Annotated in this window: 113 protein-coding genes, 1 tRNA gene and 1 pseudogene (2 of these 115 running past the window's edge); 61 read left to right on the forward strand and 54 right to left on the reverse strand. The window is 67.9% G+C overall.

Features of this window, described 5'->3' with window-relative positions:
- The 3 genes in view from hemC to WOA58_RS09005 are tightly spaced (each overlapping or abutting the next) and all read left to right on the forward strand, a layout consistent with a single transcriptional unit that may run on beyond the window.
- Positions 1 to 271: the 3' portion of a hydroxymethylbilane synthase gene (gene hemC / locus WOA58_RS08995; protein WP_340603856.1), read on the forward strand. 875 nt of this gene lie to the left of the window's left edge; 271 of the gene's 1146 nt are visible here — the last part of the coding sequence; its start codon lies off the left edge, out of view; the stop codon is at positions 269 to 271.
- A complete protein-coding gene (gene cobA, locus WOA58_RS09000; protein ID WP_340603857.1) occupies positions 268 to 1044 on the forward strand; it encodes a uroporphyrinogen-III C-methyltransferase in 777 nt (258 codons plus the stop codon). The genes hemC and cobA overlap by 4 nt, the downstream gene beginning before the upstream one ends.
- Positions 1041 to 1784, forward strand: coding sequence for a uroporphyrinogen-III synthase (locus WOA58_RS09005; RefSeq protein ID WP_340603858.1), 744 nt, complete (start codon positions 1041 to 1043; stop codon positions 1782 to 1784). The genes cobA and WOA58_RS09005 overlap by 4 nt, the downstream gene beginning before the upstream one ends.
- 6 nt (positions 1785 to 1790) lie before the next feature.
- On the opposite strand, the gene WOA58_RS09010 is transcribed toward WOA58_RS09005, so the two are convergent.
- Together WOA58_RS09010 and WOA58_RS09015 are read right to left on the reverse strand one after the other, a co-directional pair.
- Entirely contained in the window at positions 1791 to 2813 is a 1023-nt protein-coding gene (locus tag WOA58_RS09010) for a S66 peptidase family protein (RefSeq protein WP_340603859.1), read from the reverse strand.
- A 36-nt stretch (positions 2814 to 2849) separates the two neighbouring features.
- Positions 2850 to 3179 carry a hypothetical protein gene (locus tag WOA58_RS09015; protein WP_340603860.1) on the reverse strand — a complete coding sequence of 110 codons (330 nt, stop codon included), beginning with the start codon at positions 3177 to 3179 and terminating at the stop codon, positions 2850 to 2852.
- 81 nt (positions 3180 to 3260) lie between these two features.
- On the opposite strand from WOA58_RS09015, the gene WOA58_RS09020 reads away from it, so the two are divergent.
- Both WOA58_RS09020 and WOA58_RS09025 read left to right on the forward strand, forming a co-directional pair.
- On the forward strand, positions 3261 to 4667 hold the full coding sequence (locus tag WOA58_RS09020; RefSeq protein ID WP_340603861.1) for a DHH family phosphoesterase: 1407 nt from the start codon (positions 3261 to 3263) through the stop codon (positions 4665 to 4667).
- Positions 4668 to 4698: 31 nt separating this feature from the next.
- Positions 4699 to 5055, forward strand: a complete 357-nt coding sequence (locus WOA58_RS09025) for a DUF7475 family protein (RefSeq protein WP_340603862.1) — start codon at positions 4699 to 4701, stop codon at positions 5053 to 5055.
- Between the two features lie 9 nt (positions 5056 to 5064).
- Here WOA58_RS09025 and WOA58_RS09030 read toward each other — a convergent pair whose 3' ends face one another.
- The gene (locus WOA58_RS09030) at positions 5065 to 5730 is read right to left on the reverse strand and encodes a helix-turn-helix domain-containing protein (RefSeq protein WP_340603863.1); all 666 of its coding nucleotides are present in this window, start codon (positions 5728 to 5730) and stop codon (positions 5065 to 5067) included.
- 358 nt (positions 5731 to 6088) lie between these two features.
- Here WOA58_RS09030 and WOA58_RS09035 point away from each other — a divergent pair, with 358 nt between their 5' ends.
- Both WOA58_RS09035 and WOA58_RS09040 read left to right on the forward strand, forming a co-directional pair.
- A complete protein-coding gene (locus WOA58_RS09035; RefSeq protein WP_340603864.1) occupies positions 6089 to 6406 on the forward strand; it encodes a DUF5783 family protein in 318 nt (105 codons plus the stop codon).
- 41 nt (positions 6407 to 6447) lie between these two features.
- Positions 6448 to 6807 carry a NifU family protein gene (locus WOA58_RS09040; protein ID WP_340603865.1) on the forward strand — a complete coding sequence of 120 codons (360 nt, stop codon included), beginning with the start codon at positions 6448 to 6450 and terminating at the stop codon, positions 6805 to 6807.
- Here the strand turns inward: WOA58_RS09040 and WOA58_RS09045 are convergent.
- Positions 6804 to 7694 carry a ketopantoate reductase family protein gene (locus WOA58_RS09045; protein WP_340603866.1) on the reverse strand — a complete coding sequence of 297 codons (891 nt, stop codon included), beginning with the start codon at positions 7692 to 7694 and terminating at the stop codon, positions 6804 to 6806. The genes WOA58_RS09040 and WOA58_RS09045 overlap by 4 nt on opposite strands.
- A gap of 10 nt (positions 7695 to 7704) precedes the next feature.
- Entirely contained in the window at positions 7705 to 8028 is a 324-nt protein-coding gene (locus tag WOA58_RS09050) for a DUF7130 family rubredoxin-like protein (RefSeq protein ID WP_340603867.1), read from the reverse strand.
- 106 nt (positions 8029 to 8134) lie between these two features.
- Between WOA58_RS09050 and WOA58_RS09055 the strand changes: the two genes are divergently transcribed.
- Together WOA58_RS09055 and WOA58_RS09060 are read left to right on the forward strand one after the other, a co-directional pair.
- Positions 8135 to 8323 (forward strand): hypothetical protein, encoded by a 189-nt coding sequence (locus WOA58_RS09055; RefSeq protein WP_340603868.1) that lies wholly within the window; start codon positions 8135 to 8137, stop codon positions 8321 to 8323.
- An 81-nt stretch (positions 8324 to 8404) separates the two neighbouring features.
- Positions 8405 to 8614, forward strand: coding sequence for a hypothetical protein (locus tag WOA58_RS09060; protein WP_340603869.1), 210 nt, complete (start codon positions 8405 to 8407; stop codon positions 8612 to 8614).
- A gap of 152 nt (positions 8615 to 8766) precedes the next feature.
- Here WOA58_RS09060 and polC read toward each other — a convergent pair whose 3' ends face one another.
- The 3 genes from polC to WOA58_RS09075 are packed head-to-tail and all read right to left on the reverse strand — an operon-like array spanning position 8767 to position 14375.
- Complete coding sequence (gene polC, locus WOA58_RS09065; protein WP_340603870.1) at positions 8767 to 13746, reverse strand: DNA polymerase II large subunit; 4980 nt, start codon at positions 13744 to 13746, stop codon at positions 8767 to 8769.
- Complete coding sequence (locus WOA58_RS09070; RefSeq protein ID WP_340603871.1) at positions 13747 to 14166, reverse strand: PPC domain-containing DNA-binding protein; 420 nt, start codon at positions 14164 to 14166, stop codon at positions 13747 to 13749. It abuts the gene before it with no gap.
- A gap of 38 nt (positions 14167 to 14204) precedes the next feature.
- A complete protein-coding gene (locus tag WOA58_RS09075) occupies positions 14205 to 14375 on the reverse strand; it encodes a DUF7556 family protein (RefSeq protein ID WP_340603872.1) in 171 nt (56 codons plus the stop codon).
- 173 nt (positions 14376 to 14548) lie between these two features.
- Here WOA58_RS09075 and WOA58_RS09080 point away from each other — a divergent pair, with 173 nt between their 5' ends.
- The 6 genes from WOA58_RS09080 (at position 14549) to WOA58_RS09105 (ending at position 21553) form a co-directional block, all read left to right on the forward strand.
- A complete protein-coding gene (locus WOA58_RS09080; protein WP_340603873.1) occupies positions 14549 to 15403 on the forward strand; it encodes a CBS domain-containing protein in 855 nt (284 codons plus the stop codon).
- Positions 15393 to 17201, forward strand: coding sequence for a glycine--tRNA ligase (glyS, locus tag WOA58_RS09085; RefSeq protein WP_340603874.1), 1809 nt, complete (start codon positions 15393 to 15395; stop codon positions 17199 to 17201). The genes WOA58_RS09080 and glyS overlap by 11 nt, the downstream gene beginning before the upstream one ends.
- Positions 17201 to 17755 carry a dolichol kinase gene (locus WOA58_RS09090; protein ID WP_340603875.1) on the forward strand — a complete coding sequence of 185 codons (555 nt, stop codon included), beginning with the start codon at positions 17201 to 17203 and terminating at the stop codon, positions 17753 to 17755. Before glyS ends, WOA58_RS09090 begins: the two co-directional genes overlap by 1 nt.
- Before the next feature lie 50 nt (positions 17756 to 17805).
- Positions 17806 to 18624, forward strand: coding sequence for a hypothetical protein (locus WOA58_RS09095; protein ID WP_340603876.1), 819 nt, complete (start codon positions 17806 to 17808; stop codon positions 18622 to 18624).
- A gap of 170 nt (positions 18625 to 18794) precedes the next feature.
- Complete coding sequence (locus WOA58_RS09100) at positions 18795 to 21215, forward strand: DEAD/DEAH box helicase (RefSeq protein ID WP_340603877.1); 2421 nt, start codon at positions 18795 to 18797, stop codon at positions 21213 to 21215.
- 92 nt (positions 21216 to 21307) lie between these two features.
- Positions 21308 to 21553, forward strand: coding sequence for a hypothetical protein (locus WOA58_RS09105; protein WP_340603878.1), 246 nt, complete (start codon positions 21308 to 21310; stop codon positions 21551 to 21553).
- Here WOA58_RS09105 and WOA58_RS09110 read toward each other — a convergent pair.
- Positions 21550 to 23178, reverse strand: coding sequence for an acyl-CoA synthetase (locus tag WOA58_RS09110; RefSeq protein WP_340603879.1), 1629 nt, complete (start codon positions 23176 to 23178; stop codon positions 21550 to 21552). The genes WOA58_RS09105 and WOA58_RS09110 overlap by 4 nt on opposite strands.
- 80 nt (positions 23179 to 23258) lie before the next feature.
- Between WOA58_RS09110 and WOA58_RS09115 the strand changes: the two genes are divergently transcribed.
- A complete protein-coding gene (locus WOA58_RS09115) occupies positions 23259 to 23888 on the forward strand; it encodes an RNA 2'-phosphotransferase (protein ID WP_340603880.1) in 630 nt (209 codons plus the stop codon).
- Complete coding sequence (locus WOA58_RS09120) at positions 23885 to 24325, forward strand: AAA family ATPase (protein WP_340603881.1); 441 nt, start codon at positions 23885 to 23887, stop codon at positions 24323 to 24325. Before WOA58_RS09115 ends, WOA58_RS09120 begins: the two co-directional genes overlap by 4 nt.
- On the opposite strand, the gene WOA58_RS09125 is transcribed toward WOA58_RS09120, so the two are convergent.
- On the reverse strand, positions 24322 to 24942 hold the full coding sequence (locus WOA58_RS09125; RefSeq protein ID WP_340603882.1) for an Sjogren's syndrome/scleroderma autoantigen 1 family protein: 621 nt from the start codon (positions 24940 to 24942) through the stop codon (positions 24322 to 24324). The two genes, WOA58_RS09120 and WOA58_RS09125, sit on opposite strands and share 4 nt — an antisense overlap.
- 129 nt (positions 24943 to 25071) lie before the next feature.
- Between WOA58_RS09125 and mdh the strand changes: the two genes are divergently transcribed.
- Positions 25072 to 25986 carry a malate dehydrogenase gene (mdh, locus tag WOA58_RS09130; RefSeq protein WP_340603883.1) on the forward strand — a complete coding sequence of 305 codons (915 nt, stop codon included), beginning with the start codon at positions 25072 to 25074 and terminating at the stop codon, positions 25984 to 25986.
- Positions 25987 to 26081: 95 nt separating this feature from the next.
- Here the strand turns inward: mdh and WOA58_RS09135 are convergent, their stop codons facing one another.
- Positions 26082 to 27155 carry a chymotrypsin family serine protease gene (locus WOA58_RS09135; protein WP_340603885.1) on the reverse strand — a complete coding sequence of 358 codons (1074 nt, stop codon included), beginning with the start codon at positions 27153 to 27155 and terminating at the stop codon, positions 26082 to 26084.
- Between the two features lie 171 nt (positions 27156 to 27326).
- Here WOA58_RS09135 and WOA58_RS09140 point away from each other — a divergent pair, with 171 nt between their 5' ends.
- Together WOA58_RS09140 and WOA58_RS09145 are read left to right on the forward strand one after the other, a co-directional pair.
- A complete protein-coding gene (locus WOA58_RS09140; RefSeq protein WP_340603886.1) occupies positions 27327 to 27800 on the forward strand; it encodes a hypothetical protein in 474 nt (157 codons plus the stop codon).
- A 5-nt stretch (positions 27801 to 27805) separates the two neighbouring features.
- A complete protein-coding gene (locus tag WOA58_RS09145) occupies positions 27806 to 28333 on the forward strand; it encodes a hypothetical protein (RefSeq protein WP_340603887.1) in 528 nt (175 codons plus the stop codon).
- Positions 28334 to 28354: 21 nt separating this feature from the next.
- Here WOA58_RS09145 and WOA58_RS09150 read toward each other — a convergent pair whose 3' ends face one another.
- Positions 28355 to 28600, reverse strand: coding sequence for a ferredoxin (locus tag WOA58_RS09150; RefSeq protein ID WP_340603888.1), 246 nt, complete (start codon positions 28598 to 28600; stop codon positions 28355 to 28357).
- Positions 28601 to 28690: 90 nt separating this feature from the next.
- Here WOA58_RS09150 and WOA58_RS09155 point away from each other — a divergent pair, with 90 nt between their 5' ends.
- The 5 genes from WOA58_RS09155 to WOA58_RS09175 are packed head-to-tail and all read left to right on the forward strand — an operon-like array spanning position 28691 to position 33661.
- Positions 28691 to 30937, forward strand: a complete 2247-nt coding sequence (locus WOA58_RS09155; protein ID WP_340603889.1) for an ATP-dependent DNA helicase — start codon at positions 28691 to 28693, stop codon at positions 30935 to 30937.
- The gene (gene cgi121, locus WOA58_RS09160; protein WP_340603890.1) at positions 30938 to 31432 is read left to right on the forward strand and encodes a KEOPS complex subunit Cgi121; all 495 of its coding nucleotides are present in this window, start codon (positions 30938 to 30940) and stop codon (positions 31430 to 31432) included.
- Between the two features lie 52 nt (positions 31433 to 31484).
- Positions 31485 to 31853 (forward strand): DUF5789 family protein, encoded by a 369-nt coding sequence (locus WOA58_RS09165; protein ID WP_340603891.1) that lies wholly within the window; start codon positions 31485 to 31487, stop codon positions 31851 to 31853.
- Positions 31854 to 31892: 39 nt separating this feature from the next.
- Complete coding sequence (locus WOA58_RS09170) at positions 31893 to 33182, forward strand: oxidoreductase (RefSeq protein WP_340603892.1); 1290 nt, start codon at positions 31893 to 31895, stop codon at positions 33180 to 33182.
- The gene (locus tag WOA58_RS09175; protein WP_340603893.1) at positions 33182 to 33661 is read left to right on the forward strand and encodes a DUF456 domain-containing protein; all 480 of its coding nucleotides are present in this window, start codon (positions 33182 to 33184) and stop codon (positions 33659 to 33661) included. Before WOA58_RS09170 ends, WOA58_RS09175 begins: the two co-directional genes overlap by 1 nt.
- Here WOA58_RS09175 and WOA58_RS09180 read toward each other — a convergent pair.
- The gene (locus WOA58_RS09180; RefSeq protein ID WP_340603894.1) at positions 33629 to 33886 is read right to left on the reverse strand and encodes a hypothetical protein; all 258 of its coding nucleotides are present in this window, start codon (positions 33884 to 33886) and stop codon (positions 33629 to 33631) included. The genes WOA58_RS09175 and WOA58_RS09180 overlap by 33 nt on opposite strands.
- An 84-nt stretch (positions 33887 to 33970) precedes the next feature.
- Between WOA58_RS09180 and WOA58_RS09185 the strand changes: the two genes are divergently transcribed.
- The 6 genes from WOA58_RS09185 to WOA58_RS09210 all read left to right on the forward strand — a co-directional run bounded on the left by WOA58_RS09185 (position 33971) and on the right by WOA58_RS09210 (position 39388).
- On the forward strand, positions 33971 to 34177 hold the full coding sequence (locus WOA58_RS09185) for a hypothetical protein (protein ID WP_340603895.1): 207 nt from the start codon (positions 33971 to 33973) through the stop codon (positions 34175 to 34177).
- A gap of 60 nt (positions 34178 to 34237) precedes the next feature.
- Complete coding sequence (locus WOA58_RS09190; RefSeq protein WP_340603896.1) at positions 34238 to 34873, forward strand: nitroreductase family protein; 636 nt, start codon at positions 34238 to 34240, stop codon at positions 34871 to 34873.
- Between the two features lie 43 nt (positions 34874 to 34916).
- A complete protein-coding gene (locus WOA58_RS09195) occupies positions 34917 to 36140 on the forward strand; it encodes an FAD-dependent oxidoreductase (protein WP_340603897.1) in 1224 nt (407 codons plus the stop codon).
- A gap of 45 nt (positions 36141 to 36185) precedes the next feature.
- On the forward strand, positions 36186 to 37190 hold the full coding sequence (locus tag WOA58_RS09200; protein WP_340603898.1) for an NADP-dependent oxidoreductase: 1005 nt from the start codon (positions 36186 to 36188) through the stop codon (positions 37188 to 37190).
- 94 nt (positions 37191 to 37284) lie between these two features.
- Positions 37285 to 37875: a metal-dependent hydrolase gene (locus tag WOA58_RS09205; RefSeq protein WP_340603899.1), complete on the forward strand. Its 591-nt coding sequence runs from the start codon at positions 37285 to 37287 to the stop codon at positions 37873 to 37875.
- A gap of 124 nt (positions 37876 to 37999) precedes the next feature.
- Complete coding sequence (locus WOA58_RS09210; RefSeq protein ID WP_340603900.1) at positions 38000 to 39388, forward strand: polysaccharide deacetylase family protein; 1389 nt, start codon at positions 38000 to 38002, stop codon at positions 39386 to 39388.
- Positions 39389 to 39466: 78 nt separating this feature from the next.
- Here WOA58_RS09210 and WOA58_RS09215 read toward each other — a convergent pair whose 3' ends face one another.
- The 4 genes from WOA58_RS09215 to WOA58_RS09230 all read right to left on the reverse strand — a co-directional run bounded on the left by WOA58_RS09215 (position 39467) and on the right by WOA58_RS09230 (position 41540).
- A complete protein-coding gene (locus WOA58_RS09215) occupies positions 39467 to 40468 on the reverse strand; it encodes an oxidoreductase (protein WP_340603901.1) in 1002 nt (333 codons plus the stop codon).
- A gap of 56 nt (positions 40469 to 40524) precedes the next feature.
- A complete protein-coding gene (locus tag WOA58_RS09220; RefSeq protein WP_340603902.1) occupies positions 40525 to 40761 on the reverse strand; it encodes a DUF7127 family protein in 237 nt (78 codons plus the stop codon).
- Positions 40762 to 40824: 63 nt separating this feature from the next.
- Entirely contained in the window at positions 40825 to 41229 is a 405-nt protein-coding gene (locus WOA58_RS09225; RefSeq protein WP_340603903.1) for a CBS domain-containing protein, read from the reverse strand.
- Positions 41230 to 41345: 116 nt separating this feature from the next.
- The gene (locus WOA58_RS09230; RefSeq protein WP_340603904.1) at positions 41346 to 41540 is read right to left on the reverse strand and encodes a cold-shock protein; all 195 of its coding nucleotides are present in this window, start codon (positions 41538 to 41540) and stop codon (positions 41346 to 41348) included.
- Between the two features lie 201 nt (positions 41541 to 41741).
- Here WOA58_RS09230 and WOA58_RS09235 point away from each other — a divergent pair, with 201 nt between their 5' ends.
- Positions 41742 to 42698 carry a TIGR03885 family FMN-dependent LLM class oxidoreductase gene (locus WOA58_RS09235; RefSeq protein ID WP_340603905.1) on the forward strand — a complete coding sequence of 319 codons (957 nt, stop codon included), beginning with the start codon at positions 41742 to 41744 and terminating at the stop codon, positions 42696 to 42698.
- A 30-nt stretch (positions 42699 to 42728) separates the two neighbouring features.
- On the opposite strand, the gene WOA58_RS09240 is transcribed toward WOA58_RS09235, so the two are convergent.
- Positions 42729 to 42801: transfer RNA gene (locus tag WOA58_RS09240), tRNA-Gln, on the reverse strand.
- Between the two features lie 134 nt (positions 42802 to 42935).
- On the opposite strand from WOA58_RS09240, the gene WOA58_RS09245 reads away from it, so the two are divergent.
- Genes WOA58_RS09245 through WOA58_RS09260 form a run of 4 tightly spaced genes read left to right on the forward strand, consistent with a single transcriptional unit; the run spans position 42936 to position 45052 of the window.
- On the forward strand, positions 42936 to 43514 hold the full coding sequence (locus WOA58_RS09245) for an IMP cyclohydrolase (protein ID WP_340603906.1): 579 nt from the start codon (positions 42936 to 42938) through the stop codon (positions 43512 to 43514).
- A 25-nt stretch (positions 43515 to 43539) separates the two neighbouring features.
- Entirely contained in the window at positions 43540 to 43701 is a 162-nt protein-coding gene (locus WOA58_RS09250) for a hypothetical protein (RefSeq protein WP_340603907.1), read from the forward strand.
- A 55-nt stretch (positions 43702 to 43756) separates the two neighbouring features.
- Positions 43757 to 44341: a DUF1684 domain-containing protein gene (locus WOA58_RS09255; protein WP_340603908.1), complete on the forward strand. Its 585-nt coding sequence runs from the start codon at positions 43757 to 43759 to the stop codon at positions 44339 to 44341.
- A 51-nt stretch (positions 44342 to 44392) separates the two neighbouring features.
- Positions 44393 to 45052 carry a metallophosphoesterase family protein gene (locus tag WOA58_RS09260; RefSeq protein ID WP_340603909.1) on the forward strand — a complete coding sequence of 220 codons (660 nt, stop codon included), beginning with the start codon at positions 44393 to 44395 and terminating at the stop codon, positions 45050 to 45052.
- Here the strand turns inward: WOA58_RS09260 and WOA58_RS09265 are convergent.
- A complete protein-coding gene (locus tag WOA58_RS09265; protein WP_340603910.1) occupies positions 45049 to 46227 on the reverse strand; it encodes an aspartate kinase in 1179 nt (392 codons plus the stop codon). The two genes, WOA58_RS09260 and WOA58_RS09265, sit on opposite strands and share 4 nt — an antisense overlap.
- Before the next feature lie 100 nt (positions 46228 to 46327).
- Entirely contained in the window at positions 46328 to 47911 is a 1584-nt protein-coding gene (locus WOA58_RS09270) for a DNA-directed DNA polymerase II small subunit (RefSeq protein WP_340603911.1), read from the reverse strand.
- A gap of 81 nt (positions 47912 to 47992) precedes the next feature.
- Between WOA58_RS09270 and WOA58_RS09275 the strand changes: the two genes are divergently transcribed.
- Positions 47993 to 48832, forward strand: a complete 840-nt coding sequence (locus tag WOA58_RS09275; protein WP_340603912.1) for a S26 family signal peptidase — start codon at positions 47993 to 47995, stop codon at positions 48830 to 48832.
- Positions 48833 to 49031: 199 nt separating this feature from the next.
- On the opposite strand, the gene WOA58_RS09280 is transcribed toward WOA58_RS09275, so the two are convergent.
- Both WOA58_RS09280 and WOA58_RS09285 read right to left on the reverse strand, forming a co-directional pair.
- Entirely contained in the window at positions 49032 to 49409 is a 378-nt protein-coding gene (locus WOA58_RS09280; protein WP_340603913.1) for a hypothetical protein, read from the reverse strand.
- 82 nt (positions 49410 to 49491) lie between these two features.
- Positions 49492 to 50988 (reverse strand): Cdc6/Cdc18 family protein, encoded by a 1497-nt coding sequence (locus WOA58_RS09285; protein WP_340603914.1) that lies wholly within the window; start codon positions 50986 to 50988, stop codon positions 49492 to 49494.
- A 686-nt stretch (positions 50989 to 51674) separates the two neighbouring features.
- On the opposite strand from WOA58_RS09285, the gene WOA58_RS09290 reads away from it, so the two are divergent.
- From WOA58_RS09290 to WOA58_RS09310, 5 genes are all read left to right on the forward strand, one after another.
- Positions 51675 to 52316: an Era-like GTP-binding protein gene (locus WOA58_RS09290; protein WP_340603915.1), complete on the forward strand. Its 642-nt coding sequence runs from the start codon at positions 51675 to 51677 to the stop codon at positions 52314 to 52316.
- A gap of 4 nt (positions 52317 to 52320) precedes the next feature.
- Positions 52321 to 52707 carry a DUF2073 domain-containing protein gene (locus WOA58_RS09295; RefSeq protein ID WP_340603916.1) on the forward strand — a complete coding sequence of 129 codons (387 nt, stop codon included), beginning with the start codon at positions 52321 to 52323 and terminating at the stop codon, positions 52705 to 52707.
- Entirely contained in the window at positions 52707 to 53225 is a 519-nt protein-coding gene (locus tag WOA58_RS09300) for a Zn-ribbon domain-containing protein (protein WP_340603917.1), read from the forward strand. The genes WOA58_RS09295 and WOA58_RS09300 overlap by 1 nt, the downstream gene beginning before the upstream one ends.
- A gap of 174 nt (positions 53226 to 53399) precedes the next feature.
- Entirely contained in the window at positions 53400 to 53492 is a 93-nt protein-coding gene (locus WOA58_RS09305) for an adenosine deaminase (protein WP_340603918.1), read from the forward strand.
- The gene (locus WOA58_RS09310; RefSeq protein WP_340603919.1) at positions 53492 to 54274 is read left to right on the forward strand and encodes a DUF7089 family protein; all 783 of its coding nucleotides are present in this window, start codon (positions 53492 to 53494) and stop codon (positions 54272 to 54274) included. The genes WOA58_RS09305 and WOA58_RS09310 overlap by 1 nt, the downstream gene beginning before the upstream one ends.
- A 35-nt stretch (positions 54275 to 54309) precedes the next feature.
- Here WOA58_RS09310 and WOA58_RS09315 read toward each other — a convergent pair whose 3' ends face one another.
- On the reverse strand, positions 54310 to 54888 hold the full coding sequence (locus WOA58_RS09315; RefSeq protein ID WP_340603920.1) for a DUF7090 family protein: 579 nt from the start codon (positions 54886 to 54888) through the stop codon (positions 54310 to 54312).
- 140 nt (positions 54889 to 55028) lie between these two features.
- On the opposite strand from WOA58_RS09315, the gene WOA58_RS09320 reads away from it, so the two are divergent.
- The 3 genes from WOA58_RS09320 (at position 55029) to WOA58_RS09330 (ending at position 56963) form a co-directional block, all read left to right on the forward strand.
- The gene (locus WOA58_RS09320; RefSeq protein ID WP_340604587.1) at positions 55029 to 55598 is read left to right on the forward strand and encodes a magnesium transporter; all 570 of its coding nucleotides are present in this window, start codon (positions 55029 to 55031) and stop codon (positions 55596 to 55598) included.
- Positions 55599 to 55726: 128 nt separating this feature from the next.
- Positions 55727 to 56242, forward strand: a complete 516-nt coding sequence (locus WOA58_RS09325; RefSeq protein WP_390220950.1) for a magnesium transporter — start codon at positions 55727 to 55729, stop codon at positions 56240 to 56242.
- 40 nt (positions 56243 to 56282) lie between these two features.
- Entirely contained in the window at positions 56283 to 56963 is a 681-nt protein-coding gene (locus WOA58_RS09330) for a class I SAM-dependent methyltransferase (protein ID WP_340603922.1), read from the forward strand.
- A gap of 186 nt (positions 56964 to 57149) precedes the next feature.
- On the opposite strand, the gene WOA58_RS09335 is transcribed toward WOA58_RS09330, so the two are convergent.
- The 3 genes from WOA58_RS09335 to WOA58_RS09345 all read right to left on the reverse strand — a co-directional run bounded on the left by WOA58_RS09335 (position 57150) and on the right by WOA58_RS09345 (position 60238).
- Complete coding sequence (locus WOA58_RS09335; protein ID WP_340603923.1) at positions 57150 to 58706, reverse strand: stage II sporulation protein M; 1557 nt, start codon at positions 58704 to 58706, stop codon at positions 57150 to 57152.
- A gap of 55 nt (positions 58707 to 58761) precedes the next feature.
- Positions 58762 to 59523 (reverse strand): sulfite exporter TauE/SafE family protein, encoded by a 762-nt coding sequence (locus WOA58_RS09340; RefSeq protein ID WP_340603924.1) that lies wholly within the window; start codon positions 59521 to 59523, stop codon positions 58762 to 58764.
- 73 nt (positions 59524 to 59596) lie between these two features.
- A complete protein-coding gene (locus WOA58_RS09345) occupies positions 59597 to 60238 on the reverse strand; it encodes a type 1 glutamine amidotransferase (RefSeq protein ID WP_340603925.1) in 642 nt (213 codons plus the stop codon).
- Positions 60239 to 60366: 128 nt separating this feature from the next.
- On the opposite strand from WOA58_RS09345, the gene WOA58_RS09350 reads away from it, so the two are divergent.
- The 3 genes from WOA58_RS09350 (at position 60367) to uvrB (ending at position 63427) form a co-directional block, all read left to right on the forward strand.
- Positions 60367 to 60726, forward strand: a complete 360-nt coding sequence (locus WOA58_RS09350) for a cyclic nucleotide-binding domain-containing protein (protein ID WP_340603926.1) — start codon at positions 60367 to 60369, stop codon at positions 60724 to 60726.
- Positions 60726 to 61166 carry a hypothetical protein gene (locus tag WOA58_RS09355; protein ID WP_340603927.1) on the forward strand — a complete coding sequence of 147 codons (441 nt, stop codon included), beginning with the start codon at positions 60726 to 60728 and terminating at the stop codon, positions 61164 to 61166. The genes WOA58_RS09350 and WOA58_RS09355 overlap by 1 nt, the downstream gene beginning before the upstream one ends.
- A 200-nt stretch (positions 61167 to 61366) precedes the next feature.
- Positions 61367 to 63427: an excinuclease ABC subunit UvrB gene (gene uvrB / locus WOA58_RS09360; RefSeq protein WP_340603928.1), complete on the forward strand. Its 2061-nt coding sequence runs from the start codon at positions 61367 to 61369 to the stop codon at positions 63425 to 63427.
- Positions 63428 to 63430: 3 nt separating this feature from the next.
- On the opposite strand, the gene WOA58_RS09365 is transcribed toward uvrB, so the two are convergent.
- Positions 63431 to 64744, reverse strand: a complete 1314-nt coding sequence (locus tag WOA58_RS09365) for a cobyrinic acid a,c-diamide synthase (protein ID WP_340603929.1) — start codon at positions 64742 to 64744, stop codon at positions 63431 to 63433.
- A 362-nt stretch (positions 64745 to 65106) separates the two neighbouring features.
- Here WOA58_RS09365 and WOA58_RS09370 point away from each other — a divergent pair, with 362 nt between their 5' ends.
- Positions 65107 to 67506 (forward strand): ribonucleoside-diphosphate reductase subunit alpha, encoded by a 2400-nt coding sequence (locus WOA58_RS09370; protein ID WP_340603930.1) that lies wholly within the window; start codon positions 65107 to 65109, stop codon positions 67504 to 67506.
- Complete coding sequence (locus WOA58_RS09375) at positions 67506 to 68498, forward strand: ribonucleotide-diphosphate reductase subunit beta (RefSeq protein ID WP_340603931.1); 993 nt, start codon at positions 67506 to 67508, stop codon at positions 68496 to 68498. The genes WOA58_RS09370 and WOA58_RS09375 overlap by 1 nt, the downstream gene beginning before the upstream one ends.
- 16 nt (positions 68499 to 68514) lie before the next feature.
- On the opposite strand, the gene WOA58_RS09380 is transcribed toward WOA58_RS09375, so the two are convergent.
- Positions 68515 to 69000: an acyl-CoA thioesterase gene (locus WOA58_RS09380; protein WP_340603932.1), complete on the reverse strand. Its 486-nt coding sequence runs from the start codon at positions 68998 to 69000 to the stop codon at positions 68515 to 68517.
- Positions 69001 to 69180: 180 nt separating this feature from the next.
- Here WOA58_RS09380 and WOA58_RS09385 point away from each other — a divergent pair, with 180 nt between their 5' ends.
- Positions 69181 to 69996 carry a DUF7839 domain-containing protein gene (locus WOA58_RS09385; RefSeq protein ID WP_340603933.1) on the forward strand — a complete coding sequence of 272 codons (816 nt, stop codon included), beginning with the start codon at positions 69181 to 69183 and terminating at the stop codon, positions 69994 to 69996.
- 31 nt (positions 69997 to 70027) lie between these two features.
- Here WOA58_RS09385 and WOA58_RS09390 read toward each other — a convergent pair whose 3' ends face one another.
- Positions 70028 to 71761: an excinuclease ABC subunit C gene (locus WOA58_RS09390; RefSeq protein ID WP_340603934.1), complete on the reverse strand. Its 1734-nt coding sequence runs from the start codon at positions 71759 to 71761 to the stop codon at positions 70028 to 70030.
- A gap of 100 nt (positions 71762 to 71861) precedes the next feature.
- On the opposite strand from WOA58_RS09390, the gene WOA58_RS09395 reads away from it, so the two are divergent.
- From WOA58_RS09395 to WOA58_RS09405, 3 genes are read left to right on the forward strand one after another with little or no spacing between them, the layout of a single operon-like run.
- Positions 71862 to 72116 (forward strand): hypothetical protein, encoded by a 255-nt coding sequence (locus WOA58_RS09395; RefSeq protein ID WP_340603935.1) that lies wholly within the window; start codon positions 71862 to 71864, stop codon positions 72114 to 72116.
- A gap of 43 nt (positions 72117 to 72159) precedes the next feature.
- Positions 72160 to 73092 (forward strand): ABC transporter ATP-binding protein, encoded by a 933-nt coding sequence (locus WOA58_RS09400; protein ID WP_340603936.1) that lies wholly within the window; start codon positions 72160 to 72162, stop codon positions 73090 to 73092.
- Positions 73089 to 73979, forward strand: a complete 891-nt coding sequence (locus tag WOA58_RS09405; RefSeq protein WP_340603937.1) for an ABC transporter permease — start codon at positions 73089 to 73091, stop codon at positions 73977 to 73979. The genes WOA58_RS09400 and WOA58_RS09405 overlap by 4 nt, the downstream gene beginning before the upstream one ends.
- Positions 73980 to 74001: 22 nt before the next feature.
- On the opposite strand, the gene ligA is transcribed toward WOA58_RS09405, so the two are convergent.
- The 5 genes from ligA to WOA58_RS09430 all read right to left on the reverse strand — a co-directional run bounded on the left by ligA (position 74002) and on the right by WOA58_RS09430 (position 80010).
- Positions 74002 to 76197: an NAD-dependent DNA ligase LigA gene (ligA, locus tag WOA58_RS09410; protein ID WP_340603938.1), complete on the reverse strand. Its 2196-nt coding sequence runs from the start codon at positions 76195 to 76197 to the stop codon at positions 74002 to 74004.
- A 35-nt stretch (positions 76198 to 76232) separates the two neighbouring features.
- Positions 76233 to 77081, reverse strand: a complete 849-nt coding sequence (locus WOA58_RS09415; protein ID WP_340603939.1) for an alpha/beta fold hydrolase — start codon at positions 77079 to 77081, stop codon at positions 76233 to 76235.
- 65 nt (positions 77082 to 77146) lie between these two features.
- The gene (locus WOA58_RS09420; RefSeq protein WP_340603940.1) at positions 77147 to 78265 is read right to left on the reverse strand and encodes an FAD binding domain-containing protein; all 1119 of its coding nucleotides are present in this window, start codon (positions 78263 to 78265) and stop codon (positions 77147 to 77149) included.
- 78 nt (positions 78266 to 78343) lie between these two features.
- Entirely contained in the window at positions 78344 to 79174 is an 831-nt protein-coding gene (locus tag WOA58_RS09425; protein ID WP_340603941.1) for a manganese catalase family protein, read from the reverse strand.
- Positions 79175 to 79299: 125 nt separating this feature from the next.
- Positions 79300 to 80010, reverse strand: a complete 711-nt coding sequence (locus tag WOA58_RS09430; RefSeq protein ID WP_340603942.1) for a type 2 periplasmic-binding domain-containing protein — start codon at positions 80008 to 80010, stop codon at positions 79300 to 79302.
- A gap of 251 nt (positions 80011 to 80261) precedes the next feature.
- Between WOA58_RS09430 and WOA58_RS09435 the strand changes: the two genes are divergently transcribed.
- A complete protein-coding gene (locus tag WOA58_RS09435) occupies positions 80262 to 81374 on the forward strand; it encodes a pyridoxal-phosphate-dependent aminotransferase family protein (protein ID WP_340603943.1) in 1113 nt (370 codons plus the stop codon).
- Positions 81375 to 81424: 50 nt separating this feature from the next.
- A complete protein-coding gene (locus WOA58_RS09440) occupies positions 81425 to 82324 on the forward strand; it encodes a nucleoside hydrolase (protein ID WP_340603944.1) in 900 nt (299 codons plus the stop codon).
- Here WOA58_RS09440 and WOA58_RS09445 read toward each other — a convergent pair whose 3' ends face one another.
- The 5 genes from WOA58_RS09445 to WOA58_RS09465 all read right to left on the reverse strand — a co-directional run bounded on the left by WOA58_RS09445 (position 82325) and on the right by WOA58_RS09465 (position 88470).
- Entirely contained in the window at positions 82325 to 83497 is a 1173-nt protein-coding gene (locus WOA58_RS09445) for an enolase C-terminal domain-like protein (protein ID WP_340603945.1), read from the reverse strand.
- 36 nt (positions 83498 to 83533) lie between these two features.
- On the reverse strand, positions 83534 to 84040 hold the full coding sequence (locus WOA58_RS09450) for a hypothetical protein (protein WP_340603946.1): 507 nt from the start codon (positions 84038 to 84040) through the stop codon (positions 83534 to 83536).
- 102 nt (positions 84041 to 84142) lie between these two features.
- On the reverse strand, positions 84143 to 85339 hold the full coding sequence (locus tag WOA58_RS09455) for an MFS transporter (RefSeq protein WP_340603947.1): 1197 nt from the start codon (positions 85337 to 85339) through the stop codon (positions 84143 to 84145).
- A gap of 66 nt (positions 85340 to 85405) precedes the next feature.
- A complete protein-coding gene (locus WOA58_RS09460) occupies positions 85406 to 86659 on the reverse strand; it encodes a hypothetical protein (RefSeq protein ID WP_340603948.1) in 1254 nt (417 codons plus the stop codon).
- Between the two features lie 53 nt (positions 86660 to 86712).
- On the reverse strand, positions 86713 to 88470 hold the full coding sequence (locus WOA58_RS09465; RefSeq protein ID WP_340603949.1) for a vanadium-dependent haloperoxidase: 1758 nt from the start codon (positions 88468 to 88470) through the stop codon (positions 86713 to 86715).
- Between the two features lie 400 nt (positions 88471 to 88870).
- Between WOA58_RS09465 and WOA58_RS09470 the strand changes: the two genes are divergently transcribed.
- Together WOA58_RS09470 and metX are read left to right on the forward strand one after the other, a co-directional pair.
- On the forward strand, positions 88871 to 90154 hold the full coding sequence (locus tag WOA58_RS09470) for an O-acetylhomoserine aminocarboxypropyltransferase/cysteine synthase family protein (protein ID WP_340603950.1): 1284 nt from the start codon (positions 88871 to 88873) through the stop codon (positions 90152 to 90154).
- Positions 90151 to 91353: a homoserine O-acetyltransferase MetX gene (metX, locus tag WOA58_RS09475; RefSeq protein ID WP_340603951.1), complete on the forward strand. Its 1203-nt coding sequence runs from the start codon at positions 90151 to 90153 to the stop codon at positions 91351 to 91353. The genes WOA58_RS09470 and metX overlap by 4 nt, the downstream gene beginning before the upstream one ends.
- A gap of 3 nt (positions 91354 to 91356) precedes the next feature.
- Here the strand turns inward: metX and WOA58_RS09480 are convergent, their stop codons facing one another.
- From WOA58_RS09480 to WOA58_RS09490, 3 genes are read right to left on the reverse strand one after another with little or no spacing between them, the layout of a single operon-like run.
- Positions 91357 to 91509, reverse strand: coding sequence for a hypothetical protein (locus WOA58_RS09480; protein WP_340603952.1), 153 nt, complete (start codon positions 91507 to 91509; stop codon positions 91357 to 91359).
- Between the two features lie 55 nt (positions 91510 to 91564).
- Positions 91565 to 92200, reverse strand: a complete 636-nt coding sequence (gene serB, locus WOA58_RS09485; protein WP_340603953.1) for a phosphoserine phosphatase SerB — start codon at positions 92198 to 92200, stop codon at positions 91565 to 91567.
- A 36-nt stretch (positions 92201 to 92236) separates the two neighbouring features.
- Positions 92237 to 92950 (reverse strand): class I SAM-dependent methyltransferase, encoded by a 714-nt coding sequence (locus tag WOA58_RS09490; RefSeq protein WP_340603954.1) that lies wholly within the window; start codon positions 92948 to 92950, stop codon positions 92237 to 92239.
- Positions 92951 to 93067: 117 nt separating this feature from the next.
- On the opposite strand from WOA58_RS09490, the gene serA reads away from it, so the two are divergent.
- Positions 93068 to 94681, forward strand: coding sequence for a phosphoglycerate dehydrogenase (gene serA / locus WOA58_RS09495; protein ID WP_340603955.1), 1614 nt, complete (start codon positions 93068 to 93070; stop codon positions 94679 to 94681).
- 68 nt (positions 94682 to 94749) lie between these two features.
- On the opposite strand, the gene thrC is transcribed toward serA, so the two are convergent.
- From thrC to WOA58_RS09545, 10 genes and pseudogenes are all read right to left on the reverse strand, one after another.
- Positions 94750 to 96003: a threonine synthase gene (gene thrC / locus WOA58_RS09500; RefSeq protein ID WP_340603956.1), complete on the reverse strand. Its 1254-nt coding sequence runs from the start codon at positions 96001 to 96003 to the stop codon at positions 94750 to 94752.
- Between the two features lie 175 nt (positions 96004 to 96178).
- Positions 96179 to 97084, reverse strand: coding sequence for an ornithine carbamoyltransferase (argF, locus tag WOA58_RS09505; protein WP_340603957.1), 906 nt, complete (start codon positions 97082 to 97084; stop codon positions 96179 to 96181).
- Entirely contained in the window at positions 97081 to 98127 is a 1047-nt protein-coding gene (locus WOA58_RS09510; protein ID WP_340603958.1) for a [LysW]-lysine hydrolase, read from the reverse strand. The genes argF and WOA58_RS09510 overlap by 4 nt, the downstream gene beginning before the upstream one ends.
- Positions 98124 to 99263 carry an aspartate aminotransferase family protein gene (locus tag WOA58_RS09515; RefSeq protein ID WP_340603959.1) on the reverse strand — a complete coding sequence of 380 codons (1140 nt, stop codon included), beginning with the start codon at positions 99261 to 99263 and terminating at the stop codon, positions 98124 to 98126. Before WOA58_RS09515 ends, WOA58_RS09510 begins: the two co-directional genes overlap by 4 nt.
- 106 nt (positions 99264 to 99369) lie before the next feature.
- Positions 99370 to 100209 (reverse strand): annotated as a pseudogene (locus tag WOA58_RS09520) (acetylglutamate/acetylaminoadipate kinase); the annotation flags it as partial.
- A 50-nt stretch (positions 100210 to 100259) separates the two neighbouring features.
- Complete coding sequence (gene argC, locus WOA58_RS09525; protein ID WP_340603961.1) at positions 100260 to 101336, reverse strand: N-acetyl-gamma-glutamyl-phosphate reductase; 1077 nt, start codon at positions 101334 to 101336, stop codon at positions 100260 to 100262.
- On the reverse strand, positions 101336 to 102196 hold the full coding sequence (lysX, locus tag WOA58_RS09530) for a lysine biosynthesis protein LysX (RefSeq protein ID WP_340603962.1): 861 nt from the start codon (positions 102194 to 102196) through the stop codon (positions 101336 to 101338). The genes argC and lysX overlap by 1 nt, the downstream gene beginning before the upstream one ends.
- A gap of 96 nt (positions 102197 to 102292) precedes the next feature.
- The gene (gene lysW / locus WOA58_RS09535; protein ID WP_340603963.1) at positions 102293 to 102478 is read right to left on the reverse strand and encodes a lysine biosynthesis protein LysW; all 186 of its coding nucleotides are present in this window, start codon (positions 102476 to 102478) and stop codon (positions 102293 to 102295) included.
- A gap of 164 nt (positions 102479 to 102642) precedes the next feature.
- Positions 102643 to 104151: an argininosuccinate lyase gene (argH, locus tag WOA58_RS09540; RefSeq protein ID WP_340603964.1), complete on the reverse strand. Its 1509-nt coding sequence runs from the start codon at positions 104149 to 104151 to the stop codon at positions 102643 to 102645.
- On the reverse strand, positions 104152 to 105384 hold the full coding sequence (locus WOA58_RS09545; RefSeq protein ID WP_340603965.1) for an argininosuccinate synthase: 1233 nt from the start codon (positions 105382 to 105384) through the stop codon (positions 104152 to 104154).
- Positions 105385 to 105776: 392 nt separating this feature from the next.
- Here WOA58_RS09545 and WOA58_RS09550 point away from each other — a divergent pair, with 392 nt between their 5' ends.
- Positions 105777 to 105959 carry a DUF7554 family protein gene (locus WOA58_RS09550; RefSeq protein ID WP_340603966.1) on the forward strand — a complete coding sequence of 61 codons (183 nt, stop codon included), beginning with the start codon at positions 105777 to 105779 and terminating at the stop codon, positions 105957 to 105959.
- Positions 105959 to 106468: a 2'-5' RNA ligase family protein gene (locus tag WOA58_RS09555; protein ID WP_340603967.1), complete on the forward strand. Its 510-nt coding sequence runs from the start codon at positions 105959 to 105961 to the stop codon at positions 106466 to 106468. Before WOA58_RS09550 ends, WOA58_RS09555 begins: the two co-directional genes overlap by 1 nt.
- Here the strand turns inward: WOA58_RS09555 and WOA58_RS09560 are convergent.
- Together WOA58_RS09560 and WOA58_RS09565 are read right to left on the reverse strand one after the other, a co-directional pair.
- Positions 106454 to 108634, reverse strand: a complete 2181-nt coding sequence (locus tag WOA58_RS09560; protein WP_340603968.1) for an ATP-dependent DNA helicase — start codon at positions 108632 to 108634, stop codon at positions 106454 to 106456. The two genes, WOA58_RS09555 and WOA58_RS09560, sit on opposite strands and share 15 nt — an antisense overlap.
- A gap of 49 nt (positions 108635 to 108683) precedes the next feature.
- On the reverse strand, positions 108684 to 109303 hold the final stretch of the coding sequence (locus WOA58_RS09565; RefSeq protein WP_340603969.1) for a TRAP transporter permease. Its footprint extends 1420 nt past the window's final position; only the last 620 of its 2040 coding nucleotides appear in the window; its start codon lies off the right edge, out of view; its stop codon occupies positions 108684 to 108686.

Genomic DNA, 109303 nt, shown 5'->3' on the forward strand with positions numbered 1-109303 from the left:
CGTCGCGCCGATCGGGATCCACGCCGTGATCCAGGGCGAGTACGTCCGCACGCGGGTGCAGGTGCTCGCCCGCGAGGGCGATCCGACCATCTCGGTGACCCGCGACCTGCCCGTCGAGCGCCACGCCGAGGCCGCCCGCGAGCTCGCCGAGGAGCTCGCCGACCGGGGCGCGCGCGAGCTGATCGACGAGGCCAAACGCGAGGCGAGCGAGGAGGAGGTCGACACCGAGCGCACGGACGAAGAGGAGGGCGGCGACGAGGGCGGAAAATGACGGGCACGGTCCATCTGGTGGGAAGCGGGCCCGGCGATCCGGAACTGCTGACGGTGAAGGCCAAGCGGCTGATCGAGGAGGGCGACGTCGTGCTCCACGACAAGCTGCCCGGCCCGGAGATCATCGACTCGATTCCGGAGGAGAGACGCGAGGACGTCGGCAAGCGCGCGGGCGGCGAGCGAACCAGCCAGGCGGAGATCAACGACCGGCTCGTCGAGCTCGCCCGCGAGGGCAAGCAGGTGGTGCGGCTGAAGGGCGGCGACCCGTTCGTCTTCGGCCGCGGCGGCGAGGAGATGGAGTACCTCCGCGAGCGGGGCATCGAGGTCGAGGTCGTCCCCGGGATCAGCTCCGCGATCGCCGCGCCGGCGGTCTTCGGGATCCCGGCGACCCACCGCGAGCACGCGTCGAGCGTCTCCTTCGTCACCGGCCACGAGGACCCCACCAAGGAGGACTCGGCGATCGACTGGGGGGCGCTCGCGGCGACCGGCGGAACCATCGTCGTCCTGATGGGCGTCGGGAAGCTGCCCGACTACACCCGGGCACTGCGCGAGGCCGGGATGGACCCCGAGACGCCCGTCGCGCTGATCGAACGGGGCACCTGGCCCGAGGGGCGGGCGGTCGCTGGCACCCTCGAGACCATCGTCTCCGTGCGCGACGAGGAAGGGATCGAGCCGCCCGCGGTGACGGTGATCGGCGGGGTCGCGGGGCTCTACGCGGGTTCGGAGGGCAACGGAAGCGAAGACCCATTAGCAGGCGCTGAGGGGGAACCATGACCCAGGAGACCCGAGTCGCGGTCTTCCGACCGGACGACGAACGGCTCTCGGAGGCCGTCGAGCTGCTCGAATCGCTCGGCGCGGACCCGGTAGCCGACCCGATGCTCGCGGTCGAGCCCACCGGCGCCGGGCCGCGCGAGGACGCCGACTACACTGTCCTCACGAGCAAGACCGGGGTCGAGCTCGCCCGAGCGGAGGGGTGGGAGCCCTCGGGAACGACCTGCGCGATCGGCAATCGAACGGCGAGAGCGCTGCGGGAGGCCGGCTACGAGGTGGACCTCGTTCCTGAAGAGTTCTCCTCGACCGGGCTGGTTCGCGCCCTCGAAGGGGAGGTAGGAGGTGCGCGCGTCGAGGTCGCTCGCTCCGATCACGGCAGCCCGGTTCTCACCGACGGACTGAACGACGCCGGCGCGTACGTCCACGAGACGGTTCTCTACGAGCTGGTTCGCCCGCCCGAATCGGGCGTCTCGGCCGAGCGGGCCGCCGCCGGCGAGCTCGAGGGGGCGCTGTTCACCTCCTCGCTGACGGTCGAGCACTTCCTCGCGGCCGCCGCGGAGCGGGGCCTGCGCGAGGAGGCGGTCGCGGGCCTTTCATCGGGAATCGTCGGCGCGATCGGCGAGCCGACCCGTGTGACCGCCGAGCGCGAAGGGATCGCTGTCGACGTCGTCCCCGACGCGGCGAGCTTCGACGAGCTGGCCTGCGACGTCGTCGAGCGGGCGGCGCCGAGCCACCACGAGTGAGGCCGATCAGGGCCGGGTGAAGCGGATCTCCCGTGCGCCCGCGTCGATCGTCATGGGTGCGCCCAGCGGCAGGGGAAGGTCCGGCGCGGCGTGGCCGAAGTCCAGATCGAAGACGACCGGCAGGTCGGGCTCGTACTCGCCGACGGTCCCCGCGATGACCCGGCGCTGGCGGCTGCGGTACTTCTCGCGTTCGTTGAGCGTCGAGCCGGGAGTCTCGGGCTTGCCGACGACCAGCGCCTCGCAGGCCTCGAGGATGCCCCGTTCGCCCAGCGCCATGACGAAGCGCTCGACCATCGCGGCCTCGGGGGTCTCCCCGGAGGTCTCGACCGCGAGGACCCGCCCCTCGCAGGCCTCGCGGTCGAAGTAGGGCGTGTCGGTCAGCAGTTGGGACTCGAGCATCGCGAGACAGCCGCCGGTGACGGGCGCGGTGAGGACCTCCTCGCCGGCGTTGTGCCAGCGCCAGCCGTCATTCTCGAACCAGGTCCGGGGGGAGTTCGCCTCGAGGTCGTAGTACTCGTCGGTCCATTCCTCGGCCGGTGCGATCGGGCCGAACGGCGTCTCGAAGAGCGCGCGCTCGACCTGCTCGCGGGTGTAAGGATGCATTCGCGGGTCGGCGACGAGCGCGGGGAACAGCTGGGCGCCGTAGAAGGAGACGATCCCCAGCCCGTTGAGGAACAGATGCAGGTGAGTGTTGTCGCTCGCGCCGTAGAACCGCGTCGGGCTGTCCCGGAGGCGCTCGGGCTCGAGATGGGGGAGCATCTGGAGCTCGCGGTTGCCGCCCATCGCGGCGACGACCCCTCGAACGTCCTCGCGCTCGAAGGCGCGGTGGACGTCCTCGGCGCGTGCCTCGGGGTTGGCCCGGAGCCACTCGGTGGTTCGGGTGGCGGTATCGAACACCTCGACCTCGAGGTCGAACGAGCGGAGGCGCTCGACGCCCCGCGAGAGCGCGCCGTTCGGAGGGGCATGCGAAGGGGCGACGACGGCGACGGTGTCGCCGCGGGAGATCGGCGGCGGGTAGGCGGCGTCCATACCGGCCCCACGCGGATGGGACGCTTTTCGGTTTCGCTATGTAGCGAGCTCCCGGCCCTTGGTTCCCAGCACGAAGAGGCCGACGACCAGGAGGAAAGCGCCGATGAGGGCGCTGCCGGTGAAGTAGAGCGACGCGCCGAGCGCCGTCAGCCCGAGCGCGAACGCGACCTGAAAGCGTGGGTCGAGCAGGCTCGTGACGAAGAGGCCGACCGCCAGCGTGAGCGTGACGTAGACGCCGATCAGGCTCGGCAGCGCGGCGACGGGGCCGACCCGTCGACTCGTGAGATACGTCGAGACGAGCGCCACCGCGAGCAGTCCGATCACGAGCAGCTTCAGCAAGGTTCCGACGCTCGAATCGGAGGCCATATCCCGGCTACGGCGGAACGGAACTAAACCTCCCCGTTTCGCTCCGGAACTTTATACCCGGTGACGGGCCAATCGGTGGTAATGACCGGACCGGTCCCCGAACTCGACGCGCGCGCGGACGCCTGTGCGGAGCGGATCGCCGGGTCCGAGGCGGTGCTGCTCGCCTCCCACATCGACGCCGACGGGCTGACCAGCGCCGGGATCGCGGCGAGCGCGCTCGAACGCGCGGGGATCCCATGCGAGGCGACGTTCGCCAAGCAGCTCGACGGCGAGGAGCTCGAACGGATCGCCGCGACCGACTTCGAGACGGTGCTCTTCACGGACTTCGGCAGCGGCCAGCTCGACCTGATCGCGGACCACGAGGAGCGGGGCGCGTTCACGCCCGTGATCTGCGACCACCACCAACCCGCGGAGGCGGAGACGCAGTTCCACTGCAACCCCCTTCTGGAGGGGCTGAACGGGGCGAGCGAGCTCTCCGGGGCGGGGACGACGTACCTCCTCGCGCGCGCGTTGGGTGGCGAAGGGAACACGGACCTCGCGGCGCTGGCGGTCGTCGGCGCGGTCGGGGACATGCAGTCGAGCGACGGCGAGCTCGTCGGCGCGAACCGGGCGATCGTCGAGGAGGGCGTCGAGGCCGGCGTGCTGGAGGCCGGAACGGACCTCGCGCTCTACGGCACCCAGACCCGCCCGCTGCCCAAGCTCCTGGAGTACACGAGCGACGTCGGCATCCCCGGGATCTCCGACGACGCCAACGGGACGCTGCGCTTTCTGAACGACCTGGAGCTCGAGCTGCGCGAGGACGGCGAGTGGCGCTGCTGGGCCGACCTCATGGATGAGGAAAAGCGGACGGTCGTGAACGCGCTGGTCCGGAGAGCGGTCGCCAGCGGCGTCCCCAGCGAGCGGATCGACGGGCTGGTCGGGACGACCTACACGCTCGCGCGCGAGGAGCCGGGCACCGAGCTCCGGGACGCGAGCGAGTTCTCGACCCTGTTGAACGCTACGGCGCGCTACGAGCGCGCGGACGTCGGGCTCGCGGTCTGTCTGGGTGATCGCGAAGGCGCCCTCGATGCGGCACGCGACCTGCTGGGGAACCACCGGCGTAACCTCTCGGAGGGGCTGCGGTTGGTGAAGGAGGCCGGCGTCACCGGCGAGGAGAACCTCCAGTGGTTCGACGTCGGCGATCGGATCCCCGAGACGATCGTCGGCATCGTCGCGGGCATGGCGCTGGGCTCCGAGGGGGTCAGCCCGGAGAAGCCGATCGTCGCCTTCGCGGAGAAGGACGACGAGCACGCGAAGGTCTCGGCCCGCGGGACGCACGTCCTCGTTCGCCGGGGGCTCGACCTCTCGGCGGTACTGGGGACCGCCGCACATGCCGTCGACGGCGACGGCGGCGGCCACGACGTCGCGGCCGGCGCGACGGTGCCCAAAGCGGGCAAGGAGGAGTTCATCGCCCACGCCGACCGGCTCGTCGCCGAGCAGCTGGGGTGAAAACGAAGTCGGTTGGGGTCTTGATGGCGGTATGGAACGCTTCGAGACGGGGTCACTGACCGCGATCCACTGGCTCGCGATCGGGCTGGCGGGACTGAGCGGCGCGATCCACCTGCTGCTTGCGGCGATCGTCCCCGCCTTCGCGCTCCGGGCGAGCTTTCTCGTCGCTGGGGTCGGGTTCTTCGTCGGGATCGGGCTCGTGATGGCCGACCACGAACGCACGTGGATCTACCTGCTCGGGCTCCCGTTCACCGGAGGTCAGGTGGTCCTCTGGTATCTGATCATCGGGCCGACACCCGGGTCGATCGGGGTGATCGACGCGGTCGATAAGTCCGCACAGCTCGTCCTCGTCGTGCTGCTCGTCGTCCTGTACGCCCGCGAGCGGTGAGGCGCGAGGTCAGTCCTCCCGGTCCTCGTCGCCGATGATCACCGTGTTCTTGAGGACGCTCTTCTGTCCCCGACGCAGACGTTCGGAGAGGGCCTGATGGGAGATGTCGAGATCCGCCGCGAGGTCCGTGAGGGTGATCGACCGCGGGACGTCGAAGTAGCCGCTGTCGAAGGCGGCGACGAGCGTGTCCTGCTGTTCGTCGGTGAGGCCGAATCGACCCTCGCGGCCATCGTCGAGCCGGTAGACGCTGCGGATGTCGATCGTGAGACCCGCGTCCTGACAGTAGTCGTAGGTCCGCGAGAGAGCGTCGCGCTGGGCGAAGAGAACGCGGAGCTGCCAGCCCGACTCGTCGCCGAACGCGGCGAGGATCGAGCCCTGCTCCTCAACGAGGATCTGGACGACCGTCTGGATCCGCTCGACCCACTCCATCCGGTAGAGCCACTCCCCCTCGAGCTCCGAGAGACGTTCGAGGCTGTCCACGGACTCGTCGCGTTCGAGACACTCCTTGATCGCCTCCCCGTCGTTGCCCGTCACCCAGACGAACGGCATGACGTGGTCCATGTCCTGGGCGACGAACCGTTCGATCTCGAACTCGACGTTCTCGAGCTCCGACAGCGTCCGCGAAAGGGCGAACTCGTCGGCAGGGAGCTCGATTTCGACTATCGTGGCGCTCATGGGGGCTGTACGAACGGGCACGGTAATACACCCCCGGAAATCGCATGCCGACCACAGCCGAGACGGTACTTTCGTATCGTCCCATGGGATATATCGTGCGGGGATCGTTCGAAGTAGCGGTCGGTCGGATCGGGTGCCGGTCTTTCCGAGCGCTCGATCACCGAGTCGTCGGACGGGACCGATCGCGATGTCGGTCGTCGGCATCGCTACGGTCCGCGGTGTGAGCAAGCAGGGGGTTCGCACGCAGTCGGCTACTGGTGGGCGATAAAACCTGCAATAAACCACTGGTAGCGATATCAAACGGATCGAACCGCGCGACACCGGCCCGTTTTTACTCGCGCCGTTCCTCGTGGCGAGTATGGCCGAGTTCGATCCCGAGAAGTTCGAGGACAAGTACGTACACTACTTCAACGAGCTCCAGCGTGCGTACAAGAACGCCTTCGAACACATGAACGAACGCTACGACTCCGAGCTGGTCCACGCGATCGACCAGCAGGTGTTGAACGAGAGCGAGCCACAGTACGAGGACGGCGAGTTCTCGGTCGAACTCCCCCCGGAGCCGTACGATCGGGTCGAGGGGGTGATCGTCGAGCGGGAGCGGTTCGAGGAGGTCCTCGACGTCTACACCGACCGGATCGAGACGGAGCTCCACGACGTGCTCGGCGTTGATCGTTGACAGTCCAAAGGTCTAAGAACGGTCGCACCCTATCCGAGGACATGAGCACCGAAACGCAGGGAGCGGACGACCTCGATGACCGCGTCATGAACTTCCTGCGGCGCAACTTCCCGCAGATCCAGATGCACGGCGGCAGCGCCGCCATTCAGGACCTCGACCGCGAGAACGGCGAGGTGACGATCCAGCTCGGCGGGGCCTGCAGCGGCTGTGGCATCTCCCCGATGACGATCCAAGCGATCAAGAGCCGAATGGTCAAGGAGATCCCCGAGATCAACCAGGTCCACGCCGAGACCGGCATGGACGACGGCGGGATGGGCGGTGGCGGCGGCATGAGCCCCTCGTTCCCCGGCGAGACCACCGACGACGAGTCGAGCGACGAAGGCCCACAGGCCCCCTTCTAACGCAGCCCGCGCGAGCTCTCCCACGTTTTCACCACCCCCGCTAGCAGCGCGTTCGTCGGGGCCGGTTCGAGCGCGTGCTCGGCGACGTAGCCGTTGATCGCGTCGATCTCCGTTCGACTCCCCCGTTCGACGTCCCGAGCCATCGAGGAGGTGTTCGGTGCCGTGGCCCGCGCGACCCGTCGAAGCGAGGAGACCGCCGTTTCGTCGGTCAGGTCCACCCCGTTCTCCCGAGCGACGCGGGCGGTCTCGCGGGCCGCCTCGCTAGCGATCGGCCAGGCCGAGTCCTTAAGGATCGCGCCGTTCTCGACGCGTGCCAACGCCGTCAGGGGGTTGATCGCCGCGTTGACCGCACACTTCTCCCAGAGGCGCCGGGGCATGTCGGGGGCGACCGTCGTTTCGATCCCGACAGCCTCGAAGGCTTCACCGATGCGCTCGGCGCGAGCGCTCTCCCCGCCGTCGGGGTCGCCGAGGACGACCTCGCCGGTTCCGGTACATTCGACGCGGCCCGGTTCTTCGAGCCGTGCCCCGTAGGTTGCGGTGCCGGCGAGCACCGGGGCGTCGAGCTCGGCCGCGAGGCGTTCCTCATTGCCGAGCCCGTTCTGTAACGAGAGTACGGCCCCGAACTCGCCGGTCGCGAGGGTTCGGGCGGCCTCGGCGGTGTCGTAGCTCTTGACGGCGACGCAGGCGAGGTCCGCAGCGAGGTCGGTCCCGTCGGTCGTCACGTGGGGGGTCGTGCGAAAGGGGAGCTCGCCGGAGATCCGGAGGCCGTCCTCTCGAGCTGCCCCGACGTGGGGGTCGCGGCCGACGAGCGTGACGCGGTGTTCGCGCGCGAGCATGCCGCCGAGGAGGCTGCCCAGGCTGCCCGCGCCGAAGACGACGACCTCCATTGTGCTCGTGCTAGTCTTCGGTCCAGTACATCAGCGCTTCCCTCGACTCCCCACAGCTGGGACAGTCGTCGGGGAGCCCGTCCTCGATGCGGCCCATCTCGCCACACTCCATGCAGCGCCACATCAGCTCGGCCTCGCCGAACTCCGCGTTCGAGCGGACGTGTTCGACGCTCATGGCCTCGTAGCCCTCGTGCATCGTGACGTAGAAGCCACCCTCGTCGAACCCACGGACCTTCCCCAGCCGATTGCCCTCGCCGTCGAAGACCGGCTGGCCGAAGCCGATCCGGGTCAGCTCCTCCTCGTCGACTCCGTCGGTTGGCTCTCCAGTGTTCATGAGAGTGATACGACGGCGAGCGATAAGATCCTGTCTGCGGCGGGAACCGATTTAGTTGAGATTATTGGCAGTAAATTTTATATACATATACTCATATACACATATCATGAACCGAGTATTCAGTACACTGAAAGGTGGGCTCGAGTGGGGGTTGTTCGCGGGGCTGGTGGTCGGGTACTACGGAGCGATCGCGATCGTGACGACCGGGCGGGAGGCCTATTCGAGGACGGTGGACGTCCGGAACCGTTCGCGCCGGCGGCCCTCGGTGTCGCTCGCCACCCCGCGGGAGGAGTAGTAATGGTCGGCGGACGGCGTCCGAGGGGGAGTCGGCCCGAAGGAGTATCGGTTCTCATATGATCGGGGTCCTGTCAGTAGCATGACCCCGGAGGTCAGCGCGCCGAGGACGCGGCTCGAATGGGGGATCTTCGTGGGACTGCTGCTCGCGTTCTACGCGATCGCCATGTTCCTCACGACGGGCGACGTCCCCTCCTCGCTGGCGATGGCCGTCATCGCCGGCCTGCCGCTTACGGGCGTCATCATCGTGGTGGTCGCCGCATGGCGGACCGTGACGGGGCAAACGGACTGATCGGTCGGTTCGGTCACATGAAGTCCGCGATCCCGCTCTGTTTGTCCCTGTGCACCTTTTTCCACCTCGGGATTCGCACTACGTGCGAACCACTCGGTGCAAAAATCCCCTCCAAAAAGGCCCTTCACTCGTTACACTCGCCACGGTAGAACTCACATGAAGTCCGCAATACCCGACTGTTTGTTCTTGTCGTTCTCGAAGATGCTCTCCAGCGAGGTGTCGAGGATCTTCAGGCGCTGTTTGGTGTACTCCCGGCAGCCGTACTCGTCGGCGACCTGGATCGCGGTGTTCATGTACTTGTTCACCGAGCCCTGGTGGACGGTCAGGTTCACGTTCCCGCCACAGTCCCGGCAGTCGCCCGAGAGCGGCATTCGCCGGTATTTCTTCCCGCAGGAGAGACAGCGCGTCTCCTGGCTGGAGAACGCCCTCAGATTGCCGATCAGGTCGGGCAGGAAGTGGTACTCGATGACGCGTTCGGCGACGTCCGTCTCGTCGACCGCCCGGAGCTTTCTCGCCAGCTCGAGCTGGGCGTCCATCTTCTCCATCATCGAGCCGAGCGTCTTGTACGCCGAGAGGTCCGGCCCGAGCGCGATGTCCGAGGTGTCGTGGGTGTGGGCGAAACCGCGGTACTGGTCGTCGGTACCCACCGATTCCTCGGCGATCGTCACGTCGACCTCGCCGGGATCAGCCATCTCCAGGGTGGCCTCGTAGAACTCCAGGGGGTACTGCTCGACGACGTCCATGTTGTGGGCCTCGTCGTCGATCTCCGCCGGGTCGATCCGCGAGGACATGACCAATGGAGCGTCCATCTGCCCCCCGCGCTTGTCGGGCAGGTACTCCTTCGAGAAGTTGAGCAGGCCGTCCATCAGCAGCATCACGCAGTCCTCGTCCCCGTCACACTGGCCGGTGAAGAGGTCGTTCGCGACCAGCGTGTGTGTGTCCGCGACCGTTACCGAGTACGTGTGATCGGTATCGGATTCCACGATCGAGACGTCGACGACCTCGTCGAGCCAGACCTCGCCGCCGTCGCCGAACAGCCGTTGTGGGCGGGCGTCGATCGACTCGACGACCTCCGAGAGCGTGGCCGATTTCCGGTCGAGGTCGAACCCGATCCGTTCGGCGAACCGGACGGCGTTTTCGGAGGTGATCTTCAGGACCCACGACTCGAACTCCGGGGTCCCGTCGTAGAACTCGGCGACGGGTCCGGTCTCGATCCGCCGGGTCTCAGTGTAGGTCTTGGACGTGATCCCGAACCGTTTCAATGCGGCGATCAGGTCCTCCTTGAGCTCGTCACTGATCGTGTGTGCCCGGATATCGAGGCGGTCGTTCGAGACGCTACCATCGCCGCTGAAGTACGCGGCGAGATACGCCGCAAGGACGCCATCGCTCCCGCCGAGAACGGGGTCGGGAACCCGTTTGTCCTCCGCGATCGATCCGGCATCGAGCACGTCGGCGAACAGCGCGGCGACCAGCCGGCTAGAGACGGTGACCTTCCACTCGTTCTCCTCGTAGGCCGTGGTCCCGAGGGCTTCCTCGAAGGTGTCGATGATCCGCCTTCGAACTGGATCATCGGGCGTACAGATCGTCGTCTGATAGAAACACCCGTCCTCGCGTCTGGTGAACCCCTCGGCCGCGTAGTAGCCGAGCAGCGTTCCCACCTCCTCGTCGATGCGGAGAATGCGGTCGACCGAAACGGAATCGCGCTTGACGCCGAGCTCGACGTCGTCGGGGAGGCGTTCGACGATCGTCTCCTCGTCGAAGAGGGCAAGGAGAACCGCCGCCGGAACGCTATCGCGGCTCACCCAGTTGTAGACGGTCGAGTCAGCGACGTCCAGGCGATCCGCGACGCGGTCGAGATAGGTGTCGCCGGAGGTGGCCTCGTCGAACAGCCCGCGGACCCGATCGGAGCCCAACCCTCGGATCACGAGGTCCTCGTTCGGGATCGCGTCGCCCGCGAGCAGTTCCGCGAGCAGGTCGATTTCGCTCTCCCGCCCCTCCATCGGAAGCCGTTTCGGGCTCGGAACCGTATCGCCGGGTTCGAGCTCGCTCGCCGCGATCCGTTCGACCTCTCCGTTCCATCGGCGCATCGAGTGGTCGGGCGTGACGCGGAGCCGTCGACCGCTTCGCGTCTCGATCTCGAGCAGGTGATCGGGAGCGGGATGTTTCGAGACCGCCTCGATCGGGCGCGTCGTCACCGAACCGTCGCCGGCGATCGACGGAACCGATAGCTCCCCGTCGAGCTCCTCGACGAGCGTTCCGAAGTCGTCGGTTCGTGGATCCTCGAGGTGCTCCTCGACGAGGTCCTCGATCGAGCCGTGCCGCCAGCGATCGCCCTCCTCCGCGTACCAGACTTTCGTCGACGGATGGAAGCAGTTCCTCCGCTTCGACGCGTGGAAATACGGATGAGCATAACCCACAGCGGCGCTCGTGAAGCCGACCACGCGACCCACCACGGCGGCGCTGGTGTGGGGCGCCATCCCGAAGACGAGCTCGCCGACGAGCTCCTCGCGTTCGGAGACGTCGTAGAAGGCCTCGAGGCCGTAGTAGCGCTCCAGGAGGTCGTCGACGAAGTCCGCCGTCTTCAGCATGTGCTCGGCCGCGCCGTCCGAGAGGACGACGTCCTGGACCTTGAGCTCGACCAGCTGGTCGGCGTGTTCGAGGGGCTCGCCTCGGACGTCCTCGTGATAGCCCAGCCGGCGGAACTCGTCGACCGGGACGTCGAGCTCCTCGGGGCGGACGCTCGTGACGGGCAGGTCGGTCATGTCGTAGCGGACGGTGCCGTCCTTGAACGCGCTGACCCCGTGTTTCGCCCGGAGGACCCCCTTCTCCATGGGCTCGGGCGTCTTGTGCGAGGAAGTCAGCCCCTTGACCCCCTTGAGCGTCTCGAACGAGCCTCCGCGCTCGCCGAGGCCCGAGAGCGCGTCGTGATAGATCCCGTCGAGGTCGATCGTTCGGCGCTCGACGTTCGTTCCCTCGGCCTCGCAGCGCGGACACCCCACGCGGCCGGCCTCGTCGGGCTCGAGCTCGCGCCCGCAGTCGGGACACTCGTAATGGGGGAAGGTGTTTCCCCCGCAGTCGGGACAGTCCCCGCGGAAGGTGCGGATTTCGCAGTCCTCGCACTCCCGGCGGCCGATGCTCACCTCGACCTCGCCGGGCGTGTCGCGCATCCCGGGGGCGTGGCGGGCGGCCTTCGCGACGTCGCGCTGGGCGCCGCCGGCCTCGCCGATGGGAAAGAGGGTGTGGACCGCGGGTGAGAGGTCGCGGCTCTCGGACTTCTCGGGCCGCCCCATCCGGTTGCCGATCCGGGTCGGGGCCCGTTCCCGGACGGCGAAGGGTGCGACCTCCGCGACGGCCTTCATCGCGTTGTTCCCGCCGTCCCACGCGCGGGCCTCGCCCGAGAGGGAGTCCCACTCCCGCGAGAGCTCCTCGGAGAAGCCCATCGTCGCGACGAGCGCGCGCCACTCCGGTACCGAGAGGGTTTCGGCGGTCTGTCGGTGTTCGACCAGCAGCGTCTCGAGGGCCTCGCGGGTCGTCTCGGTCCGGGTGAGCTCGAGCTCGCCCGCAGTGATCTCCCCCTCGTCGATCGCTTCCGCGAGCGCCTCGAACTGGGTGGTAGAGAGGTCGTGCCAGAGGTAGGTGTAGTCGGGGTGCAGGGGGGCGTCGTACTCGGCCGCCCACTCGAGGGCCTCCCCGACGGAGGGTGACTCGAGGTCCACTCGGGGGGAGTCCACCAGCGCCTGGACGTCCGCCGCGCTCTTCTCGAACTCCTGGATCCACCACTCGAAGGTGTAGGAGGCCGGGGCCAGCGGGTGGTTGTTCTCGACGAACTCGCCGTAGTTGACGAGGTACTCGCCGGCGTCGATGATCCGCTCGACGCCGTTCTGTATCTCGAGTGCCTCCGCGGGGTCGTCGATCCGGCGCACCTCGCCGTTGGCGAGGCGGACGGTCGGGCCCTCGATGGTGTCGACGGGGACGATCCCGTGGGCCTTGCCCGGGCGCTCGGTCTTGATCTGGGTGCCCGCCGCGAGGAAGTCGTCGACGATATGCATCGTCGCCGGATGGACCCCGCCGGTCGCGAAGCCGTGGTTGCGCGCCCGCCCGTAGCGAAGCCGGAACCCCCCGACTTCAGAGGGATGGGAGAAGACCGGCCGGCCCGCGATCAGGTCACGGAGGAACTTCTCGGAGGGGGCGGCCCGCGGCGGGCCGGCGGGCTCCTCGGGCCCGTCGTCGGCCTCGGCGTCGTCGTCCTCCTCGCTCGTCTCGGCCTCGCTTTCCTCGCTTCCCTCGTCCTCGCCGATCGTGCCGTCGATCAGGTCCTGGAGCCACGGCCAGTCAACCTCGTCGAGCTCGCGGGTGTAGCGCTGGATCTTCGGCGCCTTGAGCGCGATCCCCTCCGCGAGCACGAGACACATCCCGCCCCGCGGGTTGTTCGTCCCCACCCGTTCGAGATCCCGAAAGCCCGAGACCTCGGCGTCGCCCGTCGACTCCCCGTCGAGCATGATCGGGCAGTTCCGGGCGATGAACTTCGTCTCTTTATCTTTGGGCGAGTACTGCAACCCCGTGGTCTTGTCGTAGAGGCCCACCTCCTCGGCGTAGCGCTCGACCTCGTCGTCGCGGGCCTGGTACTCCGAGACGTCGAGCAGCGCGCGGGTGTAGTCGGCGACGAGCACGGAGAGCGCCTGGGCGGTCCCGCCTGCTGACCGAATGGGACCGGCGTAGAAGACCCGCACGCACTCCGTCCCGTCGTCGTTTTCCAATAACTCGACCCGGTCGATCCCCTCGATGGGGGCGGCGACCACGCCCTCGGTGAGCAGCGCGACCGCCGTTCGGACTGCGCCTTCGATCTTCCCGTCCTTGGTCTCGTACTCACCCACGCGACCTTCGGCGAAGTCCTCGGCCAGCGCCAGCGCGGCCTCCTCGCGGCTCATCTCCTCCTCGAGTTCCCGAACTCGCTCGGCGACCCCCGGGATGCCGAGGATGTTCTCGACCCTGTCGGCCATGTCCTTCGCGACGGGGATCTCGACCTCGGGTCGGGGGTCGCCGCCCCGCTTGCGGGCTCGCTCGGCGCGGTTGAACGCCTCGTCGAGGCGGGACTCGATCCGCTCGAAGTAGCGTTCGTCCTCCCCGCGCATTTACAGCCAGAGGTCGAGCCCGGTCGTCTCGTCGAACTCCCTGACGAGCTCGCCCTCGAACTCGCGCATGTAACACTCGCCGGCGAAGACGGTGCCCGAATCGAGGTGGCCCGCGATCGCCTGGCCGCTCGGCCGCGAGAGCACCGCGTGGGTGTGGGCGAAGCGCTCTGCGTTCAGCCACGAGACGTTGCCCATGCAGGCGGCGACCTCGAGGGGCTCCTCGAAGCTGACGGACTCGTACTCCTTCTCGCGCTGGTCGTAGAACAGGACCTCCGCGTCCTGGACCGCGCCGAGCGCGTAGAAGAAGCCCGCGTCGATCTCGGCCGCCTCGGCGAGGGTCTCGATCTCCTCGCGCCAGTCGGCACCCGTCTCCATCCGAGCAACGAACTCCCGTCGCGTCTCGACCTCGCGGTAGTGCATGCGGAAGGGCAACGAACGGGAGCGGCAAAAACGTATCCTTACCGCCAGTCCGAAAGCGACGACGCGTCACGAAGTGGCATGGCGAGCCACGCGTCGTCGGTGGTAACGTCGGCAATAACCACGCGCTCCCCGTCGGGCGCGTCGTCTATCGAGGCCATGACCTCGCTCTCGCCATCCACAGCGGACGCAGGGGTCGCTTTCGTGGACATGATATGACAATCGATAGCGTGGCTTATAAACTTCTCGGAGTCGGCGACGGATTTATCCCCCCGATGTCAACGACATGCAGGTGCAGGGTGGCCCTACGGGCGGCTATTGTGGGGAACGCGGCCGACGGGTCGGATCGGGGGGTACAAGGCCTCGGAGGTCGTACGCGGCGAGCATGAAAGTCGCAGACGCGATGACGCCGCGCGCGGAGCTCGTGACCGTCGAGCTGCCGGGGTCGCGCGACGACGCGCTCGAGTACCTCCAGGAGCGTGGGTTCTCCTCGGTGCCGGTGGTCAAGGAGGAGGACGGCTCCGAGGAGTTCCGCGGACTGGTCTCCCGGGAGGGGCTGATCGAGCGGCCCGACGAGGACCAGCTCGCGCTGCTGCTGGAGGAGGTGCCGACGACGACCGAGGACGCCTCGATCGAGGAGCTCGCGGGGCTGATGGTCCGCGAGGGTGCGCGCCGTATCCCCGTCGTTGACGGCCATCTCGAGGGGATCGTGACGGTCACCGACGTGATCCGTGCGATCGCCGAGGGGAACGTCGCGGGCGACGCCGAAGTCGGCGAAATCGCCGCCAGACACGTCAACGGCGTCTACGCCGGGACACCGCTGCCGGTCGCCGAGCGCGAGCTCCACTACGCGAACGAGCCCTACGGCGTCGTCCTCGACGACGACGCCGACCCCTGTGGGATCCTCACCGAGGTCGACGTCCTCGACGTCGCGGAGGTCGTCGAGGGCGAGGAGCGCACCGGCGACAGCATGGCCAGCGACGACAGCGACTGGAAGTGGGAGAGCATCAAGGCCGTCGGCAACCGGTATCTCCCGACCCGGAACGTCGAGATCCCGGCCGCCCCCGTGAGCGAGTTCATGACCGAGGACGTCGTGACGGTGACGAAACGCAAGACGGCACAGGACGCCGCCCAGCTCATGATCCGCAACGACATCGAGCAGATCCCGCTGATGAGCGGCGACGAGCTGAGCGGAATCGTCCAGGACACCCACCTCTTGGAGGCGCTCGATGAGCGATAGCGAGAACGAGAATGAAAGCGAGGGCCGTACGCTCGCCGAACTCGCGAAACGGCGGGGCTTCTTCTTCCCCTCGAACGGCGTCTATGGGGGGACCGCCGGCTTCTACACCTACGGCCCCGAGGGCGCGGCGCTCAAACGCCACCTCGAGGACGCCTGGCGCGACCGTTTTACGGTGAAGGAGGGCAATCAGGAGATCGAGGCGCCGACGGTGATGCCCGAGGCGGTCTTCGAGGCCTCCGGGCATCTCGACGGGTTCGACGACATGCTCGTCGAGTGTGCCGACTGTGGCGAGAGCCACCGGGCGGACCACCTGATCGAGGACGACACCGCGATCGAGGACGCCGAAGCCCTGGAGATCGCGGAGGTCGAGGAGCTGATCCGCGAGCACGAGCTGGTCTGTCCGTCGTGTGGGACCGCGCTGGCCGGCCAGCCCGTCGAGGACTTCAACCTCATGTTCGAGACGACCATCGGGCCGGGGTCGGGCCAGACGGGCTACATGCGCCCCGAGACGGCCCAGGGGATCTTCGTCGAGTTCCCCCAACTGGCCGAGTACGCCCGCAACAAGCTCCCCTTCGGCGTCACCCAGATCGGCCCGGCCTACCGCAATGAGATCAGCCCCCGCAAGGGCGTGATCCGGGTCCGGGAGTTCACGCAGGCCGAGCTCGAGCAGTTCGTCGACCCCGAGCGCGACGAGCCGGACCTCTCGCGGGTGTCGGACGTCGAAGTGACGCTCTACCCCATCGAGAACCAGCGCGAGGAGGGAAGCGAGTACGTCGAGACCACGGTCGGCGAGGCCGTCGAGGAGGGAACCATCGCCAGCGAGTGGGTCGCCTACTACCTGGGGATCGCCCAGGAGTGGTACGAGCGGGTCGGCATCGACATGGATCGATTCAGGTTCCGCCAGCACCTCCCCGGGGAACGCGCACACTACGCGAGCGACTGCTGGGACGCCGAGGCCGAACTCGGCGGCGACTGGGTCGAGATCGCCGGCTTCGCCTACCGGGGCGACTACGACCTCTCGAAGCACGCCGAGCACTCCGGCGAGGAGTTCACCGTCTTCGAGCAGTACGACGAGCCGATCCACACGGAGCGCGCGACCGTCGACCCCGACATGAGCTATCTGGGCCCGGAGTTCGGCGGAAAGGCCGGGGAGATCGCCGACGCGCTCGAAACGCTCGCCGAGCGGGATCGAGCGGCGTTCGAGGACGAGAGCGTGAGCGTCGAAGTGGACGGCGAGAGCTACGAGATCCCGACCGAGAGGACGGGCTTCTCGGTCGAGGAGGTCACGGAGTCGGGCGAGCACGTCACGCCCCACGTGGTCGAGCCCTCCTTCGGGGTGGGTCGGACGCTGTACGCGGTGTTCGCCCACGCCTACCGGGAGGACGAGGTCGACGGCGAGGAGCGAAGCTACCTCTCGCTGCCCCCGGAGATGGCGCCCACGACGGTCGGGGTGTTCCCGCTGATGGACCGCGACGGGATGGGCGAGCGCGCCCGGACGGTCGCGAGCGAGCTCCGGGAAGCGGGCTTGGAGGTGAGCTACGACGACTCGGGCAACATCGGGCGACGCTACCGCCGGCAGGACGAGGTCGGCACGCCGTTCTGCGTGACGGTCGACTACGAGAGCCTGGAGGACGACACCGTCACCCTGCGCGACCGCGACTCGACCGACCAGGCCCGGGTGCCGATCGCGGAGCTCCCGGTGCTGTTGACCGATCTGCGCGAGGGATCGCGGTCGTTCGACGCGGTCGCGGACGAAGGCGAAGAGCTATCGACCGAGCCGGAGAACCCGGCGGAGTAGTGGCGGAGATCGGCCGGCGATTGGTGCACGCGAGCGGGACGTTAGCGCCCCTGATCTACCTGATCGGGGTGCTGACGTGGGAGCAGCTGGGCTGGCTGCTCGTCCTCGGCGTCGGGATCGCGATGGCCCTCGAGTTCGTGCGCCTGCGGGTGGGGCTCGACTGGTGGGTCTACGAGGAGCTCACCCGCGAGTACGAACAGGAGAAGGTCGCGGGCTACGCGCTCTACATGGTCGGGATGGCCGCCGTGGCGCTCGCAGTTCCACCGGAAATCGCACTCCCCGCGATGTTCATGCTCGCGATCGGCGATCCGGTGGGTGGGTATCTCGGCGGGGGCGCGGAGAAGAAGTCCCCGCTCGCGCTCGGAGCGGTCTTCGTCGTCTGCCTGCTCTTTGCGCTCCCCTTCCTCCCGGTCGTGGCCGCGGTGCTCGGGGCGCTCGCGGCGACTGCCGCCGACGGCTATCTGGTCTCAGTTCGGGGATACGTCGTCGACGACAACCTGACGATCCCGCTTTCGGCGGCGCTGGCGATGTGGGTCGGGGTCGTAGTGGTGTGAGGGTACTGACGGCCGGAAAAGCTATTATTCGGATATATATACCCTAAATTATGGTTGATTACGGACAGCTCCTGATCGGATTTGTGGCCCTCGGCGTCGGTCTCTGGTTAGGCTATCAGGTCGTGCTCTCGTTTCGGCAGTACACCACGCTCTCGAAGGCCGAACCGAGCGGCTCAGCAGGCCTCATCGATGGAGAGGCAGCGACGATCGAAGGACAGGTCCTCGTGGACGAACCCGCCGACGAGGCAGGGGCTGGCGTAGCACTTGCGGAGCGCGAAAGCGCGCTCGCACTACTCGTCTGGCGGATTCGACGCATTCGTCACGGCGGAGCGAGGGTGAGAATCGGCGGCGGGAACCGGCGGCGAACCAACAGCACGCTCGCCTCGGGGATCGAACCCGGCGAGTTTCGGGTCGCTACCGGAAACGACGAGGTTCGAGTCAACCCTGAGTGGCTCCTTAGCAATCACGCGACCGACGATACGGGTTCGATAACTTCGTCCGATCCGTGGTCCTCGCCGTACATCCATCTGGGGAACCATACCGAGGAGTTCGAAGTAGACGGGCGAGGCGGGCTACCGGGGTCGCTGGATCTCGGCAATGGCTCGATCCAGTTCGGCGACAGCGAACGGTTCCAGTCGAAGGCGATCCCCGAGGGCGAGCGCGTCGTGGTTCACGGCGAGACGGCGGTCGAGAACGGGGAGCCGGTGGTTCGCGGAACGGACGGAACCGCACTAGTGATCTCCGACCAGCCGATCGAGGGGCTGGTCGCAAGTCTCCGCAATCAAGTACTCAAATCGGGCGCGCTCGCAGTGGCCGCCACGGCCGTCGGTGCGTACTTCCTGTACGATGTCGCCATTGCGGTCTCGTGAGCGCTGGAGAGACCATGGATCAACAGTAGCGGCTCGTCCGACCCCCGTCGTGTGTTATTTAGCTCCACGGTCATCGATTCATCGGTGAATTGGTGTGACCCTATTTTCATCTGCTTTACTTCCGCCTCGCTACACGAACCCTTAACCCCGAGAACGAACAAAACGCTCCAATGGCCGCCACGGACGAGGGGATTCCCCGGGTCGATCACCCCCTCCTCACGCCGGGCTTCATCGAACGCCGGCTCTACCAGATCCAGCTCGCCGGGAAGGCGAAGACCGCCCACACGCTGGTCTGTCTCCCGACCGGGCTGGGCAAGACGACCGTCAGCCTGCTCGTGACCGCGGAGCGACTGAACGACCTCAGGGGGAAGGCGCTCTTTCTCGCGCCGACGAAGCCGCTCGTCGAGCAGCACGCCGAGTTCTACCGCGACGCCCTCGAGATCCCCGACGAGGAGATCGTCGTCTTCACCGGGGAGGTCCGTCCCGACGACCGCGCGGCGCTGTGGGACGACGCGACCATCGTGATCGCCACCCCGCAGGTCGTCGAGAACGACCTCGTCGGCGGGCGAGTCTCCCTGTCGGACGTCACCCACCTCACCTTCGACGAGTGTCACCGCGCGACCGGCGACTACTCCTACGTCTACATCGCCGAACGCTATCACGGGGACGCCGAGGACCCGCTCGTGACGGGGATGAGCGCCTCGCCCGGCGGCGACGAGGAGGCGATCCTCGAGGTCTGTGAGAACCTCGGGATCACCGAGGTCGAGGTGATGACCGAGGACGACTCGGACGTCGCGGAGTACACCCACGACACCGAGGTCGAGTGGAAGCGCATCGAGGTGCCCGAGGAGATCATCGAGATCCGCGACGCGCTCAACGAGGTGGTCAAGGACCGCCTGGAGAAGCTCAAGGAGCTAGGTGTGCTCGACTCCGCCCGAGTCGACATCTCGCGCAAGGAGCTGTTCGGGGTGCGAAGCGAGCTCCAGAAGCTCATCCAGAACGACCAGTCCGAGGGCTATCAGGGCATGTCGATCCACGCGGAGGTGATGAAGATCAAGCACGCCGTCGAGGTCGTCGAGTCCCAGGGCGTCGAGGCGCTCGAAGCCTACTTCGAGCGGCTTCGCAACGAGGCCCGTTCGTCGGGGGCGTCGAAGGCGAGCCAGCGCCTCGTCAGCGAGCCCAAAGTCAGGGAAGCGATGCGGAAGGCCGACGCGTACGACGACCTCCATCCGAAGCTCTCTGAAACCCGCCGGCTCGCCATCGAGACGCTGATCGAGGGCGGGAGCCGGGTGATCGTCTTCACCGAGTACCGCGACACCGCCGAAACCCTCACCGAGTTCCTCTCGGAGCACGTCGACGCCCGGCGGTTCGTCGGTCAGGGCGACAAGGAGGGCAGTTCGGGGATGACCCAGAAGGAGCAGCGGGAGGTGCTCGACGACTTTCGAGATGGGGAGTTCGACGTGCTGGTCTCGACCTCGGTCGCCGAGGAGGGTCTCGACGTTCCCGAAGTGGATCTCGTCCTCTTCTACGAGCCGGTCCCGACCGCGATCCGGGCGATCCAGCGCAAAGGGCGGACGGGGCGCCAGGACGAGGGCCGCGTGGTCGTCCTGCTCGCGGAGGACACCCGCGACGAGGCGTACTTCTGGATCTCGCGACGCCGGGAGAAGGAGATGGAGTCCGAACTCCGGAAGCTGAAGGGCGTCGCCGATGAGGTCGAGGAGCAGCTCGATCCGAGCCAGCGCCAGCTCGCCGACTTCGACGCTGCGGAGACAGGGGACGAGGGGAGCGAGGAGAACGGATCGGACGACCTGTCCCACGGGCTCGAGTCCTATGCGTCGGAAGCGGAGGGCGAAAGCGGCGAGGAGGATGCGGACGGGGAAGTAGGATCCGAGGACGCTGGCGAGGTCGGCGTCGAAGCCGCGACGCCCGACCCCGACGGGGGGATCGAGATCGTCGCCGACCAGCGCGAGCTCGATTCGACGATCGCGCGGGACCTCTCGACCCGGGAGGGGATCGAGACTCGTTTGGAGACCCTCGAAGTCGGCGACTACGTCCTCTCCGATCGGGTTGCAGTCGAGCGAAAGTCGGTGACCGACTTCCTCGACACCCTCGTGGGCGGGGACCGTTCGGTGTTCGAGCAGGTCGGCGACATGGCCCGCTTCTACTCCCGGCCGGTAGTGATAATCGAGGGCGAGGGGCTCTACGACGAGCGGAACGTCCACCCTAACGCGATCCGGGGGGCGCTCGCGAGCCTCGCGATCGACTTCGGCACATCGGTCCTGCGAACCGATGACGAGGCGGACACGGCGGATCTGCTGGCCGTGATCGCCGGGCGCGAACAGGAGACCGCCGACCGCGAGGTGAGCGTCCACGGCAAGAAGTCCTCGAAGACCCTCGCCGAACAGCAGGAGTACGTCGTCGGATCGATCGCCGACATCGGTCCCGTCACCGCCCGTTCGCTGCTCGCGGAGTTCGGCAGCGTCGAGGCCGTCCTGACCGCGAGCGAGGAGGAGCTGCTCGCGGCCGAGGGCGTCGGCGAGGTGACCGCCGACCGGATCCGCGAGGTCGTCGCGAGCGACTACGACCGATAATAGGTCCTCTAGTCACTCGGTATGGTACGGTGTTGATTGTACTGTTAGCACACTAGCCTTATCATCGGGGAATGCGGATGTTTATCCAGAAAGTGGAGATGTTCGTAACGGAAGAACCAGAAGACGATCGAAGCTCGTTACAATCGTGGTACGGCGATCCGCAGTACGACGAGGGGGACACGAACGGGTGGGAGAGCGAGTACTACGGCGCGGCGAGCGGGGAGAGCCCTGAGGATCCGGTCGAGTTCGTCCCCGAGGTCGAGCACCCGGGCGTGTTCCGTGAGGACGACCGAGTGCCGGAGAGGCGCTCCGCGCGGCCGCTGTCGGCGAGCGACTAGACGGTCTCCTCGCGGAGTTCGGTGCGGCGGATCTTGCCCGTGACGGTCTTCGGGAGCTCGTCGGCGAACTCGATCTCCCGGGGGTACTCGTGGGCCGCGAGCTCGCGCTTGACGTGGTTCTGGATGTCGCCGACGAGCTCGTCGGAGGGCTCGATGCCGGCGCTCGGGACGACGTACGCCTTGACGACGTTGCCCCGTTCGGGGTCGGACTTGGGGACGACGGCGGCCTCCGCGACGGCCTCGTGTTCGCCAAGCGAGCTCTCGACCTCGAAGGGGCCGATTCTGTACCCCGACGAAATTATCACGTCGTCGGCCCGGCCCTCGAACCAGAAGTACCCGTCCTGGTCGAGATAGCCGAGGTCGCCTGAGAGATACCAGCCGTTCACGAAACACTCCTCGGTCTTCTCGGGCTGCTCCCAGTATCCGGCGAAGAAAGAGGAGTAGTCCCCGCGCTGGGCGATCTCGCCGGTCTCGCCCGGCGGGAGTGGCTCGCCCGTCCCGGGGTCGACGACCGCAGCCTCGATCCCGGGGAGCGGCTTTCCCATGCTGCCGGGACGGATCTCCATCGTCGGGTAGTTGTTGATGATCATGTTGCCCGTCTCGGTCTGGCCGTAGGTGTCGTGGATCGTCACCCCCAGAACGTCCTCGCCCCAGTCGACGACGCCCGCCGAGAGGGGTTCGCCGATCGAGAGGGCGTGGCGCAGGTCCAGGTCCACCCCGTCGAGCACCGACTCCTCCTCGCGGAGCATGCGGTAGGCCGTTGGAACGCTGAAGAGGACAGTAATGGGATACTCCTCGAGCAGGCCCGCCCACGCCTCGGGGTCGAACTCGCCCTCGTAGGTGAACTGGCTCGTCCCCCAGAACCACGCGCCAAGCGCGTTGATCGGGCCGGTGAGCCAGCCCAGGTCGCCGGTCGACCAGTAGAGGTCCTCCTCCCGGAGGTCGACCGCGAACCGCTGGGTCGCCGCGACGCCCGCGATCCAGCGGTGTTCGTGGAGCACGCCCTTGGCCCTCCCGGTGGTCCCGCTGGTGTAGTAGAGCAGGGCGTCGTCCTCCCCCGAGGTCCGGACGGTCTCGAACTCGGGGCTCGCCGACCCGCACTCCTCGTGGAAGTCGAGGTCCCCTGTCCGACCCTCGCCGACCACGACGACGCGTTCGACCGAGGGGGCGTCCTCGAGGGCCCTCCCGACCGTCTCACGGTTCTCGCCGGTCGTGATGACGACTTTCGCGTCACAGTCGTCGAGCCGGTAGGCGATCCCCTCGGGGCCGAAGCGCTCGTTGATCCCGCCGAAGACGGTGCCGGCCTTCAGAGCCCCGACGAGCGTGACGTAGTGCTCCGGTATGCGGGGCATGTAGGAGAACACCCGGTCGCCGCGATCGACGAGCCCCGAGAGGACGTTCGCAAAGCGGTTCGAGCGCTCCGCGAGGTCGCCGAAGGCGAGCGTCGCGCGCTCGCCCTCGCTCCCGGCGTACTCCAGTGCGGTTCGGTCGGAGGGATGGCGATCGCAGACCTCGTGGGCGACGTTGAGCTCCTCGGGGGCGTCCCAGTCGGCCTCGCCGTAGACGTCGGCCCACTGGAAAGTCTCGCACAGCTCGTCGTAGTCGGCCATGTTGTGTGTGGACATCGTCCGTGATTGCGGCCGTGTCCTGCATAAATCATCGTGATGGAGCCGGGTTTTTCCCCCGCCGGTACCGAGGGGGACCCATGGGTGCGATCCGTCGCTGTCCCGACCACGGGCCCTTTGCGGGAGAGGCATGCCCGGCCTGCGGCGAGGGGGGCGACCCGTTGCTGGAGGGAGGGCACCGGAAACGCCTCTCGAAGTTCATGAGCGGTGCGCTCAGGCATTTCCCGAAGGACGCCGGCCTCTCGCTCGACGAACGGGGCTGGACGGGGTACGACGACCTCGTCCGAACGGTGGTCGGGAAGTACGACTGGGCCGAGCCGGAGCACGTCGAGGCCGTGATCGTCACCGACCCGAAGGGGCGCTTCGAGCGCGCCGACGGGCGGGTGCGAGCCGCCTACGGCCACTCGGTCGAGGTCGATCTCGGGGAGGCGGAGACGCCGGTTCCCGACGAACTGTATCACGGGACCGCCCCCGAAAACGTCACATCGATCCGCGAGGAGGGGCTGAAGCCGATGGGCCGCCAGCACGTCCACCTCTCGGGGACGGTCGAGGAGGCGCTCGAAGTGGGGCGGCGACACAGCCCCGATCCGACGGTCCTAGTCGTGGATGCGGCGGGCATGGAGGGCGACGGGCATCGGATCGTCCGGCGCGCGACGGGGATCTACACGACCGACCGGGTACCGCCCGAGTACCTCTCGGTCCACGAATGATCGCCCTGATCTGTGGTCCGCCGGGCGCCGGCAAGACGACGATCGTGGCGGGGGTCGCCGAACGGCTCGACGCCCGCGGGTCGCCCCTGCGGGTGCTCCACTCCGACGGGTTCTCGGCGAACACCTACGGGCAGATGTACGAGCGCGTCGCCGGAGAGGGGGGCGACTGGCTGCTCGACGGCACCTTCTACGAGCGGGGGTTCCGCGAGCGCTTTCGCGCCCTCGACGACGTGTACGTCGTCCACGTCGCCGCGAGCCTCGAGACCTGCCTCCGTCGGAACCGGGCCCGGGAGGGGTCGATCGACGAGACCGGCGTCTACGCCATCTACCGGGAGTTCGAGCGCCCCCGAGCGGACCTGACGGTCGACACCGACGAACTCCCGGTGGAGGAGGCGGTCACGCGGGTGGTTCGGGCGGTCGAGCGGTGGCGCGATTAGCGGCCGTTCAGCGTCGAGAGGGTCTCCGCGGCCTCGGTGGCGGCTTCGAGGAACTCGCGGGCGCGCCGTGGGTCCTCGCTGTCGGCGGCCCGCCGCGAGAGCGTGGCGATGGTCCGGCCGAGCTCGTCGCGCGCCCCCGAGAGGTCGCCGGTCGCCGCCGAGGGTTCGGAGTCTGTTCCGGGAGCGGGCTCGTGCGATTCAACGGCCCGTGCGGGTTCGGGCTGGCCCTCCGGTTCCGGCTCGGGTTCGGGCTCGCGGACCTCGGAGGGCTGGGAGCCGGTGTCGACGGGATCGGTCCGGTCCTCGTCGGCCACGGCCTGGGCCGCGGCCTCGGACTCGGGGGCCGTCTCGGCGGGGTCGGGCGACTCCCGGCGGTCGGGCTGCCCGTTCCCCCCGGCCGACTCCTCCTCGGCGGCCTGGCACGACGGACAGAACGCCTGGCCCTCGTAGCGGAAGACCGGGTCGCCGCATCGATCGCAGTGGCTGTTGGTCATCGTCGCGCCCTGGAGCAGGAGGTCGCTCATACGCTGGGTCGACTCCCGGTCGGCCCGTTCGTCGGCGTACTTCTCGCGGAGCTTCTCGCGTTCGGCCTCCTTGTCGAACTCGTCGCTGCTCATACCTGGAGGAGGGCCGTGATCCCGAAAAGGACTGTGGATTCGACGATCGTCGAACCAGAGTTCCCGAGACGACGTGAGATGCCCAGTTCCGACACGTTTAACGGCCTCGGCGTGGCGTGTTTACGTGATATGACGAAAGTGAGCGTCGTCGGCGCGGCAGGCACGGTGGGTGCCGCCGCCGCCTACAACATCGCGCTGCGGGACATCGCTGACGAACTCGTCCTCGTCGACATCCCCGACAAGGAGGACGACACGGTGGGCCAGGCCGCCGACACGAACCACGGGGTGGCCTACGACGCCAACACAACGATCAGGCAGGGCGGCTACGAGGACACCGCGGGCTCGGACGTCGTCGTCATCACCGCCGGGATCCCCCGGTCGCCGGGCCAGAGCCGGACGGATCTGGCGGGCGACAACGCCCCGATCATGGACGACATCGGGTCGTCGATCGCCGAGCACAACGACGACTTCGTGACGATCACGACCTCCAACCCCGTCGACCTGCTCAACCGCCACCTCTACGAGGTCGGCGACCGCGACAGGAAGACGGTGATCGGCTTCGGCGGCCGGCTCGACAGCGCGCGCTTTCGGTACGTGCTCGCCGAGCGCTTCGACACCCAGGTGCGGAACGTCGAGGCGACGATCCTCGGCGAGCACGGCGACGCGCAGGTGCCCGTCTTCTCGAAGGTCCGCGTCGACGGCACCGACCCCGAGTTCAGCGACGACGAGAAGGAGGAGATCCTCGACGAGCTCCAGGAGAGCGCGATGAACGTCATCGAGCGCAAGGGCGCGACCGAGTGGGGGCCCGCGACGGGCGTCGGCCACATGGTCGAGGCCGTCGTGCGCGACACCGGCGAGGTGTTCCCCGCCTCGGTGCCCCTCGACGGCGAGTTCGGTCACTCGGACGTCGGGCTCGGCGTGCCGGCGAAGCTCGGCGAGAACGGCGTCGAGGAAGTGGTGGAATGGGACCTCGACGAGTTCGAGCGCGAGCAGCTCGGCTCGGCGGCCGACAAGCTCAGCGAGCAGTACGACGAGATCGACTAATCGGGTTCCTGTTTCAGTAGAAGCGAAATCGCTGCATCGATGTTACACACTCTCGATTAAATACCAGCAATGTTATAATATAGAAGAGTTCTGAATTAACTTGTTCTTCCAAATCGAAATCCAGAGTCACTGAGGAACTCCGAAGAAAGGCCAACAGAACGCGGTCTTTCACGAGCATCTGTTGGCGAACATTCTGCAACATCACCCAATGAACCCCTCCCAACTGCATGCAAAGAAACAAGAAACGCATCGTTGTTGATAATCGTATACGTTGGACCACCGGAATCTCCGGCAGCGGTTTGACCGACCTCGACTTCTACCCCTTCTCCATTGAATGTGACACAGTCTAAATTCGCGCTCTCGTTGTATGCTGTACAGTAGCCACTCTGGAACTGGGTAGTAGCTCCTCGTTTATATACGGGATCGAAGTCATCGATCAGTTTAGCATAATTCGTGTATGATCCTACGAGATTTATCGAATTGTTTTCACTTCTCTGTACATGGCCTGAAAAGTCAAGATCGTTATTCTCGATCTCGATCGCGGCCCAGTCGTACGATTCGTGGTAATTTAGCACACTCCCTATCTCTCGTGATGGAGCCCAGCTACTGCTCTGTGATAATCGGTTTCCAATCGGAGAAGAATCACAGCCAGTCTTTCCCTGGCCGGCGGCTACGTGAGCTGCTGTAAGCATAGTGAGCGTGTCTGTCGATTCCCAGTAGGCTCTTGCACACAACGTTCCACCACCACCGCCCTCTACGGCCGTTATCCAACCACCACGCACTGGGTCGTTGGTCCCTCTCAGTGTGCATTGAAGCTCATCAGGTGGTGCTTCTATTGTTTCAATGTTGACACCATCAACGGATTCGGGAACGATACTGTCAACATAAGATAGATCGACAATGTCACTGTCATACATAGCGCGTATCTGCAATTCGGTATGACCCTCAATTTCCTCGTTGGATCCTGTGATACTAACGCTAGTAATTTCTGGCAAGTCGAGATATTGCTTAGAAACCTCCCGATGTATTTCTTCAGTTCGTTTAACCTCTTCCCACCATTCTTTGGAAACTGTTTCGTATAGGATCACTTCTTCACCATCAAAAGCCGAAGCGACTTCGATCGTATTGTTATCTCCTGCTGCAATACCTATTCCAGGCAGTACGCTCATACTTCCTAAGGCTTTCAGGATATTTCACCGAGAACCTCTGATAGACCCTGTGTCAGGATTGTTGTCTTCTTTTCCCATACCAATATATAAGATAGTATTGTATTTAAATTTTATTTCTATATATTATTATTTAATCGAAAAACATATATTCTACAGGTGGAAAAAGGGTACATGGATCGGAGAAGCTGGCTCGGCGTCTTGGGAACTGGAGCCCTCATTTCGCTGAGTGGATGCGTGACTGGGATGCTCTCGGATGAGGAAAACAGTCCAGATCCTCCGGATGGGATCGCAGACGTACGGTTCGAGCGGAAGGACCCACAGGGCTGGGAACTGATCGATCCCCAGAAAGAAGTACACACCGGCTTCAAGATTATTGATGACAAAGATGCCGACCATCCGACGTTTATCGTTCGAGGACAGGTGGAGTCAGGGGATCCAGACTGTACAGAGATCCATATAGATGGGATAGAATACATCGATACCACAGTATCAATCGAAATCGAAGTACGAGAAGAAGGAGAGGAGTGTCTGGACGTTATAGCATTCGAGCCGTTCGAAATGGAGATCGTGTTCGAAACCGAAGACGACGTGCCGGAGTCCATCGAGATCAACGATTTCGAGAAAGGCGTCCCGGAGCCGGAGTAGCCCCCATGAACAGACGAACCCTCCTCGTAACGCTCGGAGCCATCGGAATCACCACGTCGGGTATCGCGGCGGGCCAATCGGACGAAAACGATGAGAACTGCGAGCCGGTCGAGGTCGTCGTCGGGGAGGACGCCAACGGCGAGATCACCGAGGAGGTTCCCGCCGCGTGGCAGGAACACGTCGAGCGGACGGAGGAGGTTCACGAGGAGATAGAAACGGAACACGGCAACGAGTCGTGGTTCGAGTCGGCGAGTATCAGAGAAGGAGAGGGGGAGGTCTGTGATCGGAATCGGATGGCCGTCTCGGTGAACGTTTCGGACAGAGACGAGGCAGAGGAACGGATCGAGGAGCGAGAGGACGTACAGATCCTCATCGATGACGGCGACCGGGAGGATCGATTGGAGACGGTCGAAGACGAAGGCGAGGGAGAATCCGAGACAGAGGAGATGGCTGGCTTTGGAGTCCTCGCCACGCTCGGCGGCCTCGGTGGCGCTGTCTATCTACTTATGCGGCGGTTCGGCAATAGCGAATAGTGAACCGGCGAATGACGGTGATTACGGAACCGTCTGCTCGCCGTCGTCGTCGTAGAGCCTGATGGCGTCGACGGGACAGACCCGCGCGGCCATCTCCGCGTCGAACTCCTCGCCCTCGGGCACTTCGAGGACGAAGGTGCCGTCCTCTTCCTCCTCCGCGCCGACGAGTTCGGCCTTCCCGGCGTCCATGTCCTTCTCGAACTTCTCCCACTCGTCGACGCACTGGTAGATCCCGATGCAGGTTTCCGGGTCGTACTCGATTCGCATACCGGGTGTTTCGCCGAGGACACCAAAACCGTGGCGGAGCGCGACCCGGGGCGACAGTTTAAACCCGGTGACGGGTCAAAAACACGCCTAATGCAAACCGCGGAGCTTTCGGGCCTTCCCGCGGGGGTGGCGGACCACCTCCGCGAGGAGGGCATCGAGGAACTCTACCCGCCCCAGGCGGAGGCCGTCGAGGCCGGCGTCACCGAGGGCGAGAGCGTCGTCGCGAGCGTCCCCACCGCCAGCGGCAAGACCCTGATCGCCGAGCTCGCGATGCTCGCCTCGGTCGAGCGCGGCGGCAAGGCGCTCTACATCGTTCCCCTTCGAGCCCTGGCCAGCGAGAAGAAGCGCGAGTTCGAGCGCTTCGAGGAGTTCGGCGTTTCCGTCGGCGTCTCGACCGGCAACTACGAGTCCGACGAGGAGTGGCTCTCGAATCGGGACATCGTCGTCGCCACCAGCGAGAAGGTCGACTCGCTGGTGCGAAACGGCGCCTCGTGGATCGAGGAGCTCTCCTGCGTCGTCGCCGACGAGATCCACCTCGTCGACGACGCGAACCGGGGGCCCACGCTGGAGGTCACGCTGGCGAAGCTCAGGCAGTTGAACCCCGCGCTCCAGACGGTCGCGCTCTCCGCAACGGTGGGTAACGCCGACGAGGTCGCCGACTGGCTCGACGCCGAGCTCGTCCACTCCGAGTGGCGCCCCATCGACCTTCGGACTGGAGTCCACTACGGCAGCGCGCTGCATTTCGACGACGGCTCCCAGGAGGAGTTCGCCGTCGAATCGGGCGACAATCCTACAACGGCGCTCGTGAGCGACACCCTTTCCGATGGGGGATCCTCGCTCGTGTTCGTCAACTCCCGACGGAACGCGGAGGCCGCCGCCCGCCGCCTGGGGAACGCCGTCGAGGACCAGCTCACGGGCGAGGAGCGCGCGGAGCTCGCGGAGCTCGCAGAGGAGGTCCGGGGCGTGAGCGACTCGGAGACCAGCGACGATCTGGCCGATGCCATCGCCAACGGGGCCGCGTTCCACCACGCGGGCCTCGCGCGCGAGCACCGCACGCTGGTCGAGGACGCCTTCCGCGACCGGCTGATCAAGGCCATCAGCGCGACACCCACGCTCGCGGCGGGCGTCAACACCCCAAGCAGGCGAGTCATCGTCCGCGACTGGCAGCGCTACGACGGCGACGCCGGCGGGATGAAGCCGCTGGCGACCCTGGAGGTCCACCAGATGATGGGACGGGCCGGTCGGCCCGGCCTCGACCCCTACGGCGAGGCCCTGCTGCTCGCGAACAACCACGACGAGCTCGACGAGCTCTTCGAGAGATACGTCTGGGCCGACCCCGAGCCCGTTCGCTCGAAGCTGGCAACCGAGCCCGCGCTCCGGACGCACGTCCTCGCGACGGTCGCCTCCGGCTTCGCGAGCTCCCGTGGAGGGCTGCTGGAGTTCCTCGAACGGACCCTCTATGCGACCCAGTCGACCGATCCCGGTCGGCTCGAATCGGTGACGGACCGGATGCTCGACTACCTCGAACGGAACGGATTCCTCGAACGCGCGGGGGAGGACATCGAGGCGACGGGGATCGGCCACACCGTCTCGCGGCTGTATCTCGATCCCATGAGCGCCGCCGAGATGGTCGACGGGCTGCGCGGCGCCGACGACGCGAGCGCGCTCGGGCTCTACCACCTCGTCGCACGCACCCCCGACATGTGGGAGCTCTACCTCCGGTCGGGCGACCGCGAGAAGTACACCGAGATCGCCTACGAGCGCGAGGCCGAGTTCCTCGGCGACATGCCCACCGAGTTCGAGGCCGAACGGTTCGAAGACTGGCTCTCGGCGCTCAAGACCGCCTCGTTGCTCGAGGACTGGGCCAGCGAGGTCGAGGAGGACCGGATCACCGAGCGCTACTCGATCGGCCCGGGCGACCTGCGGGGGAAGGTCGAGACCGCTCAGTGGCTGTTGAACGCCGCCGAGCGCCTCGCGGTCGAGCTGGACCTCGGACCCGACGTGGTCGCGTCGATCAGCGCCGCGCGCCAGCGGGTCGAACACGGGGTGGGCGAGGAGCTGCTCGGGCTCACCGGCGTCGGCAACGTCGGGCGAAAGCGCGCGCGGTGGCTCTACGAGGCCGGAATCGAGACCCGCGACGAGCTGCGAAACGCCGAGAAATCGGTCGTGCTCGGCGCGCTTCGCGGTCGTGAGAAGACCGCCGAGACGATCCTCAGGAACGCCGGCCACCCGAACCCCGCGATCGAGGGCGAGGGCGTCGAGGCCGACGAGTCGGCGGCCGTCGAGGCCGAGGCGGACTCGCGCGGCGACGGGCAGGCGGGGCTGGGTGACTTCTGAATGGAGCTGCTGGCCGGTAACGCCGACATCGACGACCTCGACGCGTTCCTCGACTCGCTCGCCCGGATCGGCGACGAACACGACAGTACCGTCCAGGCGTTCGACGCCCGGTATATCGCCGACCCCGAGCAGCTCGAACGCGCCGTCGCGCTCGCGGACCGGGCGATCGGGCGCGACGAGGCCATCGCCCGCGATCGGGCCGTCGAGGTCCTGCTCTACGCCGCCGGCCGGCGGCAGATCAACCGCGCGTTCGAGATCGGGGTCTCGGAGGGCGAGCAGGCGGTCGTGGTCCTCGTCGACGGCGGGGACGAGCGGGAGGCGATCGAGGCCCTCTCGGGGCTCGTCGAGCCGGGCGAGTGGAGGCCGGGCGACCGGGCCGATGAGGGACTGATCGCGGGGTTCTACGGGATCACCGAGGCCGAACGGGCGGCAACCGACGCGAGCCTCCAGGAGCTGGTCTGTGAACGGGTCGCGCTGCTGGTCGTCGAGCGGTAGGCGTGCGCTTGCAGGTCCAACGGTTATGGGTCGGACCGACGAACCGGGAGGTATGGCAGACAAGGATCCACAGGAGAGCGCACGCGAACGACAGCGCGAACGGGCGGAGGCGGCCGAGTCGGCGGCGGCAGACGAGTTCGGCGGGATGCTCTCGGAACACAAGTACCCCGCGACCAGCGAGGAGCTGGCGGCCGACTACGGCGGCGAGCCCATCGACATGCCCAACGAGACCGAGTCGATCGGCAGCGTCTTCGACCGCCTGGAGGGCGAGCGCTTCGATACCGCGGAGGAGGCAGAGGAGGCGCTGTACAACGAGCTCTCGGGCAGCGAGGGCGGACCTCAGGAGTACAACGACGAACGCGAGCTCGCCGAGGGCGAGGAGGGTCCCGACGACCGGGACCAGCCCGAGGGCTCGCTGTAGGGCCGAACCGCTTACCCCTCGCGGCGCGTAGGACGGGACATGTCCCCGCGGATCACCGACCCGTTCGAGATCGGTGGGCTGTCCGTCCCTAACCGACTGTACCGCGCGCCGCTCTTGGAGTGTGCCGGCAACGGCCCCGACGCCGTCGATACACTGATCCGCGAGCTCGAACCGGCCGCCGAGGCCGGCGCGGGCCTGCTCTTTCAGGGCGCGACGATCGTCCGTGGCGAGGGCGGCTGTGCGGCCCCCGGGATGACCCGCGTCCACGACCCCGAATTCGTCTCGCGGCTCGGGAAACTGACCGACGCGATCGACGACCACGGCTCGCGGATCTTCGTCCAGCTCGAACACGGCGGGCTGCGGAGCATGGAGACCTGGCACGCCGGGTATCGTGCGGAGAACCCCGACCTGGAACAGCTCGCGGTCTCGCGCCCGCCGGGATTGCTCCGCATGGCGGATCGCCTCGGCGTCCTCGACTACGACCCGCACGTCCTCTCGATCGAGGAGGTCTACGAGCTGGCCGCCGATTTCGGCCGGGCAGCTGAGCGCTGTGTCGGAGCGGGCTACGACGGGGTCCACATCGCGGGCGCGAACATGGGGATCGTCCAACAGTTCCTCTCGCCCTTCTACAACCGTCGCGACGACGAGTTCGGGGGAAGCCTCACGAACCGCGTCCGGTTTCTCGCCGCGATCCACGACGAGATCCGCGAGCGTGCTGGCGACGTCCCGCTCGTGACGAAGGTCCCCGCCGAGACCGCAAGTCCCCCGGTGGTTCGCCGTCACCTCTCCGAGCACGACGCCGTCGAGATCTGCCGGGCCTGCGAGGCGATGGGCTACGACGCCGTCGTGCCCGTTCGGGGCTCCGTGTTCTGGGACATGAGCCTCGTCCGCGGCGAGCACCCCGAGCGCGCGTGGGCCGACGACCGCTTCAGGGCGGGCTACGAGGCGGCGTTCGGTGCCCGCTGGCGGGCGGTCGCGCTCGCGAACCGGATCCACGCCGCCGGCTTCGAGTTCGAGCCGGCGTGGAACGCCGACCTCTGCGAGCGGGTGCGCGAGGCGGTCTCGATTCCCGTGCTCTGCGAGGGCGGGATCCGCGGGCCCGAGATCGGGGACGTGCTCGGCTCGGCGGCCGACGCCGTCGGAATGGGCCGGCCCTTCTACGCCGAGCCGCGCCTGCCGGCACGCGTGTTGGCGGGAGAGAGCGTCGTCTGTGAGAACTGCAACAACTGCACCGTCCCGCAGGTCGCGGGCGCCCGCGGGGTCTGTCGGACCCCGAGCGTGCTCGCGAAGCGGGGGCAGCTGGCCCGCGAGGGGGCGTACACGAACTGATGGTCGAGGTCGCCCTCCTGCTGGCCGTCGCGCTGCTGGTCTGTGGAGTGCTCGCGAGCTTCGTCCCGCTGGCGCCCGGCGCGCTGCTCTCGCTCGCCGGGATCTACGGCTACTGGTGGGCGACGGGCTACTCCGAACCGGGAACGGTCTTCCTCGTCGTGGCAACGTTCGTCGGACTCGGAACGCTCGCGCTCGATTACCTCGCGAGCGCGCTCTCGACGCGGGCGGGCGGTGCGTCGTGGAAGACCACCGCGATCGCCGCCGTCGTGGGGCTGGCCCTGCTCCCCTTCACGGGCCCGGTCGGCGCGGTGGTCGGCGTGGCGCTCGCGGTCTTCGCCCTGGAGTTCAAGTCGACCGGGGACCTCGAGGGGAGCCTCCGGACGGCGTGGTACACCCTGTTGGGGATCCTGCTCTCGAAGGGGTTGCAGGTGTTGCTCACGGGAACGTTACTCGTCGGGTTCCTGTTCGTCGTCTGGTGATCGCTCCAGGCGTGACCCGTCGCGCGGGCAGTACTCGAACCCCTCGTCCCGTGTCTTGAACCCACACCGAGGACAGCGCTTCGTCGGGGGCCGTGAGCGAAACAGGAAGGGGACGAACGGGATCAGCAGGAAGAACAGGAAGGTATCGAAGTACACCCACGCGAGAACGCTGATCGCGAGGCTCGCGAACAGGCCGAGGAGTGCCGTGAGCCAGCGGGCGTCCATGCCGTTCGTAGCGGCCCCGCCGACAAGGGCGTGTCGCGGCTCGAATCCGTAGCTATAGGGCTCCCGAACACGTAGCCAGTGGAAATGGCTTCGTTCGGAACCCGCATCGTGGAACTGCTGCCCCACTACATGGCGATGATCGCCGTGATGTTCGCGGTGCTGCTGGCGATCCAGGAGCTCTACGGCGACATCGGCTTCTGGCCCTCCTTCGCGGTCGCGATCCTGGTCGCGACGGCTTACCCCTTCGCCGTCCGCCGGCTCGGCTACGCCCCCGAGGCCTGGAAACGCTGAACAGCCGGCAGCATCGACCGGCTCTCGGGAGGGTATTTCGCTCCCGGTCCAACGGGGGATATGGAGACACGCGAGGTCATCGAGAGCCGCAAATCGGTCCACGACTACGCCGACGAGCCGCTCGACGACGACACGATCGAGTCGATCTTCGAGGCGACCCGCTACACTCCCTCGGGTTACAACCTCCAGCCCTGGGAGTTCCTGCTGGTGCGCGAGGAGGGGAACCGCGAGCGCCTGCAGGAGTGTGCCGGCGGGCAGGAACACGTCACCGACGCGCCCGCCGCGGTGGTCGTGCTGGGCAACCTCGACCCCGCGGCCCACGCCGAGCGCACCTTCGACGACTGGGTCGAGAAGGGGTACCTGCCCAACGACGACGCGCGCGACGACCTGGTCGAGACCATCGAGGAGTGGCGCGACTGGCCCGAGGAGGAGCGGCGCGTCTGGACCACTCGGAGCACGGCGCTGGCGGCGATGACGCTGATGTACGCCGCGTGGGACGAGGGCGTCGCGACCTGCCCGATGGAGGGGTTCGACCGGGAGGCGCTGATCGAGGAGTTCGACCTCGAGGGCTACGAGCCCGTGATGGTGCTGACGATGGGCTACCCCGCCGAGGGCGCCGACGCCATCGAGGGCGACCGGAAGCTGCGCCGCCCTGTCGAGGAGATCCTCCACAAGGAGTCGTTCGACGCCGAGTGAGCGGCGGCGGACGCCTGAAGTAGCCCTCGCCCTTAGGGCGGGCATGGACACGACGGTCCTCGTGATCGGCGGTGGGGCGACGGGCGCGGGCACGGCGCGCGACCTCGCGATGCGTGGGGTCGACGTCGCGCTGGTCGAGCGCGGCGACTTCGCGGGCGGGACCAGCGGGCGTTCCCACGGCCTGCTGCACAGCGGCGCGCGCTACGTCCCCGGCGACCGCGAGGGCGCCGAGGAGTGCATCGCGGAGAACAGGGTGTTGAAACGGATCGCCCCCCACTGCGTCAGCGATACTGGAGGACTCTTCGTCCAAGTCTCGGGCGACGACCCCGAGTTCTTCGAGGAGAAGCGCGCGGCCTGCGAGGAGCTCGGGATCGGGACCGAGGAGCTCTCCGCCGAGCAGGCGCGCGAGGAGGTCCCCGACCTCGCCGACGACGTCGAGCGGGCGCTTCGCGTGCCCGACGCGGTGATCCACCCCACGCGGCTGACGGTCGCGAACGCCGCCGACGCACGCGAGCACGGGGCGACCCTGCTGCCGAACACGGAGGTAAGGGACCTGCTGGTCGAGGACGGCACGGTCCGGGGTGCGGTCGTCGACGACGGGTCGGGAGAGCGCGAGCTGCGCGCCGAGCACGTCGTCAACGCCACCGGGGCGTGGGCCGGGGAGCTCGCGGCGATGGCGGGCGTCGAGATGGAGATGGCACCCTCCAGCGGCGTGATGGTCGCCGTCGAGTACGACGGGCTCGATACGGTGCTCAACCGCGCCCGGCCCGCGGCCGACGGCGACATCGTGGTCCCACACGACGAGCAGGTCGTGCTGGGGACGACCAGCGTCGATGTCGACGACCCCGACGAGTTCGAGCGCGACGATAGGGAGATCGACCGGATGTTCGAGGAGTGTGGCGCCATGCTCTCGGGGCTCGATCCCGACCGGATCGACCGGGTCTACTGGGGGGTCCGTCCGCTCTACAGCGCCGACCGCGAGCGCCACGCGGGCCGGCAGATCTCGCGGGGCTTCTACCTGCTCGATCACGACGAGCGCGACGGCGTTTCGGGTTTCTCGAGCATCGTCGGCGGGAAGCTCACGACCTACCGGGCGATGGCCGAGGCGACGGCCGACCACGTCGCCGAGCGGGTGGGCCGCGAGGGGGAGTGTTCCACCGCCGAAGAGCCGCTCGTGGGCCACGACGCTCCGGGGAGGATCGACGAACTGGTGGCGGAGTTCGAGGCCAACAACCCCGCCGACTCGGACGTCATCGGCAGCCCGTAGGGGGTGCCCGAACCCACTTGTGGCGGGCACGCCGACTCGAACGGGATGAGCGATACCAATCGACAGTGGATCCTGGCGAGCCGGCCCGAGGGGAAGCCGACCGAGGACGACTTCGAGCTCGCCGAAGGGGAGGTGCCCGAGCCCGACGCCAACGAGGTGCTCGTGCGCATGCGCTACCTCTCGGTTGATCCCTACATGCGCGGGCGGATGCGCGACGAGGAGTCCTACGCCGACCCGTGGGAGGTCGGCGAGCCCATGCGGGCGGGCGTCGTCGGCGAGGTCGAAGAGTCGAACCACGACGCGTTCGAGGCGGGCGACGTCGTCACCGGCAACCTGAAGTGGGCCGAGCGCTCGCTGGCCCTCGGGGGCGAGCTGACGCCGGTCGACCCGGATCTCGCGCCGATCTCGACGGCGCTGGGAGTACTGGGAATGCCCGGTCGGACGGCCTACTTCGGGACCCTGGAGGTCGCCGAGCCGAGGCCGGGCGACACGATGGTCGTCTCGGGGGCCGCGGGCGCGGTCGGCTCCGTCGTCGGCCAGATCGCCCGGATGGCGGGCGCCCGCGTCGTCGGCATCGCCGGCTCCGATCGAAAATGCGACTGGCTGACCGACGATCTGGGCTTCGACGCGGCGGTGAACTACAAGGAGGAGGACGTCCGCGAGGCGCTCTCGTCGGCCTGTCCGAACGGGATCGACGCCTACTTCGACAACGTGGGCGGGGAGATCACCGACGCGGTCTTCGCGAACCTGAACGTCGACGCCCGGGTGGCGGTCTGCGGGCAGATCTCGCTGTACAACGCCGAGGAGCTCCCGACCGGTCCGCGCAAGCTCGGCACCCTGATCGAGAAGCGCGCCCGGGTCGAGGGCTTTCTCGTCGGCGATTTCGCACCCCGGTTCGGGGCCGCGACCGAGCGCCTCGGCCAGTGGGTAAGCGAGGGCGAACTTCGGTACGAGGAGACGATCACCGAGGGGTTCGAGAACGCGCCCGCCGCCTTCATCGGGCTGTTCGAGGGCGAGAACGTCGGCAAACAGCTCGTGGAACTGGACTGAGTCGGCACGACCGACCCGGATCGCGTGAGCTAAGTTAACAAACACATCCAGAAGGGTATTAACGACTCGGGCGCTAGTATCAGTCGATAGAGAGATGTGGCCATGGGAACACGTGATCGTCGGCTACGTCGCCTACTCACTGTTCAGCCACCTCGTGTATCGCGAGGGGCCGAGCGGGGGAGCGGCGCTGGCGGTGGTGTTCGCGTCGCTGCTGCCGGACCTGATCGACAAGCCGCTGGCCTGGCAGTTCGGGGTCTTCCCCGGCGGCTACTCGATCGGGCACTCGGTGTTCGTCGCGGTGCCGGTCTCGATCCTCGTCGGCGTCCTCGCCCACCGGTACGGCCGTCCGCGCGTCGGGCTCGCCTTCGGGGTCGGCTACCTGCTACACCTGCCGAGCGACCTCCTGCCGACGTACGTCCGGGAGGGATGGGTGCCGTACGAGCGGATCCTCTGGCCGCTCGAACAGGCCGAGGGCGAGCACGGCCACGGGCTGCTCGAGGGCTTTCTGGGTACCGCCCTCCCCTACGCCTACCAGATCGTGACGCTCGATCTGTCGCCGTATCTGCTCTTCCAGCTCGGGCTAATGGGTTGTGCGTTCCTGCTGTGGGTCTACGACGGGATGCCGATCCTCCGGGAGGCGGTCGTCGGCACGCATCGCCGGGTCGCGGGGTCCGAGAGCCCCTAATCGTGTAATCTGAGAACATCCCTTACGGCCACACACAGGAGGGAGCGTATCGAGGGGGTTATGCGGGGGCTAAAACGTGTTGGGAGCGGAATAAGGAAAAGTAAGCACGTGCTATAGTGGAACGATGGGACGTAAACCGAATCGAAGACATTTCCTGGCTGCAGTCGGTGCCGGCACGTTCGCCCTGTCGGGCTGTACTGACGACCTGCTGGGCGACGAGGAAGGAGACGGCGGCGAGGACGACACCGACGACGAGGACGACGGACTCCTCGACGGCGAGGACGACGAGGAACAGCAGGCCACGCCGCCCGCGATCGACGGCGGCGAGGTGGTCAGCGACTTCGACGAGGACATCGACGAGTGGTACGCGCTCGCCGGCGAGGTCTCCGCCGACGAGGAGAACGCCCTCACCGGCTCACAGACCGTCCGGATCGACGGCGAGGACGCCTCCGCGGGGATCGGCCGCTCGTTCCCCGACGGACTGGACATGGAGAACCAGCACCTCTCGCTCGCCCTGCGGGTGGACAACCCCCGCCCCGCCCGCGTGACGGTCCGGATCATGGCCCCCGGCCAGGCCGACCAGCTCTGGAGCACGCGAACCGTCCTCGGTCCCTACGAGGGCTGGCAGCGCATGGACGTCGGCTACACCGGCCAGCGCGGCGAGCCGTTCCTCGACGACGTTCAGGAGATCCAGATCACCCTCGAGGACCCCAACGCCGAGGAGAACGGCGAGGAGGACGAGGGGGCCGACGCCGCCGAGGAGGAGGCCGAGGGCGACGACGACGAGGAGAACCAGGAGGACGGGATCACCTTCTTCGTCGACGACCTGCGCATGACGCCCGCGGCCGATCAGGGCTACGTGATGCTCACCTTCGACGACGGCGTCGAGAGCCAGTACGAGAACGCCTTCCCGCTGCTCGAGGAACACGACATGCAGGGCGCCGCAGCGGTCGTCCCGAGCTCGCTCAACCGCGAGGGCCGGCTGACGATCGACCACCTGCGCGAGATGCGCGACGCGGGCTGGGACATCTCCTCGCACCCCGAGGGCGAGGCGTTCATGGAGCTCGAGGATCCGGACGCGATCCGCGAGACCATCGAATCCGACTACGAGTACCTCGACCAGCGCGGGTTCCCCGACGGCGCGCGCTCGATGTTCGTCCCGTACCATCGCACCAACGAGGAGGTCGTCGAGATCACCCGCGACTACCACGACTTGAGCGCGTACTTCGGCGGGACGACGAGCAACGTCCCGTTCACCGACCCGCTGCACCTCTCGCGGGTCGACATGCACGACCTCGACGGCTTCACGAGCCTCATCGACTCGGCCGCCGAGCACAACCAGCTCGCGATCGGGCTCGCCCACGGGGTCGTCCCCGAGGACGAGATCGACGACGACCCGCTCGCGGACATGACGATCGAACAGCTCGAAGAACTGATCGAGTACATCGAGGAGAGCGACGTCCAGGTCGTCACGCCCTCCGACCTGCTCGACGCGGACCCCGACGAACTGTAAGCCCGCGTCGCCGAACCGCCGGACTCGACTTCCGACCGATCGTCGGCTTCCTGCGCGATCTATCCGCCTACTCCAGTGCTATCCGTGCTCGGAGAGCCGACCCGCGACCTCGCCCGCGAGCCGTTTGGCCCGTCCGCCCGCCGAGCGGTCGAACGGGTAGGTGACGCCGGTGAGCTCCTCCGAGAGCTCCCAGAGCCGGGCTGCGTCCTCGCGGTCGTGGGAGGCGTCGCTCGAGTCCTGGACCGCCGGCGCGCCGCGCATGTTCCTGAACCCGTCGGGGCCGACGTACTCCCCGCCCTCGATTTCGGGATGGGTCGCGGCATACAGGAGTGGGAGCGCGCCGGCCTCGGCGTCCTGGGCGAGCAGCGCGTTCATCGCTCCCATCGCCCAGAGCCGGAGCTTCGAGCCCTGCATCTCCGGACCCCGCCGTTGGAGGTCGGTCGCGGCGTAGCCCGGGTGGCAGGCGACGCTCGTCACCTCGAGGTTCGCCTCCCGGAGCCGCCGGTCGAGCTCGTAGGCGAAGAGCAGGTTCGCGAGCTTCGACTGGGCGTAGGCGCCCCAGGGGTCGTACTCGTCCTCGCCGTGGAGGTCCTCGAAGTCGATCTCACCGCTCTCGTGGACCGCGCTGCTCTGGGTCACCACGCGGGTCTCGCCGCCGGTCCCGATCAGCCGGTCGAGCAGCAGGCCCGTCAGCGCGAAATGACCCAGGTGGTTGACGCCGAACTGGGTCTCGAAGCCCTGTTCGGTCTCGGTCCGGGGGATCGCCATCACGCCCGCGTTGTTACAGAGGACGTGCAGCGACGGGTAGGTCGCCTCGAACTCCTCGGCGAACGCCCGCACCGACTCGAGGTCGGCCAGGTCACACTCGTGGACCGACAGCGAGGCGCTCGGGAGCTGCTCGCGGATCGAGTCGGCGGCCTCGTGCCCGCGCTCGACGCTCCGACAGGCCATCACGACGTGCCCGCCCTTGCGCGCGAACTCCTTGGTGGCCTCGTAGCCCAGCCCGGTGTTCGCGCCCGTGACGACGATGGTGCTTCCCGAGAGGTCCTGCATCTCGTCGGCCGTCCAGTTGTCCGCCATGGGAAAGAGTAGGGACTGGGGACGCTAAACGCTTGGTGCCGCGGCGATCGCGAGCCTCAGCCCTCGATCGTGAGCGTGCCGTTGTTCGTCGAGACCTCGTCGGCGCCCTCGGGCAGCTCGAACTCCACCTGGTGGTCGTCGGCGACGACGATCGCCGTGTCGCCGACGATGTCGATCGCCATCTCGTCGGCCCCGCCGAAGTCGACCGCGATGACGGTGCCGTCGTCGTACTCTACTCGATCGACGAGGACGTCCTGCTGGTCGACGGAACGCAGTTCTCGGGGCGTTTCCATGTCTATCGGTTGGGCCGCGGGACCGATAAGGGCGCTGCCGGCAAGGGGAAGCCGCCCGGACCGCTATTCGGGGCTCGGCTCCTCGACGTGCGAGAGGTAGGCGGTGAGGTCGGTGGTCGTCACGATCCCGACGACGCCCTCACTCTCGTCGACGACCGGGAGGTGATGGAAGCCGTGTTCGATCATCGTATCGGCGGCCTCGCGGAGGTCCGTGTTCGCGGTGGTCGTCCTCACGTCGGTGCTCATGTACTCGCCGACGGCGGTCTCCGCGGCGGACCGACCCTCGGCGCTCAGCCGCACGAAGTCCGTCGCCGTCAGGATCCCCTCGAGGGCGTTACCCTCGCTCACGACGACGACCGACCCGATCCCGGTGTCGCGCATCTTCCCGGCGGCCTCGCTCAGCGGCGTCTCGGCCGAAACGGTCCGGACCGGCGAGGACATCAGCCGACCGACGAACATGTCCGTCATGTCCGTTCTTCAGGCTCGCCGGCGAATAAAGTTGGCGTCGGGAGCGATCGCTCTACGGGAGCAGTCGTCCGAAAAAGCGTCGAGATGTGTAAACCGCTAGGACGTCACGAACCGCCTTAGAGGCGGGTGACGTTGGTCGCTCGGGGGCCCTTGGGGGCCTGCTCGATATCGAACTCGATCTCAGTTCCCTCCTCGAGATCCGGGCCGCCGACGTCTTCCATGTGGAAGAAGACGTCCTCGTCCGCGTCCTCAGTCGAGATGAAACCGTAACCGCCAGTGTCGTTGAAGAAGTCGACTTCGCCTTTCGCCATTGCAACTCTACTAACGCCTCCTCGACGGATAAGGCTTCCGTGGGTGCTCTACACACGGGATCCGGCACAACCTACTATGGGAGCGGAGCGTGTACGGCCGACAGAACCATGATCGGGCAGGCGAACACGACCGATCGGCGAACCGTCGACGCCACGAACAGCACGCAGGGTGGGGAGCGCGACGACGGGGGGTGGTCGTAGATGGCCGACATCGGCTATCAGGCCTCCCACGAGCAGTTCGCGCCGAGCGAACTGCTCGAATACGTCCAGCTGGCCGACGAACGGGGCTTCGACAGCGTGCTCGCTTCCGATCACTTCCACCCCTGGAGCGAGCGCCAGGGCGAGTCGGGGTTCGTCTGGTCGTGGCTGGGCGCGGCCCTCCAGACCACCTCGATGGACTACGGGACGGTCAACGCCCCCGGCTACCGGTATCACCCGGCGATCGTCGCCCAGGCCGCGGGCACGCTGCGGGAGATGAACCCCGAGCGGTTCTGGCTCGCCGTCGGCAGCGGCCAGCTGCTCAACGAGGGGATCGCGGGGACCGACTGGCCGGTCAAGGAGGAGCGAAACGCCCGCCTAGAGGAGTGTGCGGAGGTGATGCGCCGGCTCTGGGACGGCGAGGAGGTCACCCACCACGGGCAGGTCGACGTCGAGCGCGCGACGCTGTACACCCGCCCCGAGACCGCCCCGCCGCTGATCGGGGCCGCGCTCTCCGAGGAAACGGCGCGCTGGCTCGGGACGTGGGCCGACGGGATGGTCACGATCGGCACCCCCGACTTCGAGGGGATGGAGGAGCGCATCGAGGCGTTCCGCGAGAACGCGCCCGAGAAACCCGTCTACCTGAAGGTCCAGCTCTCCTACGACGACGACCACGAGAGCGCCCTCGAGGGGGCTTACGACCAGTGGCGCACCAACTGCGTGCCGGGGCCGACGACCCAGGAGCTTCGTACCCCCGAGCAGTTCGACCAGCAGGGCGAGGGCGTGAGCAGGGAGCAGGTCGAGCAGAACGTCCGCGTTTCGGCCGATCTAGAGGAGCATCTGGAGTGGGTCCGCAAGGATCTGGATCTCGGCGCCGAGAAGGTGATCCTCCACAACGTCAACACCAACCAGGAGCAGTTCATCGAGGACTTCGGGGAAAGCGTACTGGCGGAGCTGTAGCTCCCTCGTGAGAAACGCGGAGAATTCGAGTAGTCCCAACAGGATTCGAACCTGTGTCGAAGCCCCCAGAAGGCTTCAGGATTGGCCACTACCCCATGGGACTGAGATCGCGCACCCGTTGATACCCGACGCTACAATGTAAGCGTTGCGCGTTCCGGTCACGCGTGTCACCTCATCACACAACCCGTCCGTGCATAGACCGACATCTACTTGTCCGCGAGCTAAGCACGGACGTGTATGTACGTCGGCCGCTTCCTGATCGTCGGCCCCGACTGCGGGGCCTACCGCGTCTCCTCGCGCTCGTTCCCGAACCGTCGGATCGCGGAGCGCGACGACCGCCTCACCGTCGGCCCGACCGAGGAGGCCGAGGAGACCGACAACCCCTACGTCTCGTACAACTGCGTGCGTTCGACCGGAAACGGTGCGGTGCTCGGAAACGGCTCGCACGTCGATCCGGTAGCCGAGAAGATCGACGTGGGCTATCCCGCTCGGGACGCGCTCGCTTCGAGCCTGCTCGCGCTCGACTACGAGAAGGACGACTACGACACCCCCCGGATCGCGGGCGTGCTGGACGAGGGCGGGGCGGTGGTGGGTATCGTTCGGAAGGACGCGCTGCTGGTCGAGCGCGTCACCGAGCCGACGCTGGTCGCGACCTACGAGAAGGACTCTCCTGAAGAAATCGACTTCGCGCCCGAGAGCGCCGCGGAGGCCGCCGAGACGGCCTACGACCACGAGTTCGAGCACGCGGTCTGTGCGGCCGGGGTCGTTCGCGAGGGCGACGGCGTCTCCTGGGCGATCGAGAACGGACAGGACTGAAGGCCCACCTCCCCCTCCGAGGGGTATGCGCGTCGGCCTCGTCTCAGACATCTACACGGACCAGGTCACGCTCGAGGCCGCTTCCGACAGGGGAGCCCACGTCCCGCTCCGGACGCTGCTCGCCGTCGGGATTCCCCTCTCGATCCTGACCTCCGTCCTCGCCGTCCTCGTCCTGACGTTCCTCTGAAATCGAGCGGCCGAGCGACCGAAAGGCGGACCCGTCGCTGGTCGGTATCCCAGGTATGGCCGACGATCCGGAGTTCGACATCGAGGACTGGCGGGCGGAGCTCGAGGAGAAACGCGACGAGAAGGACGAGTTCCTTTCGACCCATCCCCAGTCGCCGATCCCGCCCGAGAAGCGAGGGGGGTTCGACGGACTCGACTACTTCGAGCCTGACCCACAGTACCGCCTCAAGACGACGGTCTCGATCCCCGAGAATCCCGCTTCCGACCCGGTCTACATGGAGACCACCGCCGGAGGGGAGGTCCGCTATCTCCGAACCGTGGTCCTGACGATGGATATCGAACGCGAGGATCCCGACCTTGCGGACACGGAACTCGAACTCGCGGGCTACGAACAGGAAGGCACCGATGGCGCGCTGTTCGTCCCCTTCCGGGACAAGACCACCGGCCAGATGACCTACGAGGGCGGGCGTTACATGGAACTCGCGGCCGAGGACGACCTCGCGGAGGGCGACTCGATCGTGGTCGATTTCAACCTCGCGTACACCCCCTTCTGTGCGTACAGCGAAACTTTCGAGTGTCCGCTCCCGCCCGAGGAAAACTGGCTCGAGGTCGCGATTCCGGCGGGCGAACGGCTCGAATAGCTCGGTATCCGAGGCCGAGAATACATACCTCTGGACGCGCTCGCCTCGGGTATGCGCGTCGGCCTCGTCTCAGACATCCACGCGAACCGAGTCGCGCTCGAGGCAGTCCTCGAGGACATGCCCGCGGTCGACCGGCTGTTCTGTGCGGGCGACGTCGTGGGCTACAACCCCTGGCCCGCCGACTGTCTCGAGACGGTCCGCGAGCGGGGGATCCCGACGGTGATGGGCAACCACGACCGCGCGGTCGCCAGCGACACCGCCTTCCGGTTCAACGCGATGGCGAAGGCCGGCGTCGAGCACGCCCGCCGGGAGCTCTCCGATGAGCAGTTGGAGTGGCTCGCCGGGCTTCCCGAGGAGCGCACGGAGCTCGACGGTCGGGTGAAGCTCGTCCACGGCCACCCCGAGGACCCCGACCACTACACCTACCCCGGGGAGTTCGGGCCCGACCTCCTGGAAGAGGAGGAACTGCTGGTGTTGGGCCACACCCACGTCCAGGGTCACGCGGTCTACGAGGAGGGGATCGTCTGCAACCCCGGGAGCGTCGGCCAGCCCCGCGACGGCGATCCGCGCGCCGCGTACGCGGTCGTCGACCTCGACGATCGGTCGGTCGAGGAACGGCGCGTCGAGTACGACGTCGAGCGGGTGGTCGAGGCCGTCGAGAGGGCGGGACTGCCCGGGTCGATCGGGAGCCGGCTGCGAGAGGGCCGCTAGAAGGCCTCCTGGATCGTCTCGAGGGTGCGTTCGCGGTCGGCCCAGGGGACGAAGACGGCGACGCTGGTCGCGCTGGTGATCACGTCGTGGACGGCGATCCCCTGTTCGGCGACCGGCGTGATCACGTCCTGGATGATCCCCGACTGGTTGGGCAGCTCCCCGCCCGTGACGCGGATGACCGCGAAGTCGCCCTCGAGGGTGACGCTCGAAAGCGACTCGTCCTCGATCACCGATTCGTGGAGGATCGCCTCGGTCTCCTCGGCCTCCCCCGTATCGACGTAGAAGGTGACCGAGTCCATCCCGCTGGCGACCGCGTCGAGGTTGATCCCCTGCTCGGCCAGCGGCGTCGAGAGGTCCGAGAGGATTCCAGGACGATTTCTGATTGCGCGCCCGGCGATCGTCACGCAGGCCAGCGGCTCCTCGCGCATGTCGACGAGGTTCTCGAACTGGCCCTCGATGCTCGTTCCCCCAGTGAGAAGATCGCCGTGCTGGTAGTGGACGACCCGGACGCCCATCCGGCCGTCCTTATACGAGAGCGCCGAGGGAGCGACGACCTCCGCACCGCGGAACGAGAGGTTGCGAAGCTCGTCGACGCTGATCTCGCCGACGTTGCGCGCGCCCTCGACGACGGAGGGGTCGCCGGTCATCACGCCCTCGACGTCGGTAACGATCACGACCTCGTCGGCCTGCATGTACTTACCAAGCATGACGGCGGTGGTGTCGCTACCCCCGCGCCCCAGGGTGGTGACGCTGCCGTCGTGGGTTTCGGCGAGGAAGCCGGTGATGACGGGGACGACCCCGTCGAGCTCCGCGGCGAGCTCCTTCGCGCGCCGCCGGGTCTCCTTGACGTCGACCTCGCCGTACTCGTCGGTGACGATCGGCCACTCGTCCTTGCCCGGTTCGACGAAGATCGCCTCGACCCCGCGGGAGGCAAGCGCGGCCTTCAGCATCCGGACGGAGGTGCGCTCGCCCATGCTGACGATCTCCGCGCGGTCGGCCTCGTCGGTCTCGAAGGTGATGTCGTCGAGCAGGTCGTCGGTCGTCGAGCCCATCGCGCTGGCGACGACCGCGATCTCGTGGCCCTGCTCGACCGCGCCCGCGATCGAGTCGGCCGCGCGGTTGATCCGATCGCCGCTGCCCAGGCTCGTCCCGCCGAACTTCGCTACGACGCGCATACTGCTCCCACCGTGTGTGCCGTGCTCATACCCCCGATAATCCCAGCGAGCAAATAATCCTACTCATCTCGGGTGAGAACCGCCCACGCGTCGACCGAACTCAGGTGAACTTCCGGGCGGTCACGTCCAGCGTGTCGAGGTCGACGATCGGCGCGTACCCCACGTCGGGGTCGATGTTGACGCTCTTCTGGAAGGCGGTCTGATCCTGCCAGCAGCCGCTGTTGATCGCGGTGACGCGGTGGTAGTTCCCGAAGCCGAGCTTGTGGACGTGGCCCGTATGGAAGACGTCGGGCACCTCGTCGATCACCAGGTAGTCCCGTTCCTCGGGCGCGATCCGCATCTTCCCCCCGTACTTGGGCGCGACGTGGCGCTTCTTCAGGAGGTGGTACATCGCCTTTTGAGGGTCGTCGTAGCTCGCCTTCCCCTCGGGGAGATCCGCGATCATCTCGTCGAGGCTCATTCCGTGGTACATCAACACCGACACACCTTCCAGGGTGACGATCGAGGGGTTGCCCGTGAGCCGGGCGTCGTGGGCCGACATGATCCTTCGGAGCTCCTCGTCGAAGGCCGGCTGGGGTTCGGCGAGGCGCACCGCGTCGTGGTTGCCCGGGATCATGATGATCTCAAGGTCCCCGGGCACCTCCTTGAGGTACTCCGCGAACGCCTCGTACTGCTCGTAGATGTCGACGATCGAGAGCTCCTCGTCCTGGTCGGGGTAGACGCCGACGCCCTCGACCATGTCGCCCGCGATCAGCAGGTACTCGACGTGCTGGGCCTCCGCGGTGTGGAGCCAATCGGCGAAGCGGCTCCAGGCGTCGGCGGCGAACTCCTGGCTGCCGACGTGGACGTCCGAGATCAGCGCGGCCTGGACGTGGCGGTCCGCCGTCGAGGGCTCGTGGGTGCGGGGGACGTCCGGGAAGAAGATCTCGTCGGTGAAGAGGATCCCCGCGTCGTCGGCGAGCGTTCCCCGGACCGCGATCACCTCGTCGTAGACCAGCTCGTTGACGAGGTCCGCGATCTCGCGGTCCTTCATCACCAGACACGGGAAGACGCCGGTGGTGTCCTCGAGCTCGACCAGCCAGTGGCCGCTGGCGGTCGAGCGGATGTCGTTGACCATGCCGATCATCTCGGCGTCGCTCCCGCCGGGCATGTCCTGGATCGCGTCGGCGGGCCGGTGGTTGACCCGCCCGCGGAGCTTGCCGGCGAGTCGCTCGTAACGGTCGCGAAAGACGGTCACGAAGTCCTCGTACTCGCCGGTTCCGGTACTCTGACCCGTGATATCGCCCAGGATCTCGACGAGGCGCTTCTCGGGGTCGGTCGGGACGCGGCCCGCTCCCGGGTCGTTCGGGGTCGGCCCGTCCGCCGGGCCGTCCTTCGTTTCGTGTGGAGCTGCTGAGCCGCCGTCGGCGGCTTCGTCGCCGGGTTCTGCAGGAGAAGCGAAGGGGTCGGCCGACGGGGACTCGGGCTCGGCCTTGCGGACCGGCTCGCGTGCCTCGCCGTCGAGCAGCGTCCGGACGTGCTCGCCGGAGATCTTGAACGCGTCGTCGGGGGCGGCCTCGACCGCGCGCTCGATCGCGCCCGCTGGGTCGGACGCGCCCGCGAGGAGGGTCACGGCCTCGCGGTCCGCGTTGTAGCCGCGGGCCGCGAGCTCCGTTATGATCCGCCTGTCCGTCTCTCCCGGCACGACCCCAGGGTAGTCGGGGTGCCGTCAAAAGCGTGCCGGAACCCAGAAGGTTGAAACCCGAACGCCCCGGTAGGAAGGACAATGAGTCCCCCCGGCGACGACCGGTCGCCTTCCGACGAGGAGTCGGCGCGTGCGGATCGCGGTCGAGAGGAGCGCCCCGAGACGGTTCGTGGCTGGCTGCACTGGTTCTGGACGGTCGACCGCGGCGGCCCGGCGGTCGCCCGCGAGTTCCTCATCAGCGTCGGCGCGGTCCTGATCGTCGGGCTGCTGTTGTTCTCGCTGTCGGGCGTCTGGCCGCCGATGGTCGCCATCGAGAGCGGGAGCATGGAGCCGAGCATGCAGCCCAACGACCTCGTGTTCATCACCGACAACGAGCGGTTCGTGAACGACGCCGCCCACGGCGAGACCGGCGTCGTGACTCACGAAGCGGGCCAGGAATCGGGCTACGAGAAGTTCGGCGACCACGGCGACGTGATCGTCTTCGCGCCCAACGGCAACGACAGGCAGGTGCCGATCATCCACCGGGCGCACTTCTGGGTCGGCGAGGGCGAGGACTGGTACGACCGCGCCGATCCCGACCACATCGGCAACGCCGAGAACTGTGGGGAGCTGCGCAACTGTCCCGCCCCCAACGACGGGTTCATCACGAAGGGCGACAACGAGCTGACGAACCAGCGCTACGACCAGGTCCGCGGGCTCTCCGGGCCCGTCGAGTCCGAGTGGGTGATCGGCACCGCCGAGATCCGCGTGCCGTGGCTCGGCTGGATCCGCCTGCAGCTCGCGGAACTCGCCGCCGGCGGCGCCCCGCAGGTGATCCTCGAGACGGCGCCGGAGCCGACCGATACGGGGGTCCAGCCGTTCGAACGCGGCGAAGCGGATGGGATGGATCGAACGGAGCGAGCCGGACAGGCGCTAACGTAGCCGTCTGCGAAGCAAAAAGCGAGCACTGCTATCTGCCGTGTGCCGTCATTCCGGCCAAACCGATCGGGACGTGCCGTCGGGCGGGCGTCTGCTTATCGAACGCCGGAGCAGTCCGCCGAGGCTGAGAGGTATTGGAATAGCGTGCCGAGTGGAGAGTGGAACGGAGTGTGGAGAGCACGGAGGCGACACCGGCGAACGGTCAACGATCCGCCAACACTGCACGAGCCGCGATGACCACCAATGCGAGACCGAGGACGATCGTGAGCCCTTGGGAGGCCACGGCGACGGCGGAGTCGACCCCTTCGCCGGTCGCGAGCGCGATCACGTCAGGAACCGCACGAAGCGAGCCCAGAGCGCCTATCGCTCCCACCGCAGCCATCCCGTAGACCGCGAGTCGCTCGCGGTTGGTCTCCCGGCCCATGGACGCGAGCCCGACGACGAGGATACCGAAGACGGCCGGGATGAGCGCCGTCACGTGGGTGAAGTCGGTGAGAGCCCAGGCGCCGACGCCGATCAGGGCCAACGCGACGCCGATGACGATTCCGCTACCGAACACGAACCGCGTACTGTCGGCCATAGCTGGATGTTTAGCGGCCGGGCCTTATAGGTTGGTTATAAAAAGGACAGCCTCCCTCTCCGTGGTTCGATTGACGGTTGGCTCAGTTGTCGAAGCGCGCCTGGACGAACGGCTGGATCTCCTCGATCTGCGAGAGCCGCGAGTCCGCGAGCAGAACGGCCTCGGTCTCCTCGGTCGGAACCGAGAGGCTGATCTCCTTCGTCCGTCCGTATCTCCCCTTCGAGACGACGATCGCGTTGACGATCCCCAGCATGTCGAGCTCGCTGATCAGGTCCGTCACCCGGCGCTGGGTCAGCACGTCGGCGTCGATCTCCTCGCAGAGCCGTTTGTAGATGTTGTAGACCTCGCCGGTGTTGATGTTGTGGACGCCGTTCTTCTCGAGCAGGATGATCGAGAACAACACGAGCTTCGACTGGGTCGGGAGCGTGCGGACGACCTCGACCACGCGGTCGAGCTCGATCTTGTCCTGCGCCTTTCGGACGTGGCTCTCGTCGACGCGCTCGGCCTGGCCGCGTTCGGCGAGCTCGCCCGCCGTCCGCAGGAGGTCGAGCGCTCGGCGGGCGTCGCCGTGTTCCTGGGCGGCGAAGGCGGCACACAGCGGGATCACGTCGTCGGTCAAGGCACGCTCCTCGAAGGCGATGTCCGAACGGTGCTGGAGGATGTCCCGCAGCTGGTTGGCGTCGTAGGGCGGGAAGACGATCTCCTCCTCGCCGAGGCTCGACTTCACCCGGGGATCGAGGAAGTCGGTGAACTTCAGGTCGTTCGAGATCCCCATGATCGAGACCCGCGAGTTGTCGAGCTCGGAGTTCATCCGCGAGAGGTTGTAGAGGGTGTCGTCGCCCGACTTCTCGACGAGCTTGTCGATCTCGTCGAGCATGATGACGACCACGCGCTCACGGTAGTCGACGGCGTCGAAGAACTCCTTGTAGACCCGATCGGTGGGCCAGCCGGTCATCGGAACGGGCTCCATCCCCTCGAGCTCCTCCTCGAGCTCGTCGACCCGCGAGTCGATCTCCGTGGCGCTCCCGAAGGGGGTCGCTTCGGGTGCAGTGGCGCCCTCTTCGATCGCCTCCCGGAGGTCCGCGAGGTCCTCGAGCCGGCGCTCGGCGTGGGCCCGGTTCTGCTCGATGAACTTGTTGGCGAGCTGGGCGAGCACCCGGTACTGGGTGTCGGTCACCTCGCAGTTGATGTACTCGACCTCGCAGGGGACGTCGTACTTCTTGGAGGTCTGTTCGAGCTCCTGGCTGACGAACTTCGCGCTCGCGGTCTTGCCGGTGCCGGTCTTCCCGTAGATGAGGATGTTCGAGGGCGTCTCGCCACGGAGCGCGGCGACGAGGATCGTCGCCATCTTGTTGATCTGATCGGATCGATGGGGGAGCTCGTGGGGCGTATAGGAGGGACGAAGGACCTCCTTGTTCTCGAAGATCGGGTCGCCCGAGAGCAGGTCGTCGAACAGCCCCTGGGAGGGCGACTCCTCCTCGTCCGCATCCTCGAGGACCTCCTCGACGTCGACCGCGAACGAACGGTCCGGCTCCTCGTCGGCGGATCGGTCCTCGGGTGGCGAGTCGTTCGCTGTCATGGGTGTTGGGCCGCGAGCGCCGAACCCCTTCGTTTCATGTGGAATACGGGGCGCGAATCGACGAATCGACGTCAGGAGGGCTCGAAAGTCCCGTTCCCGCGGAATACGGCTCCGAATCGACCGTCAGACGATGCAGACGAACCCAAGGTATGGGAGGGTCTTAAAACTGTCTTTCCGCCCACCGGACGGCTGACTCGGAACGACAAGTATAGTAATTACGATATATCGATATCCGTGGAACCCCCCACCCCTTCGTTTCGGGTGGAACCGTCCGAAGGAGGGACCCCCCTATCGAGGGATACTAGTAAGGAAACAGCTAAGTGAGTAGCGTCAAAACAGCATCCGTACTGCAGTAGCATAGATTATTTTAGAAGGGTTATATCTTGTCTAGATACACTTCGCTAGTGGAATATATCCGAACGGCGGTCGTCCCACGATCACCCCCACCCTCCCGGCCCTCTCCAGTCGAAACGAAGGGGTGGGGGTGTCGTGTCGTGTTCTGTCATGGGTCGAGGTATGGCCTCCCTTGTCACGTTCTCGCACGACAGGAACCCGGCGAGTCCATCGGGGACTCCCGCCGGGCGTCACGGAAGTATAATCATTGTTATGGGTGTCTGACGCAGGCTTAAGTACCGTTGCCTATTCGTCTACGCGCATGGACGCGCCGTCTGGCGCGGGAGGACAGGATGGGACTGTTCACAGATATCAAAGATAGTATCTCACGCGCGGCAGACCGGCTTTTCGCTACCGACTCGCAGAAACGGATCGGTATCTACGGGCCACCGAACGCGGGCAAGACGACGCTCGCGAACCGCATCGCACGGGACTGGACGGGCGACGCCGTCGGCCCGGAGAGCCACGTCCCCCACGAGACCCGGCGCGCCCGCCGGAAGGAGAACGTCGAGATCGAGCGAAACGGCCAGTCGGTCTCGATCGACATCGTCGACACCCCTGGGGTGACCACGAAGGTCGACTACAACGAGTTCCTCGACTACGACATGGAGGAAGAGGACGCCGTCCGGCGCTCCCGGGAGGCCACCGAGGGCGTCGCCGAGGCGATGCACTGGCTGCGCGAGGACGTCGACGGCGTCATCTACGTGCTCGACTCGACGGAGGACCCCTTCACGCAGGTCAACACCATGCTAGTGGGGATCATCGAGAGTCAGAACCTGCCCGTGTTGATCTTCGCGAACAAGATCGACCTCGAGGGATCGAACGTCCAGCGCATCGAGAACGCCTTCCCACAGCACGAAACGGTCGAGCTCTCGGCGCTCGAAGGGGAGAACATGGACGAAGTGTACGACAAGATCGCGGAGTACTTCGGGTGATCGAATGGCAGAGATAACCGACCCGGACGACGACGGGGTGCAGATCGACCTCATCAGCGGCGAGCGTATGGACGAACTCGCGAGCATGGAGAAGATACGGATGATCCTCGACGGCGTTCACGAGGGGAACATCGTCATCCTCGAGGAGGGGCTCACCCCCGAGGAGGAGTCGAAACTGATCGAGGTGACGATGAGCGAGATCAACCCCGACGGGTTCAACGGCATCGAGATCGAGACCTACCCCAAGTCGCAAACCAAGGACAGCGGCTTCCTGGGCCGACTGATGGGCAAGCAGGAGACCAAGAAGCTCACCGTCATCGGGCCCGCGAACCAGATCGAGACGCTTCACAAGGACGAGTCGCTCATCAGCGCGCTCGTCTCGCGCCAGTAATGCCCCACCAGTGTACCGAGTGCGGCCACTCCTTCGAGGACGGCTCCAAGGAGATGCTCTCGGGCTGTCCCGAGTGCGGGGGCAACAAGTTCCAGTTCATGCCGGAGGGGGCCGTTGGAGACGACGATACGGAACCGACGACCGAATCCGAGCCCGATCCGGAGCCCGAACCCGACCCGTCCCCGGCCCCCGACTCCCGTTCGAAGTCGAAGTCGTGGGTCCGCGAGGACAGCGCGCAGGCCGACGCCCGCTCGTCGGTCGTCGACAGCGACGACCTGCCCGAGCGCGAGCGGTCCGACGACTCCGGCGATCCCGAGGAGCCCGAAGAGCCCGACCTCGCCCGGCTGCGCGAGGAGCTCAACGACCAGTTCGAGAGCATCCGGATCGTCGACCACGGTCAGTACGAGCTCAACCTGATGGAGCTCTACAAGCGCGAGGAGTTCATCATCGCGCTCCAGGAGAACGGCCGCTACGTCATCGAGGTCCCCGAGTCGTTCCGGCGCGGCTCGGAGGACTGACCTACCACGACCCATAACCCCTTCGTTTCGCCTGCAACACGTCTAGTCCTGCGTATGTTCCCGGAAATCGCCGGATCCCTCCACCGGAAGGAGGGGTAGGCCCCTCCGGGCGGGCGACGGACGCCGAGCGCGGGATGAGTACACTTTATGCGTTCGGATGACAACCCGGCTCGTATGAGCCAAGCTACGAAGATCGTCGTGGGGACGGTCGCGATCTCGGCGGCGGTGTCGCTTACGCTGGTCGCGTACTACGCGTTCCTCATCTGATGTTCCAGGAGCGCGAACTCACGCCCGAACTCGCCGGCGTCCGCGAGGACCACGCCCCCGGGGCGCTGGTGCTCGACTGCGAGGGCGATTTCGAGACGCTTCCACCGGAGGCGCTCGACGACCTCGCGCTGCTGACCGAGGGGATCTCGCCGGCGAACCATCCCGATGAGTGGCTACCCGCGGACGCCCCCGAGGTCCTGCGGCGATATGCGGGTCCGGACCTCGTCGTCGGCCTGCCGGGCGACGGCAGCGTCGCGTGGACCACCCAGACGACGCCGCCGATCTGCTTCGTCAAGGCGCGCGTCGAGGGCGTTCCCGACTCGTTCGTCGAGTTCCTGATCGCGGAGGCGCTCGTCGAGGTCGGCCTCGATCTCCCCGAGGGCTTCCTGGACTTCTTCGGCGAGTCGTATCCCGACCTCGCGCGGGCGACGTCGCTCGGTCCCAACGCGACCTACCAGGTCGCCGCCGCGCTCTATACGGGCTGGCGCGGCCTGCACACCCGCGAGGTCTTCGCCGGATGGGGGGACGAGCGCCCCGAACTACACGCGGCGTGGGTCGACGCGGGCGAGCGCCTCGAGGGCCGGGTCGGGGAGCTGCCGAAGCTGGTCGCGACGGGCGAGCTCGACTTCGCGGAGGCGACGGAGCTCGCCTGCAGCGCGATCAAACACGGGTTGGAGCTGCCCGCGGGCTTCGCCGCGCTCGACACGGGGGCCTATCGCGAACACGGCGCGCCCTTCGCGGTCCGGTGGGCGGAGAAGACGTTCGGGGAGCTCGAGGAGTAGCGAACAACGGGTAATGAACGGCCGGCCCGACCGACTCAGAACTCGCAGCTCACGCTGCCGTCGGCGTCGAGGTCGATCGTGCCGTCGAACAGCTCGACGTACTTCTCGGTGACCTCGGCGTCGTGGACCTCCTGGGAGAGGTGGAAGAGGCCGACGGCGTCGTACTCATCGAGCAATGCGAGGATCTCGATCATCGCGTCGTAGACCGCGTCCTCGTCGGCGTAGTAGGCGAGCTCGGTGACCGAGTCGACGGTCAGGCGGAGCTTGCCGTCGTGCGAGTCGAGGAAGTCGCGGGCCTGCGAGACGATCCCGTCGAGGTCGTCGGGCGAGGAAACGTAGTGGATCCGCTCGCCGCTTCGCCGCGAGTAGCCCCGCTCGACCGACAACGTGTCGAGGATCACCGCCCGGGACTCGTCGACGTCGTAGTACTCGAGCTTCTGGGTGACCTCGCGGGCGGTGGTCCGCGTCGAGATCACGAGGAAGTGGTCGGTGTCGGTCGCGAGGAAGTCCGTGTCGATGCGGTCGGTCTCGCCGGTGCTCGGATGCAACAGGAGGACGCCGGTACCACCCGACACCGTCTCGGGTGCCCCCTCTATCGCGAGCCTGTAGTCCATAGTGGGGGCACCCGACCGATCGACTTAAACGTACGTGAACGCGAGCCGACCGGTGGCGCCCCGTTCCCGGTCAACTGGCCCGCCCCGCTGCCCACGTCGGTTCCCTTTTCTACCGCCGACGAGTGGGACCGAACGAACGCATGGTCCACGACTCGGCGCTCGACGTCTACCGGAGCGCCCTCCCGGTGATCCTGGTCAGCCTCGTCGCCGGGCTGTTCGCGGGGACGATCCTCGGCAGCGAGACGATGCGCGCGGGCATCGAGAGCGTGCCCGGGCTGCTCCTGTTGCTGCCCGCCTTCCTGGCGACCCGCGGCGGCGTCTACGGCTCGCTGGGCGCGCGCCTCTCGAGCGGCCTCCACCAGGGGGTGATCGAACCCCGCTTCGAGCGCGACGAGCGCCTGACCAACGCGGTGGTCGCCTCCTTCGTCAACGGGATGGCCGTCTCCGTCTTCATCGCGGTGGTGGCCTACCTCGTCCTCCTGGTCTCGGGCGGGGAGGGGAGCCTCCTCCAGCTGGTCGGGGTCATGGTCATCGCGGGCTTCCTGAGCGCGCTGTTGATGCTCTCCGTGCTCGTGGCCGTCGTCTTCGTCGGCTACCGACGGGGCTACGACCCCGACAACATCGTCGGCCCGCTCGTGACGACGCTGGGCGACGTCTTCGGCGTGTTCTTCCTGCTGGTCGGCGTCGTCCTCGTGGGGTGGGTGCTGTGAGCCTCATCGGCGACGACCTCTCGGGGATGAGCGACCGGATCCACGGGCTCTACGAGCGCCTGTTCGAGGAGGACGGGGACGACGCCGACCCCCTCGAAGGGTGGGCGACCCGGACGATCGTGACGACGATGCTTCCGCTGTTGGCGGGGCTGTCGGTGCTCCAGATGGTCTCGGGCTCGGTCCTCGAGGCGTTCGAGGAGACGCTGCTGGCCTATCCCTCGCTGTTGATCCTCGTGCCCGTCCAGATCGGTACGGCAGGAAACCTCGCCTCGATCATGTGCGCCCGCCTCTCGACCCAGCTCCACCTCGGGACCTTCGAGCTCGACCCCTCGAACCCCGACGTCCGGGCGAACACCCTCGCGATCCTTGGGCTCGCGGCCACCGTCTTCCTCGCGGTCGGGGTCGCCGCCTGGGCGATCGGGCAGGTCCTCGGCGGAAGCCTGAGCCTCCTCGAGGTGTTCACGATCTCGATGGTCAGCGGGATGGCGCTGGCGGTCCTCGTGGTCGTCCTGAGCGTCCTCTCGGTCTGGGGCTCCTTTCGGCTGGGCTACGACCCCGACGACACCACCATCCCGATCGTCACCAACGTCTGCGACATCACCGGCGTGCTGATCCTCTTCGCGGTCGCCTCGGTCGTGATCTGAGTTCCGGAACCGGTTTCCTCGTCGCCACCCCAGACCTCCCATGAGCGTCCGCGAGGAGTTCGACGACTGGGCCGCCCGGGGCAAGGACCGGGGGATGGAGGACCGCCACTGGCACACCGCGAAACACGCGCTCGCGCGCATGCCCGTCGAGGAGGGCGATACGGTGTTCGACCTCGGGACGGGATCGGGCTACGCGCTGCGGGCGCTGCGCGAAACCAAGGGCGCGGGACGGGGCTACGGCCTCGACGGCTCGCCCGAGATGGTCCGCAACGCCCGCTCGTACACCGACGACCCCGCCCTCTCCTTCCTGCTCGGGGACTTCGACTCACTCCCGCTGGCCGACGACTCGGTCGATCACGTCTTCTCGATGGAGGCCTTTTATTACGCGAGTGACCCCCACAACACCCTCTCGGAGCTCGCGCGAGTCCTCCGACCCGGTGGGACGTTCTTCTGTGCGGTGAACTACTACGAGGAGAACGTCCACTCCCACGAGTGGCAGGAGCGCATCTCCGTGGAGATGACCCGCTGGTCGCGCCTGGAGTACCGCGAAGCCTTCCGCGAGGCCGGCTTCCACGTCGCCGAACAGGACAACCTCCCCGATCGCGAGATAGAGATCCCCGAGGAGAGCGAGTTCCCCACCGAGGAGTGGGAGAGCAGGGAGGAGATGGTCGAGCGCTACCGGACCTACGGCACCCTGCTCACGGTCGGGGTCGTCCCGTAGTTCCACCCGAAACGTATCCCTACCATCCGAGAGGTCCCTACCGATCATCGCCGGGTGATCGCTCCTTCGGGGTCCTCTACGGCCGTTCGGGTGGTTTCGGGCCGAGCGTCGCCGATTCTTCCATCCTAGTTCTCATCCGCGATAAAACGTTGCGACGCGTTCACAACCCCTTCGGTTCCGATGGAGCTACAGCAACCAGCTCGCGATCCGGGGCGTGAGGAACGCCTCGACGAACGAGGCGAGCACGAACACGAGCGCGAGCCCCACGAGGACCCAAAAGGCGAGGCGGAGTTCCTCGGCGAGCGCCGCGTCGTCGGCCCGTCCCCGAGCGCGTCGCCAGGCGACCCGACCGAGGTGGAGTCCCAGCGCGCCCGAGACCGCGAGCGCGGGGACCTCGAGGATCGCGTGGGGGACGACCAGCGCGGCGACGACGAACAGGTCGGCGCTGATCCCGGCGACGATCCCGACGATCGCGCCGTTGAACAGCAGGTTGACGGCCGTGGGGATCCCCAGCGCGAGCCCCGCGAACGTCTGGCCGACCGCGACCAGCCAGTTGTTCGCGGCGATCATCACGAACGTCCCGACCGGGAACGCCCCGAACACGTCGGCGGGATCACCGATATCGCCGGTCTCGACGGCGAACTCGCCGACCATCAGGTAGCCCCCGACGGTGCCGAGCCCGAACAGCAGGAGGCTCGCGCCCGTCAGCGAGAGCCCGGTCCCCGAGAAGGTAAAGGAGCGAAGCGAGCCCATGCTCGTAGACCAGCCGTTTCGGAGGCGCGCACGCACGCCAGGACCCTCGCCCGAGAGCAGGGGTCGGGCCTCGATCCGGTCGCCCTCGGCGTAGATCCCGGTCTTCACGAGATGGAGGAAGGGCGTGACGAGCAGCAGCGTCACCAGCGAGACGACGTTCTGGACGCCGACCAGGGTGAGCAGGGCGGTCGCCCCACTGGTCGCGAGCCAGATCCCGATCGCGAGGGCGACGTAGACGGCGAAGGCGCCGGGTCGCCGCCTGATGAAGCCGGCGCCGCGTTTGAGCCCGCCGACGGTCCCCACGCCGTCGACGACCACCGCCTGCGGGGCGAAGACGAACACCGCGGCGATCAGGAGGAGCGAGAGCAGCCAGACGGGCGCAAGCAGCGCCGCCCCGGCCGCGACCGCCAGCCCGATCCCGGGGTCGGCGGTGTAGACCGCACCCGCGACGAAGACGACCAGCCCGTAGACCAGCGTCACCAGCAGGTAGAGGCCGTACTCGAGGATCCGGAGCCCGACGAACGGCTTCGCGTCGGCGATCGCTCCGGAGACGCCCGACTCGACGGGCTCCCTCCCCAGTAGGGCGGCGTAGACGGTATGTATCTGGCCGGCGTGGAAGGCGGCGCCGACGACGATCCAGACCGCGATCCCCAGAACGATCGAGAGGCCGACGATCGCCACCACGCCCGGGGTGACGAGGCCCGCCAGCGCTTCGGAGAGCGCGTCGGCCGGCAGCGCGTCGGGGTCGGCGGCCGCGGGGTCCTCGGTGGCCTCGTCGAGGGCCTCGAGGTCGGCCGCCGCGAGCGCCTCCTCTACGGGTTCGAGGCGGCCCTGGGCGAGCAGGAGCAGATAGGCGAGGAAGAGCCCGATCAGGGGGATCGTCCGCGCGACCGTGCCCGCGCCGTAGCCGACGAAGTACGCGGGCAGGACCCCGGCGGGCTTCGAGAGGAGCGTCGAGAGCGCGCCGTCGAGCGCGTCGGTGACCTTCATTATCCCGTGATCCGGCTGTCAGTCGCATAATCATTACGACTCGTTGGACCCGAACTCAGACCAGGAGCGACGCCGCGAGCCCGATCAGGACGACCCCGAGCGCGAACTTCAGGCGCTCGGCGGCGATCCGGTGGGCGAGCCACCAGCCCAGTGTGACGCCGCCCAGATAGGCGGCCGTGATCAGGAACACGAGGGGAGTGACGACCGCGTCCAGCAGCAGGTAGTTGGCGGTCGTGAACAGCGCGGTGAAGAGGACGACGACCTGGGTGACCGCGATCGTCACGAGCATTGGGACGCCGACGAGCACGAGCGCCGGCGCCGACAGCGCCGCCCCGCCGATCCCCAACAGGCCGCCGAAGACGCCGATCACGAGCCCGATAACGACGAACGCGGCGAGATCCCGTCCCTCGTGGCCGAGCTCGATGCGGGGTTCGAGGTCGCGGTACTCCCGGTAGACGATGTTGCAGCCGACGGCCGCGAGCATCGCCGCGAGGATCAGCCCGTAGAGCTCCCGCGAGAGGTAGGCGTTGGCCTGCACGCCGGCCCAGGTGCCGACGGCCGCGGCGGCGCTGACGCTCCCCGCGACCGTCCAGTCGATCTCGCCCGAGCGCGCGTATATCAGACTGCCCAGTATCGCGCCGACGGCGAACGTCGCGCTGGAGGTGCCCGCGACCTCGGCGCTCGAGAACGGAGTCAGCAGGTAAAGGCCGGTGACGATGAGGATCCCGCCGGGGCCGATCGTCGAGACGATCGTCCCGCCGACGAAGGAGAGCACCGTGAGAACGAGGAGGATCCCGATCCCGAGCCCGAAGTCCATTCGCCCCAGCCTACTCGCGTAGTACGGTTGAGGGTTCCCCTTGCGGTCGATCGGGCGACGACCCCGCGGACGGCTACCGACGATCCTCCGCGAGCCGCCGGAAGTTCCCGAACAGCTCCGTCGCCGCGAACGCTTCCACCGACTCCTCGTGGGGTTCCCAGCCGTGTTTCTCCCCCGCCACCCGGTAGAACCGCTCGGTGCACTCAGGGTGGAACTGGACGCTCCAGACCGGGGCCCAGCGGTGGCGGGTCGCGAACAGCGGGTAGTTGGGCAGCGAGGCGATCGGCTCCATCCCCTCGCCGGCCTCGACCACCCAGTCGCCGTGGACTGCCGCCACGCCGGGACCGACGCCATCGAACAACGGACTGTCGTCGAACTCGGGCTCGACGAGCGCGCAGCGAAGCCCCCGGTGCTCGACGCGCCCGCCGAGCGCCCCGTTGATCGCCTGATGGCCGAAACAGACGCCAAGCGTCGGCACGCCCTCCCCGACGAGATCGCGGATCCACTCGGCCTGCTCGGCCATCCACGGGTGCTCGTCGGCCTCGTAGACGCCGGCCGTGCTCCCCGCGAGGACGACGCCATCGACGTCCCCGAGGTCCGGCGGGGAACCCTCGCTCGCGAAGTCGTGCTCGCGCCGGTCGGGGAACTGCCGTGCGAGCTCCTCGGTGTGGTAGCGCGAGCCGGGGTCGGGCTCGTTGTGGACGACGAGGATCATCGGCCGTGAGTAGCGGGCGGGAGTGGTAATCGTTGTCGGTGGGCGAGGGAGCGTGAGGTACCCTGATGGGGACTCCGATACACCAGCACGCCAGTACACTCATTACGACAGCACGCCAATACGACGCTATGCCCATCAGTATCGACGATTTCGCCGAGGGGCGGCTCCCGGACGGCCCGAGCGTCCCCGAACGAGTGGTTCGGTTCCTCGCCGCGAACGACGACCGGGCGTTCACCCGTTCGGAGATCGCCGCCGGGATCGACGCCGATCCCAACGGGGTCGGGACGGCGCTCTCCCGGCTGAAGGAGCGCGAACTGGTCCGCCATCGGGGCAACTACTGGGCGATCACCGAGGATCGCGAGCGGCTACGGTCGGCCTACCGACTGCACCGCGAAACGGCGGTGCTGGACGACGAGGACGGTGGGGTCGACCCGGAGAAATGGGACGAACACGCGCCCGACGAGCCCCATCCCAGCGAGCGTGAGTGATGCAGCCCGAACGTGGTGACGTAGTCCGTAGCGCCGACCCGTTCAAACTGGAAACCGACAAGCAGCGACCCTGGCTTATCCTGTCCGACGACCGCCATCCCTTCGACACCGAGCAGTTCATCGCGGCGGCCGTCTCGCGCAAGGAGTACGAGCCGTCGATCCGGTTGGCCGACGACGTCTGGGAAACGGGCGGCGTCCCCGAGGAGTCGTTCGTCGCCCCATGGTCGATACATTCGCCCCGGAGCGAGATTTGGTGGCCTGGCAGGGTCGCGTCGCCGAGACGTTCGTCGATCGAGTCGTCGCTGCCCTCCGGGGCTATCTCGACTGATCCCGGGACGATCTCGGTACTGGTCGTAGCTGAGGACGAGGAAGACGACCACCAGTCCGACCAGGGCCCCGAGCTCGAAACCCGGCGCGAAGTCGATCCCGAGGTAGTGTAACGCCGCACTCGTCCCGAACGCTACCACCAGCGCGAAGACGATGACGTACGCCGGGCGGTACAGCCAGTCGGGTGCTATCGAATCCATGATAAATAGTTTTTACCTGATATATGATTTCTCCTGCGGGAGACCGCTCGTGCTCGCTTCACTTTCACCCTACAGGCGAGCGGATCAAGTGGCTGGGAGCCCTGCTATCCACAATGAGCGACAGCAGTTCGGGCCCGCTGCAGCCCGACAGACCGGAGGCCGAGAAGCCGTTTCGCGTCGAGGCCCCCTTCGAGCCCGCCGGCGACCAGCCCGAGGCGATCGAACAGCTGGTCTCGGGCTACGAGTCGGGGATGGACCGCCAGACTCTCCTGGGCGTGACGGGCTCGGGCAAGACCAACACCGTTAGCTGGACCGTCGAGGGCATTCAAACTCCTACCCTCGTCATCGCGCACAACAAGACGCTCGCCGCGCAACTGTACGAGGAGTTCAGGAACCTGTTCCCGGACAACGCCGTCGAGTACTTCGTCTCCTACTACGACTACTACCAGCCCGAGGCCTACGTCGAGGCCAGCGATACGTACATCGACAAGGACGCCTCGATCAACGACGAGATCGACCGGCTGCGCCACTCCGCGACCCGGTCGCTGCTGACCCGCGACGACGTGATTGTCGTCGCCTCGGTCTCGGCGATCTACGGGCTCGGCGACCCGCGCAACTACGTCGACATGAGCCTCCAACTGGAGCAGGGCCAGCGGATCGAGCGCGACGAACTCCTCAAAGGCTTGGTCGACCTGAACTACGAGCGAAACGACGTCGACTTCACCCAGGGTACCTTTCGAGTGCGCGGCGACACCGTCGAGGTGTTCCCGATGTACGGCCGGTACGCCGTGCGCGTCGAGTTCTGGGGCGACGAGATCGACCGCCTCACGAAGCTCGACCCCCTCGAGGGCGAGCTGAAAAGCGAGGAGCCTGCTGTACTCATCCACCCCGCAGAACACTACTCGATTCCCGAGAGCCGGCTGGAAAGCGCCATCGACGAGATCGAGGAGGACCTGGAGAAGCGGATCCGCTACTTCGAGCGCCAGGGCGACATGCTCGCGGCCCAGCGCATCGAGGAGCGGACCACCTTCGACCTGGAGATGCTCCGCGAGACGGGCTACTGTTCGGGCATCGAGAACTACTCGGTCTACTTCTCGGAGCGCGAGTCGGGCGACCCGCCCTTCACCCTGCTCGACTACTTCCCCGACGACTTCCTCACCGTCATCGACGAATCCCACCAGACCATTCCGCAGATCAAGGGCCAGTACGCCGGCGACAAGTCGAGGAAGGACTCGCTGGTCGAGAACGGCTTTCGGCTGCCCACCGCCTACGACAACCGCCCGCTGACCTTCGAGGAGTTCGAGGAGCGCGTCGGAAAGCGGCTGTACGTCTCCGCGACCCCGGGCGAGTACGAGCGCGAGAACAGCGAACAGGTCGTCGAGCAGATCGTTCGACCCACTCATCTGGTTGACCCCGCCGTGGAGGTCCAGTCGGCGGAGGGCCAGATCGACGACCTGATGGCCCGAATTCAGGAGCGAACCGAGCGCGACGAGCGCGTGCTCGTGACCACCCTCACCAAGCGCATGGCCGAGGACCTCACCGAGTACCTCGAGAACGCGGGCGTGGGCGTCGAGTACATGCACGACGAGACGGACACGCTGGAGCGCCACGAGCTGATCCGGGGGCTCCGGCTGGGCGAGTTCGACGTGCTCGTGGGGATCAACCTGCTTCGGGAGGGTCTGGATATCCCCGAGGTCTCCTTAGTAGCCATCCTCGACGCCGACCAGCAGGGGTTCCTGCGCTCGCGGACCACCCTCATCCAGACGATGGGGCGAGCGGCCAGAAACGCCGAGGGTGAGGTCGTCCTGTACGCCGACGAGACGACCGACGCGATGGCCGAGGCGATCGACGAGACCCAGCGCCGCCGCGAGATCCAGCGCGAGTTCAACGCCGAACACGGCTACACGCCGACGACCATCGACAAGGCGGTCGGCGAGACCAACCTCCCGGGAAGCAAGACCGACACCGGCGGCGTGACGGGCGATGCCCCCGAGGACGCCGAGGCCGCCCAGGCGCGGATCCAGGCCTTGGAGGAGCGCATGGACGAGGCCGCGGGCAACCTGGAGTTCGAGCTCGCGGCGGACATCCGCGACCGGATCCGCGAGCTGCGCGAGGAGTTCGACGCGCTCGAGGACGACGAGGGCGTCGTTCCCGAGCCCGAACCCGACTTCTGAGGCCTACAACCCGTCGAGAAACGCGTCGAACGCCCCGCTCTCGGGGTGGAAGTGACAGTAGGTCCCCAGCACCTGGTGTTCGACGAGTCCGTCGTGCTCGCCGTCGATCCCCTCGCCACGCTCCATCTCGAAGGCGAAGCGGGCGTCCGAACCGACGTCGGCACTCGAGTAGTGGAACTCGTGACCCCGCAGCGCCGTTCCCCCGGAGGCGGTGAGGGCGTCGCGCGTCGCCCGCAGCTCGACGTGATCGAGCGCTTGATAGCGCTCGTGCATCCGAACCTCGGCCGGGAGGACGCCGGCCATCGGGTAGGTCTCGCCATCCGCCGTCGTCAGCGACTCGGAGAGCGTCATCAGCCCGCCGCACTCGCCGAACACGGGCAGTCCCTCGCCCGCCCGTCCTGCCAGTTCCTCGAGCGCGGGCGATCCCGAGAGCGCCTCGGCGTGCAGTTCCGGGTACCCGCCGGGGAGGTAGACCGCGTCGCAGTCGGGCAGCGCGTCGCCCGCGACCGGCGAGAACGTCACGACCTCGCCGCGCTCGCGCAGGCGCTCGATCGTCGCGGGGTAGCAGAAGCGGAAGGCGGAATCGCGCGCGACGGCGATCCGCTTGTCGGTGGGCGCGTTCGACCCCGTACCCGTCGATTCTTCCCCTTCGGGCCGCGGCGGATCGCGCGCGACGTCGAGGAGCCGCTCGACGCGCAGGTGCTCGCTCGCGGCGTCGAGCGCCTCGTCGCTCAGCGGCGCCTCCTCGCCGGTCTCCAGGCCGAGGTGGCGGTCGGGGATCTCGAGGGCCTCGTCGGGCGCGATCCGCCCGAAGTACTCCAACCCCTCGGGCAGCGCATCCCTGATCCCCCGCTCGTGGCGCCCGCCCTGGGCGCGCTGGGCGATGATCCCCGCGACCTCGACGTCGCGACCGGCGTGGGACGCATACTCTCGAAAGCCAAGCGCGGTCGCCGCGACGCTCTCCATGCCCGCCGAGGCGTCGACGACGAGGACGACCGGCAGGTCGAGCGCCTCCGCGACCATTGCGGTGCTCGAGACCTCGCCGTCGTAGAGCCCCATCACCCCCTCGACGATACAGATATCGCCCTCGCCACGGTGGTAGTTGCGCCCCATTCCGTCCTCGCCCTGGAGCCACGGGTCGAGCGTCCGGGAGGGGCGGCCCGCCACCCGTCGGTGGTGGCTCGGATCGATGAAATCCGGGCCGGCCTTCGCGGGCTGGACCGCCCGCCCCGCCCGATCGAGCGCGCGGATCGTCGCAAGGGTCGCGACGGTCTTGCCGACGTTCGAACTCACTCCTCCGAGGACGAATCCCTTCACGATCCCCCACCCCTTCCCGGCCCGGTCGTACGAGGGCTCCGGGAATCTCGCGGTTGGCCGAAGGTCACTGGACCGTATCGACCCCAACCGGACTTTAATCGGTCGGTGCTTCACCCGCCCGCTCAGGGGCCCGCTCGCGGCTCGGCAGGGGGGTTCGTATCGGGCCGGGCCGCGAGGGCTGTCCGTGAGTCCCGAGCGGTCCGGTCCCGAACCCGCGACCGTAGTAAACTGAACTTGTATTACAGAAAACGAGGTTGGGAATATTTATGCCGATCCCGTCGGATAGACGTGACACGGCCCGATCCGCCGCCCCCGAACGGCGTTGCGCCACCAGTGGCGACGCTGTCGGACCGTATCTACCTATGAGCCAGGCTACGACACGAACCGACACGATCGAATCGATACTGCGAGAGGCATGGAGCGACCGGGTTGACGACGAGGCCTTCGAGGAGGTCGTCCGCTCGGCCGAGCGCGACTGCTACGAGGGCGCGAGCCGCGAGGAGCTCTACGAGGCGATCGTGGGCGCGCTGAGCGCTCGCATCGAGCGAAACCCCGCCTACAAACGCGTCGCGGCTCGCGTCTTCCGGGAGCGGTATTTCGAGGAGCGCGTCGGCGACGTCGAGCCCGGGGATCGCGAGGACGCGTACCGGGAGTCGTTCGTCGCCTCCATCGAGCGCGGGGTCGAGACCGACCTGCTCGACGAGCGCATGGCCGAGTACGACCTGTCGAGCCTCGCCGAGGCGCTGGAGCTCGACCGCGATGACCGGCTCGACCACATGGCGATGGAGACGCTGTACCAGCGCTACTTCCTCCGTGACGGCGACGAGCCAATCGAGCTGCCCCAGACGTTCTGGATGCGCGTCGCGATGGGGATCGCGCTCCGGGAGGCCCCCGAGGAGCGAGAGGAGTACGCGAAGGAGTTCTACGAGCTACTCTCGACGCTGCGGTTCGTCCACTCGACGCCGACGCTGTTCCACGCCGGGACGACCCACCCGCAGCTCTCCTCGTGTTACCTCACGACCGTTCCCGACGACCTCGAGGGGATCTTCGACGCCTACAAGGAACACGCGAAGCTCTCGAAGTGGTCCGGCGGGCTCGGCAACGACTGGACGCCCCTACGCGCCAGCGGCGCGCGGATCTCCTCGACGGGCGTCGAGTCGACGGGGACGGTCCCGTTCCTGAAGATCTCGAACGACGTGACCGGCGCGATCAACAGGAGCGGGAAACGGCGCGGGGCGGCCTGTGCCTACCTCGAGGCGTGGCACATGGACTTCCCCGCCTTTCTCGACCTGCGGCGAAACACCGGCGACGAGCGCCGGCGCACCCACGACATGAACACCGCGGCGTGGGTGCCCGACCTGTTCATGAAGCGCGTCCAGGACGGCGGGGAGTGGACGCTGTTCTCGCCCGACGAGGTGCCCGACCTGCACGGCTCCTACGGTGCCGAGTTCGAGGAGAAATATCGGGAGTACGAACGGCAGGCCGAAAACGACGAGCTCGACCAGTACGAACGCGTCGAGGCCGATGAGCTGTGGCGGACCATGCTCACCCGGCTGTTCGAGACCGGCCACCCGTGGATCACGTTCAAGGACCCCTGTAACGTCCGCTCGCCCCAGGACCACGCGGGCGTCGTCAACTCCTCGAACCTCTGTACGGAGATCACGCTGAACACCAGCGAGGAGGAGACCGCCGTCTGCAACCTCGGCTCGGTGAACCTCTCGCGCCACGTCGACGGGGAGGGCCTCGACCGCGAACGGCTGGAGGACACGGTTCACACCGCGATGCGGATGCTCGACAACGTCGTCGACCTGAACTTCTACCCCACGGAGAAGGCCGAACGCTCGAACATGCGCCACCGGCCGATCGGCCTCGGCGTCATGGGCTTTCACGACGCCCTGCTCGACCAGGGGATCGCGATGAACTCCGAGGGGGCCGTCGAGTTCGCCGATCGTACCCAAGAGATCGTCTCCTATCACGCGATTCTCGGCTCCTCGGAACTGGCCGCAGAACGCGGGGCCTACGAGAGCTACGAGGGCTCGAAGTGGGACCGCGACCTCCTCCCGCAGGACACCGTTTCGCTCCTCGAGGAGGAGCGCGGCCGGGAGATCCCGATCGACGTCGAGGAGCGCCTCGACTGGGGACGGGTGCGAGAACACGTCGCCGAACACGGGATGCGAAACTCCAACACGATGGCGGTCGCGCCGACGGCGACCATCTCGACGATCGCCGGGACGACCCCCTCGATCGAGCCGGTCTACTCGAACCTCTACGTGAAGTCGAACATGTCGGGCGACTTCACCGTGATCAACGACCACCTCGTTTCCGACCTCAGGGAACGTGGCCTGTGGACCGACGAGATCCGCGACCGGATCAAGTACCACGACGGCTCGATCCAGGAGATCGACGCGATCCCCGAGGAGCTGAAGGAGCTCCACCGGGGCGCCTTCGAGATCGACCCGCGCCACCAGCTCCGCCTCTCCGCGGAGCGTGCGACCTGGATCGACCAGAGCCAGTCGCACAACGTCTTCTTCCCGTCGACGGACGGCTCGCTGCTCGCGGGCGTCTACGAGACCGCCTGGGAACTCGGCCTGAAGACGACCTACTACCTCCGGACGCTGGGCGCGAGCCAGGTCGAGAAGACCACGCTGGACATGCGCGAGTACGACGACACCCAGTTCCGCGATTCGGATGACGATGACGACGAGGACGAGGGGAACAGCCTGCCGAGCGTCGAGGACCCCACCTGTGAGGCCTGCCAGTAATGCCGATCATCAACAACCAGGGCCACCACGACCCCAACAAGATCCTGCCGATCGACTACGACTGGGCCCGCGAGTACTACAAGGCCGGCGTCGCCAACAACTGGACTCCCGAGGAGGTGCCGATGGCCGACGACGTCCACCAGTGGGAGAACCACGAGTTCAGTAGTGAAGAACGACAGCTCGTCGAGTGGAACCTCGGCTTCTTCTCGACCGCCGAATCGCTGACCGCCAACAACATCGTTCTCGCGGTCTACGACTACGTCACCGCCCCCGAGTGTCGCCAGTACCTGCTGCGCCAGGCCTACGAGGAGGCGATCCACACGGACACGTTCATCTACTGCTGTGACTCGCTGGGGTTCGATCCCGAGTACATGTACGGGATGTACGACCGCATCCCCGCGATCGAGGCCAAGGACGAGTTCGTCGTCGACCTCACGCAGGTGATCGACGACCCGACCTTCGAGATCGAGAGCGAGGAGGACGTTCGGGAGTTCCTCCGGGATCTCGTCGGCTTCTACGTCATCATGGAGGGGATCTTCTTCTACGCGGGCTTCGCGATGATGCTGGGGCTCAAACGTCAAGGAAAGATGGTCGGCGTCGGCGAGCAGTTCGAGTACATCATGCGCGACGAGTCGCTGCATCTGAACTTCGGGGTCGACCTGATCGAGACGATCCGCGACGAGAACCCGGGGGTCTGGACCGAGGAGTTCGAGGCCGAGATCGAGGGGCTGATCCGCGAGTCCGTCGAGCTCGAGCGCCGGTACGCCCGCGAGGCCTGCCCCGAGGAGGTCCTCGGCATGGGACCCGAACAGTTCGCGGAGTACGTCGAGTACGTCGCCGACAGGCGCCTCGACCAGCTCGGGATGGAGCCGGTCTACGACACCGACAACCCGTTCCCGTGGATGGCCGAACAGGTCGACCTGAACAAGGAGAAGAACTTCTTCGAGACCAACGTCGCGGAGTACCAGTCGGGCGGCTCGCTCGAGTGGTGAGGGACTGACCGACTGACTACTCCCGGGCGAGGCGCTCGCGCCGTTCGCGACGCCGTTCGAGCGCCAGATCGCGGAGTTCGGCCTGCTCGTCGGTCGGGCAGGCGAGATCGGGGACCGCCGTCGGCGACTCCTCGTCGTCGAGCGCGACGAAGGTGAAAAACGAGCTCGCGGTGTCGCGGCGTTCGCCCTCGCTGGGCCGTTCGGCCCGCACGTCGACCTTGACGTCCATGCTCGTCCGCCCGGTATCGAAGACGTAGCCCTCGACGACGACGATGTCGCCGAGCTCGATCTCCCCCAGGAAGTCGACGTGGTCCATCGAGGCGGTGACGACCTGGCGCTTCGCGAACCGCCTGCCCGAGATCGCCCCACAGATGTCCATCCAGTGGAGCACCGACCCCCCGAGCGCCCGCCCGAGGTTGTTCGTGTGGTTCGGCATGAGGATCTCGCTCATCTCCGTGTGGGAGTCCGCGAGCGAGACCCGGTCAGAGACGGGGACTGCCATGGGATCGCTTCCCGCTCCACCCGCTTAAATCGACCCACTTGCCTTAACACAAATTAAATTGTTTTCCGTGCGGGTTCGGTTCGGCGGAACGCCGTCCGAACACAAGCCGACTGGAACCCAGTACGGGTCGCGGCGGCGGTAGTACAAAACTACTTGTCCTCCGGCTCTCGATGAGGACCAATGGCGGACACCGACGACACCGGCGGGTCGAGCGTCCTGCGCAGCAAGCGCGACGCCACCCGGTATCAGATCCTGGTCCAGATCGCCGAGCGCCAGCCCGCCGTCAGCCAGCAGGAGATCGCCGACGCCATCGGGATCACCGCCCAGGCGGTCAGCGACTACCTGGGGGGGTTGGTCGAGGAGGGCTACGTCGAGAAGGGCGGTCGCGGGCGCTACGAGGTGAGCAAGGAGGGCGTCGACTGGCTGATCTCGCGGACCGACGAACTCCGGGAGTTCACGACCCACGTCGCCGAGGACGTCATCGGACAGGTCGAGGTCGAGACCGCGCTCGCGACCGGGCGGATCGAGGAGGGACGGTCGGTCTCGCTCTCGATGGAGGAGGGCGTCCTCCGGGCGAGCCCCGAGGCGAGCGCGCGCGGCGCCAGCGCGGTCGCGATCACGGGCGCCGAGGCGGGCGGGGACGTCGGGATCACCGACTTCGAGGGCGTGCTCGACTACGAGCTCGGGGAGGTGACGATCGTCTCGCTCCCGACGGTGGTCGACGGGGGGAGCGGGGTCGCCGACCCCGGGACCATCGCCGAGTACGCCGCCGACCACGACCTGGTGGCGACCGCGGGCACCGAGGCGGTCGCGGCGGCCAGCGCGGCCGACGTCGGGGTCGACGTCCGCTTCGGGACGCCCGAAGCGGTTCGAGAAGCGGCGACGAAGGGGCTCGACGTGCTCCTGCTCGCCTCGGACGACCGGCTCGCGGCCCACACCGAGCGGCTGCGCGAGGGGACCGTCGGCTACCAGATGGTCGAGGCCGCGGATAGGTAGCCCGGAGCCGCTCGGCGATCGTCTCCACGCCTCAGAGGCGTTCGGCTATCGTCTGCGCCGTCTTCTCGCCGACGCCCTCGACACTCTGTAGGTCCGCCGGCGAGGCCGCGCGGATCCCCTCGACGCTGCCGAACCGCCGCAGCAGGCTCGTCCTCGTCTTGGGGCCGATCCCTGGCACGTCGTCGAGAACCGTCGAGACGTCGTCGCGAAGCGTCTGGTGGTACTGGACTGCGAAGCGGTGGGCCTCGTCGCGCACCCGCTGGAGGAGGTGGAGGTGCGCGGCGTCGGAGGGCCAGTCGAGCGGTCCCTCGGGCGTGATCACCAGCTCCTCGGCCTTCGCGAGCCCGACCGCGGGGACGTCCCAGCCGACCTCGCGCATCGCCTCGCGGGCGGCGTCGAGCTGGCCCTCCCCGCCGTCGATCAGCAGGAGGTCGGGATCGGGCCGGTCGTCCCGTCCCTCGACCGCCCGAAGCGCGCGCCAGCGTACGAGCGCGCGCATGTTGGCGTAGTCGTCGTTTCGCTCCTCCAGTTTCTTGCGGCGGTAGCCCGACGTGTCGCTTTCGCCGCCGACGAACAGCACGTCGCTGCCCACGGCCGCCTTCCCCTGGGCGTGGCTCACGTCGAACCCCTCGATGCGCTCGGGGCGGGGCATCGAGAGCGCTTCGGCGAGCGCGCTGACCGGGTCGTCGCTGTAGTCGCCCCGGCGCGCGTTCTTGATCGCCAGATCGACCAGGGTGGCCTCCCGGCCCGCGCCGGGCACCCGGAGGTCGACCCCCTCGCTTTCGAGCCAGCCCCGCAGCTCGGCGTCGGCGGGGTCCTCGGGCAGCAGGATCGCCTCGGGCAGGTCGCGCTCGGCGTAGTACTGGGCGATGAACGCCGCGAGCACGCCCGCGTGGCCGTCCTCGGCGTCGGGGATCGAGAGGTGGTGGCGGTCCCGGTCGACCAGCTGGCCGCCCTCGCCCTGCAGCCGGGCGACGATCGCGCGCTCGCCCTCGGTCGCGACCCCGAGCACGTCGACGTGGCGCGCGTCGGTCGCGTCGCTGATCGCCTCCCCGCGGCCCTCGTGGAAGCCCTCGACGGCCTCCAGCCGATCGCGGAGACTCGCCGCCCGCTCGAACGACTGCTCCTGGGCCGCCCGCTCCATGCGTCGCCTGAGGGGGTCGGCCAGTACCCCCGTCTCGCCGGCGAAGAAGCGTTTCACCGATTCGACGTCCTCGACGTAGGCCTCCCGCCCGATCTCGCCGGTACAGGGGGCGGTACAGAGCCCGATGTCGTGGTCGAGACAGGGGCGTTTCCTGCCCGAGAACTTGTGGTCCGAACAGCCCCGCACGCCGTAGACCTCCCGGAGGGCCTTCACCACGACCTCGACGACCCCCTTGTTCGTGAAGGGGCCGAAGGCGGTCGCGGCCGGATCGGGATCGCGCGTGATCTCGATGCGGGGGAACTCGTGGTCGGTCAGCTGCACCAGCGGGTAGGACTTGTCGTCCTTCAGCCGGACGTTGTAGCGGGGCTGGTGGCGTTTTATCAGGTTCGCCTCCAGCAACAGCGCCTGGGTCTCGGTGTCGGTCACCGCGAAGTCGATCGCCTCGGCGCCCCGGACCATTCGACGGATCCGCTCGCTCCGGGGGTCGGCGTAGGATCGTACCCGGCTCCTGAGGTCGACGGCCTTCCCGACGTACAGCGTCGTCCCGTCGGCGAGGAACTGGTAGACCCCCGGCTCGCGCGGCAGCGTCGCTGCTCGATCCCTGAGTTCGGCCCCGTCCATTCACCCGTTCTAGCCGCCGGGCTCGTTTGAACCTGCCGCCCTCGCGGCCCCTTCAGGCCGCGACCGCCGCCTACAAACACCCGGCGGTCGAATCGCGGGTATGAGCGATACCGTCCGGTGCTGGCTGGTCGAGCGCACGTACGACGACAAGGGGCTGATCCGGCTGGTCTACGCCCCGCCCGGCGGCGAGGAGCAGTACGTCACCGAGCGCGCCGCGGCGACCGGCGCCGACGCGACCGCCGCCATGGAGGTCGAGGCCGAGAAGCTGGCGCCGATCGCCGAGGAGAACGCCGAGCGCTACGCCCAGGAGGCCGATCGGATGGCCGAGCGCCACGAGCCCGACGAGTCGGTCTGATTCGACCTAAAGACCTATACCGGGGCTGGAACAAGCGCGGGTAATGACCGCGATCGAGCTACGGGGCGTCACGAAACGGTACGACGACGGGGGGCTCGGCTCCTCCGAGGAGGTCGTCGCCGTCGACGACCTCGACCTCGAGGTCCGGGACGGCGAGGTCTTCGGCTTTCTCGGACCCAACGGCGCGGGCAAGTCGACGACGATCAACATGATCCTCGACTTCGTCCACCCGACCGAGGGGAGCATCGAGGTGCTGGGCCACGACGCCCACGCCGACAGCGTCCGGGTCCGCGAGCGCACCGGCGTCCTCCCCGAGGGGTTCGACGTCTACGACCGCCTTTCGGGCCGGAAACACGTCGAGTTCGCGATCGAGTCGAAGGGAACGAGTGAGAACCCCGACGCGCTGCTCGAGCGCGTGGGGATCGCCGACGCCGCCGATCGCAAGGCCGGGGGCTACTCGAAGGGGATGACCCAGCGGCTCGCGCTCGCGATGGCGCTGGTCGGCGAGCCCGACCTCCTCATCCTGGACGAACCCTCGACCGGGCTCGACCCCAACGGCGCCCTCGAGATGCGCGAGATCGTTCGCCAGGAGGTCGACCGCGGCGCGACGGTGTTCTTCTCCTCGCACATCCTCGGGCAGGTCGAGGCCGTCTGTGACCGGGTCGGGATCCTCCGGGGGGGTGAGCTGGTCGCCGAGGACAGCGTCGAGGGGTTGCGCGAGGCCGCCGGGACCGACGCCACCCTCCGGATCTCGGTCGGCGAGCTTCCCTCGCGGGCCGTCGACCGCGTGCGCGCGCTCGAGGGCGTCTCGGGGGTCGAGCAGAACGGCTCGGCCCTCCGGGTGTCGGTCGACGACGCCTCGAAGACGACCGTGTTGAGCACCCTCGAGGAGGAGGGCGCGGAGGTCCGTGACTTCGAGACCGAGGAGGCCTCGCTCGAGGACCTCTTCCGGTCCTACACGGAGGGTGCGGCATGAGCTGGCAGGCGATCGCCCGCAAGGACTTCGCGGACTCGATCCGCTCGTGGTGGGTGCTCGCGCTGTCGGCGCTGTTCGTCGTCGTCTTCGTTGTCCCCGCGTACTTCATCGGCCGCGAGAGCGACGTGATCGCCGACCAGGTCGGCGCCGAGACGATCACCTCCGACGCGTTCGTCAACCTGTTGTCGTCGTTCGTCGCCTTCCTCATCCCGATCGTCGCGATCGTGCTCGCCTACGCCGCGGTCGCGGGCGAGCGCGACTCGGGGACGCTGAAGCTGCTGCTCGCGCTGCCCCACTCCCGGCGGGACGTCGTCCTCGGGAAGGTGATCGGGCGCAGCGCCGTGATCGTCCTACCCATTCTGGTCGGTTTCCTCGCGGCGGCGATTGTCTTCCTGATCACGCCCGTGAGCCTCGAGGTCGGCAACTTCGTCGCCTTCGCGCTGCTGTCGGCGCTGTTGGGCGTCGTGTTCGTCTGTCTCGCGGTCGGGATCAGCGCGGCCGCGGGCACCCGACGGCGGGCCATGCTCGGCAACGTCGGCGTCTACGTCACCTTCGCGCTGTTCTGGGCGAGCTTCGCCGAGGGGCTGGTCAGCCTGCTCGACGAGTACACCGACGTCGGCTTCGGCGCGCTCGTCGAGCTCCAGCTCGCGACGCGGCTTCTCAACCCGGTCGACGCCTATCAGTCGCTCGCGGCGATCCTCTGGACGGGCGACGAGTTGGGCGCGCGCGTCGCGCTGTTCGACGGGTTCGTCGGCCAGTTCTACGCCCAGGAGCTCGACCCCCTCGCGTGGTACTTCTCGGATCCGGTCGTCGCCCTCCTCTTCCTCGCGTGGCTGGTCGTCCCGCCCGTGCTGGGCTATCTCATCTTCCGGGACGCCGATCTCTGAGAGCGCCCGATCGGGGCCCTCGTTACTGAAACGAGTCCCCGAGCGTTCGTTGGTCCGATGACTCTTGCCCGTTCGCCTCTCGTTCGTTCGACTCCTCGTCCGTTTCCGCGTCCTCGTCCGTCCCAACCAGCTCCTCGAACTCCTCCGGGTCGAGCTCGGTCACGTCGTTCGCGTCGGCGTCCTCGCGCTTGCTCGTTCCCGGCTCCTCGCCGACGATGAGGTAGTCGGTGTTGCCCGAGACGCTTCCCGTGACCGATCCGCCGAGCCCCTCGATCAGCTCTTGGGCCTCGCTTCGGGTCCGGTCGGGCAGCGAGCCCGTGAAGACGAACGTCAGTCCTTCGAGGGCGTCGCCCGACTCCCGTTTGACCGATCGGGGCTCGACGCCGGCCTCGCGAAGCTCGCGGAGCACCCGTCTGTTCTCCTCGCTGTCGAAGAACTCGCGGATCTCGCCGGCGACCACCTCGCCGATCTCGTCGACCCCCTCGAGCTCCTCCCGGCTCGCCTCCATCAGGCTCTCGAGGTCGCCGAACGCGTCCGCGAGCTCGCGGGCGGTCGCCCGACCCACGTGGGGGATGCCGATCGCCGAGAGGAAGGCGAAGAGTGGCGGCGACTTCGAGTCCTCGAGCTCCCTCATCAGGTTCTCGGCGCTCTTCTCGCCCCAGCCCTCCAGCCCGACGAGCGCCTCGCGATCCAGCCGGTAGAGGTCGGCGACGCTCTCCTCGACGAGGCCGGCCTCGAGCAACTGGTCGACCCGCTCGCCGCCCAGTCCCTCGATGTCGAGGCCGGAGTCGCTCGCGTAGTACTGGACCGACCGACGGAGCTGGGCCGTGCAGGCGAGCCCGCCGGTACAGAAGGCGATCGGACCGTCGCGCTCGATCGCGCTGTCACAGACCGGGCAGCTCCCGGGGAACTCGTAGTAGCCCGACGAGCGCTTCTCGACCACCTCGGCGACGTAGGGGATCACGTCGCCCGCGCGCTCGACCCGGACCACGTCACCGACGTTGACCTCCTTCTCCTCGATCTCCGCGGGGTTGTGGAGGCTCGCCCGCGAGACGGTGACGCCGCCGACGTCGACGGGATCGAGCAGCGCCACGGGGGTCAGCCGCCCCGTCCGGCCGACCTGGAGGGCGACCTCGCCGATCCTGGTCTCGCCGGCGCGCGCGGGGAACTTGTAAGCGAACGCCCAGCGGTAGTGTCGCGAGGTCGCGCCGAGCTCCTCGCAGGCGGCCTTGTCGTTGACCTTGATCACGACGCCGTCGATCTCGTAGTTCAGCGACTCGCGCTCCTCGACCAGCTCGTCGCGGTAGTCGATCGCCCCCTCGACGTCGTCGACGAGCTCGGCGCGCTCGTTCGTCTTCAGCCCGTACTCCGGCAGGGTCGTGACCTCCTCCCAATGGGTTTCGAACTCCTGGCTGGCGTCCGGAACCCCGGAAGCCGCGTCCGCGTCTCCCGTGCCGCTCGTATCGCTTCGCGCCGCGAGGACGTCGTAGAAGAAACAGTCCAATGGGCGTTCGGCGGTGATCGAGGGATCGAGCTGGCGGATGCTGCCCGCGGTGGCGTTTCGGGGGTTCGCGAACGGCTCGTCGCCGCGCTCGACGCGCTCGCGGTTGTGCTCCTGGAACGCGTCGCGGGGCATGTAGATCTCGCCGCGGACCGCGAGGAAGTCCGGATACTCACCCCGAAGCCGCTGGGGGATCGATCGAATGGTCCTGACGTTGGCGCTCACGTCGTCGCCCTCCCGCCCGTCGCCGCGGGTCACCGCGCGCTCGAACTCGCCGTCCTCGTAGACGACCTCGATCGAGACGCCGTCGAACTTCGGCTCGCAGGTGTACTCGACCCCTCCCACCTCCCGGTTCATGCGCTCGCCGAACTCCCGGACGTCCTCGGCCTCGCCGCTCTGCTGGATCGAGAGCATCGGCGCGACGTGCTCGACGGTCTCGAGCTCGTCCAGCGGCTCGCCGCCGACCCGCCGGGTGGGGCTGTCTACGGTCTGTAGCCCGAAGCTCTCCTCGACGTCGACCAGTCGCTGGAAGAGCCGGTCGTACGTGCGGTCCGCGATGACGGGGTCGTTCTCGGCGTAGTAGCGCCGGTCGTGGTGGCGGATCGCCTCGCGCAACAGCTCGGCCTCGCGCTCGGCCTCGCTCTCCGAGAGCTCGTCGACGGGGGTGAGCTCCTCGGGTGGGTCCCTCAGGTAGGGGTTTTCCTCCTGCTCGCTCATTGTCGGCCCTTTCGTCCGGGCGGGCAAAAACGCCCCTATCCGTCGAGGAACTCCCGGAGATGCTCGCGGTAGGCCTCGGGGCGGTCCTCGACCACCCAGTGATAGGCCTCATCGAGCGCGACGAGCTCGCTTTCGTCGACGTCCTCCGCGAGGCGCTCTGCGTACTCGATCGGCTGGAACTCGTCCTCCGCGCCCCACAGAAGCAGCGTCCCGGCCTCGATCGTCGAGGGATCGATCTCGGTCGTATGGTTGGTGTTGGTCGCGCTTGCCGCCCGCGACAAAGAGACGGCTCCCTCCTCGCTGGCCCACGGCTCGACCATCCCCTCGACGAAGGCGTCGTCGGCCTCGCCGTAGACACCTTGCCTGAAGGTCTCACCGAGCGTTTCGCGCACCTCCTCGGGCTCGTTCTCGCGGGGGAACGACGGCAGCCCCATGTCGGTGACGAACTGGACCGGCCAGGAGTCGTAGGCCACCGCATTGGAAAGCACCAGCTCCTCGACCAGGTCGGGCCGGTGGGCCGCGAGCCGGAGGCCGACCCCGCCACCCAGGTCGTGGCCGACGAACGTACACGAGTCGATCCCCAGCCCGGAAAGCAGGTCCTCGACCGCGATCTCCTGGGCGCGGATCGAGCGGTCGAAGCCGTCGTGCATGTCCGAGCTCCCGTAGCCGACCATGTCCGGGACGATCACGCGACGCTCGTCCTCGAAGGCGGGCGCGACCTCGCGCCACAGATAGGAGTTCGTCGGGATCCCGTGTAGGAAGACCAGGGGCCCGCCCCCTTCGCCCCCGGAACCCTCGTCGCGGTAGGCCATCTCGAGCCCGTGGCCGTCGACGCTCACCGTTTCGGACTCCTGGGCCGCGGTCCACTCCTCGTAGGACTCCATGGGAACGCTGAGGGCCGCCAGTCACTAACCGTTTGGCCGGTCGTGTGTCGATCCCGGACGACCGCTCACCCCATGTAGCCCTCGCCCATCCGGATTCCCTCCCGGACCAGCCGTCGACCGGCCGCCAAGCGCTCTCGTTCCCAGTCGCCGAGCGCCGTCACGGGATCGCTCCCGTCCAGCGCCGCACCGAGCCCGATCGCGTCGGCCGCGGCCTTCGCGGTACCCGCGGCGGTGTGCGGCCGGGCGACGAACGCCGCGTCGCCCAACAGACAGACCCTCCCGAAGGCCATCTCAGGTGCGGAAAGGTCGTAGATCGTCTGGACGAACGGTTCCCGAGTTTCCCCGACCAGCCGGGAGAACGGGTCGGGAAACTCCTCCTCAGCGGCCCTCCGGAGATCGCGTTCGACCTCCCCTCGGAGGTCGCCGGGCGCGACCGAGAAGTCGCGTTCGGTCCCCTGGGAGTCGGTCAGAAGCTCGTCCAGTCGCTCCCGGTCGCGCACGTCGTCGTACCAGACCCAGTTGAGCCGGCGTTCGCCCCTCCCCGTTTCGCCGTCGGGGCCGGGGATCAGGTAGCCCAGGATCAGCTGGCGCTCGCCCTCGAAGAAGACGAACGTGTCCTCGAAGCGCTCGATCAGATCCGATGGAACGTCACGCTCGCCGATCAACCCCCGCCAGGCGACGTAGCCGGCGTACTCCGGCGAAACGTCCGGGAGGAGCGCTTCGCGGGTCTCCGAGCGCCCGCCCTCGGCGATGACCAGCAGGTCCGCCCGGCGTTCGGACCCGTCCGCGAACCGAACCACGACTTCCTCGCCGTCGCGTTCGAACCCGACCACGTGTCCCTCGTGGTAGCGACCCTCTACGACCGCGTCCCGAAGCCGGCGGTAGAGCGTATCCCAGCCGGTGAACGTCATCGAGTCGCTCCGTGCCTCGCGAAGGCTCCCGTCGCGGTTCAGGTACTCCCGCCGGTGGGTCGTGAGGGTGTACCCCCCGCGGCACGCGATTCCCCGCCTCTCGAGATAGTCGAGCATGGACGGCTGGGCGACGATGCCCGCCCCGCGGCCCTCCAGCTCGCCGGCCGCACGCTCGAAGACGTCGACCGAGTGGCCGGCCTCGCCGAGCGCGAGCGCGGCGAACAGCCCGCCCATCGACCCGCCCGAGACGATCACCGAGAGCCCGTCGACCATCGCTCGCCTTTCGGACGCGGCGCTCATAGGCCTGTGGACGGCGAAAAAAGCGCGTGAGACGATGTGCGTGCGGTCGCGTCAGTCGGTCGGCTCGGTGTACGCCCGCGGGTCGGGCGAGGGCAGCTGGGGCTCGCCGCCGCCGGGCTGGCGGCCGAAGGAGAACTGGCCCTTGCTGTCGACGGCGTCGCCCGTCGTCCAGGGCTTTTCGGGGTCGTCGACTGGCTCGTTGGTCGTCGACATGAACTCGTAGTTGAACTCTTGGTTCTCCTCCTCCTGGGGGAAGCTGTCGGGCACGGGCAGGTGATCGAACGCGTCGTCCGGGTCGCCGAGGTCCTGCAGCGCCGCGAGCCACTGGTTCTGGTGCATCGTGTCCCGGGCGATCAGGTACGACAGCATGTCCTTCATCCCGGGGTCGTCGGTCATCTCCCAGAGCCGGGTCGCGAGCGTTCTTCCGGTGGCCTCGGCGGTCACGTTGGCGTAGAGGTCGCCCGCGAGGTTGCCGCTCGCGTAGACGTGATCCGTGCTGAAGGGGTTGCCCTGGCTGTCCTCGGGCATCGCGCCGAAGCCCGCCGAGAGGAACTGCCGGGGCAGGTAGCCGTGCATCGCGGCGTTGACGGCACTGTCCTGGGCGAACTCCTCGCGCATGCCGACCGGGGCCCCCTCGAGGTTCTTCGCGACCGCCGTCGCGAGCATCTCAACGTGGCCGAGCTCCTCCATGGCCGTCTCGTAGAGCATCATCCGCATCTGGTCGTGCTCCGGCGGGAGGTTCATCCCCTGGAACAGGTACTGCATGAACACCCGGATCTCGCCCTCGACGCCCCCGATCGCCTGCTGGAGCATCCGCGCGAACGCCGGGTCCGGTTCCTCTACCTCGACTGGGTACTGTAGTTCGTCGTCGTGAAAGAACATGGTTGGCTTCGATAGGACGAACGTCCGCGATACTAATAAAGGATATTCACGAAATAACTATATAAAGGATAAAAGTAGACAAACATCTAAAGACATGCGGGCAAACGGCGAATCTGGCGGTTCGATCAGTTGGCGGGCGGGACGGGCTCGACGTCGCTCGCGGCGTCGTCCTGAGCGTCGAGCAGTCCCCTGACGGTCTCACGATCGAGGGCGTCGCTCGCGACGTAGGCGAACCCGAGACGCACGACCGGAGTTCCCTCCGAACCGTCGACCACGTCGAACTCCGACGGGTCGGCCTGGTGGTAGCCGACCCCGCCGTGGCCGATCGCGTACTGCCCGGCGCGGGTCCCGCGCACGAGGACGTCGCCCCCCGCCTCGGGGAGGTCGGCCCCGGGCTCGTCGCCATCGTCCGAGGCGATCTCGCTCCAGGTCTCGACGCCCGTAGCGAACTCCTCACGGTCCTCCTCGGAGAGACAGCGACACCACCCGTCGCCCGACTCCAGGGCCGCGACCCCGCCGACGGGGAGCTCCCGTTCCTCGAACCCGATCCCGTTCGCCGCCGCACGCTCGCGTTCCCCGGCGCTCATCGGGCGGGTCGCGTGCTGGACGTCGACCTTGCCGGCGAGAAAGGCCCCGAACCCGCCGGTCTCGACGGTCTCGACCCCGACGTCGGGATGCTCGCGTCCGAACGCCGCGGTGGCCTCCGCGAGCGCGGGCACCCCCTCCGCGACCGTGATCCGTTCTCCCGATGCCCCGGCAACCGCGCCGGGATACGCGCCCAACCCGCCCGCGACCGCCCCGGCCGCGACCAGGAACCCGCGGCGCGATCCGTTCACCGTTCTCCCCTCCAGCTCCGCCCTCGGCCCTCGTACATGGTGTCATCGTCTAGAACGATGGAGAGCGGGTAAGTCGTAGTGCTTGCGTGAGACGGGGACATCGCCTCGGCGGAGCCTCGGTGGATCCACGGGGCTTATCCCCTCGCGCGTGAACCGCGAGACATGGACGGGTCGATCGTCCCTCCCGGTCGTTCCCGAGGCGCTCGGCGGACACACGCGGGGGACATCGACCGCGTCGAACGGTGATCCACGTGACCGAGAAACGCGAGTACACGGACGACTACACGGACGAGACGCTGTACATCCCCGGCCCGACGGAGGTCCGCGAGGACGTCATCGAGGCGATGGCCCAGCCGATGTTCGGCCACCGGATGGACCGGATGACCGACCTCTACACTACGATCGTCGAGGACACCAGGGAGTTCCTCGGTACCGACAACGACGCGATAATCCTCACCGCCTCCGGCACGGAGTTCTGGGAGGCCTCGACGCTCAACCTCGTCGACGAGAACATCCTCGTCGCGACCTGCGGGAGCTTCAGCGAGCGCCACGCCAACGTGGCCGAACGACTGGGCAAGGACGTCGACCGACTCGAGTACGAGTGGGGACGGGCAGTCAAGCCCGAGGACGTTCGCGAGGCCTTGGAGGGCAGCGAGAAGGAGTACGACGTCGTCGCCTGCGTGATGAACGAGTCCTCGACCGGGGTTCGCAACCCGATCGAGGAGATCGGCGACGTCGTCGCCGAGTTCCCCGATACGTACTTCGTCGTCGACGCGGTCTCGGCGCTGGGCGGCGACTACGTCGACATCGACGAACACGAGATCGACGTGCTGTTCGCCTCCTCGCAGAAGGCCTTCGCCATGCCGCCGGGGCTGGCGATCTGCACCGTCAGCGAGGGCGCCTACGAGCGCGAACTGGAGACGGATTCGGCCTCCTGGTACGGCGGCTTCCAGCGCACGCTCGACTACTACGACCGGAAGGGCCAGACCCACTCGACGCCCGCGATCCCGATCATGCTCGCCTACCGAAAACAGATGAAACACATGCTCGAGGAGGGCCACGAGGCGCGAGACGAACGCCACCGCGAGATGGCCGAGTACACCCGCGAGTGGGCCGACGAGCACTTCGGAACCTTCCCCGAGGAGGGCTACGAGTCCCAAACCGTGAGCTGTATCGAGAACACCCAGGGGATCGACGTCGCCGAAACGATCGAGACCGTCCGCGAGGAGTACGACATGGTCTTCTCGAACGGTTACGGCTCGCAGCTCGGCGAGGAGACGTTCCGCATCGGACACATGGGCGAACACGACGTCGAGAGCATTCGCGCGCTCACGGACGCCATCGAGGATGTCGCCGGGCTGTAGCCTCGCGAACTCGACCGAACCTTTACCCTTCGGCCCTCGTAGGCGGGGCCATGTCCCTTCTCATCGACACGGACCCCGGCTGCGACGACGCGCTCGCCCTCCTGCTCGCGCTGGAAAGCGATCTCGACGTCGCCGGCCTGACGACCGTCGCCGGCAACGCTCCGATCGAGGACACCACTCGAAACACGCTGGCGCTGCTCGAGTTCCTCGATCGCGACCGTCCCGTCGCCCGCGGAGCCGAGCGCCCGCTCGTGAAACGCCAGGACACCGCCGAATTCATCCACGGCGAGAACGGGCTGAAGGGCGAACTGCCCGACCCTACCTGCGAACCGATCGACATCTCAGGAGCGGAGTTCATCGTCGAGAAGGCCCGCGAGGACGGAAATCTGACTATCGCCGCGATCGGCCCGCTGACCAATCTCGCGCTGGCACTGGGGATCGAACCCGACTTGCCCGAATTTCTTGACGAGGTGCTCGTCATGGGCGGGGCGGTCTACGCGCCGGGCAACCGCACGCCCGCGGCGGAGGCGAACCTCCACGCCGACCCCGACGCCGCGAGCCGCGTCCTCCAGTCGCTCGACCCCACGTTCGTCGGGCTGGGCGTCACCGCGCGGGCGACGATCGACCCCGCCACGCTGGACCTCCCGGGTCGGCGCGGCGAGACGGTGGAGTCGTGGCTCACCTACTACCCCGAGGACGTCCGCGAGCGCTACGGACTCGAGCACTCGCCGATCCACGACGCGGCGGTGATCGCGCATCTCACCGACGGCATCCTTACGACCGAGGAGCGCGCGCTGGAGGTCGACACCGGAGAGGGTCCCTGCCGGGGCGCGCTGGTCGCCGACGAGTACGGCGTCACCGACGAGCCCGAGAACGGCCGCGTCGCGACCGACATCGACGTCGAGCGGTTCCGCGAGGCGCTGGGCCGGGCGATCGAGTCGGCGGTCTGATCACTCGTACTCCCGTCCACCGAGTGCCCGCGACTCGATGTACTCCCAGTCGTACTCGACCCCCAGCCCGGGGCCGTCCGGGACGGGGACCGTCCCCGCGTCGTCGATCGCGTCGAGCTGGTCGGTGTAGTCGCCCTCGTAGACCGGCGGCTGGGTGTTCTGACACTTGGGGTGGACCAGCGCGAGCTCGTAGTAGTTCGCGTTGCGCGTCGCCGCGATGCAGTGGCGCTGGGCTGGCCCGGGCGCGTGGAACTCCACGTCGAGGCCGAACCCCTCGGCGACCCTCGCGCGCTTCATCGCGCCGGTGATCCCGCCGTCGTACTCGGGGTCCGCGCGCACGAAGTCGGTCGCCCCGCTGGCGGCGAAGTCGGTGAACGGCTCGAGCCCCCGGACGTGCTCGGTCTGCAGGATGGGGGTCGCGAGGTGCTCGCCCAGCTTGCGGTGGGCGTGCTGGCTGATCCCGCCGTCGCGGTAGGGGTCCTCGTACCAGAAGAACTCCTGTTCGTCACAGGCCTTGCCGACCTTCAGCGCGTCGCCGAACGTCTCGTACTCGCAGGCCGGATCCAGCATCAGGTCCATCTCGTCGCCGACGCGGTCGCCGACGGCGTGGACGGTGGCGATCTCCCTGTCTATCTGGCGGGCCTCCTCGCCCCCGCCCCAGCCGTGGATCTTGAACCCCGGAAAGCCCCGGTCGCGACACTCCTCGGCGAAGTCGGCGTAGGCCTCCGGCGAGTTGAGCCCGCCGCTGTCGTCGGCGTGATACGTCGAGGCGTACGTGGGCAGACGCTCGCGGTAGGTGCCGAGCAGCTCGTGAATCGGCGCGTCGTGGTACTTGCCCGCGAAGTCCCACAGCGCGACGTCGAGCGGGCCGATCCCCATGCGGTCGTACTTCCTGAGCGCGCGCTTGAGCTCGCTCCAGTGGCGCTCCCTGTGCAGGGGGTTCTTGCCGATCAGGTAGTTCGCGACGGTGTTGATCTGGGCGAAGGCGGGGGAGTTGCCGCCGACGTACTCGCCGGCGATCCCCGTATCGGTCTCGATCCGGAGGGCGAACAGCTTGCGCTCGGTGGTCGCGCCGGGCTCGTAGGTCAGGTTGAAGCCGTGGGTGTCGGTGCCGACGTCCTCGATCGGATAGGAGAACTCCGTCGACTGGATCCGCGTGATCCGGGGTGCCATACCGGGAAGTCGCCGCCGAAGGGAAAAAGGTTGGGGCTATTCGTCGTCCGCGTCCTCGCCGTCCTCGTCGAACCCCGCCTCGTCGTCGAGCCCGTCCAGGCCGTCGCCGCCAAGCTCGTCGAACTCGTCGATGTCGTCCGCACCGTCGTCGCCGAGGTCGTGGATGTCGTCGTCCTCCTCGACCCGGTCCTCGTCGAGCACCTCGATCTCGACCTCGACGGCCTCGCCGCGCTGGTCCTCGACCATCTGAAGGACGAGCCGACCGCCCTCGCGGCCGATGACGCCGCCGACCGCGTAGCCGACGGTCTGTTCGGCGAACTGGCCCGGCGTGTAGCGCCCGACCGTCTGTTTGACGACGAGCCGTCCGGTCATCTGGCCGACGAGCTCGCCCATGCGCTCGAAGTCCATCGCGTCGGGATCCCCCCGTTCGAGCGCCTCCAGATCGACCGCGTCGACGAGCTGTGTCAGCGAGTCCGCGGTGAACGCCGCCTCCAACCCCCGATCGAATCCCCGCCCGAGCAGGTCCGGTAGGTTCGGTGCCATACCCGATTCTGACGCCCCAGAGGGACAAAATGCCTCCCTGCGCCTGCAGGTCGAGGTCAGCCCGCATTCCCCCTCACGGTAGCGGTGCTGCCACCACACTGTTCACTCCGGGCGGAACGAGCCCTCGACGGGGATGTCGATCCGCAGGAACAGCGGGAGACAGACCGCGGCGATCAGCACCTCGAGGCCGCCGACGACGAGGAACGCCGCGAGGTAGCCGTAGGTGTCGGCGACGGTCCCGCCCACCAGGAAGCCCGCCAGGAAGCCGAGGCTGCCGGCGATGTTGAACCCGGCCATCGAGGCGCCGCGCTCGTCGTCGCCCGCCAGGTCGGTCACCAGCGCCATCGTCGCGGGCGAGACCATCGCGCCGAGCACACCGACGAGGACCATCCCGGCCTGTGCGAGCGTCAGCGTCGGGACGACCCCGACGAGGATTATCGCGCCGCCGAAACACGCCGAGCCGATCACGATGGGGATCGTCCGGCCGATCCGATCGGAGAGCACGCCCATCGGGTACTGCAGCAGGGCAAAGGGGGCGAAGAACATCCCGAGGACGATCCCGGTCTCGGCGGGGCCGATCCCGAACGTCTCCTGGAAGTAGAAGGTGCCAACGAGCGCGAAGAAGCCGGCGGTCATGCGGTCGACGAACCCGAAGGCGAAGGGCAGCCCGAGCGCGGGCGTCCGCGAGAGCCCGCGGACGATCTCGCCCATCGAACCCCGGCTGCCCTCGGGGGCCCGATCCGGGACGAAGTACAACAGGGGGACGGCCGAGAGCAGGAGGAAACCGGCGGCCCACAGCGGGGCCAGCGGGTCGAGCCCGGCGAGCTGGCCGCCGAGCGGCGCGCCGCTGGCGGTGCCGCCGCCGATGGCCAGGCCCGCCGCGCCCATGTTCTTCCCGTGGCCGCCCGGCAGGTCCATCAGCATCGTCATCGCGAGCGAGAAGGCCGCGACAGTCGTCGCGCCCTGGAGCATGCGGATCAACAGGACGTGGCTGAAGGAGATCTCGACGAGCCCCGGCAGGGCCGCCAGGCCGAGATAGCCCGCGGCGCCCCCCGCGGCCCCGACGGCGATGAAGGGCACTCGCTTACCCGCCCGGTCGCTCGCGGCCCCCCAGAGGCTCGCACAGACGACGAACGCGGAGAACTCCGCGACGAGGAACCACATGCTCGCGTCGAGATCGGTGCTCGCGCCGAGCGCGGCGACCAGCTCCGCGATCCCCGGGTACAGCAACACCTGCGCCAGCATCACCACGAAGATAACGCTCGCCAGGGCGACGCGGTCGCGTCTCGGGGAGCTCACTGCCGGGCGTTGGCGCCGGATCCACCTAACACACACGGTCGGCCGACAGCCGTCCCGTCGTCCGGTTTACGGGTCGACCTCGACGACGGCGACGCCGGCGGGGATCGCGGGGAGCTCGCCCTCGGTCCCCGCGGGAACGGCGATGACGGCCGCGTCGGCGTCCGAGCCACGTGCACGTTCGGCCGCCCAGCCGGGGTCCTCGCCGGGCACCACGAGCAGGTCGAGCGGCCACGCCCCCACGCGGAACGCGCCCTCCTCCTCGCGAACGTCGCCGTACTCCGCCTCTAAGCGCTCGCGGAGCCCTCCCTCGAAGCCTCCCGTCGGGTCGTCGGGCCCGCCCGGCGCGCCGGGTTCGTCGCCCTCGTCACCGTCTTCGTCCCCTCCGGTACCCCCGTCGCCGTCGATCACCGACAGCTCGCCGTGTTCGGCCTCGACGGCCTCGATCGGGATCCCGATCGTGGCGTCGGGGCTGCCCGCGAACAGCAGGTTCGTCGCGCGGAACTCCCCGTCGTCGACCCCGATCAGACTGCCCGAGTCGCCGCCGTCGCCCATCGAGGTGAACAGGTCCACGCCCTCGAAGACGGCGACGCCGCCGCCGAACCCGCCGACCTCGATGCGGGCGTCCCGCCCGCGGAGCTCGCCGGTCGTGACGCCCGTGGTCCGGCCGCTCTTGGTGTAGGTCTCGTCGCTCTCCATGTCGGGCTCCGAGAAGCCGGCAAGCGGGCCGACCCCGAGGACCTCGTCGTCGACGTCGTCGGGGTCGACCGCGATCAGCGCCGAGTCGGTCGTGTTCGGTTCCGCTGAACTGATCTCGCTCCACTCGCGCAGCCGGCCGATCTCGTCGCCCTCCGTTCCCCCGTCCTCGGGGCCCGGCTGGAGGACGGGATCGCCCTCGGACGCCTGCGGCTCGGGCGCGGCGACGTGGGCGTTGCTCAACACAACGGGCTCGCCGTCCTCGGCCTCCAGGGCGGTCGAGCCCATCGTCCCGGCGCTCAGGGAGGGATGGGCCATCGAGACGCCGGCCGGCGCGGGCCGGACCCGCTCGGTCCGTTCCGCCTCCTGGGCCGGCTCGACCGAGAGCGCGGTGACGTCGCCGACCTCCTGGACGTCGGTCGCGAGCTCCTCGCCGTCGCAGTCGACCGTCTCGGGGACGATCTCCTCGTCGGCGAGCTGGGTCTCGGCGACCTTCCGGTCGACGAAGACGACGACGCAGGTCTCGTCGGTCTTCTCGCCGTCGACGCGCCGCTTGCCGACGGCGGTGCCCACGACGTGGGGCAGCGATTCGAGCCGGTCGCGAACCGACTGTGGTATGTCGACCATACACCCGATGTGGGCGTCCGGCCCTTAGTTCACCGCGATAAAAAGTTGATATTTCAGTCGATGTGAACGGTGTTGCCGTCGAAGTCCGTGAACGTCCAGCCGTCGAAGTCGAGCTCGTCGTGGAAGCGCATCGCGGCGTCCTCCAGGTACTGGATCGCGAGCTCCTGGCCCAGCGCCATTCCGGCGTCGTGGTCCGAGCGGAAGTGGACGCCCGCGAACTGCCGGCCGCCGTAGTTGACGTTCGACGCGAGCTTGTTCAGCTCGCTGCGGATCGTCAGCTCCTCGCCCTCGTAGGGCTCGAGCTCCTCGCCGTCCGCGGTCGGCTGGACGGGGTCCTCGATGACGTAGTCCTCGTTGAAGACGGCCTTCAGCACGGTCGAACACGCCGCCGAGACCGTCGAGTGCCCGCCGGGGTAGGCGGGGTGCAGCGGCGCGCCCTCGGGATACGCCTGCGTGAGGACGTGCGAGCCGTTCTCCTCGTAGATCCGGTCGAAGACCTCGTACTCCTCGAACTTCTCGACCGGTACCGGGTGGTCGGCGTCGATGTCGTCGTTGACGGTCGCCTCGACGAGCCCGCCGTACTCCTCGGGGCGCGCGCGCCGGTGAACCAGCCACTTCTGGACCCACGAGGCGACGTGGGCGGGCTGGCCGATGCCGCTGACGAGATCCATGATGCCCTCGCGACCGAAGTCGAGGAAGCCGACCTGGGTGTCGCTGTCGGCGTACGGGTGGTAGTCGCCGAAGAGCTCCTCGGGGTCGCTGACGACGCCGTCGACGGGCCGGCCCATCAGCACCATCACGGCGATCATGTACGGCTGGAACACCATGTCCCGCTCGACGCAGGCCGCCAGATCGCGCCCCGAGCTCATGTACTTGCGGTGGTCGGTGAGCGAGTCGGCGATCTCGCCGTCGTGGTGGCCCGACTCGTCCTCGGGGCCCGGCGTCTGGCCGCGCATGTTCGCGAGCCACTCGTCGTAGTCGGTGACGTAGTCGCGTTCCTTCAGCGTGATGATGTCCTGGCTGATCTCGTGGACGCTCAGGGGGGCGTCCTTCAGCAGGAACTGCGAGAGATACGGCCCCTTCTCGACGCCGTCGAGATCGGCATGAAAGAGGTATTTCGGGTCGGTCGGCCCGTTGTAGCCGGGGGTGTCCTCGAGCTCGTCGGCGGCCGCCTGGATCAGCTCGCTGTCCTCGTACTCCCGGAACGGGACGTCACGGGCGAGCGACTGCCAGTAGAGCTCGATCATCTCGCCAACCTGCTGGTCGGAGTCGAAGGCCGGCGGCGCGTCCTTGATGGTGAGCGAGTGCGGGTCGGGCCCCATCAGCTCGACGCTGTAGGCGCCCTGGGGCTCGATGAACTCGCGGTGGCCGCCCTGCGGGATGGTCTCGAAGAGCTCCGGGTCGCCGGTATCGAGGGCCTCGGTCAAGTGGTCGTAGGCCCCCCGGTCGGGGGTGCCGTCGTCGGCGTGGGGCAGGCCCTTCGTGAACATCGCGATCTTCGAGGGGTAGGCGTCCTCGTCGTCGGCCTTCTCCCGCTCCTCCATCGAGGGCATCCCCCGCTCCTGGAGCTTCTCGACGAGCTCCATGCGCTTCTCGTAGGCCGTCTCCAGTCGGTCGGTCCCGTCCATCATCCCGTCGCTTCCCCCACCGTCGCTCGTGGCGGCGGCCCCCGTCGAGCCGGCCCCGATCCCGAAGATGCTCGCGAGCCCGGCCGCCCCGATCCCGCCAAGCACCCGCCTCCGCTTCGATGAGATATCCGCTTTCGCACCGTCCTTCGTCTCCTCTTCGGTTCGATCCTGTTCTGCGCTCATGGTCGGTCTAACCGACCTTACGATGGGCTTAAAACGTTGTGAAAAATAATTCCGGGATAGGTAATATATGAAATATTCTTCTTTCGGAACTGCTATGGAATACGTTCGGTTCGTGGAACCTTCGGATCGGTGAACTGTTCGGGGACGGTCCTGGACGAACCGAACCCTACCCGCTAACGGATGTGGGACCTGCAACGCGCCGTTCCTTCCGTTCGCCTCTCGACCTTCAAGATACGAGATAATACATGCGAATCAGAGTTATCGGTATTCCTAGTAGTACGACTACTCTGCCCGACGTGTTCCCTCCGAACGGCGGCGTGAATGCCGTGTGCCTACACGGCGTTGCGAATCTTGCCGTTATTGCTGGTTATAACTATCTATGGATATATGCACCACATACATGAATCGATGGGGCCCCACGACGCGGAGCGTCCACGCCGGCGGGCACGCGGACCCGGCGACCGGCGCGCGCGCACCGCCCATATATCAGACCACCTCCTACGCGTTCGAGAGCGCCGACCACGCCGCGGAGCTCTACGCCCTCTCCGCGGAGGGCGACATCTACTCGCGGATGAGCAACCCGACGACCCGGGAGCTGGAGGAGCGCCTCGCCTCGCTGGAGGGCGGGACGGGTGCGGTCGCCACTTCTTCGGGAATGGCCGCCCTCGACGCCGCGACCTTCCTGCTTGCCGCGCCGGGCGACACGGTCGTCTCCTCCTCCGCGATCTACGGCGGCACGACGGCCTACCTCAACCACGTCGCCGGCCGCCGCGGGATCGACGCGCGGTTCGTCGATCCCCTCGACTACGACGGGTACGAGGAAGCGATCGACGACGACACCGCCTACGTCCACTGCGAGACCATCGGCAACCCGTCGCTGGTGACGCCGGACATCGAGCGGGTGGGGGAGATCGCTCACGCGAACGACGTTCCGCTGTTCGTCGACAACACCTTCGCCACCCCGGCGCTGTGTCGCCCCCTCGAACGTGGCGCGGACCTGGTCTGGGAGTCGACCACGAAGTGGCTCCACGGGGCGGGCACCACCGTCGGGGGCGCGCTGATCGACGGCGGCAGCTTCGACTGGGAGGCGGGCGACTACGAGGAGCTCTCGGGGGAGAACCCCGCCTACGACGGGATCGACTTCAGCCGGGACTTCCCCGAGGCCCCCTTCGCCGCCGCCGCGCGCTTCCGCTCGCTGCGGGCGCTCGGCGCCCAGCAGGCGCCCTTCGACGCCTGGCAGACCCTCCAGGGCCTGGAGTCGTTCCCCCTCCGGATGGAACGCCACTGCGAGAACGCACGGATCGTCGCCGACTACCTCGCGGACCACGAGGACGTCGCCTGGGTCACCTACCCGGGACTCGAGGACCACGAGACCCACGAGAACGCCCGCGAGTACCTGGAGGGAGGCTTCGGCGGAATGATCGCCTTCGGTCTGGAGAACGGTTATGCAGGGGGTAAACGCGTCTGTGAGGCGGTCGATCTGATCAGCTTCGTCGCCAACATCGGCGATGCCAAGTCGCTGATCATCCATCCCGCCTCGACCACCCACGGCCAGCTCACGCCCGAGGAGCGCGCCGCGAGCGGCGTCACCGAGGACCTCGTGCGCCTCTCGGTCGGAATCGAGGACCCCGAAGATATCCTCGCCGATCTCGAGGGAGCGATCGAGGCGGCGGTCGCACCATGAGCGCCAACCGGGAGATCGCCTCGCTCGGGGAGTTCCGCTTCGAGTGTGGCGAGTCGATCCCCGAGCTCGATGTCGCCTACGAGACCTACGGCGAGTTCGACGGCGACAACTGCGTGCTGGTCTGTCACGCCCTCACAGGGAGCGCCCACGTCGCCGGCTCCTTCCGCGAGGGCTCGTCGGATCAGGCCTCGGCGTGGTGGGAGGACATCGTCGGGCCGGGCAAGGCGATCGACACCGCCGAGTACTACGTCGTCTGTGCGAACGTCCCCGGCTCGTGTTACGGCTCCTCGGGCCCCGCCAGCGAGAACCCCGAGACGGGCGAGCCCTACGGTCCCGACTTCCCGCCCGTGACCGTCGGCGACTGGACGCGCGCCCAGCGCGCGCTGCTCGACCATCTGGGCGTCGGCCGCCTGCACGCCGTCGTCGGCGGCTCGGTGGGCGGGATGAACGCGCTGGACTGGGCCGCCCGGTACCCCGACGACGTGCGCCGGGTCGCGCCCGTCGCGGCCGCCGGCCGGCTCGACGCCCAGTGTCTCGGGCTCGACGCCATCGCGCGACGGGCGATCACCACCGACCCTCACTGGCAGGGCGGCGAGTACTACGGCGGGCCCGAGCCCGACGACGGGCTGGCGCTCGCGCGCCAGCTGGGTCACATGATGTACCTCTCGAAGGCCTCGATGGAGCGGAAGTTCGGCCGCCGCTCGGCGGGCCGGGACGCCCACCGCGAGGCGTTCCCCGCCGACCCCGCCGCGGACTTCTTCCCGTATCGCGACGTCGAGTCGTACCTCGACTACCAGGCCCGGAAGTTCGTCGACCGCTTCGACGCCAACAGCTACCTCTATCTGACGCGGGCGATGGACGACTACGACCTCGCGGCGGGCTACGAGTCCGACGCCGACGCGCTCGCGGCCTTTGCCGGTGAGGCCTTACTGATGAGCTTCACCGGCGACTGGCACTTCACCGTCGCCCAGTCCGAGCGCCTGGCGGAAGCGTTCCGCGCTACCGGCGAGATCGCCCACCACGTCGTCGAATCCGACCACGGCCACGACGCCTTCCTCGTCGAGCCGGGAAAGGTAGGGCCGCCGCTCGCGGACTTCCTCGAGGACGGCCTCGCCGGAAAATCGATCACGGACACGGAGGAGGACGCCGAGGACCACGGCGACTTCGCGCCCGTCCACGCGAGCCTCTTCCCGCGCTGAACCTCAGTTCTCGGCGGTCTCGCCGAGGGCGTTCGCGACCTTCCCGCGCAGCGCCGCGTACGCGCCCAGCCCGGTGCCGGCGGCGAAGGAGAGGATGCCTGTCAGTACGAGCAGCGTCAGATCGGGGTGGCCGATCCCGGCGTGAAGCGGATCCATGGGAGGGGGAATTCGCGGGAGCAGTATCAACGTGGCGGTTCTGCCAAACGTTACATCAGAGAACGCCTCGGTTTTCGAACGACCGGCGAAGCGCCGCCATCTCGGCGACCAGTTCATCGCAGTGCGGTTCGACCGCGGGCTTCGGGTCGAACCCGACCGCGAGCCCCGCGACCCGCAGCATCGGCAGGTCGTTGGCGCCGTCGCCGACCGCGACGGTGTCCTCGGGGTCGACACCCTGTGCGCTCGCCAGCCGACGCAGGGCGTCGTCCTTCGTTCCCTCGATCAGCGGGCCCTCGACCTCGCCGGTGAGTTCCCCGTCTTCCATCGGCAGGCGATTGGCGACGATCGAGTCCACCGTGACCCCCTCGCGCTCGAGCGCGCGTTCGACGCCGCGCTCGAACCCGCCGGTGAGCACCGCGGTGTGGACGCCCGCCGCGTTGAGCGCCTCGATGAGGTCGGCCGCGCCCGGGCGGAGCCGGACCTCGTCGTAGGCCGCCTCGGCCTCCTTCCGGGCGAGCCCTTCCAACAACCCGGCACGCTCGCGGAGGCTCTCGGCGTAGCCGATCTCGTCGTTCATCGCCCGTTCGGTGATCTCGGCCATCTCGCTCGCGACGCCCAGCCGCTCGCCCAGCAGCACGGTCATCTCCGAGTCCGAGAGCGTCCCGTCGAAGTCGAACGCCACCAGTGTCATCCCGTGGAGGTTCGTCCGGCGCGGGTTTCAAGCCTGCTATCCCCGCCGGACGAGCACGACGCCGTACGCCGAGCCGCCCTCGTCGAGGATCTCGTCGAGCACCCAGGGCGCCCCCGCGACGACCCCCTCGAACGCCGCGGGACTCGCCATCAGCAGGTCGGTCCACGGGCCCGCGAGCCCGCCGTACTCGACGCGAAACCGTCGGGAGGCCAGGCCGTCCCCGAGGCCGTGATCCGCCGGATACTCCGACTCGGCCCGCGCGTCGGGGTGGGTCGGGTCGTTCAGGTCGGCGACCAGCTTCCCGCCCGGCGCCGCGAGGCGGGCGAGCTCCGAAAGGGTGTTTTCGAGGGTCGCCCGCGAGCGCCCGAGCCCGAGCTGCTTGCCGACGACGAGCAGGGTTCCGAACTCGCCGTCGAGGGGCGGCTCGGTCAGATCCCCGACTACCGCCCGTTCGACGCCCCGCTCGCGGGCGACCCGGATCGCGCCGGGGCTGCGGTCGACCCCGAGGACCTCGTGGCCCCGATCCTGGGCCCACAGTGCGGTCCGGCCGGCGCCACAACCCAGGTCGAGGACCGACCCCGCCGCCGCTTCGACCATCCGCTTCTCCAGATCGCTCCACTCGCCGTAGTCCGCGAAATACCCCTCGAGATGCGCCTCGCTGACCTGTCCCTCGTCCCGACGGTAGACCGGCCGCTCGACCAGCCGCTCGTGATGGAAGTCCTCGACCATGCGTCCGAAGGCGTCGGCCATACCCCGAGCTATCGGGCCGACCGTATAGCGTTATCTCGGCACACGGTACCGAACCGCCCGAAAGGTCAGCGCTGCCGATGACACAAGGGTTAACCCCGACGCGCGGAAGTCCCAGGCATGAGGATTCTCGTTACGGACCCCATCGACGACGCGGGGTTGGAGACGCTGCGCGAGGCCGGCCACGAGGTCGAGATCGCCTACGGGATCGACGGCGGGGCCGACCTCGTGGACGCTCTCGAAGGGGTTCACGGGCTGATCGTCCGCTCGGGCACCGAGGTCACCCGGCAGGTACTCGATAGCGCCGACGAGCTGATGATCGTCGGCCGGGCTGGGATCGGCGTCGACAACATCGACATCGACGCGGCGACCGAACACGGCGTGATCGTCGCCAACGCCCCGCAAGGCAACGTCCGCGCGGCGGCCGAACATACCGTCGCGATGACGTTCGCCGCCGCCCGGTCGATCCCGCAGGCCCACACCAGACTGAAGGCCGGCGACTGGGCGAAAAGCGACTTTCTGGGGACCGAGGTCAACAACAAGACTCTGGGGATCGTCGGTCTCGGCCGGGTCGGCCAGGAGGTCGCGAAACGCCTGAACAACCTCGGGATGGAGCTGGTCGCCTACGACCCCTACATCTCGGAGGACCGCGCCGAACAGATCGGCGCCGACCTCGTCGAGTTCGAGGCGTGCATCGAACGGGCGGACTTCGTGACCGTCCACACCCCGCTGACCCCCGAGACCGAGGACCTCATCAGCCACGAGGAGCTCGCGCTGCTCGAGGGCGGCTACCTGATCAACTGTGCGCGCGGCGGCGTCGTCGACGAGGCCGCGCTGGCCGAGGCCGTCGCCGAGGGCACGCTGAAGGGCGCGGCGATCGACGTCTTCGCCGAGGAGCCGATCTCGCCGGACAACCCGCTTCTCGACGTCGAGGACGTGATCGTCACGCCCCATCTCGGCGCATCGACGGAGGCCGCCCAGGAGAACGTCGCGACCAGCACCGCCGAACAGGTGCTCGCCGCGTTCAACGAGGAGCCGGTCCTCAACGCGCTGAACGCCCCCTCGATCGACAAGAGCGCGTTCCCCCGGGTGCGCCCCTACATCGAGCTCGCCGAGACCGCAGGACGGATCGCCGCCCAACTGATGGACGAACGCGTCGAGAGCGTCGACGTCACGTACGCCGGCGAGATCGCCGAGGAGGAGGTCGACCTCGTCACCGCGAGCGCGCTCAAGGGCGTCTTCTCGCCGCTCGAATGGCAGGTCAACGCCGTCAACGCCCCGCAGGTCGCGGAGGACCGCGGCGTCGACGTCACCGAGACCAAGTCCCACCAGGCCGAGAACTTCCGCAGCGTGGTCACCGTCACGGTCGGCAACGGCGACGGCGAGACCCAGCTCGGGGTTTCCGGCACCCTCTTCGCCGACGACGACCCCCGGATCGTCAGGATCGACGACTACCGAGTGGACGCCATTCCCCACGGGCACATGCTGGTCGCGCGCAACTACGACGAGCCCGGTACCATCGGCTTCATCGGCACCGTGCTCGGCGAGAACGGCATCAACATCGCGGGGATGTTCAACGCCCGTGAGGCGATCGGCGGCGAGGCGATCACCGTCTACGACCTCGACGACGAGGTCCCCGATGAACTGTTGGCGGACCTCGAAAACGACGAGCGGATCATCGAGGCCCGCTACATCACGCTCGACGGCGCGAACACGGTGCGGACCTCGTTGTAATCACCCCCCTCCACCCTGGAATACGAGCCGAACCGATCGACTTACTGGTCGAATTTTGCCCCGTTCTCCTACTCGGCGAGATGCTCTAACACACCTTCCGTATCGCCGGGCACCGACTCGGGCTCCACGCCCGCCTCGGCCGCCGCGTCGGGGTCCTTCAGCAGGTGGCCGGTCGTCAGACAGACCACGCGCTCGTCGCTTCCCACCACTCCGTCCTCCCGGAGCTTCCGCAGGCCCGCGACGCTCGCCGCGGAGGCGGGCTCGACGCCGACGCCCTCGCCCGCCAAGGCCCGCTGGGCGTCGGTGATCTCCTCGTCCGAGACCGCGACCGCGGTGCCGTCCGTCGCACGGATCCCCGGCAGCGCCTTCGGCGCGTTCACCGGGTTGCCGATCCGGATCGCGGTCGCGCGGGTCTCGACCTCCTCCCAGCGCTCGACCTCGTCCCTTCCCTCCTCGACGGCCTCGACCATCGGCGCGGCGCCCTCGGCCTGCACGCCCGTGAGCTTGGGGACCTCCCTCTCGTCGAGCGCGCCGCTCGCGACGAGCTCGCGGAAGGCCTTATAGAGCGCCGCGGTGTTGCCCGCGTTGCCCACGGGAAGGACGATCCGGTCTGGAAACTCGCCGTAGTCCTCGCGGTGGCGCTCGAGGATCTCGAAGCCGATCGTCTTCTGCCCTTCTAACCTGAACGGGTTCAGCGAGTTGAGCAGGTAGGCCTCGCCCCGGCTCGCCAGCTCCTGGACGATGTCGAGGCAGGTGTCGAAGTTGTCCTCGACCTCGAGGATGCGCGCGCCGTGGAGGCTCGCCTGGGCGATCTTGCCCGCCGCGACCTTTCCCGCCGGGAGGAGGACGAGCACCTCCATGCCCGCCCGGCCGCCGTAGGCCGCGAGCGCGGCGCTGGTGTTTCCGGTGGAGGCACACGCCAGACGCTCGACGCCGAGTCGCCGGGCGACCCCGACGCCGACGGTCATCCCGCGGTCCTTGAAGCTCCCGGTGGGGTTCATCCCCTCGTGTTTCACCCTGAGGGATTCGACGCCGATCTCGTCCTCGAGTCGGGGCACCTCGTACAGCGGCGTTGCGCCCTCGTCGATCGTGACCTCCCGGTCGACGGGCAGCGCCGCGTCGTAGCGCCAGACGCCCTCGCCTGAGAACTCCTCGAACGTCGGATGGTCGGCGTAACGGACCTCCAGCAGCGCGCCCGCGTCGCTTCGATACCTGACTCCCTCGAAGGGGGCGTACTGCTCGCCGGTCTCGATGCACTCGAGCCACACCCCGTCCTCGGCGACGGCCGGCACCTCGGCCGCCGGTTCCAGTTCGAAACTCATTGTCGGGAACAGACGCCGAACGGGGAAAAGTGAGCGGGTTCGCCTCACGAGCAGCCAGGACAACAGCCCATTTCGGGCGTACTTCCCCACCGTTTTCGCCTCGGATGCTACGCACCGCTCGCCGAAAACCCTGGACGAAAAACCCGCTCGCTCGGCGACCGCCTCGTTCGCGGCGCTACTCGAGCAGGAACGACAGCAGCCCCTTCTGGGCGTGCATCCGGTTCTCGGCCTGCTCGAAGACCATCGAGCGATCGCTTTCGAGGACCGCGTCGGTGATCTCCTCGCCGCGGTGGGCCGGCAGGCAGTGCATCACGCGGGCCTCGGGGCTGTGTTCGAGCAGCCCCTCGTTCACCTGGAAGTCCTCGAACGCCGCGAGGCGCTCGTCGCGTTCTTCCTCCTGACCCATGCTGATCCAGACGTCCGTGTAGACGACGTCGGCGCCCGCGACCGCCTCGGCGGGGTCGTGGGTCGTCTCGGGCGTCGGTCCGAGCTCGCCGGCGCGCTCGATATGAGCGTCGTCGAGCGCGTACCCTTCGGGCGTCGCCACCGTGAGGTCGATCCCACAGAGCGCACAGCCGAGCGCGAACGACCGGGCGACGTTGTTGGCGTCGCCGACCCACGTCACCGACAGCCCCTCGAACCCGCCGAACGCCTCGCGGATCGTCAGCAGGTCCGCGAGCGTCTGGCAGGGATGTGCGTCGTCGGTCAGCCCGTTCACCACCGGGACGGTGGCGTTCGCGGCCAGCGTCTCCAGGTCGCCGTGGTCGAACAGCCGGACCATCGCGGCGTCGACGTAGCCCGAGAGGACCCGCGCGGTGTCCGAAAGCGGCTCGCGATCGCCCAGCCCGATGTCCTCCGGCCCGAGGAAGATCGCGTGCCCGCCGAGCTGGGTCATTCCGGTCTCGAAGGAGATCCGCGTCCGGGACGAGGGCTTCTCGAAGACCATCCCCAGCGTCCGCCGTTCGAGGTCCGGATGGGGAATCCCCTCCCGACGCTGTCGCTTGTACTCGGCGGCCCGGTCGAGCACCGTCCCCAACTCCTCGCGGTTCAGGTCGTCGACGTCGATGAAGTGTCGTGTCATAGGCGGTTGGCCACCTCCTCGAGCACGGTAATGGAACGGTCGTACTCGTCGAGGTCGAGCCGCTCGTCGGGTGCGTGGTCCAGGTCCGAGTCGCCGGGCCCGTAGGTCACCATCGGGCAGTCCCACGCGGAGGCGTAGATGTTCATGTCGCTCGTTCCCGTTTTGCGCAGCAGGCGCGGATCGCCGCCCTCGCCGCGGATCGCGACCCGGAAGGCCCGCGCCAGTTCCGTCCGCGGGCTCTCCATCACCGGCGGGATCGGCTTGCCCCAGTTGACGCTGCCGGCGGCGTCGGTGTCGGTCCGGAGCTGCCCCTCGGCGATCTCACGGACCTCCTCGGTCGTCATCGAGGGCGGGACGCGGAACTGGCCGTCCAGCGTCGCCGAGACCGAGAGGCCGTCGGGGTCGGTGCCGCCCTCGATCTCGACGGGCTTGGTGGTCACGCGCTCGAAGACGGGCTCCCACTCCTCGTCCTCGTTCGGGGAGAAGCGCTCCTCGACGCTGCTCCACCAGCCGATGGCGTGCTGGATCGCGTTCGGGCCCGGGCGGGAGGTATGGCCCGACTCGCTGGTCGCGACGTAGGTGCCCGCGAGCATGCCCCGATACCCCAGTGTAACGCCGTCCCAGCCGCTGGGCTCGCCGTTGATCAGGGCGTCGGGGCTCTCCCTGTCTTCGATCAGGTGCCAGGCGCCCCGCGAGTCGGTCTCCTCGCCGACGACGCCGACGAAGCTCGTTCCCGTCTCGACCGCCGCGACTGCCATCGCACATAGCGGGCCGGTCGCGTCGACGCTGCCCCGCCCCCAGAGGGTGCCGTCCTCGGTGCGAACGGGGATGTCGCCCGGAACGGTGTCGATGTGGGAGGTCAGCAGCACGCGATCGTCGGCGGGCGCGCGGACGTTGCCGACCTCGTCGATCCGGACCTCGCGGTCGTGGCTCTCGAAGAACTCGACCAGTAGCTCCGCGGCCTCGCGCTCCTCGCCCGACGGGGAGGAGAGCGAAACCAGATCGATCAACAGCTCCCGGCCGGTCTGGCGGTGGATGCTCATGACTCCGTGGTCGCCCCCATCGTCTCCGAGAGCGCCCCGACGACGCGGTCGACGTGCTCCTCATCGATCACCAGCGGCGGCAGCAGCCTGAGGACGGACCGACCGGCGGGCAGCGCGAGCAGCCGGTGGTTCAGCGCGAGCTCCTTCAGCAGCCGGTTGGATCCGCGCTTGACCTCGATGCCGGTCATCAGCCCCCATCCTCGGACGTCGCGGATCGGCAGCTCCGCCGCCTCGAGCTCCTCGTGGAGGTACTCGCCCGTCTCGGCGGCGTGGGCGGGTAGGTCGTCCTCGACGAGGACGTCGAGGGTCGCCGAGGCGGCCGCACAGACCACCGGGTTGCCGCTGAACGTCGAGCCGTGCGGGCCGGCGTCCTCGGCGATCCAGTCCCGACAGAGGGTCGCCCCGAGCGGCAGGCCGCTCGCGAGTCCCTTCGCGCTGGTCAGGATATCCGGGGTCACGCCCTCGTGCTCGCAGGCCCAGAACTCGCCCGTGCGGCCCAAGCCGGTTTGGATCTCGTCGAAGACCAGCGCCGCACCGGTTTCGTCGCAGGCCTCGCGGGCGGCTTCGAGATAGCCCGCGGGCGCGGGATTGATCCCGCCCTCGCCCTGGATGGGTTCGAGGATCACCGCGGCGGTCTCCTCGTCGACGGCCTCCGCGAGCGCCTCGCCGTCGCCGTAGGGAACCGTCTCGAAGGCCCCTGCGAGGGGTTCGAACGGCTTCTTGTACTTGTCCTTCCAGGTGGCGGCGAGCGAGCCCATCGTCCGGCCGTGAAACGCGCGCTGGGTGGCGACGATCTTCTGGCGCCCGGTCGCCGACCGCGCGAACTTCAGCGCCGCCTCGTTGGCCTCGGTGCCCGAGTTACAGAGCCAGACGTTCCCGATGTCGCCGGGCGCCACGCTCGCCAGCTTCGAGTAGCAGGCGTCCCGCGCGTCATTGGGATACGAGGCCTGAACGAACATCAGCTCCTCGAGCTGGTCCTTCGCCGCGGAGACCACGTCGGGATGGCAGTGGCCGACCGGCGTGACCGCGTAGCTCGCGCCGAAGTCGAGGTACTCGGTGCCGGAGTCGTCGTACAGATACGGTCCCTCGCCGCGCTCGATCCTGATGGGCTTCTCCGAGAAGACGAATCCACTCACGGCTGGACACCTCCATCGGACTCCGTCCGATGAGATCGAGATCCGACCGGATCTCGATCTCCAGTGGAAGCCGTGAGGCTGTCGCGCGCGAAACGTGCGACTGAATTCATTCGTCCTCATCTCCGAGCGCGCCGGGACTAAAGCGTGTGCCATGTCCGTCGAGCGCCGCCAGGATCGGGTCGTTGAGGTTCGCGTCGGAGACGACCACCTCGCTGGCACCGCCCTCGAGCGCCTCCTTCGCGGCCATCACCTTCTTGGTCATGAACCCTTCCGCGCTCTCCTCGATGCGCTCCAGTTCGGCGGGCGTCTCGGCGCTCCCGATGAGGCTCTCGGGGTCGTCGGGGTCCTCGTAGACGCCCGCGACGTCCGTCAGTACCACGAGCGACGCGCCGAGCGCGCCAGCCACCGCTGCGGCCGAGCGGTCGGCGTCGGCGTTGACGGGCACGCCGTCGTCGGCGAGCATCGGCACGCTCACGACGGGCGTGTAGCCCGACTCGAGCAGGGTCTCGAGGAGGTCGCTGTTGACCGATTCGATCTTCCCCGAGTGATCGCCGCGCTTGATCCTCTTCTTCCCGTCCTCGACGACCCTGACCGCCGACTTCCGGGGCCCGGTCAACAGGCCGCCGTCCACGCCCGAGAGGCCGAGCGCGTCGACGCCCTCGTTGCGAAGCGCCGCCGTCAGGTCGGTGTTGACCCGGCCGGCCATCGCCATCGTGAACGCCTCCATCGTCCCCTCGTCGGTGAAGCGCCCGCTGACGCCGCCCGGCGTGGTGACGTACTCGGGTTCCTTCCCGAGGTCCGCCAGCAGCTCGTCGACCGCCGTCGAGCCGCCGTGGACGACGACGACCCGCTCGCCGTTGGCCGTCAGGTGCGCGATGTCCGCGAGCGCGCCCTCGGGCTCGACGGCGCGCGCGCCGCCGATCTTGACGACGACGGTCACTTCGGACACCTCCGGTCCCTGCACACGGTCGCAGGGGGTTCGGTGAACACCGTCATCTACGGAGCCCCCACGGGATGCAGACCCTGGAACTCGAGCCCGGCCGTCTCCTCCAGCCCGAGCGCGACGTTCGCGGCGTGGACCGCCTGACCCGCCGATCCCTTCATCATGTTGTCGATCGCCGAGAAGACGACGATCCGCTTGTTGGCTGGATCGAGCTCGAAGCCCACGTCGCCGTAGTTCGTCCCGGCGACGGCCTTAGGCTCGGGGTAGCGATAGACGCCGCCACCACCGGAAGCGATCCGCATGAACGGCTCCTCGGCGTAGCTGTCGCGATACGCCCCCCAGAGATCCTTCTTCGAGACCGGCCCGTTCGGGAAGACGTGGCAGGTCGCGCTCGCCCCGCGGATCATGTCGACCGCGTGGACGGTGAACGACACGGAGATCCCGAACTCCTGCTCGATCTCGGCCTCGTGGCGGTGGCTCGTCGGCGCGTAGGGTCGGACGATCCCCGAGCGCTCGGGGTGCGAGGAGGCCGCGCCGCCGCCCGCTCCCCCTTCGGAGGAGCCGACCTTCACGTCGACGACGACCTGCTCATCGCCCGAGAACAGCTCCGAATCGAACAGCGGCCCGAGCCCGAGCATCGTCGCGGTGGCGTTACAGCCGCCCGACGCGATCAGCTCCGCACCCGGGAGCTCCTCGCGGTTCCGCTCGGGCAGCGCGTAGACGCTCTTTTCGAGGTATTCAGGGGAACTATGCCCGTCGTACCACTCCTCGTACTGTTCCTCACTGTTCAGCCGGAAGTCCGCCGAGAGGTCGACGACGGTGTCCGCCGCGTCCTCGAAGGCGTCGATGCGTTCCATCGACACCCCGTGCGGCGTCGCCGCGAACAGCACGTCCACCGACTCGAGATCCGCGGGATCCGAGAACCGAAGCGTGCGACCCCGCAGGTTCGGGTGGACCGATCCCACGGTCTTGTTCTCGGAGGAGCGGCTCGTCGCCTGGGCGATCTCGAAGTCCGGGTGGCCGTCGAGCAGCCTGAGCAGCTCGCCGCCCGTGAAGCCGCTTCCCCCGACGACGCTCGCGGTGAGCGTCTCCGCCGAGCCGTCGTCCGCTTCCGCCTCCCCGACCGCCATCAGGCGGTCACCTCGGCGGCCGCCTGCGTCTCGAGCCAGTCGGCGACGGCCGCGGGAACGTCGACGTCGACGACCTCGTTGAGCGCCTTGAACTCGACGGTATGGTTGACCTCGTGGACGGTGTAGCCCTCCTCGGTCTCCATCAGGTCGATCCCGAGCAGCCCGCCGCCGACGGCGTCGCTCGCGCGTTCGACCAGCTCCAACGCCTCCTCGTCGGGCTCGAAGACCTGCGTTTCCGCGCCCTTCGCGGCGTTGGTCAGCCAGTGCTCGGAGGCGCGGGCCATCGCGGCGATGGGCTCGCCGTCGACGGCCACGACCCGGATGTCGCGGTCGGGCTTGGCGACGAACTCCTGGATGTAGAACACCTTGTGCTCGTAGTGGCCGAGCGTCTCCTTGTGCTCGAGGATGGCCTCCGCGGCCGAGCGCGATTCGAGCTTCGCCATCAGCCGGCCCCACGAGCCCATGACGGGCTTGAGTACGCAGGGGTAGCCGAAGTTCTCGATGCTCTCGAGGGCGGCCTCGGTGGTGAAGGCGACGTCGGTGTTCGGCGTCGGCACGCCCGCGCTCGCGAGCGCGAGGCTGTTTTTCACCTTGTCCGCGCAGGTCTCGGCGGTCTCGGGGCCGTTCACGACCGGGATCCCGTAGGCCTCACAGAACCGCGTGACGTAGAGGCTCCGGCTCGTCGAGAGACACCGGTCCAGCACGACGTCCACGTCGTCGAAGACCGCCGGCGGGTCGTGGACGTTGAACTGGTGTTTTCGCACGTCGATCTTCGTGATCTCGTGGTCGCGCTCGCGAAGCTCGTTCAGCAGGAGCTTCTCGTCTCTACGGATCCGGGAGTAAAGGATGCCTACGTTCATTCGTATCGGCGCCGCCTTCGGCGGGCCAGAAAGCGGGTCGCTGTCTGTGTGTTCATTGCTGTTCGGTCGCGTTCGCGCTGTGGCCGGCCGTCGCCATCACTCGCCCCAGTCCTCCTCGAGCTCGGGCGCCTCCTCGAGCTCGACGGGGTCCGTCGAGACGACCTCGAGCTCCGCGCCGCTCACGGGGCTGTCGATGATCTCGCCGACCTCGACGTCGGCCGGTACCTCGATCTCGTCGCCGGTCAGGGGGTCCTCCGCCGTGATGGTGCTGTCGTTCGCCATTGTACCTCCACGTATCGCACGACTCACCTTAAACCCGTCGAATTTATCGTTTAATTAACATGACTGTACTACCCTCTAAGCGTGCGGAGAAGCCGTCGGACCGCGAACCGCGCCGCGAGTATCAGCGTCGGAGTGTGAATGTGTGCCCCGGACGGGGCGGTCGATCAATCATACCGACTCACCTCCTCGTCCAGGTCGGCGGCGGCCGTCTCGAGCGCAGCCGCGAGCCCGTCGACCGTCGCCCCGTCGACGTCGATCGATTCCCGGGCCATCGAAAGCGCCTCCCCGACCGCCTCGGGCGCGGGCCCGCCCCGCGAGTCCCGGCTCGCGACGCTCGCCTCGGGGTCGAGCGCCGACTCGACCGCCTCGCGGGGGACGTGCTTCGCGAGGGGGTCGCCGAGGACCTCCTCGCTGGCGGCGTCGAGCGCCGCGTAGTCGCTGCCGTCTCGCGAGTCGCCTTGCTCCCCGCTCGATCGTTCCGCGGAACTCCGTTCCGCGTGCTCCGAGGCGAGCGCGACGAGTTCGTGGGCCGTCCGGAACGGCAGCCCGGCCATGGCGAGCGCGTCGGCGACCCCGGTCGCGGTCGAGAAGCCCTCGCCCGCGGCCGCTTCCAGTGCCCCTTCGTCCCAGTCGGCCGTCGCGACCGCGCCCGCGGCGACGTCGGTCGCCTCGCGCACGGCGTCGACGGTTTCCCAGGCGTAGGGCGTCGCGCGCTGGAGATCGCGGTTGTACGCCCTGGGAAGTCCCTTGAGCGTCGTCAACAGGCCGTTCACCCCCGACGAAGCGTCGCCCGCCGTCGCCCGAACCAGCTCCATGGTATCGGGGTTCTTCTTCTGGGGCATGATCGAGGAGGTCGAGGCGTAGTCGTCCGAGAGCTCGACGTACCCCTTGTTCGAGAAGAGGATCAGGTCCTCGGCGGCCCCGGAGAGCGTCGTCGCCAGCGCCGCGAGCGCGCCCACCGTCTCGAGCAGGAAGTCCCGCGTCGAGGAGGCGTCCATCGAGTTCTCCACGACCGACTCGAAGCCCAGCAGCTCCGCGGTCCGCTCGCGATCGATGTCGAACGGGGTGCCCGCGAAGGCCGCCGCCCCCAGCGGACAGCGGTTCACCCGACTATAGGCGTCGAGCAGGCGCTCGGTGTCCCGGGCCACCGCCTGCTCGTAGGACAGCAGCCAGTGAGCCACCGTCGTCGGCTGGGCCGGCTGGAGGTGGGTGTAGCCGGGCATCAACGTTTCAGCGTGTCCGTCGGCGGCCTCGACGAGCGCCTCGCGAAAGACGAGGGTCGCTTCGAGGACTTCGAGGAGGTCCTCGCGAAGCCGATACCGGATGCAGGTCGCGACCTCGTCGTTGCGCGAGCGGGCGGTGTGCATCTTCCCGCCGACGGATCCTACAGAATCGATCACCGCCGTCTCGATCGCGGCGTGGACGTCCTCGCCGTCGGGTAAGGCGTCGTGGCCCGCCGCCTCGACGTCGTCGAGCGCCGCGAGGATCTCGCCGGCCTCGTCGTTCTCGACGACGCCTTGTTCGGCGAGCATCACGACGTGTGCGCGATCGACCGCGAGGTCCGCCTCGAAGATCCGTTCGTCCGCGCTCATCGAGGAGAGGAACCCGCGAGCGGGGCCGCCGCCGAAGCGCTCGCGGCGCACCACGTCCCCGTCCCCGGATCCCTCGCTCATCTACTCGTCCCCCTCGTCCGCGCTCCCGCCGTCCGTGACGGCAGGGGTTTTCTCGGTCAGGTCGGCCTTGACGGAGTTCGCGAGGCGCTCCTGGAGGCCGTGGTACTTCGCGACGCCGGTGGCGTCCTCCTGTTCGATCCCGGCGACGGTCTCGGTGTTGAACGACGCCATCTCCTCGGAGTAGACCGCGAACTCCGAGTCGCGCGCGACGACGCGGCAGTTCCCGCCCGAGACCTTCACCGTCGCGCTGCCGGTCACGACGTCCTGGGTCTCGTCGACGAAGGCGTCGAGCGCGTCGACCAGCGGCGCGAAGACGAGCCCCTGGTAGGCTTTCTCGGCCCACTCGTGTTCGATCCCCTTCTTGAACGAGCGCTCGCCCTTCGTCAGCACGAGGTCCTCCAGGGCCTGGTGGGCGGTCAGCAGCACCGTCGCCGCGGGATGCTCGTAGTTTTCCCTCACTTTGAGCCCGAGCATGCGGTCCTCCATCACGTCCGTGCGACCGACGCCATAGGAGCCGGCGTACTCGTTGAGGTGGCGGATGAGTTCGACGGGGTTCATCGCCTCGCCGTCGACGGAGACGGGGACGCCCTCCTCGAAGCCGATCTCGATGGTCGTCTCGCCCTCGGGCTCGGCGGTCCAGTCGTAGATCTCCTCGGGCGGCTCGTAATCGGGGTTCTCGAGCTCGCCGCCCTCGACCGCGCGCGACCAGATGTTGGTGTCGATCGACCAGACGCCCTCGTTGCCCGCCTCGACTGGCAGGTCCTTCTCGTCGGCGTACTCGATCTCCCACTCGCGGGTGAGCCCGAGCTCGCGGACGGGCGCGATGACCTCCATGTCCGAGCCGCGCCAGACGGCCTCGAAGCGCAGTTGGTCGTTGCCCTTGCCCGTACAGCCGTGGGCCAGCGCCGAGCAGCCCTGCTCCTCGGCGACCTCCATGATCGCCTTCGCGATCACCGGACGCGCGAGCGCCGTACCGAGCGGGTAGCCCTGGTAGGTCGCGTTCGCCTTCACCGCGTCGAAGCAGGTCTCGGCGAACTCCTCCTTGGCGTCGACGACGTAGTTGTCGAGGCCCAGCGCCTCGGCGGTCTCCTCTGCCTCCTCGAACTCCTCCTCGGGCTGGCCGACGTCGACGGTGACGCCGATCACTTCGTCGTAGCCGTACTCCTCCTCGAGCAGCGGTACGCAGACGGTCGTGTCCAGTCCCCCTGAGAATGCGAGTGCAACGCGTTCCATCGTTGCTCGAACGGAGCGCCTACGGGGACATAAATTCTTCCTTTTAGATTATGAAAAATAATCGCAGAGGCGTCGCTGGCCGGGAAAACGGGCGAATCGACGACTAGTCGAAATTTGGGAACATCGGGGGATGGGGATAATGGTGGGCCTAGCGGGGGCCCGGTCGCGGTCGTCGGGCGCGTGGCGCAACGGGCCACGAGCGCGGGGCTCCGGCCCGCGTGCGCGGCGCTACGGGCCACGCATGCGGCGCGGCGGCGGCGCTCACGGTATCGTTCGAACCCGTGATGGCCGACTCGCTCATTACCCGAACGGACACGGGCGACCCTATTAAACCCTTTCGGGGCGGCAGTCCTTGACGACGAATTTTTAACGAATCGAGTCAGTGTGAATATATGAGTTCCCGCGCCAAGCTCGACGTCGAGACGCTGTTGACGGTGATCCTCGGGCTGGTGGTCGTCCTGCTGGTCCTCGAACTGGTCGACGCCGTCGCCGGCTTCTTCCCCGTCTTCAGTCGGTCGCTGATCGCCCTGCTGATCACCGTGCTTATCCTGCTGTGGTACGTCCGACGGCGGTAGTGCCGATCAGCCTGAACGTCCCCGTCCCGGGGCAAGTAAAGCGCCTCGCGGGCGAGCTCGAACCGGACCTCTACACGTTCGAGCGCGTCCGCAGGACCCACACACTGGGGGTCAAGCGCCTCGGCGAGCGCACCCCGACGGAGTATGCACGGCTCGTCCCGCAGGTCCGCGAGGCGATCGCCGGCACCCCGCCGTTCGAGGCCCGCGTCGCGGGGATCGACGCCTTCGAGGAGCCGGCCCGGGGCGATTCACCGGTCGTCTACCTCGCCGTCGAGAGCCCCGTGCTCCGCGAGCTCAACGGGCGGCTCTCGGAGACTTTCGAGCCGATCGAGGGGATCGACGGCGAGGACTACGTCCCACATGTCACGCTCGCACGCGGAGGAACCCCGGAGGAGCGCGAGCGGCTGGCCGACCGCGGGATCGAACCGGTCACCTGGACGGTAAACGAGCTCGTGCTGTGGGATGCGACCCACGAGGAGGTCGCCACCCGCCTCTCACTTCCCGTCTAGGCGTGGTTCGGGCGCGTCGTCGTAGGCGCCGTGGTCGCCGTAGAAGTTCAGCATCGAGAACTGCAGCTTCCCGGGGGCGATGTCGATCAGCTCGGAGCGTTCCTCGGGCGGGAACGCGCTCCGGACGCTGTACTTCCCCATCTCGCGTTCGGCGGTCTGCGTGTACCGTTCGTCGACGAGCGCGCGCACCCCGAACTCCTCGGGCGAGCGAAGCACTCGTCCGAGCGCCTGCCTGGTTTTCCTGATCGTGGGGATCTCGACGGCGTACTCCCAGCCCGCGTCGCCGTTCTCGTCGCCGTAGATCGACTGGTAGGCCTCCTGGACCGCGTCCATGCGCTCGTCGAGATGCGGGTAGGGGACGCCGACCACGAGCACGGTGTGGGCGTCGTCGGCGTCGAAGCTCACCCCCTCGGTGAGGGTGCCCCACAGCGAGGTGAACAGCGCGCCGTTCTCGCTCTCGACGAACTCCCGGCGGAGCTCCTCGGCGCGTACCCCAGGCCGGTCGAGGTAGGGTTCCCCGCCGGTCTCGACGCGCCCGTAGTAGCGTTCTGCCTCGTAGTAGCTCGGGAAGAAGACGAGCGTGTTGCCGGGCGTCATCCGGATCGCGTCCTCGATCACCCGGGTGATCGTCGCCTGCGTGTCGGGGTCGTCGCGCTCGCTCGCGAACAGCGCGGGCGTCTCGACCGCGAACGTCCGCCGGTTCTGTTCGGGGAACTCGAGCCCGTAGGCCATCTCGATGGGCTCCTCGAGACCCAACACGTCCCCGAGCACGTCGAACGGGCGGAGCGTCGCGCTCATCAGCACGCTCGCGTGGACGGAAGAGAAGAGGCTTTCCGCGACCTCGCGGGGGATGCAGGTGTAGAGCTCCGCCCGCCCGTAGACCTCGTCGCTTCCCTCGTCGCGGCGCACCCCGAGGACGGGGTACTGGCCGAGCGCGGCCCCGTCGTCGAGCCAGCCCTCGACGAAGGCGGCGGCCTGCAGGGTCTGACACTCCGCGCGCGTCTGTGCCTGTCCGTTCCGGTAGGCCTCCTCGTACTGCTCGTCGAGTTCCTCGCCGAACTCCAGCGCGCTCTCGAGGTCGCGGTCGATCCCCTGACCGGTGTACTCCTCCAGAAAGGCGAGGGTGAGATCGTCACGCCCCGACTCGTTGGCGATGACGACGTCCTCCCAGTTCTCGCCGACCGCCTCGCGCTCGCCGAAGCCGAAGGAGTCCTCGTAGCCCGCGACGAGCGCCCGGCGAAACGCCGCGAGCACCGCGAAGGCGTCCTCGCTCCGGGGGTCGTCGCTGTCCTCGCACTCGTCGAGCGCGCTGTCGAGGGTGTTCTCCGTCAGCGTGCGGGTCGCGTGGTCCCGCGCCGCGTCCTCGATGTTGTGGGCCTCGTCGAAGACGCAGATCACGTCCTCGGGGTCGCGATCCAGCCAGCGGAAGAACTGCTCGCGGATCATCGGGTCGAGCAGGTGGTGGTAGTTACAGACCACCAGGTCGACCCCCTCCATCCCCTCCTTCAGGAGCTCGTAGCCACAGAACCCCTCGCGTTCGGCGTATTCGTAGACCTCGTCGGGGGTGCGCACGTCCGAGAAAAGCCACTGATAGAACGCGTCGGTGTCCCCCATGAGGTTGTTGTAGTAGTGCTCGCAGGTCGGCTCCTCCTCGAGCTCCGAGACCTCCTCCTGGACGGATTCGAGCTCGTCCATCACCGCGCCGCGGGCCTCCGCGGCCCCCTGATCGCCCGCCTGGCTCTCCTCGAGGAGCTCGTCCTGTTTGCGTTCGAGCTGGGCCCTATCGACCTCGGACTCGGCGAGATCGCGGGTCGTATCGCGGAGCACCTGACATTCCTCGAAGCCCACGTCGATGTGACACATCGAGGCCTTCCCCTTGAACACGACCGCGCGGATCGACTCCTCGCGCGTGATCGCGCGGGCCTCCTCGACGAACTGGCGCATCTGCTGGTGGACGTTCGTCGTGATCACGACGGTTTTGTCGGTTTCGCGGGCGTGCGAGAGCGCGGGCACGAGCGCCGAGAGCGTCTTTCCGGTCCCGCAGGCCCCCTCGAAGAGCACGTCCTGGCCGCGCGCGAGGCCGTTCTCGATGCGCTCCATCGCCTCGCGCTGGTTCTCGTAGGGTGTCTCGTAGGGGAAGAACTGCGCGGGATCGGTCGTCGACACACCGGTTCTGGGTTCCGATCGGATAAAAACGCTCGGACCGCAGGACGTCCTACCGCCCGATCGCGGCGGCCAGCGAGGCGTCCTCGGAGACGGTCGCGTACTGGCGCGCCGCGACTACACCCAGCAGCGTGATGCCGGCCGCGTCGGACATGAGCCCCGGGACGAGCAGCGCGAGCGCGCCCGCGAACAGCGCGAGGCGCTCGGGGATCGAGGCGTCGGTGAGCAGGTAGCCCTGCGTCGACGCCGAGAGCGCGATTACGCCGACGATCGCCGTCAGCGTGCTCAGCGCGATCGCGACCGGGGTCCCCTGGAGGATGAGCTCGGGCCCGTAGATGAAGAGGAACGGGACGATGAAGCCGACGATCGCCAGGCCGAGCGCCGTCGCGCCGGTTTTCCAGGGGTCGGATTCGGCGATCCCGCTGGCGGTGAACACCGCGAGCATGATCGGCGGGGTGATCGCGCTGATGATCGCGAAGTAGAAGATGAACAGGTGGGCCGCGAGCGTCGGCACGCCGAGGTTCGTCAGCGCGGGCGCGCCCAGCGCGGCGACGACGACGTACGCCGCCGTCGTCGGCAGCCCCATCCCCATCACGATCGAGGCGACCATCGTCAGCAGGAGGGCGACGATCAACACGCCCCCCGAGAGGTTCGCGACCAGCGAGCTGAACA

Source organism: Halalkalicoccus tibetensis (genome assembly GCF_037996645.1).
GTDB classification, from domain to species: domain Archaea; phylum Halobacteriota; class Halobacteria; order Halobacteriales; family Halalkalicoccaceae; genus Halalkalicoccus; species Halalkalicoccus tibetensis.

Coding starts and splice junctions, on each gene's coding strand:
- WOA58_RS09005 (WP_340603858.1), top strand. CDS start 1,041: ATGACCCAGGAGACCCGAGTCGCGGTCTTCCGACCGGACGACGAACGG.
- argF (WP_340603957.1), bottom strand. CDS start 97,084: ATGACACGACACTTCATCGACGTCGACGACCTGAACCGCGAGGAGTTG.
- WOA58_RS09220 (WP_340603902.1), bottom strand. CDS start 40,761: ATGGAAACGCCCCGAGAACTGCGTTCCGTCGACCAGCAGGACGTCCTC.
- WOA58_RS09490 (WP_340603954.1), bottom strand. CDS start 92,950: ATGGCCGACGCCTTCGGACGCATGGTCGAGGACTTCCATCACGAGCGG.
- WOA58_RS09305 (WP_340603918.1), top strand. CDS start 53,400: ATGAGCCAAGCTACGAAGATCGTCGTGGGGACGGTCGCGATCTCGGCG.
- WOA58_RS09280 (WP_340603913.1), bottom strand. CDS start 49,409: ATGGCCGACAGTACGCGGTTCGTGTTCGGTAGCGGAATCGTCATCGGC.
- WOA58_RS09370 (WP_340603930.1), top strand. CDS start 65,107: ATGAGCCAGGCTACGACACGAACCGACACGATCGAATCGATACTGCGA.
- WOA58_RS09205 (WP_340603899.1), top strand. CDS start 37,285: ATGTGGCCATGGGAACACGTGATCGTCGGCTACGTCGCCTACTCACTG.
- WOA58_RS09170 (WP_340603892.1), top strand. CDS start 31,893: ATGTCCCCGCGGATCACCGACCCGTTCGAGATCGGTGGGCTGTCCGTC.
- WOA58_RS09290 (WP_340603915.1), top strand. CDS start 51,675: ATGGGACTGTTCACAGATATCAAAGATAGTATCTCACGCGCGGCAGAC.
- WOA58_RS09325 (WP_390220950.1), top strand. CDS start 55,727: ATGCTTCCGCTGTTGGCGGGGCTGTCGGTGCTCCAGATGGTCTCGGGC.
- WOA58_RS09215 (WP_340603901.1), bottom strand. CDS start 40,468: ATGGCGGACAACTGGACGGCCGACGAGATGCAGGACCTCTCGGGAAGC.
- WOA58_RS09460 (WP_340603948.1), bottom strand. CDS start 86,659: ATGGTCGACATACCACAGTCGGTTCGCGACCGGCTCGAATCGCTGCCC.
- WOA58_RS09100 (WP_340603877.1), top strand. CDS start 18,795: ATGGCCGCCACGGACGAGGGGATTCCCCGGGTCGATCACCCCCTCCTC.
- WOA58_RS09030 (WP_340603863.1), bottom strand. CDS start 5,730: ATGAGCGCCACGATAGTCGAAATCGAGCTCCCTGCCGACGAGTTCGCC.
- WOA58_RS09295 (WP_340603916.1), top strand. CDS start 52,321: ATGGCAGAGATAACCGACCCGGACGACGACGGGGTGCAGATCGACCTC.
- WOA58_RS09245 (WP_340603906.1), top strand. CDS start 42,936: ATGTACGTCGGCCGCTTCCTGATCGTCGGCCCCGACTGCGGGGCCTAC.
- WOA58_RS09070 (WP_340603871.1), bottom strand. CDS start 14,166: ATGCACTACCGCGAGGTCGAGACGCGACGGGAGTTCGTTGCTCGGATG.
- argC (WP_340603961.1), bottom strand. CDS start 101,336: ATGGCGGTCGGGGAGGCGGAAGCGGACGACGGCTCGGCGGAGACGCTC.
- WOA58_RS09550 (WP_340603966.1), top strand. CDS start 105,777: ATGAGTTCCCGCGCCAAGCTCGACGTCGAGACGCTGTTGACGGTGATC.
- WOA58_RS09180 (WP_340603894.1), bottom strand. CDS start 33,886: ATGGACGCCCGCTGGCTCACGGCACTCCTCGGCCTGTTCGCGAGCCTC.
- WOA58_RS09420 (WP_340603940.1), bottom strand. CDS start 78,265: ATGGTCGACGGGCTCTCGGTGATCGTCTCGGGCGGGTCGATGGGCGGG.
- WOA58_RS09450 (WP_340603946.1), bottom strand. CDS start 84,040: ATGGCACCGAACCTACCGGACCTGCTCGGGCGGGGATTCGATCGGGGG.
- WOA58_RS09040 (WP_340603865.1), top strand. CDS start 6,448: ATGAGCACCGAAACGCAGGGAGCGGACGACCTCGATGACCGCGTCATG.
- WOA58_RS09155 (WP_340603889.1), top strand. CDS start 28,691: ATGCAAACCGCGGAGCTTTCGGGCCTTCCCGCGGGGGTGGCGGACCAC.
- WOA58_RS09545 (WP_340603965.1), bottom strand. CDS start 105,384: ATGGAACGCGTTGCACTCGCATTCTCAGGGGGACTGGACACGACCGTC.
- lysX (WP_340603962.1), bottom strand. CDS start 102,196: ATGAACGTAGGCATCCTTTACTCCCGGATCCGTAGAGACGAGAAGCTC.
- WOA58_RS09025 (WP_340603862.1), top strand. CDS start 4,699: ATGGAACGCTTCGAGACGGGGTCACTGACCGCGATCCACTGGCTCGCG.
- WOA58_RS09465 (WP_340603949.1), bottom strand. CDS start 88,470: ATGAGCGCAGAACAGGATCGAACCGAAGAGGAGACGAAGGACGGTGCG.
- WOA58_RS09425 (WP_340603941.1), bottom strand. CDS start 79,174: ATGTTCTTTCACGACGACGAACTACAGTACCCAGTCGAGGTAGAGGAA.
- WOA58_RS09080 (WP_340603873.1), top strand. CDS start 14,549: ATGAAAGTCGCAGACGCGATGACGCCGCGCGCGGAGCTCGTGACCGTC.
- WOA58_RS09390 (WP_340603934.1), bottom strand. CDS start 71,761: ATGGACGGGGCCGAACTCAGGGATCGAGCAGCGACGCTGCCGCGCGAG.
- WOA58_RS09185 (WP_340603895.1), top strand. CDS start 33,971: ATGGCTTCGTTCGGAACCCGCATCGTGGAACTGCTGCCCCACTACATG.
- WOA58_RS09165 (WP_340603891.1), top strand. CDS start 31,485: ATGGCAGACAAGGATCCACAGGAGAGCGCACGCGAACGACAGCGCGAA.
- WOA58_RS09355 (WP_340603927.1), top strand. CDS start 60,726: ATGCAGCCCGAACGTGGTGACGTAGTCCGTAGCGCCGACCCGTTCAAA.
- WOA58_RS09330 (WP_340603922.1), top strand. CDS start 56,283: ATGAGCGTCCGCGAGGAGTTCGACGACTGGGCCGCCCGGGGCAAGGAC.
- cgi121 (WP_340603890.1), top strand. CDS start 30,938: ATGGAGCTGCTGGCCGGTAACGCCGACATCGACGACCTCGACGCGTTC.
- WOA58_RS09010 (WP_340603859.1), bottom strand. CDS start 2,813: ATGGACGCCGCCTACCCGCCGCCGATCTCCCGCGGCGACACCGTCGCC.
- WOA58_RS09045 (WP_340603866.1), bottom strand. CDS start 7,694: ATGGAGGTCGTCGTCTTCGGCGCGGGCAGCCTGGGCAGCCTCCTCGGC.
- polC (WP_340603870.1), bottom strand. CDS start 13,746: ATGCGCGGGGAGGACGAACGCTACTTCGAGCGGATCGAGTCCCGCCTC.
- WOA58_RS09195 (WP_340603897.1), top strand. CDS start 34,917: ATGGACACGACGGTCCTCGTGATCGGCGGTGGGGCGACGGGCGCGGGC.
- WOA58_RS09230 (WP_340603904.1), bottom strand. CDS start 41,540: ATGGCGAAAGGCGAAGTCGACTTCTTCAACGACACTGGCGGTTACGGT.
- WOA58_RS09110 (WP_340603879.1), bottom strand. CDS start 23,178: ATGTCCACACACAACATGGCCGACTACGACGAGCTGTGCGAGACTTTC.
- WOA58_RS09285 (WP_340603914.1), bottom strand. CDS start 50,988: ATGACAGCGAACGACTCGCCACCCGAGGACCGATCCGCCGACGAGGAG.
- WOA58_RS09250 (WP_340603907.1), top strand. CDS start 43,540: ATGCGCGTCGGCCTCGTCTCAGACATCTACACGGACCAGGTCACGCTC.
- cobA (WP_340603857.1), top strand. CDS start 268: ATGACGGGCACGGTCCATCTGGTGGGAAGCGGGCCCGGCGATCCGGAA.
- WOA58_RS09255 (WP_340603908.1), top strand. CDS start 43,757: ATGGCCGACGATCCGGAGTTCGACATCGAGGACTGGCGGGCGGAGCTC.
- WOA58_RS09335 (WP_340603923.1), bottom strand. CDS start 58,706: ATGAAGGTCACCGACGCGCTCGACGGCGCGCTCTCGACGCTCCTCTCG.
- WOA58_RS09345 (WP_340603925.1), bottom strand. CDS start 60,238: ATGATCCTCGTCGTCCACAACGAGCCCGACCCCGGCTCGCGCTACCAC.
- WOA58_RS09120 (WP_340603881.1), top strand. CDS start 23,885: ATGATCGCCCTGATCTGTGGTCCGCCGGGCGCCGGCAAGACGACGATC.
- argH (WP_340603964.1), bottom strand. CDS start 104,151: ATGAGCGAGGGATCCGGGGACGGGGACGTGGTGCGCCGCGAGCGCTTC.
- WOA58_RS09150 (WP_340603888.1), bottom strand. CDS start 28,600: ATGCGAATCGAGTACGACCCGGAAACCTGCATCGGGATCTACCAGTGC.
- uvrB (WP_340603928.1), top strand. CDS start 61,367: ATGAGCGACAGCAGTTCGGGCCCGCTGCAGCCCGACAGACCGGAGGCC.
- WOA58_RS09340 (WP_340603924.1), bottom strand. CDS start 59,523: ATGGACTTCGGGCTCGGGATCGGGATCCTCCTCGTTCTCACGGTGCTC.
- WOA58_RS09190 (WP_340603896.1), top strand. CDS start 34,238: ATGGAGACACGCGAGGTCATCGAGAGCCGCAAATCGGTCCACGACTAC.
- WOA58_RS09060 (WP_340603869.1), top strand. CDS start 8,405: ATGACCCCGGAGGTCAGCGCGCCGAGGACGCGGCTCGAATGGGGGATC.
- serA (WP_340603955.1), top strand. CDS start 93,068: ATGAGGATTCTCGTTACGGACCCCATCGACGACGCGGGGTTGGAGACG.
- WOA58_RS09145 (WP_340603887.1), top strand. CDS start 27,806: ATGAACAGACGAACCCTCCTCGTAACGCTCGGAGCCATCGGAATCACC.
- WOA58_RS09235 (WP_340603905.1), top strand. CDS start 41,742: ATGGCCGACATCGGCTATCAGGCCTCCCACGAGCAGTTCGCGCCGAGC.
- mdh (WP_340603883.1), top strand. CDS start 25,072: ATGACGAAAGTGAGCGTCGTCGGCGCGGCAGGCACGGTGGGTGCCGCC.
- WOA58_RS09260 (WP_340603909.1), top strand. CDS start 44,393: ATGCGCGTCGGCCTCGTCTCAGACATCCACGCGAACCGAGTCGCGCTC.
- serB (WP_340603953.1), bottom strand. CDS start 92,200: ATGACACTGGTGGCGTTCGACTTCGACGGGACGCTCTCGGACTCGGAG.
- lysW (WP_340603963.1), bottom strand. CDS start 102,478: ATGGCGAACGACAGCACCATCACGGCGGAGGACCCCCTGACCGGCGAC.
- WOA58_RS09480 (WP_340603952.1), bottom strand. CDS start 91,509: ATGGATCCGCTTCACGCCGGGATCGGCCACCCCGATCTGACGCTGCTC.
- WOA58_RS09350 (WP_340603926.1), top strand. CDS start 60,367: ATGCCCATCAGTATCGACGATTTCGCCGAGGGGCGGCTCCCGGACGGC.
- WOA58_RS09320 (WP_340604587.1), top strand. CDS start 55,029: ATGGTCCACGACTCGGCGCTCGACGTCTACCGGAGCGCCCTCCCGGTG.
- thrC (WP_340603956.1), bottom strand. CDS start 96,003: ATGAGTTTCGAACTGGAACCGGCGGCCGAGGTGCCGGCCGTCGCCGAG.
- WOA58_RS09400 (WP_340603936.1), top strand. CDS start 72,160: ATGACCGCGATCGAGCTACGGGGCGTCACGAAACGGTACGACGACGGG.
- WOA58_RS09115 (WP_340603880.1), top strand. CDS start 23,259: ATGGGTGCGATCCGTCGCTGTCCCGACCACGGGCCCTTTGCGGGAGAG.
- WOA58_RS09200 (WP_340603898.1), top strand. CDS start 36,186: ATGAGCGATACCAATCGACAGTGGATCCTGGCGAGCCGGCCCGAGGGG.
- WOA58_RS09135 (WP_340603885.1), bottom strand. CDS start 27,155: ATGAGCGTACTGCCTGGAATAGGTATTGCAGCAGGAGATAACAATACG.
- WOA58_RS09210 (WP_340603900.1), top strand. CDS start 38,000: ATGGGACGTAAACCGAATCGAAGACATTTCCTGGCTGCAGTCGGTGCC.
- WOA58_RS09175 (WP_340603893.1), top strand. CDS start 33,182: ATGGTCGAGGTCGCCCTCCTGCTGGCCGTCGCGCTGCTGGTCTGTGGA.
- WOA58_RS09445 (WP_340603945.1), bottom strand. CDS start 83,497: ATGGCACCCCGGATCACGCGGATCCAGTCGACGGAGTTCTCCTATCCG.
- WOA58_RS09035 (WP_340603864.1), top strand. CDS start 6,089: ATGGCCGAGTTCGATCCCGAGAAGTTCGAGGACAAGTACGTACACTAC.
- WOA58_RS09095 (WP_340603876.1), top strand. CDS start 17,806: ATGGTTGATTACGGACAGCTCCTGATCGGATTTGTGGCCCTCGGCGTC.
- WOA58_RS09075 (WP_340603872.1), bottom strand. CDS start 14,375: ATGTCCACGAAAGCGACCCCTGCGTCCGCTGTGGATGGCGAGAGCGAG.
- WOA58_RS09510 (WP_340603958.1), bottom strand. CDS start 98,127: ATGAGCATCCACCGCCAGACCGGCCGGGAGCTGTTGATCGATCTGGTT.
- glyS (WP_340603874.1), top strand. CDS start 15,393: ATGAGCGATAGCGAGAACGAGAATGAAAGCGAGGGCCGTACGCTCGCC.
- WOA58_RS09310 (WP_340603919.1), top strand. CDS start 53,492: ATGTTCCAGGAGCGCGAACTCACGCCCGAACTCGCCGGCGTCCGCGAG.
- WOA58_RS09415 (WP_340603939.1), bottom strand. CDS start 77,081: ATGGAGTCCTACGAGGAGTGGACCGCGGCCCAGGAGTCCGAAACGGTG.
- ligA (WP_340603938.1), bottom strand. CDS start 76,197: ATGAGCGAGCAGGAGGAAAACCCCTACCTGAGGGACCCACCCGAGGAG.
- WOA58_RS09405 (WP_340603937.1), top strand. CDS start 73,089: ATGAGCTGGCAGGCGATCGCCCGCAAGGACTTCGCGGACTCGATCCGC.
- WOA58_RS09140 (WP_340603886.1), top strand. CDS start 27,327: ATGGATCGGAGAAGCTGGCTCGGCGTCTTGGGAACTGGAGCCCTCATT.
- WOA58_RS09380 (WP_340603932.1), bottom strand. CDS start 69,000: ATGGCAGTCCCCGTCTCTGACCGGGTCTCGCTCGCGGACTCCCACACG.
- WOA58_RS09470 (WP_340603950.1), top strand. CDS start 88,871: ATGAATCGATGGGGCCCCACGACGCGGAGCGTCCACGCCGGCGGGCAC.
- WOA58_RS09395 (WP_340603935.1), top strand. CDS start 71,862: ATGAGCGATACCGTCCGGTGCTGGCTGGTCGAGCGCACGTACGACGAC.
- metX (WP_340603951.1), top strand. CDS start 90,151: ATGAGCGCCAACCGGGAGATCGCCTCGCTCGGGGAGTTCCGCTTCGAG.
- WOA58_RS09050 (WP_340603867.1), bottom strand. CDS start 8,028: ATGAACACTGGAGAGCCAACCGACGGAGTCGACGAGGAGGAGCTGACC.
- WOA58_RS09225 (WP_340603903.1), bottom strand. CDS start 41,229: ATGACGGACATGTTCGTCGGTCGGCTGATGTCCTCGCCGGTCCGGACC.
- WOA58_RS09275 (WP_340603912.1), top strand. CDS start 47,993: ATGAGTCCCCCCGGCGACGACCGGTCGCCTTCCGACGAGGAGTCGGCG.
- WOA58_RS09055 (WP_340603868.1), top strand. CDS start 8,135: ATGAACCGAGTATTCAGTACACTGAAAGGTGGGCTCGAGTGGGGGTTG.
- WOA58_RS09385 (WP_340603933.1), top strand. CDS start 69,181: ATGGCGGACACCGACGACACCGGCGGGTCGAGCGTCCTGCGCAGCAAG.
- WOA58_RS09125 (WP_340603882.1), bottom strand. CDS start 24,942: ATGAGCAGCGACGAGTTCGACAAGGAGGCCGAACGCGAGAAGCTCCGC.
- WOA58_RS09300 (WP_340603917.1), top strand. CDS start 52,707: ATGCCCCACCAGTGTACCGAGTGCGGCCACTCCTTCGAGGACGGCTCC.
- WOA58_RS09015 (WP_340603860.1), bottom strand. CDS start 3,179: ATGGCCTCCGATTCGAGCGTCGGAACCTTGCTGAAGCTGCTCGTGATC.
- WOA58_RS09315 (WP_340603920.1), bottom strand. CDS start 54,888: ATGGACTACAGGCTCGCGATAGAGGGGGCACCCGAGACGGTGTCGGGT.
- WOA58_RS09020 (WP_340603861.1), top strand. CDS start 3,261: ATGACCGGACCGGTCCCCGAACTCGACGCGCGCGCGGACGCCTGTGCG.
- WOA58_RS09440 (WP_340603944.1), top strand. CDS start 81,425: ATGTCCCTTCTCATCGACACGGACCCCGGCTGCGACGACGCGCTCGCC.
- WOA58_RS09265 (WP_340603910.1), bottom strand. CDS start 46,227: ATGCGCGTCGTAGCGAAGTTCGGCGGGACGAGCCTGGGCAGCGGCGAT.
- WOA58_RS09375 (WP_340603931.1), top strand. CDS start 67,506: ATGCCGATCATCAACAACCAGGGCCACCACGACCCCAACAAGATCCTG.